The 115343-nt window shown below is 42.5% G+C and carries 98 protein-coding genes (2 of these 98 only partly in view); 54 read left to right on the top strand and 44 right to left on the bottom strand.

Translation table 11 applies throughout. The annotated features are described in order from the left end of the window. Together JN178_RS14385 and JN178_RS14380 are read left to right on the top strand one after the other, a co-directional pair. A protein-coding gene (locus JN178_RS14385) for a hypothetical protein (protein ID WP_202262142.1) crosses the window boundary here: on the top strand, positions 1-134 show its final stretch. It extends 976 nt beyond the left edge of the window; only the last 134 of its 1110 coding nucleotides appear in the window; the start codon falls outside the window, past its left edge; the stop codon is at positions 132-134. A gap of 277 nt (positions 135-411) precedes the next feature. Beyond that, on the top strand, positions 412-879 hold the full coding sequence (locus JN178_RS14380) for a DUF3718 domain-containing protein (protein ID WP_159627148.1): 468 nt from the start codon (positions 412-414) through the stop codon (positions 877-879). A gap of 85 nt (positions 880-964) precedes the next feature. Here the strand turns inward: JN178_RS14380 and JN178_RS14375 are convergent, their stop codons facing one another. After that, a complete protein-coding gene (locus tag JN178_RS14375; RefSeq protein ID WP_442859710.1) occupies positions 965-2275 on the bottom strand; it encodes a M24 family metallopeptidase in 1311 nt (436 codons plus the stop codon). 283 nt (positions 2276-2558) lie between these two features. On the opposite strand from JN178_RS14375, the gene JN178_RS14370 reads away from it, so the two are divergent. Further along, entirely contained in the window at positions 2559-3194 is a 636-nt protein-coding gene (locus JN178_RS14370) for a transporter substrate-binding domain-containing protein (RefSeq protein WP_202262140.1), read from the top strand. A 69-nt stretch (positions 3195-3263) separates the two neighbouring features. Here the strand turns inward: JN178_RS14370 and JN178_RS14365 are convergent, their stop codons facing one another. Then, positions 3264-3644, bottom strand: a complete 381-nt coding sequence (locus JN178_RS14365; RefSeq protein ID WP_202262139.1) for a VOC family protein — start codon at positions 3642-3644, stop codon at positions 3264-3266. Positions 3645-3729: 85 nt separating this feature from the next. On the opposite strand from JN178_RS14365, the gene soxR reads away from it, so the two are divergent. Together soxR and rlmF are read left to right on the top strand one after the other, a co-directional pair. Further along, positions 3730-4209: a redox-sensitive transcriptional activator SoxR gene (gene soxR / locus JN178_RS14360; RefSeq protein WP_202262138.1), complete on the top strand. Its 480-nt coding sequence runs from the start codon at positions 3730-3732 to the stop codon at positions 4207-4209. 40 nt (positions 4210-4249) lie between these two features. Further along, on the top strand, positions 4250-5152 hold the full coding sequence (gene rlmF / locus JN178_RS14355) for a 23S rRNA (adenine(1618)-N(6))-methyltransferase RlmF (protein ID WP_202262137.1): 903 nt from the start codon (positions 4250-4252) through the stop codon (positions 5150-5152). Positions 5153-5178: 26 nt separating this feature from the next. Here rlmF and JN178_RS14350 read toward each other — a convergent pair whose 3' ends face one another. From JN178_RS14350 to betB, 5 genes are all read right to left on the bottom strand, one after another. After that, complete coding sequence (locus tag JN178_RS14350; RefSeq protein WP_202262136.1) at positions 5179-5871, bottom strand: hypothetical protein; 693 nt, start codon at positions 5869-5871, stop codon at positions 5179-5181. 201 nt (positions 5872-6072) lie between these two features. After that, on the bottom strand, positions 6073-6771 hold the full coding sequence (locus JN178_RS14345) for a TorF family putative porin (RefSeq protein ID WP_202262135.1): 699 nt from the start codon (positions 6769-6771) through the stop codon (positions 6073-6075). 112 nt (positions 6772-6883) lie between these two features. Further along, positions 6884-8101: a BCCT family transporter gene (locus JN178_RS14340; protein ID WP_202262134.1), complete on the bottom strand. Its 1218-nt coding sequence runs from the start codon at positions 8099-8101 to the stop codon at positions 6884-6886. A 176-nt stretch (positions 8102-8277) separates the two neighbouring features. Continuing rightward, positions 8278-9936 (bottom strand): choline dehydrogenase, encoded by a 1659-nt coding sequence (betA, locus tag JN178_RS14335; RefSeq protein WP_202262133.1) that lies wholly within the window; start codon positions 9934-9936, stop codon positions 8278-8280. Between the two features lie 15 nt (positions 9937-9951). After that, entirely contained in the window at positions 9952-11418 is a 1467-nt protein-coding gene (gene betB / locus JN178_RS14330; protein ID WP_202262132.1) for a betaine-aldehyde dehydrogenase, read from the bottom strand. 496 nt (positions 11419-11914) lie between these two features. Between betB and JN178_RS14325 the strand changes: the two genes are divergently transcribed. Continuing rightward, positions 11915-12433, top strand: a complete 519-nt coding sequence (locus JN178_RS14325) for an Mpo1 family 2-hydroxy fatty acid dioxygenase (RefSeq protein WP_202262131.1) — start codon at positions 11915-11917, stop codon at positions 12431-12433. Positions 12434-12544: 111 nt separating this feature from the next. Here JN178_RS14325 and JN178_RS14320 read toward each other — a convergent pair whose 3' ends face one another. After that, positions 12545-13201, bottom strand: a complete 657-nt coding sequence (locus tag JN178_RS14320) for a crotonase/enoyl-CoA hydratase family protein (protein ID WP_202262130.1) — start codon at positions 13199-13201, stop codon at positions 12545-12547. Positions 13202-13427: 226 nt separating this feature from the next. On the opposite strand from JN178_RS14320, the gene JN178_RS14315 reads away from it, so the two are divergent. The 8 genes from JN178_RS14315 to JN178_RS14280 all read left to right on the top strand — a co-directional run bounded on the left by JN178_RS14315 (position 13428) and on the right by JN178_RS14280 (position 22557). Continuing rightward, positions 13428-15374, top strand: a complete 1947-nt coding sequence (locus tag JN178_RS14315; RefSeq protein ID WP_202262129.1) for an aminotransferase class V-fold PLP-dependent enzyme — start codon at positions 13428-13430, stop codon at positions 15372-15374. 15 nt (positions 15375-15389) lie between these two features. Continuing rightward, positions 15390-16628, top strand: a complete 1239-nt coding sequence (locus JN178_RS14310; protein WP_202262128.1) for a hypothetical protein — start codon at positions 15390-15392, stop codon at positions 16626-16628. After that, a complete protein-coding gene (locus tag JN178_RS14305; RefSeq protein ID WP_202262127.1) occupies positions 16625-17413 on the top strand; it encodes a transglutaminase-like domain-containing protein in 789 nt (262 codons plus the stop codon). Before JN178_RS14310 ends, JN178_RS14305 begins: the two co-directional genes overlap by 4 nt. Before the next feature lie 93 nt (positions 17414-17506). Continuing rightward, positions 17507-18268: a TrmH family RNA methyltransferase gene (locus tag JN178_RS14300; RefSeq protein ID WP_202262126.1), complete on the top strand. Its 762-nt coding sequence runs from the start codon at positions 17507-17509 to the stop codon at positions 18266-18268. Between the two features lie 49 nt (positions 18269-18317). Further along, entirely contained in the window at positions 18318-19322 is a 1005-nt protein-coding gene (gene ylqF / locus JN178_RS14295) for a ribosome biogenesis GTPase YlqF (protein ID WP_202262125.1), read from the top strand. Positions 19323-19424: 102 nt separating this feature from the next. After that, on the top strand, positions 19425-21485 hold the full coding sequence (locus JN178_RS14290; protein ID WP_202262124.1) for a glycoside hydrolase family 97 protein: 2061 nt from the start codon (positions 19425-19427) through the stop codon (positions 21483-21485). Positions 21486-21509: 24 nt separating this feature from the next. After that, a complete protein-coding gene (locus JN178_RS14285; RefSeq protein ID WP_202262123.1) occupies positions 21510-22019 on the top strand; it encodes a WbuC family cupin fold metalloprotein in 510 nt (169 codons plus the stop codon). Positions 22020-22335: 316 nt separating this feature from the next. Continuing rightward, positions 22336-22557, top strand: a complete 222-nt coding sequence (locus JN178_RS14280; RefSeq protein ID WP_159627131.1) for an XRE family transcriptional regulator — start codon at positions 22336-22338, stop codon at positions 22555-22557. Between the two features lie 11 nt (positions 22558-22568). Here the strand turns inward: JN178_RS14280 and JN178_RS14275 are convergent, their stop codons facing one another. Beyond that, complete coding sequence (locus JN178_RS14275) at positions 22569-23852, bottom strand: pectin acetylesterase-family hydrolase (RefSeq protein WP_202262122.1); 1284 nt, start codon at positions 23850-23852, stop codon at positions 22569-22571. A 305-nt stretch (positions 23853-24157) separates the two neighbouring features. Between JN178_RS14275 and upp the strand changes: the two genes are divergently transcribed. Both upp and JN178_RS14265 read left to right on the top strand, forming a co-directional pair. Then, the gene (upp, locus tag JN178_RS14270; protein ID WP_159627129.1) at positions 24158-24787 is read left to right on the top strand and encodes a uracil phosphoribosyltransferase; all 630 of its coding nucleotides are present in this window, start codon (positions 24158-24160) and stop codon (positions 24785-24787) included. Positions 24788-24924: 137 nt separating this feature from the next. Further along, complete coding sequence (locus JN178_RS14265) at positions 24925-25950, top strand: LacI family DNA-binding transcriptional regulator (RefSeq protein WP_202262121.1); 1026 nt, start codon at positions 24925-24927, stop codon at positions 25948-25950. 50 nt (positions 25951-26000) lie between these two features. On the opposite strand, the gene JN178_RS14260 is transcribed toward JN178_RS14265, so the two are convergent. The 5 genes from JN178_RS14260 to JN178_RS14240 all read right to left on the bottom strand — a co-directional run bounded on the left by JN178_RS14260 (position 26001) and on the right by JN178_RS14240 (position 35083). After that, positions 26001-28904 (bottom strand): TonB-dependent receptor, encoded by a 2904-nt coding sequence (locus JN178_RS14260; protein WP_202262120.1) that lies wholly within the window; start codon positions 28902-28904, stop codon positions 26001-26003. Positions 28905-29194: 290 nt separating this feature from the next. Further along, on the bottom strand, positions 29195-29773 hold the full coding sequence (locus tag JN178_RS14255; protein WP_202262119.1) for a thymidine kinase: 579 nt from the start codon (positions 29771-29773) through the stop codon (positions 29195-29197). Between the two features lie 12 nt (positions 29774-29785). Beyond that, positions 29786-31804 carry a putative bifunctional diguanylate cyclase/phosphodiesterase gene (locus tag JN178_RS14250; RefSeq protein ID WP_202262118.1) on the bottom strand — a complete coding sequence of 673 codons (2019 nt, stop codon included), beginning with the start codon at positions 31802-31804 and terminating at the stop codon, positions 29786-29788. Positions 31805-31985: 181 nt separating this feature from the next. After that, on the bottom strand, positions 31986-32660 hold the full coding sequence (locus JN178_RS14245) for a hypothetical protein (RefSeq protein WP_202262117.1): 675 nt from the start codon (positions 32658-32660) through the stop codon (positions 31986-31988). A 173-nt stretch (positions 32661-32833) separates the two neighbouring features. After that, entirely contained in the window at positions 32834-35083 is a 2250-nt protein-coding gene (locus JN178_RS14240) for an acyl-CoA dehydrogenase (protein ID WP_159627123.1), read from the bottom strand. A 266-nt stretch (positions 35084-35349) separates the two neighbouring features. Here JN178_RS14240 and JN178_RS14235 point away from each other — a divergent pair, with 266 nt between their 5' ends. The 4 genes from JN178_RS14235 to JN178_RS14220 all read left to right on the top strand — a co-directional run bounded on the left by JN178_RS14235 (position 35350) and on the right by JN178_RS14220 (position 38234). Further along, positions 35350-35904, top strand: coding sequence for an outer membrane beta-barrel protein (locus JN178_RS14235; RefSeq protein ID WP_232369574.1), 555 nt, complete (start codon positions 35350-35352; stop codon positions 35902-35904). A 143-nt stretch (positions 35905-36047) separates the two neighbouring features. Then, positions 36048-36305, top strand: coding sequence for a DUF3081 domain-containing protein (locus JN178_RS14230; RefSeq protein WP_202262116.1), 258 nt, complete (start codon positions 36048-36050; stop codon positions 36303-36305). Positions 36306-36430: 125 nt separating this feature from the next. Beyond that, positions 36431-37360: an LpxL/LpxP family Kdo(2)-lipid IV(A) lauroyl/palmitoleoyl acyltransferase gene (gene lpxL / locus JN178_RS14225; RefSeq protein ID WP_202262115.1), complete on the top strand. Its 930-nt coding sequence runs from the start codon at positions 36431-36433 to the stop codon at positions 37358-37360. A gap of 256 nt (positions 37361-37616) precedes the next feature. After that, complete coding sequence (locus JN178_RS14220; RefSeq protein ID WP_202262114.1) at positions 37617-38234, top strand: TcpQ domain-containing protein; 618 nt, start codon at positions 37617-37619, stop codon at positions 38232-38234. A gap of 30 nt (positions 38235-38264) precedes the next feature. On the opposite strand, the gene glnE is transcribed toward JN178_RS14220, so the two are convergent. Then, positions 38265-41168 (bottom strand): bifunctional [glutamate--ammonia ligase]-adenylyl-L-tyrosine phosphorylase/[glutamate--ammonia-ligase] adenylyltransferase, encoded by a 2904-nt coding sequence (gene glnE, locus JN178_RS14215; RefSeq protein WP_202262113.1) that lies wholly within the window; start codon positions 41166-41168, stop codon positions 38265-38267. Between the two features lie 97 nt (positions 41169-41265). On the opposite strand from glnE, the gene JN178_RS14210 reads away from it, so the two are divergent. Then, a complete protein-coding gene (locus JN178_RS14210) occupies positions 41266-42171 on the top strand; it encodes a DUF350 domain-containing protein (protein WP_202262112.1) in 906 nt (301 codons plus the stop codon). 30 nt (positions 42172-42201) lie between these two features. Here JN178_RS14210 and JN178_RS14205 read toward each other — a convergent pair whose 3' ends face one another. Beyond that, positions 42202-42579, bottom strand: a complete 378-nt coding sequence (locus tag JN178_RS14205) for a GIY-YIG nuclease family protein (RefSeq protein WP_332460848.1) — start codon at positions 42577-42579, stop codon at positions 42202-42204. Between JN178_RS14205 and hldE the strand changes: the two genes are divergently transcribed. Both hldE and JN178_RS14195 read left to right on the top strand, forming a co-directional pair. Further along, complete coding sequence (gene hldE, locus JN178_RS14200) at positions 42578-44008, top strand: bifunctional D-glycero-beta-D-manno-heptose-7-phosphate kinase/D-glycero-beta-D-manno-heptose 1-phosphate adenylyltransferase HldE (protein WP_202262111.1); 1431 nt, start codon at positions 42578-42580, stop codon at positions 44006-44008. The genes JN178_RS14205 and hldE overlap by 2 nt on opposite strands. A gap of 113 nt (positions 44009-44121) precedes the next feature. Beyond that, positions 44122-45189 carry an XrtA/PEP-CTERM system-associated ATPase gene (locus tag JN178_RS14195; RefSeq protein WP_202262110.1) on the top strand — a complete coding sequence of 356 codons (1068 nt, stop codon included), beginning with the start codon at positions 44122-44124 and terminating at the stop codon, positions 45187-45189. A gap of 131 nt (positions 45190-45320) precedes the next feature. Here the strand turns inward: JN178_RS14195 and JN178_RS14190 are convergent, their stop codons facing one another. Genes JN178_RS14190 through JN178_RS14175 form a run of 4 tightly spaced genes read right to left on the bottom strand, consistent with a single transcriptional unit; the run spans position 45321 to position 50211 of the window. Further along, complete coding sequence (locus JN178_RS14190) at positions 45321-47003, bottom strand: TIGR03016 family PEP-CTERM system-associated outer membrane protein (RefSeq protein WP_202262109.1); 1683 nt, start codon at positions 47001-47003, stop codon at positions 45321-45323. After that, positions 46972-47979, bottom strand: coding sequence for an XrtA-associated tyrosine autokinase (locus JN178_RS14185; protein ID WP_202262108.1), 1008 nt, complete (start codon positions 47977-47979; stop codon positions 46972-46974). Before JN178_RS14185 ends, JN178_RS14190 begins: the two co-directional genes overlap by 32 nt. Then, positions 47979-49547: an XrtA system polysaccharide chain length determinant gene (locus tag JN178_RS14180; RefSeq protein ID WP_202262107.1), complete on the bottom strand. Its 1569-nt coding sequence runs from the start codon at positions 49545-49547 to the stop codon at positions 47979-47981. The genes JN178_RS14185 and JN178_RS14180 overlap by 1 nt, the downstream gene beginning before the upstream one ends. A 31-nt stretch (positions 49548-49578) precedes the next feature. Beyond that, the gene (locus JN178_RS14175; protein ID WP_202262106.1) at positions 49579-50211 is read right to left on the bottom strand and encodes an XrtA/PEP-CTERM system exopolysaccharide export protein; all 633 of its coding nucleotides are present in this window, start codon (positions 50209-50211) and stop codon (positions 49579-49581) included. A 149-nt stretch (positions 50212-50360) separates the two neighbouring features. Here JN178_RS14175 and JN178_RS14170 point away from each other — a divergent pair, with 149 nt between their 5' ends. From JN178_RS14170 to JN178_RS14095, 16 genes are all read left to right on the top strand, one after another. Further along, entirely contained in the window at positions 50361-51773 is a 1413-nt protein-coding gene (locus JN178_RS14170) for a TIGR03013 family XrtA/PEP-CTERM system glycosyltransferase (RefSeq protein WP_202262105.1), read from the top strand. A 2-nt stretch (positions 51774-51775) separates the two neighbouring features. Then, the gene (locus JN178_RS14165) at positions 51776-52612 is read left to right on the top strand and encodes an XrtA system polysaccharide deacetylase (RefSeq protein ID WP_202262104.1); all 837 of its coding nucleotides are present in this window, start codon (positions 51776-51778) and stop codon (positions 52610-52612) included. Further along, positions 52593-54083, top strand: a complete 1491-nt coding sequence (xrtA, locus tag JN178_RS14160; protein WP_202262103.1) for an exosortase A — start codon at positions 52593-52595, stop codon at positions 54081-54083. Before JN178_RS14165 ends, xrtA begins: the two co-directional genes overlap by 20 nt. Before the next feature lie 4 nt (positions 54084-54087). Then, positions 54088-54897 (top strand): glycosyltransferase family 2 protein, encoded by an 810-nt coding sequence (locus JN178_RS14155; RefSeq protein WP_226433010.1) that lies wholly within the window; start codon positions 54088-54090, stop codon positions 54895-54897. A 5-nt stretch (positions 54898-54902) separates the two neighbouring features. Next, positions 54903-56828 carry an asparagine synthase (glutamine-hydrolyzing) gene (gene asnB / locus JN178_RS14150; RefSeq protein WP_202262101.1) on the top strand — a complete coding sequence of 642 codons (1926 nt, stop codon included), beginning with the start codon at positions 54903-54905 and terminating at the stop codon, positions 56826-56828. Beyond that, entirely contained in the window at positions 56806-57951 is a 1146-nt protein-coding gene (locus JN178_RS14145) for a glycosyltransferase (RefSeq protein WP_202262100.1), read from the top strand. The genes asnB (JN178_RS14150) and JN178_RS14145 overlap by 23 nt, the downstream gene beginning before the upstream one ends. Further along, positions 57935-58330: a hypothetical protein gene (locus JN178_RS14140; RefSeq protein ID WP_202262099.1), complete on the top strand. Its 396-nt coding sequence runs from the start codon at positions 57935-57937 to the stop codon at positions 58328-58330. The genes JN178_RS14145 and JN178_RS14140 overlap by 17 nt, the downstream gene beginning before the upstream one ends. Positions 58331-58340: 10 nt before the next feature. Continuing rightward, positions 58341-59642 carry an O-antigen ligase family protein gene (locus JN178_RS14135; protein WP_202262098.1) on the top strand — a complete coding sequence of 434 codons (1302 nt, stop codon included), beginning with the start codon at positions 58341-58343 and terminating at the stop codon, positions 59640-59642. Beyond that, entirely contained in the window at positions 59632-61209 is a 1578-nt protein-coding gene (locus tag JN178_RS14130; RefSeq protein ID WP_202262097.1) for a GMC oxidoreductase, read from the top strand. Before JN178_RS14135 ends, JN178_RS14130 begins: the two co-directional genes overlap by 11 nt. A 3-nt stretch (positions 61210-61212) precedes the next feature. Continuing rightward, entirely contained in the window at positions 61213-61527 is a 315-nt protein-coding gene (locus JN178_RS14125) for a hypothetical protein (protein ID WP_202262096.1), read from the top strand. 183 nt (positions 61528-61710) lie between these two features. Further along, entirely contained in the window at positions 61711-63591 is a 1881-nt protein-coding gene (asnB, locus tag JN178_RS14120; RefSeq protein ID WP_202262095.1) for an asparagine synthase (glutamine-hydrolyzing), read from the top strand. Between the two features lie 5 nt (positions 63592-63596). Continuing rightward, positions 63597-65525, top strand: a complete 1929-nt coding sequence (locus JN178_RS14115; protein ID WP_202262094.1) for an acyltransferase family protein — start codon at positions 63597-63599, stop codon at positions 65523-65525. After that, positions 65518-66588: an acyltransferase family protein gene (locus JN178_RS14110; protein WP_202262093.1), complete on the top strand. Its 1071-nt coding sequence runs from the start codon at positions 65518-65520 to the stop codon at positions 66586-66588. Before JN178_RS14115 ends, JN178_RS14110 begins: the two co-directional genes overlap by 8 nt. Positions 66589-66591: 3 nt before the next feature. Beyond that, entirely contained in the window at positions 66592-67773 is a 1182-nt protein-coding gene (locus tag JN178_RS14105) for a glycosyltransferase (RefSeq protein ID WP_202262092.1), read from the top strand. Between the two features lie 8 nt (positions 67774-67781). Beyond that, the gene (locus JN178_RS14100) at positions 67782-68606 is read left to right on the top strand and encodes a sulfotransferase domain-containing protein (protein ID WP_202262091.1); all 825 of its coding nucleotides are present in this window, start codon (positions 67782-67784) and stop codon (positions 68604-68606) included. Between the two features lie 258 nt (positions 68607-68864). After that, positions 68865-70286 carry an oligosaccharide flippase family protein gene (locus tag JN178_RS14095; protein ID WP_202262090.1) on the top strand — a complete coding sequence of 474 codons (1422 nt, stop codon included), beginning with the start codon at positions 68865-68867 and terminating at the stop codon, positions 70284-70286. Between the two features lie 81 nt (positions 70287-70367). On the opposite strand, the gene JN178_RS14090 is transcribed toward JN178_RS14095, so the two are convergent. The 3 genes from JN178_RS14090 to JN178_RS14080 all read right to left on the bottom strand — a co-directional run bounded on the left by JN178_RS14090 (position 70368) and on the right by JN178_RS14080 (position 75278). Next, positions 70368-72983 (bottom strand): hypothetical protein, encoded by a 2616-nt coding sequence (locus tag JN178_RS14090; RefSeq protein ID WP_202262089.1) that lies wholly within the window; start codon positions 72981-72983, stop codon positions 70368-70370. A gap of 119 nt (positions 72984-73102) precedes the next feature. Then, positions 73103-74329 (bottom strand): glycosyltransferase, encoded by a 1227-nt coding sequence (locus JN178_RS14085; RefSeq protein WP_202262088.1) that lies wholly within the window; start codon positions 74327-74329, stop codon positions 73103-73105. Further along, a complete protein-coding gene (locus tag JN178_RS14080) occupies positions 74322-75278 on the bottom strand; it encodes a polysaccharide deacetylase family protein (protein WP_202262087.1) in 957 nt (318 codons plus the stop codon). Before JN178_RS14080 ends, JN178_RS14085 begins: the two co-directional genes overlap by 8 nt. Before the next feature lie 208 nt (positions 75279-75486). Between JN178_RS14080 and JN178_RS14075 the strand changes: the two genes are divergently transcribed. Beyond that, positions 75487-76518 carry a hypothetical protein gene (locus tag JN178_RS14075; RefSeq protein ID WP_202262086.1) on the top strand — a complete coding sequence of 344 codons (1032 nt, stop codon included), beginning with the start codon at positions 75487-75489 and terminating at the stop codon, positions 76516-76518. Next, positions 76499-77569 carry a FemAB family XrtA/PEP-CTERM system-associated protein gene (locus tag JN178_RS14070; RefSeq protein ID WP_232369573.1) on the top strand — a complete coding sequence of 357 codons (1071 nt, stop codon included), beginning with the start codon at positions 76499-76501 and terminating at the stop codon, positions 77567-77569. The genes JN178_RS14075 and JN178_RS14070 overlap by 20 nt, the downstream gene beginning before the upstream one ends. On the opposite strand, the gene JN178_RS14065 is transcribed toward JN178_RS14070, so the two are convergent. After that, entirely contained in the window at positions 77559-78671 is a 1113-nt protein-coding gene (locus JN178_RS14065) for a GNAT family N-acetyltransferase (protein WP_202262085.1), read from the bottom strand. The genes JN178_RS14070 and JN178_RS14065 overlap by 11 nt on opposite strands. A gap of 84 nt (positions 78672-78755) precedes the next feature. On the opposite strand from JN178_RS14065, the gene JN178_RS14060 reads away from it, so the two are divergent. The 3 genes from JN178_RS14060 to JN178_RS14050 all read left to right on the top strand — a co-directional run bounded on the left by JN178_RS14060 (position 78756) and on the right by JN178_RS14050 (position 83565). Next, positions 78756-79835: a glycosyltransferase gene (locus tag JN178_RS14060; protein ID WP_232369572.1), complete on the top strand. Its 1080-nt coding sequence runs from the start codon at positions 78756-78758 to the stop codon at positions 79833-79835. 10 nt (positions 79836-79845) lie between these two features. Beyond that, positions 79846-82560: a tetratricopeptide repeat protein gene (locus JN178_RS14055; RefSeq protein WP_202262083.1), complete on the top strand. Its 2715-nt coding sequence runs from the start codon at positions 79846-79848 to the stop codon at positions 82558-82560. A gap of 132 nt (positions 82561-82692) precedes the next feature. Then, positions 82693-83565 (top strand): hypothetical protein, encoded by an 873-nt coding sequence (locus tag JN178_RS14050; RefSeq protein WP_202262082.1) that lies wholly within the window; start codon positions 82693-82695, stop codon positions 83563-83565. A gap of 167 nt (positions 83566-83732) precedes the next feature. Here JN178_RS14050 and JN178_RS14045 read toward each other — a convergent pair whose 3' ends face one another. Both JN178_RS14045 and JN178_RS14040 read right to left on the bottom strand, forming a co-directional pair. Next, positions 83733-84560 (bottom strand): PEP-CTERM/exosortase system-associated acyltransferase, encoded by an 828-nt coding sequence (locus JN178_RS14045; RefSeq protein ID WP_202262081.1) that lies wholly within the window; start codon positions 84558-84560, stop codon positions 83733-83735. Positions 84561-84676: 116 nt separating this feature from the next. Next, positions 84677-85426 (bottom strand): YdcF family protein, encoded by a 750-nt coding sequence (locus JN178_RS14040; RefSeq protein WP_202262080.1) that lies wholly within the window; start codon positions 85424-85426, stop codon positions 84677-84679. A gap of 28 nt (positions 85427-85454) precedes the next feature. Here JN178_RS14040 and JN178_RS14035 point away from each other — a divergent pair, with 28 nt between their 5' ends. Continuing rightward, the gene (locus tag JN178_RS14035; protein WP_202262079.1) at positions 85455-86231 is read left to right on the top strand and encodes a S1 family peptidase; all 777 of its coding nucleotides are present in this window, start codon (positions 85455-85457) and stop codon (positions 86229-86231) included. Positions 86232-86267: 36 nt separating this feature from the next. Here the strand turns inward: JN178_RS14035 and JN178_RS14030 are convergent, their stop codons facing one another. Further along, the gene (locus tag JN178_RS14030) at positions 86268-87926 is read right to left on the bottom strand and encodes an FAD-binding oxidoreductase (RefSeq protein ID WP_202262078.1); all 1659 of its coding nucleotides are present in this window, start codon (positions 87924-87926) and stop codon (positions 86268-86270) included. Positions 87927-88218: 292 nt separating this feature from the next. Here JN178_RS14030 and JN178_RS14025 point away from each other — a divergent pair, with 292 nt between their 5' ends. The 5 genes from JN178_RS14025 to JN178_RS14005 are packed head-to-tail and all read left to right on the top strand — an operon-like array spanning position 88219 to position 92120. Then, on the top strand, positions 88219-88890 hold the full coding sequence (locus tag JN178_RS14025; protein WP_202262077.1) for a hypothetical protein: 672 nt from the start codon (positions 88219-88221) through the stop codon (positions 88888-88890). Next, on the top strand, positions 88883-89113 hold the full coding sequence (locus JN178_RS14020) for a hypothetical protein (RefSeq protein WP_202262076.1): 231 nt from the start codon (positions 88883-88885) through the stop codon (positions 89111-89113). Before JN178_RS14025 ends, JN178_RS14020 begins: the two co-directional genes overlap by 8 nt. Next, complete coding sequence (locus JN178_RS14015) at positions 89104-89973, top strand: HprK-related kinase A (protein ID WP_202262075.1); 870 nt, start codon at positions 89104-89106, stop codon at positions 89971-89973. Before JN178_RS14020 ends, JN178_RS14015 begins: the two co-directional genes overlap by 10 nt. Beyond that, positions 89957-91075 carry a nucleotidyltransferase domain-containing protein gene (locus JN178_RS14010; RefSeq protein ID WP_202262074.1) on the top strand — a complete coding sequence of 373 codons (1119 nt, stop codon included), beginning with the start codon at positions 89957-89959 and terminating at the stop codon, positions 91073-91075. Before JN178_RS14015 ends, JN178_RS14010 begins: the two co-directional genes overlap by 17 nt. A 28-nt stretch (positions 91076-91103) precedes the next feature. Continuing rightward, positions 91104-92120 (top strand): NAD-dependent epimerase, encoded by a 1017-nt coding sequence (locus JN178_RS14005; protein ID WP_202262073.1) that lies wholly within the window; start codon positions 91104-91106, stop codon positions 92118-92120. A 98-nt stretch (positions 92121-92218) separates the two neighbouring features. Here the strand turns inward: JN178_RS14005 and JN178_RS14000 are convergent, their stop codons facing one another. The 5 genes from JN178_RS14000 to JN178_RS13980 all read right to left on the bottom strand — a co-directional run bounded on the left by JN178_RS14000 (position 92219) and on the right by JN178_RS13980 (position 99545). Then, positions 92219-93094: a patatin-like phospholipase family protein gene (locus JN178_RS14000; RefSeq protein WP_202262072.1), complete on the bottom strand. Its 876-nt coding sequence runs from the start codon at positions 93092-93094 to the stop codon at positions 92219-92221. A gap of 135 nt (positions 93095-93229) precedes the next feature. Beyond that, positions 93230-94180, bottom strand: coding sequence for a hypothetical protein (locus JN178_RS13995; RefSeq protein WP_202262071.1), 951 nt, complete (start codon positions 94178-94180; stop codon positions 93230-93232). A gap of 226 nt (positions 94181-94406) precedes the next feature. After that, a complete protein-coding gene (locus JN178_RS13990; protein ID WP_202262070.1) occupies positions 94407-96587 on the bottom strand; it encodes a malate synthase G in 2181 nt (726 codons plus the stop codon). A gap of 104 nt (positions 96588-96691) precedes the next feature. Then, entirely contained in the window at positions 96692-97636 is a 945-nt protein-coding gene (locus JN178_RS13985) for a LysR family transcriptional regulator (protein ID WP_159627081.1), read from the bottom strand. Between the two features lie 313 nt (positions 97637-97949). Continuing rightward, positions 97950-99545: an isocitrate lyase gene (locus JN178_RS13980; RefSeq protein WP_202262069.1), complete on the bottom strand. Its 1596-nt coding sequence runs from the start codon at positions 99543-99545 to the stop codon at positions 97950-97952. Between the two features lie 399 nt (positions 99546-99944). Here JN178_RS13980 and JN178_RS13975 point away from each other — a divergent pair, with 399 nt between their 5' ends. From JN178_RS13975 to glsB, 3 genes are all read left to right on the top strand, one after another. Beyond that, on the top strand, positions 99945-100901 hold the full coding sequence (locus tag JN178_RS13975) for a chemotaxis protein CheV (RefSeq protein WP_202262068.1): 957 nt from the start codon (positions 99945-99947) through the stop codon (positions 100899-100901). A 373-nt stretch (positions 100902-101274) separates the two neighbouring features. Next, positions 101275-102729 carry an alkaline phosphatase gene (locus tag JN178_RS13970; RefSeq protein WP_202262067.1) on the top strand — a complete coding sequence of 485 codons (1455 nt, stop codon included), beginning with the start codon at positions 101275-101277 and terminating at the stop codon, positions 102727-102729. 87 nt (positions 102730-102816) lie between these two features. Continuing rightward, complete coding sequence (gene glsB / locus JN178_RS13965; protein WP_202266073.1) at positions 102817-103725, top strand: glutaminase B; 909 nt, start codon at positions 102817-102819, stop codon at positions 103723-103725. A 10-nt stretch (positions 103726-103735) separates the two neighbouring features. Here the strand turns inward: glsB and JN178_RS13960 are convergent, their stop codons facing one another. The 12 genes from JN178_RS13960 to JN178_RS13905 all read right to left on the bottom strand — a co-directional run bounded on the left by JN178_RS13960 (position 103736) and on the right by JN178_RS13905 (position 114973). After that, positions 103736-105010, bottom strand: a complete 1275-nt coding sequence (locus JN178_RS13960; protein WP_202262066.1) for a lipocalin-like domain-containing protein — start codon at positions 105008-105010, stop codon at positions 103736-103738. Continuing rightward, positions 105007-107619 (bottom strand): ABC transporter permease, encoded by a 2613-nt coding sequence (locus JN178_RS13955; protein WP_202262065.1) that lies wholly within the window; start codon positions 107617-107619, stop codon positions 105007-105009. The genes JN178_RS13960 and JN178_RS13955 overlap by 4 nt, the downstream gene beginning before the upstream one ends. Beyond that, entirely contained in the window at positions 107616-108332 is a 717-nt protein-coding gene (locus JN178_RS13950; RefSeq protein ID WP_202262064.1) for an ABC transporter ATP-binding protein, read from the bottom strand. Before JN178_RS13950 ends, JN178_RS13955 begins: the two co-directional genes overlap by 4 nt. Before the next feature lie 157 nt (positions 108333-108489). Next, positions 108490-109191: a VC0807 family protein gene (locus JN178_RS13945; RefSeq protein WP_159627074.1), complete on the bottom strand. Its 702-nt coding sequence runs from the start codon at positions 109189-109191 to the stop codon at positions 108490-108492. A 46-nt stretch (positions 109192-109237) separates the two neighbouring features. After that, positions 109238-109777 carry a rhomboid family intramembrane serine protease gene (locus JN178_RS13940; protein ID WP_202262063.1) on the bottom strand — a complete coding sequence of 180 codons (540 nt, stop codon included), beginning with the start codon at positions 109775-109777 and terminating at the stop codon, positions 109238-109240. 18 nt (positions 109778-109795) lie between these two features. Further along, positions 109796-110962: a glutathionylspermidine synthase family protein gene (locus JN178_RS13935; RefSeq protein WP_202262062.1), complete on the bottom strand. Its 1167-nt coding sequence runs from the start codon at positions 110960-110962 to the stop codon at positions 109796-109798. A gap of 2 nt (positions 110963-110964) precedes the next feature. Next, the gene (locus tag JN178_RS13930; protein WP_159627071.1) at positions 110965-111597 is read right to left on the bottom strand and encodes a DUF1190 family protein; all 633 of its coding nucleotides are present in this window, start codon (positions 111595-111597) and stop codon (positions 110965-110967) included. A gap of 10 nt (positions 111598-111607) precedes the next feature. Further along, complete coding sequence (locus JN178_RS13925) at positions 111608-112024, bottom strand: DUF350 domain-containing protein (RefSeq protein ID WP_159627070.1); 417 nt, start codon at positions 112022-112024, stop codon at positions 111608-111610. Positions 112025-112037: 13 nt separating this feature from the next. Next, positions 112038-112682 (bottom strand): YjfK family protein, encoded by a 645-nt coding sequence (locus JN178_RS13920; protein WP_202262061.1) that lies wholly within the window; start codon positions 112680-112682, stop codon positions 112038-112040. A gap of 12 nt (positions 112683-112694) precedes the next feature. After that, the gene (locus tag JN178_RS13915) at positions 112695-113750 is read right to left on the bottom strand and encodes a potassium channel protein (RefSeq protein ID WP_202262060.1); all 1056 of its coding nucleotides are present in this window, start codon (positions 113748-113750) and stop codon (positions 112695-112697) included. A 129-nt stretch (positions 113751-113879) separates the two neighbouring features. Further along, a complete protein-coding gene (locus JN178_RS13910) occupies positions 113880-114560 on the bottom strand; it encodes a PspA/IM30 family protein (RefSeq protein ID WP_202262059.1) in 681 nt (226 codons plus the stop codon). Between the two features lie 23 nt (positions 114561-114583). Further along, the gene (locus tag JN178_RS13905) at positions 114584-114973 is read right to left on the bottom strand and encodes a DUF2170 family protein (RefSeq protein ID WP_159627067.1); all 390 of its coding nucleotides are present in this window, start codon (positions 114971-114973) and stop codon (positions 114584-114586) included. A gap of 276 nt (positions 114974-115249) precedes the next feature. On the opposite strand from JN178_RS13905, the gene JN178_RS13900 reads away from it, so the two are divergent. Further along, positions 115250-115343, top strand: partial view of a DUF6471 domain-containing protein gene (locus tag JN178_RS13900; protein ID WP_232369772.1) — the 5' portion only. The gene runs 110 nt beyond the window's last position; 94 of the gene's 204 nt are visible here — the first part of the coding sequence; it begins with the start codon at positions 115250-115252; the stop codon falls past the right edge of the window.

The raw sequence follows: 115343 nt of genomic DNA, 5'->3' as shown, positions 1-115343 counted from the left end.
CAGAGAGTGAGCACAGAGTAAAAGCACACGATCCTACGCGCTCTGTGAACTTACTGGGTAGATTGAATCGTCTGTTTTACCAACCAGAGCAACAGTTGCCTTCTCTTAATTGGATCCATGACCTTATTTTGTAAGGTCATGGTATCCAAATCATCTTTTTTTCTTATCACTTTTTCCATTCTAACAGTGAATACGACGGCAAGGGCTGTCATGAATTCGTCTTATTTGTAAATTTTTAGATAAAATTACATTATTTTTGTAAATAACTTTCAGTTTTGTCGTGATCTGACTGTTTGTTTCGTATTTTTTGTAATTAAATTACGAAAAATGCTTTATTTATTGAAATTTTTGTTCATAATGTACACATCACTGAGGTGATATCTAATTTAGTTACAAAATAGGAATTCAAAAATGAAACTGTCTACATTCGCCATTGCTTTAACACTTTCTGTTGCTGCAACTCAATCTTTTGCTAAAGATGTTCGTCTTAAGCCTGTAAACAATAATATCGAAACACAAGCGTGTTTAACGGCTGCTGAAGAAGGTTTTGGTCCAGCATTGCGCTTTATCCGCAACAGCGGTTTTAACGCAGAAGAATTTAGTGCATCTGTACGTTGTAATGGTGAGTCATTACGTACGTTTGCTTATATGTATAAAAACAATGAAGTAACTGAGAATGCAAAAACGGTTGCATTGGTTGCTAAAAATCAAGACGCTGCGTCACAAGCTTGTCTAGAAGCACTTACTATCGGTAAAGATGCTGCTTTAGTTAAGTATGGCCTAGAAGGTGAAAATATTATTTGTAACCATCAAGACATTTCAGACTTTGTACGTCAGTACAGTGCTGAAAATGTCATCGTGCGCTCTAACGCAGAGTAAGCACTAAGCAAATTATTGCTTACAACATTGTACAGTTTCATGGCCTTTCGCTTAAGAAAGCGAAAGGCCTGACACTTTACTCAATTCACTGCTTTGAAGCGTTAATCAAGTGAAAGGCCTTTTGCCTTCCATCCAAATACACCACTTCACGCCCGTCAAAAAACGCATCTTCTTCTAGCATAATTCGAATTTCTTTATTCCACGCATTAACTACGCTAGCTGCATTTAATTCTATTGAATATACCGTTTGACCATACATAGGGTAGTCGCCCTGAACAGGCACACCTTCTTGCGCATCCCACATTCCTATTGTTGGGCCTGCAGCATGACCGTGTAATCCCAACGGGTGAGTATAAATTGATGGTGTAATGCCTTCTTCTATTGCTTGTTCTCTGGACATTTTTAAAATGGCATTACCTGTTCGCCCAAGTTTAAAGTTGCTGGTTAAAATGTCTTGTAGACGATTGGCAGTAGCTAAAGCTCTCTTTAAATCCTCGGGTGCATCAGTTTCGCCTTCTCTTAGAACGTAAGCATGTTGTTGCTGGTCAGTGTTAAGCCGAAGATAAGTAATGCCGAAATCAACATGAAGTAGGTCACCAGGTCGAATCACATTTTCGCCCGGACGCTTACTAAATGCTTTTATCTGGTCAAATTTTTCGTCATCAGCGCGTTGTATTGAAACGGTAGGGTGAAACCAGTTTGTGAGTCCAAGTTCGAGAGTTTGATCTCTAAGCCACCACACCACGTCATCTGTGGTGGTAATGTTTGGTGTTATCACGTCGTTAGAAAACGCTTTTGCTATAAGGTCGTGGCCAATTTGAGTGAGTATTGGATAGTGTTGCATTTCCAGTTCACTACGTGTTTCTAACCAGCCGATAGCCAGTTTTTCACCAGTCACAACTCTTGATGCAAAGGTGTCAGGCAAAGCAGTCATTAAGTTTGCGTATTCTGTTGAACTCATGCCATCTGCTAGCGCAAACTCCTTCGACGTATTAATAGCAATGCGCTTGGGGTTACGTTGTTTAATAATTTCTACCAGTGCTTGCCACTGATCAGGCTGCGCTTCCTTATCCCATGCTTTTTCAAATATATCGCCAACGGCATAACGTGCAACGGCAAGTGTCTCAAGCGCACGGCTGTCTTGGGGGCGATAAATGACAAGCATAGTATGGCGCCTTGCTGACAGCCAAGTAGAGGGAAGCATAGTCTTAAGGACAGGATCTTCATTGTATTCCCTAGACATAACGATCCACATATCAATGTTTTCTCGTTTCATTATGTCAGGAAGCACCTGCTCGAAACGCTGTTTTGTAATGCGATCAATTAGCTCGCTTCTTTCTTGCATGCTTAAAATGGGGGCAGCGCTAACAGTACAAATCGAAAACACGGCGAGCATGGCAATGGGAAATAGTTTACTTAGCATTGATTATTCCTTGTGCATTGACTAATGACTAATACAGCCCGTATAAAAAAGCCCCTATATTAACACTAGGTCCATATATTAAACGCTAAGTGCGTTGACAGGCGTCTACCGCATTTGAGTTGATCTATATCGCGGTAAGATTGATATTATCTTTTTTGTAACACTTGTCATGGTTTGGTGAAACGGTTTCATGAAGTATTTTGCGCTCTTATTACTTTTTTTATCTGCGTTTGTTAGGGCAGAGGGAGCCACTACGGTGAAATGGGGAACTGATCAGTGGGAAGGGTTTACTGATTACGATGGTACTGGCTTCTACCACGAGCTGATGAGACAAATTTTTCCTTTGCCGCAATTTGAGCTCGAAGTGAGTTACTTCCCATGGAAGCGTTCCTTAAAGCATTTGACGCAGGAAGAAATTGACATGACGGGAGGAATGCCTAAAAACAATGCTTTCTATCAGTCTGACAAGCCTGTTTTGAGTGAAAAAATTCTGCTCGTAAGTCGTGAAACACTTGATCGTGGCGACATCCAACAAATGCTAGGTGCATACCGAGCGGGATACGATGATGTAATTTTTTATGTTGCATTACCTAACAGCGCGTCTGGCATTGAAGTGAAGAGTGTTGAGCAAGGCTTGGCACTACTAAGACAAGGCAAAGTTGATTTTTATGTGGACACCGAAATTCTGATTAATCGTGTTTTCAGTGAGGGAATTCGCAATGGTGAATTTCAGTCTGCAGAAGTGGGTGACTTTGAGCTTTTTTGGTCTTTCGCAAGAAATAGTAAAGGCAAAGCGCTCAAACGTCATTTTGATGCACAGGTAGCGTTGCTTAACCAACAAGGCACTATACCTGCACTGTATCAAAAATACGCCATTGCAATGCCTTATTAGCGCCAATCGCCCCTGGTGTGAAAGCGTGCCTTCTAATAAGCACGCCCAAGTGTATCGTTCTAATAAATGCTACGTGTAGCTTACCACTTCAATTTCAATATTATTTTGTGCCATAAAATAAAAGCGTCGTCCCGGTTCATAGTCGCCATGGCTGAATGTATCGATGCCCATGGAAAGTATTTTAGCCTCTACAGCATCAAGATCAGCTACCACCACGCCAATGTGGTTAACGTTGGCAAGTGTTTTGTAGTCACTAACAATAGCATTTAGTTTTACAGGTTTATACAAAGCAAGATAGGCATTGTCATCGCCAACATGCACGCTATACCCCTCATTTTTTGCACCGCCTTGCCACCGAATCTTCCATTCAAACAACGTGCAAAGTAGCTGTGCCAGTGCATCAGGATCAGTAACGGTAATATTGGCGTGTTCTAGATATGCATTTTTCATTATTTACCCCTTTAAGTAGATAGTTAACGAAAACCAGCTTAATATCTAAAGCTAACTTTAGATCAAGTGCTGATTGGGATTTTTTATGTCACCAGAACCGCTAGTCAGTATCGGCTTCATTGCGAAGCGGACAGGTAATGCCGTTTCGCTCATTCGTTACTATGCCAATGAAGGGTTGATCCCGTCGGTACGTACCGAGGGAGGAAACCGCGTTTTCCCCCGTTCGGTCATAAGACGTATTTCATTTATTCTTATTGCACAGAATATGGGCTATTCACTTGCACAGATAAAGACGTTGTTATCGTCTTTGCCAAATAACAGAACCCCCACGCAAAAGGATTGGATAGCGCTTAGTGAAACATTCAACCAACATATTGAACAAAGAATAGCAGCGCTTACTAGCTTAAAAACGTCGCTGCAGGGCTGTATCGGTTGTGGTTGTTTGTCACTAGAGCGGTGTAAGCTGTACAATAGCGATGACAAAATGGCCGCGCATGGGGCAGGTGCACAATTGCTAGATGATAATGTTCAGTCTATGTACCTCGCACAGCGCCTTAAAGGGTAGCGGTCTTACTTCAACTAAATACAAGATTTCACAATCTCTCATGCACGTAAGAAACCTCCATAAAAATGGTTACCCAATGGCGGCACTTTGTCAGTCATTTCCCGCGCTAATCCCTTTTGTTGTTAATGCTAAAAGCGGGAACAAAAGCATAAATTTTGCCGATCCTAATGCCGTAATGGCACTGAACGCGGCTATGCTCAAGCACTATTACAAGGTCGATTTTTGGGAAGTACCAAAAGGCTACCTTTGCCCACCGGTGCCGGGGCGTGCTGATTACATTCACGCAATTGCCGATTTATTGGTGGCAAAGCCGCCCCAAAAAACAAACTCGGTAAGGGGGCTCGACATTGGTGTTGGGGCCAATGCTATTTATCCAATAATAGGTGTAAGTAGCTATCAATGGGAGTTTGTGGGAAGTGATATCGATGAAGTCGCGTTTGTAAATGCGAGTCGAATTGCCAAGAAAAATGCGCACTTATCTGAGCGCTTTAGTGTGCGCAAACAGGCTAGTTCCGACTACATATTCAAAGGTGTGATAAAAGACGACGACTACTTTACCTTTACGATGTGCAACCCACCGTTTCACAAATCGCAGGAAGATGCGTTATCGGGCACGCGGCGAAAAACAAAAAACCTTAAGCGCAACGTGAGCAAGCGGGGTGGACAGTCTAGCGCAATAGGTAAAGCCACCGCTAACCTTAACTTTGCAGGTCAGGCGAATGAGTTGTGGTGCAACGGCGGTGAACTCGCTTTTATACAGCGGATGATAGAAGAAAGCACTCAGTACAAAACTCAGGTAGGTTGGTTTACCTGTTTGGTTTCAAAAAGTGCGCACCTCAAACCTCTTGAAACCAGTATTCGCTATCACCATGCCTCAGAATTCGACATTGTTGAAATGGGGCAGGGGAACAAGCTTAGCCGGTTTGTGGCATGGCGTTTTTAGCGCCTGTCGTTGAGAAAAATGCGCGCTTAAGAAAAGCGCGCATTTCTGTGCTTTGCTGCAATAGGGCTCACTGCTACCCACTTGAACAAATACATGATGACCAGCTTAGTTATTCCACTTGTCACGGCTAATACTAAGAGGGGCCAACCTTTTGAAAACCCCATGGTTAGCGCAAAAGCAATTGTTGATATGTCCATCATAAAAATGAATTGACTCATTTTTAAGTCTACCGCTCCTGTGCGCCCCGATTTATAAATAAGCCTGATTTGATGAAAATAGCCCTGCGCGATTAACACTGAAACACACAATATAATAGAGGTGGATATTACCTTTCCTTTATCAGATATGGATTCACCGTAAAAAAGACCAATAACAGCAAGTAAGAGACCGCTCGCGGACAGCACAAAGCTGACTATCGACCTGGCCGATTTCCTATCCATCATGATTTCCATAATGATGCATAAAACCAGCAAAGAGGCGATTAGCCTAGGCCAAACAATGTAGTGATTAAAAGGCTCTATTGAGTATCCATACACGAAGAAAGACAAATAAGCCAAGAAGCTCACAGTAAATTGGTTTAAAGATAAAAGCTCGGTGGGATGCAAACCATTATCCGTATTTTTTCTTCGCCATATTTTCCTTAACTGTGAAAATACACCTATAAGGCTTATGAATATAAATGCGGTATTAACCGCACCTGTAATGTCGTAAAGGTTCAAACGCTTGCCTCTTTAATGATATTTTGTCGACAAAATACCATTAATAATGAGTTTGTTAGTATTTATTTACTTTATTGTGCTGATATTGTCGACATCTTGGTGTTTGTAAGGCTTGGTTGTAGGGAGAGCCATAAAGGCTACACGTAACGCATCGCTTGGAAAGCGGTAACGCTAAACGTGTAGCCAGACGAGATGTATAGTCTAAAACCCGAACGTTTTTGAAATGCCGAACACAACTCTCTCGTCAGCCGTGTTGTAGTCTAGATTGGTATTTTCTGCCGCAATTTCTATGTTGAAGCCCAAGTAACTGGTTTGATAGGCCAAGCGGTAGTGATAAAACGACGTTTCATTGTCTTGCCATAGCCACTTATCGCTATCGAGAGAGTTTGATACATCAAAACTTGCACGCAATGCATGGTTTTCTGCTAGCTGAAATGTATGTGCAACCATTGCGATAGCATGCTTTGCGCCGGTACCAAAGTAGTCCCACGTGTACCAAAAGTTTAGCTCTGATGCGCCATAATCACTGGCATAACCAAACTTGGTATAAAGCTCAGGATAGTTTCCGTCGCTTGAATCGCTTGCGCCGTGATAAGAGTAATAGGCAATGCCGTAGTCAACACTGACGGTTTCAGTGAGCATTTGGTAGCTACCAACGTAAAAGTCCCACTCAAGATTTGTGTCACCACCAAAATCGACATTTGATGCCCATGTACCTGCATATAATCCACTATCAAATGCTTTGTCTATGCCTACTTGCAAAGCGGGATCATTTTGGGTTTGGCTAACACCATTGAAGGTGTAATCTGATACGCCAGATACAGTAGCACTCCAATTGGCATATGTGGGGAATGTGAAAAGCGCAGCAAGTGCAGCAATAATTGAATATGTTTTGTTCATTTTATAAAAACCTTTTGTCTTTATTTTTTCGTTAGTTATTACAAATCGCACGCGAGCAAACACACGGCTTGCTTTCGCAAGCCATGATGTATGCAAAGGAAAAAGCGTGAAGTTAGTTCAGATTTTCGATCTTCGTGAAATCGATTTTGTTTTCTTTAGGCGATGCTTTTATCGCCATGACCGACTTATATTTTTGGCTGAGAATATAGCCAAAGCAGCCAAAGAACAGGGCGATGACGAGAGCGCCGACCCATTGAATTTGCAAGAAGTCTAGCTTGAACAATAACGTTAGCATCGAAAGAGCGACAATGTTTAATGCAAGGTAGTTGGCACGACCGATGCGTTCTACCGTAATATTTAAATTGTCGGTGTAAAGGCGAATGAGTGAATCGAGTGAATTGATCACAAATACAATACCGACAAATACCATGGCAAAGTTAACCAAACCATCTGTTGAAATACCCGCACTGTGGTAGTGGTAAAGCACTGAGAACCATGCGGCAATTGGGATAGACGGTATCACCATCATTGCAATTAGTACCTGATAGGTTTTAAGGCCACCGACAAAGCGCGATGTAAACTGGCCAATCATAATGCTCCAGCTAAACCACCAGAATAGATAAAACTCATGATATTCATTAATCGGTAGTACAAATTTATCGATATTGGCAAAGTAGCCGCCGATTAACCCTAAGTTTGCAAAGTAACTTGCCATCTTACTTTCGCCAAATATGAAAGCGCCTGCCCACATACCTGCAATTAGTGCGATAAAAACCCATGTTGTGGTAATACTCAGTATGCGAACAAACTTGATACTGGTACTTGAATACACAGCAAACGCAATAGCAGCAAAAACAATGGCGTAGAACGTCGGCACAATTGACTCACCATCGCCTACGCTGGGCAAGTACCAAGGCAAGTTAGAGAGTAATAGAAAGGCCGTAAATGCACAGGTGCCAATGATCACAACGTTGTTAACGAACTTTACTGCTGGAAGCTCGAAAAACTTCACCTTTGGCTCGATTACGCAGAAATAAAAACAAGTTAAAAAGTAAAACCCCCAAATTAAGAACCCCCAGAAGCCAAATTCTATAGCCAACGGGTTGGTAAATGCGTATTCGGGGCTTGCGCTTATGTCAGCATAACCGGCAAATTCAGTCAGTGGGAACATAATTAAGCCCACGTCTAAACCTGAGGTAAAGAGGATAGCAATAAAGGTAAGGGTTCTCACTGGCATAACGCCAACCACTTTCACATTGCCCCATTTAAACAAAATATAGGCCACAGAAAGTAGAGTGAAAATAATGCCTGCACTAAGCCATACTGTCATTATCACCCTCCCAATATTGATAAAAATGTAACATGTTTTTTCCTTTTTTTAGTTATAAACATTGTGCCCAAATTACCTTGCTAATCGCACGATAATACACTGCACAGGGTGACCTACCCGGTAGGTAGAACACTGGTGTAAATGCTCGACTTTAATGGTGTTTCACGTTTTATTTCCTAACGCTGCGCGGTCTGCCAATTGGCGTTTAGTCCAACACTGACGTTTTGCTCAGGCAGCCTCGGCTTTCCCAAGATAATATCTGCTGCTTTTTCCGCTACCATAATGGTGGGGGCATTTAGATTGCCATTTGGAATGGTTGGGAATATAGATGAATCGACAACTCTTAGGCCTTTAATACCATGAACCTTGGTATCAGAATCTACCACCGCCATATCGTCTTCTCCCATCTTGCAAGAACAAGACGGGTGGTATGCACTTTCTACGGCATCACGAACAAACGCATCTATTTCTTCGTCGCTTTGAATGTGCTCTCCAGGCTGAATTTCACCATCGCGAAAATCATCAAATGCCGATTGCGAAATTATTTCGCGAGTCAGACGCACACAGGCGCGGAATCCTTCGATATCCTCTTTATGCTGTAGATAATTAAACACTATCTTTGGCGGCACTTTAGGATCTGATGATTGAATGGTTACGCTACCGCGACTCTTAGGCTTGTTATGGCCTACGTGCACTTGGAATCCATCGCCGTCAAACGCCGACTTACCGTCATAGCGAATTGCTGCCGGCAAAAAATGATATTGAATATCAGGCCATTCGACCTGAGGCTTTGAACGGATAAATGCACATGACTCAAAATGATTGGTCGCACCTAGCCCTGAGCGATTAAGCAACCAACGAGCCCCAATAAGCCCTTTTGAAATAAGCCCCAACTTGCGATTAAGGGTAATAGGTTGTTTACATTTGTACTGGAAGTAAAACTCCAAGTGGTCTTGCAAGTTTTGTCCAACACCAGGCAAGTGGTGTTTGACCTCTATCCCAGCAGCATTAAGGGCATGAGTTTCTCCTATACCTGAAAGTTGCAGTATATGGGGAGAACCAATAGAACCTGCGCTTAAGATTACCTCTTTACCTGATATTGCGTTATGCGTCTTTCCTTTTACTTGGTACTCAACGCCAGTAGCTTTTTTGTCTTCAAGAAGCACTTTGGTCACGAGTGCGCCTGTTACTACAGTTAAATTCTTACGCGATTTTACGGGGTCGAGATATTCACGGCTGGTTGAACTTCTAACACCATTTTTTACCGTCATATGCATGGGGCCGAAGCCTTCTTGTTGGCGACCGTTGTAATCAGCAGTAATGTCGTAACCAGCCTGCTCGCCTGCCTTTACAAAAGCAGTGTAAAGCGGGTTTTTCATTTCATTACCGTTGTTAACGCCTATTTCACCGTTACCGCCGCGATAGGCATCATTTCCTTTGTACCAACTTTCGGCTTTTTGAAAGTAGGGTAAACAAGCTTGGTAGTTCCAATCTTTAGCGCCGTGGGCTTCCCACTCGTCAAAATCTTTTGCATGCCCTCGAACATAAACCATGCCGTTGATTGAAGACGAACCTCCCAACACTTTACCTCTAGGGCAGTGCATTTTTCGGTTATTAAGGTAGGGCTCTTCTTCAGTGTGAAATTGCCATGCGTACTTGTCGGTGTTCATTGGAATAGACAAAGCAGTGGGCATCTTTATGAAGATACTTTTATCTGAACCACCCGTCTCTAATAGCAGTACGCTATGCTTAGGGTTTTCGGATAAACGGTTTGCCAGTACGCACCCCGCAGAGCCCGCACCTACAATGATGTAATTAAATGTTTGTGATGTCATTAGTAAAACTACTCCTTAAAACGGGCTCTCAATATCAACCATACCGACATAGACTGACTTCGTCTGGGTATAGCTGTTGAGTGTTTCTACGCCGTTTTCTCGGCCAATACCGGACTGTTTATAGCCTCCAACTGGCATTTCAGCAGGTGAGTTACCGTAAGCATTAATCCAACAAATTCCCGCTTGAAGCTGATGAATGACGCGGTGTGCACGTTGAATATTTTGACTAAATACTCCAGCGGCAAGCCCAAGTGTTGTGTTGTTTGCACGTGTTATCACTTCATCTTCGTCATCAAAGACGAGTACGCTCATGACGGGGCCAAATATCTCTTCTTTAACAATGGTCATGTCATCCGTACAGTCAGTAAAGATAGTAGGGGCGACGAAGAACCCGTTCGGGGCTGATTCAGGTGAAACTGCGTGTCCGCCAGTAAGTAATGTGGCACCTTCCTGTTTACCTTTATCGATATAATTTAGTACCAACTCTTGGTGCTTTTGTGAGATCAGAGCCCCCATATTGACGTTGGGGTCAAGGGGATCACCAATGATGATGTTCGCTTCGGTACGTGTTTTTAGCTCATCGATAAATCTTTGATATACAGAACGTTGTACGTAAACGCGCGTACAGTTTGTGCAAATTTCGCCTTGGGTGTAGAAGTTGCCTAGCATCGCGGCACTTACCGCCTGACTAATTTTGGCATCTTCAAAGACGAGCAATGGCGATTTACCGCCAAGCTCCATGGTAACGTCTTTTAGGTTTGTCGCTGCAGCACTTTGCATAACCTTCTTGCCAGTACCGACTTCACCGGTAAACGAGATTTTTTCAATGTCAGGGTGTGAGGTTAGCCATTGACCCACTTCTGCAGCGCCGTGGACTACGTTAAATACACCAGCAGGAACACCTGCTTCTATGAATATCTCTGCAAGTTTCATAGCGCCCATTGGCGTTTCTTCAGAAGGCTTGAATATAAATGCATTGCCTGCCGCCAATGCAGGGCCTGATTTCCAACAAGCTATTTGAATGGGGTAGTTCCAAGCGCCAATACCAGCGCAAATACCTAGCGGCTCTTTTCGCGTATAAAAGAAGTCACCGCCCACACCTTGCTGTGTTCCTAATTGTGTTGGCGCGAGACCTGCGTAGTACTCAATAACATCGGCACCCGTTTCAATATCAACGCAGTCTGCTTCTTGAATAGGCTTACCCGTGTCTAGCACTTCTAATTTAGCGAGTTCGTCGTTACGACTTCTCAACAACGCAACCGCCTTATTAAGAATACGCATACGCTCAACAGGCATCATGGCAGACCAAGCAGCAAAGCCCTGTTTCGCACTCTCTATTGCCTGTTGTTGAATGAACTCATCAGCAATTTCGACGTGATAAATCACCTCTGCTGTTGCGGGGTTAGTAACAGCGAAGGTTTCTCCGTTTTTATTTGCCAACGGCTTGCCATGAATGAAATTCTGATAAGTCGGTAATGCCATGTAAAACTCCTAACGCTGTTAACTTAAAATCACTGAGATACTTTCTATAAACACAACAAACACTACGGTTTCATGAATATGTGTTTAAAAGTTAAGCACTTAGTCTGTCAAAATCATTTAATATTTGATTAATTTATTTTGATTGGCTGTTCAATAAAAATAAATTGTATAGTGCTCTAACTAATTTTTCAACTTGATAAGTTTACTAACTGATATATGGAACGCTTTTTTTAATCTTGTATTTAATGTAGTTTGTTGATTTTAAAAGGTTGTTTTTTGGTTTTGCGGCTAGTGTTAAATTTTGCGGTAAATAAGATATTGTCATCAAGGATTTTGGTTACCCAAGTAAAAACCGAAAAATAGTTCGGAGTCTAACTATTTTGCTTGGTGAGAATTAATGTGTTTTCAAAAATGGTGAAATGTCTTTTAGGCGACAGTTTAAGTGCAAAAGCAGACATACACTTATTGCTCAATATGTGAAAAGTGGTAACAACTTATGAAGACATTAGAGCAATACCTCGGCGAATACGGCCATTATCATAGAGATCAGAGAAATATATATACCCACTATGCGGGTATACCACTTATTGTCTTTTCGGTGTTTTGTCTTTTAAGTAAGCCTGCGTTTTTAACGGATGTACCGCTTTTGGGCGAGACTATAGTGAGCCCCGCTATAGCAGTATGGGTTATTGGAAATCTATTTTATTTTAAGCTCGATAAAAAACTGGGTTCAGTAATGGCCTTAATTACCGCCGTTATGGTGTACTTTGCTCAATCAGTTGCCGCGCTTGGTGTTATCTCTTGGTTATCTGTGTCGCTAGGTATTTTTGTGGGTGGTTGGGCGCTTCAATTCGTGGGCCATCACTTTGAAGGAAAAAAGCCTGCTTTCGTTGACGACATTATGGGGTTGGCAATTGGTCCCTTGTTTGTACTAGCGGAAGTGGCGTTTGAGATGGGGCTTCGCAATAAATTGAAGCAAGACATTGAACAGCGTTGTGGCCCCATTCGACACTAAAGTGTGTTTTAAAGGCGTGTTTTAAGGGTGTTATGACAGCACGCTAGGCTAAGATGGCAAAGGCCTCTTCGGTTTTGCCTGCTATGGCTTAGCGCGCTATTTCAATTAAAGCTAGCCTTTCATGTTAGCGAGAGTGGCTTTCCTTAACTGCATCTTAGATTCTGCAAAAGCCTGACGTGGCAGCATCTTAAGCTTGTCTGCATAACCTAGCGCCGTTGCCAGTACTTGGTCTTGCGGTACGGCTGCATCCAGAAAGCCTGCTTTGACCGCTTCTTTACCGTCATAAATACGAGAGAATAACAGCGCTTCTGTTTGGCATGTATTGGCAAGTCTTGCTTTTGCTAGCTCCATACCAAAAGGAGGCAATACCATACCAATTGCGGTTTCATTAAGGCCGTATTTGGTGTCTGCATCTTTACCAATGCGCAAATCTGCTGCCATTAATAAAATGGCACCCATCGCGATACTATGACCCTCTGCTGCAACCACCACAGGTAATGGAAAGCTGTATAGGCGAACGATAAGGTCAGCGCCAGCTTGAACAAGTTCAAGCTGTTTGCTTTTGTCATCAGCTTTCATTACCGACAAATCGAAGCCACCACAGAACTTACCTTCACCGCCGTGAAGCACCACGGCATTCGCTTTTTGTTCGGCCTCATCTAATGCGTTGTTAAGTTGTTCTATTAGCGTGAAGCCAACCGCATTTACCTTTCCGTCGTCAAAGGTAATTACAGCAATATCATTTTCTATTTTTAAATCGAAAGCCATGTTGTGTTTTAGCTCCATTTCAGTAAGTGACAAAGGGCAAATCTCAAAAGGGCCACTATCATACCTATACACAACGTAAAATGCCCACTTCGAGAAAGTAATAAAGTGCGATTTATAATGGTGATAGAGCAAATGAAAACTTCACACAACATGAAATTCAGCGTTACACTCTAATTTTGGTAACCACGTTAGCGCCATGCGCTAAGTAACTAATCACGGATGTTTGATGCGCCCTCATTTGAAAATTCTTGTTATAGAAGATGCCGCTGATTTGCTTGAGCAAATCACCACAAGTATTAGCAATACCATCACGTATTTTGATCGTGATGATGTAGAAATAAGTCTGATAGAGGCAAATGCGGTAGCCAAAGCGTTACAGTTTGTGCGTGACGACGGAGACATTCAAGCGGTTGTGTTTAGCTGGGACGTGGTAGCAAAAGAACACGAACTCGTTAGTCAGGTTGCTGACTCTGACGACAAAGGTGCTGTTATTCAAAACAACGCTCGTGTGATTGATGCCATCAAACGAATACGCCCTGAGCTACCGGTTTATGTATTGGGTGATGCGGTTAAAGGACTGGACATCGTTAATCAGGCCAACGGTATAGAGTCATTCTTTTATCGCAATGACATTATCTCAGACCCAGAATCTATACTGGGTTACATCATTAATGACTTTGATGATAGAAATGAAACACCGTTTTGGACTGAGTACAAAGATTATGTTGTAGAAGCAAACGACTCTTGGCATACACCAGGGCACAGCGGCGGTGCGAGCTTTAGAAACTCTCCTTACATCAGCGATTTTTACCGCTTCTTTGGACGCAACGTGTTTGTCAGTGACCTTTCGGTGAGTGTGGACTCATTGGGATCACTATCTGACGGCACACATGCTATTGGTAAAGCGCAGGCTGCTGTGGCAAATACATTTGAAGTGCGTCATTCTTACTTTGTCACTAACGGTTCTTCAACGTCGAATAAAATAATTCTGCAAACGTTGCTGCGAGAGGGTGATAAAGTTATAGCCGATCGCAATTGTCACAAATCTGTGCACTACGGCATTATTCAAGCGCGCGCAATGCCAGTGTATCTCGACAGTGTGTTTAACCCAGAGTATGGTATTTTTTCACCGCCGCGCATGGCACAAATTAAAAACCTTATAGAGCAAAATACTGATGCAAAACTCATTGTTCTTACCGGTTGTACGTACGATGGTTTGCTCACCGACTTAAAGCAAGTGGTTCAACTTGCGCATGAACATGGTATTAAGGTTTTCATTGACGAAGCCTGGTTTGCATATTCGCTATTTCACCCAGCATTGCGTGATTATTCAGCTATTGCGGCTGGCGCTGATTACATCACGCATTCAGCGCACAAAGTAGTTTCTGCGTTTTCTCAGGCGTCATTCATTCATGTCAATGATCCTGACTTCGACAAAGACTTCTTTAAAGAGGTCTTCGCAATACACACCAGTACTTCGCCAAAGTATCAACTCATTGCTTCGTTAGACGTCTGTCGTCAACAGTTAGAGATGGAAGGGTATAAAATTCTCAATGAGTTGTTGAGCAATGTGGCTGAGTTAAAAGCCCAAATGGCTAAATTCAAGCGTTTGCGGGTGTTAAGTCCACAAGATTTTGCCACAATGTTCTCGCACTTCGAAAGCGATAACATTGGTCATGATCCACTTAAAATCCTCATTGATGTTTCCGCATTGGATTATTCCAACCAAGAAATTCATCGATTCTTAATGGACGAAGTGGGTCTTGAAATAGAAAAGTTTACGCACAGTACAATCTTGGTGTTGTTAACGCTGGGCGGCATGCGCTCTAAGATAGTAAGACTATACAATGCGTTAAAGCGTTTAGACGATGGTGCCGTAAACTTAAGTAAGCGTAAAAGCAAAAGCCCTCTGCCAGCTGATATACCACCCATTCATTTGGACGATTTACCTTCGAAAGCGTTTTTTAGCAAGCGCGAGGCAATAGCGTGGCAAAATAGTGTAGGGCGTACTGCCGCTGGTTTAATCACGCCGTATCCTCCTGGGATCCCACTGATTGTACCGGGACAAAAAATTGAGCAAGCTCATATTGATTACTTGCAGGCGTTAGCGAGTCAAAAGCTTACCGTGCAGGGAATTTACGATGGTGAAATATACGTAGTGGAAGACGAGTAAAGGAATAAAATAACAATGAAAAAAGTAAACGCATCATTAATGGGTTTGGCACTGGTGTGCAGTGTAACCCCAGTACTAGCGAAAGATTATATTTCACAAGAACAGCTTCCTGGCTGGTTCAACGACGCGGTGAAACGCGAAGTGAAAATTACTGAAAAGTCGAATGTTACACTTGCAGAGTTTCCGCTAAGCGCTGCAATTTTGGGAAAGTGGTCTGATGTAGAGAAAGCCGATACGTATTGGTATTACACCGTTGACATCGGCACTGACACCCCAGTGGAGTGTTGGGCATTTCAAGATTACGATGGCCCCGCAAATTCACTTGTTAATATGATGAAGTATGCGACAGAGAATATCGCTACATTGCACAAAAGAGCACTAACCAGCCAGTACAACTACTCACTAAATGTGGAAAATATTGCCGATACAGCAGTACTTGATTATCAGGTGCTTTATAACCTGGGAACAGGTGCAGAGCAGTTAACAGGTTTAATGAAGGGGTTATCCGCCGAGTCTCCTAATGGTCTTCAAGTTTGTCTACACAACGAAATTGGCTATCGCGAAACCTTTAAGGATGTCTTTACCTCGTTTGTTAATGCGACGGATAAAAGCGCTCATGCAACACCGTTTTTTAACTCAGTTAATTCGGTATATATGAATAACGAATTGGTTGGTGTTGCGGTTGAGAAGTTCACTAAAGATGCTGATGGTGATGTTGAAATCAGAGAAGCGCTTTCAATGATTTTGCCTGTAGATGCAAACAATGTTGCTACAACAGATACTGTTACGCGTTCATGGAGTTATGCTGATGGCGAGTTAATAAATGCTTATACCTATTCGGTAGAGAACAGCGAAATGTCTTCGTCGCTATCGTTATCGGCATCTGAAGGTGTATGGGCCGTTGAAGGCGAAATACAAGGTAAGCCCATTTCTGCACAGTTAGAATATCAAGGTGAGTTTGTCTCTAACTTTGGTACTTACTTAGTGGTTGACGAACTGAATAAGACTGACAAAGAAACCACCACGTATGTAACTTGGTCTGCCGATACCGACCCAACAGCACCCACAACGACAACGATGTTGAAAGAGGGGCAGCAGGATGGTCTACATCTGTATAAGGCTGATATGGAAGGTTTTGAGGTAAAGTATAAGGCCAACGATGACCTAATAATGCAATCTGCTACCATGAGTATCGGGCCTGTCTCCATGTTAATAAAACCGCTTTTCGTTTCTGGTAAACCTACAGCGTTATGATGCGTTTATATACGTTAGTGTTGTGGCTACTTGCGAGTGTTGCCCATGGGCAAAGCTCGCCTACCTTCGCTCAAATCGAATTAACGCTTCATTCAGAACAAGCGTTACCCCTACCGTCAAGCATCCAGTTTGAAGTGGTGGTGAGTAAACCGTCTGAGTATCAAACTTTGTTAGCTGGCTGGGAAGGTGTGCAAGTGGATAACGTGTCAGGTAATACGCTCACGCTATCACTAAATGAACATTACGTAGCGAATGCGCCGGTAATAAATAAGCACACCCAGAGCAGCTTTGTCATTGATTATGACGAGCCTCAAGTTCAATCCGTTCTAACGCAGTTTAAGCAAACCAATCTGGTATCAACGCCAGATTTGCTTGGGCAAAGCATAGAGCAGTACGTGTCGACGTATATTACTGAACCTAGCTACATTCACAATTTTGCGTTTGCCTCTACCGTTGCTAAAAGTAAAAGTGGTGACTGTACAGAGTTTGCGGTGTTGACCGCAGCGTTGGCTAGAGGTCTTGATGTGCCCGCTCGCGTGGTTGTGGGCTCAGTTCTTGTGGAGGTCGATAAAACACTAGAAGCGTTTGGTCATGCTTGGAATGAACTGTATATCGAAAACAGGTGGCAGCGTATTGATGCGGCGCTAACCAATCAGCAAAACGCGCGCGTGTTTTACTTACCGAGTTACGTGCTTGATAACGAGGGACCTGGGTACGCGTTAGCGCTGGGTAAAAGCATGTTTACGTTGCCACAGCGCATAACCGATGTAAGAGGGCTAAAATAGGCGTAACAATAGTTTGTTGTGTACCACGCAGTACTTGAGTTTTCGTCTGTTTGGCTTACACTTGCGCCGCAAAAGATTTTAAGGTCAGGTTTAATGAAACTCAGTGATGTAAAAAAGCTCCACCAAAAGAAATACCGGTCTCAATTCGGCTATTATTTGGTGGAAGGAGAGCATCTGGTACTTGAGTTAATTAAGGCCATTAATGATAAACAGGCTTTTTTGAGTCTGAGTGAAATCACCTTTTACGCAACCTCACAGTACGCCGATTGGCTTTCTAAGAAGCTTTCAACAAACTATAAGGTTGAAGTTCTTAGTGAACAACAAATGGTATCGTTGAGCGATACTAAATCACCTCAGGGCATTATTGCCCTTGTTCCATTACCGAAAAAACGCTCCACCGAAACAAGCAATAAAACCTCTGCGAACACCTATTATGTGTACCTTTATGAAACACAAGACCCAGGCAATTTAGGCACGATATTAAGAACGTTGGCATGGTTTGGCAACGTCACATTAATGATGAGCCCAAATAGTGTTGACCCTTACAATTCAAAGGTAGTGCGAGCCAGTATGGGGGCTATATTTCACGTTGATATGGAGCTTAATGTGCCCCTTGAGTCATTGAATGATAGATTTCAGCACTTTGCTTACTTAGACATGAATGGCAAAAAAGTAATGTCGCCCACATTTGGTGATTATCAGTGCTATCTTTTTGGTAACGAAGCGAGAGGCGTGCCTAGAGAAGTGTTAGCCAGCCTCAACGCAGAAGCATTCACAATTCCAGGGTGTGGCAAAATTGACTCATTGAATCTGGCCAGTGCCGTCAATATGTGTGTCTATGAACTTTCGCGTTAACTCGCAGCTGTTGCAACCCCTTAATACTCGCAAAATATAGGAATAAACCGTGGCATTACAATGGTTCCCAGGGCACATGCACAAAGCCTTGAAAGAAATTAAAGAGTCGTTAAATCAAGTAGATATTCTAATAGAAGTGCTTGATGCGCGTATCCCATATTCTAGCGAAAACCCGGAAATTGCAAAAATTCGTGGCGACAAACCCTGTATAAAAATTCTGAATAAATATGATTTAGCTGACCCTGACATTACGGCTCGCTGGCAGGAAAGTTTAGAAAAAGAACGCGGCGTTAAAACGATTACCACATCAAGTGATAACCCGGGTAATAGTAAACAAATAATGCAGATGATAAGAAGCATTTGCGCCCATAAAGACGCTCAACCGAAAGCGATTAAGGCTATGATCACAGGTATCCCTAATGTGGGGAAGTCGACCTTGATTAACATATTGGCCGAGCGAATTATTGCTAAAACGGGCAATGAACCGGCCGTTACCAAAAGTCAGCAGCGGATTAACCTTGGCAGCGGCATTATTCTTTTTGATACGCCAGGAGTACTTTGGCCTAAGTTAGAAAACCCAAATTCGATTTACCGTTTAGCATCCTCAGGTGCAGTAAAAAATACGGCAATGGAGTATGACGACGTGGGATTTTTCGCGGCTGATTACCTTATTAAAGCGTACCCAGAAGTTATGCAAGAGCGCTACAAGCTTGATGAACTGCCAGACACAGAAATTGAGTTTCTAGAAGCAGCGGCGAAAAATCGCGGCGCAATTCAAGCTGGGGGTAGGGTTAATTTACACAAAATATGCGAGATATTACTGAAAGAACTTCAGTCGGGAAAACTGGGGCGTATTACGTTAGAAACGCCAGAGATGCTTGAACAAGAAAAAGAAGAAATGGCGAAAGAGGCGGCAAGAAAAGCTGAAGCAAAAGCCAAGCGCAAGCAAAAATTTAAAACTGGCTCGTTAACGCCAGATAAAAAAGACCGCAAAGAAAAACGTGAAGAAAAGCGTCAAGAACAAAGCCGTAGAATGAAAAAAGCGCGAAAATAAAAGTGTAATTAAATCAGCTGATCTTAATCGTTTAAGAAATTGCTTGCAAAATAGGCAAATTGCTTGATACTAACATAACATTAACAATGTTAAGGTTAGTCCATGCGAGCAATTTGCCTGTTACTTTTACTGTCTGCCACCTCCGTTTTCGCCAGCGAAGTTGTTGTTAAATCGCCGGACAAAAAAATCGTACTCACCTTTAGTAGCGACAAAAGTATCGCGCAGTATCGCATTGACTATCGCGGTACGCCGCTTTTTGCATCAAGTAAATTAGGTTTTACTTTTGCAAGTGCGGCACCTATGTATCGCGATTTTTCTGTTAAAGAAATCAGTCGAAATCGCGTAGATGCCACATGGACACAGCCATGGGGAGAGCAAACTCAAATCCGTGACTACCACAACGAATTAGTGGTTGAATTCATCGACAATGGCAATAATGAAAATCGTTTTCAGGTGCGTGCCAGGGTTTTCAACGACGGTGTCGGTTTTAGATATGAAATTGTGACTGATGAAAAACGGACAATTACGCGAGAGCTGACAGAGTTTAATTTTGTCAATTCTCATCAGGCAACGGCGTATTGGATCCCTGCTCATGGCCGCGAGCGATACGAATATCTATATCGTAAAACCCCACTTCAAGAAGTATACAAAGCCCACACGCCATTTACAGTTGCTTATGAAAATGGTGTTCATGTTGCCGTGCACGAAGCGGCACTTGTCGACTATGCCGGTATGAGTCTTGATAAACAAGAGTTGGGTCGCTTTACCGCTGCTCTTGCGCCTTCGCACGATGGTGTTTTGGTTCGAAAGCATGGCTCGTTTACTACGCCTTGGAGAACAATAACGATTGGTGATGAAGCCGTCGATTTAGCCAACTCGTTTATTTCTCTTAACCTCAATGAGCCAAACAAGTTGGGAGAAGTAAGCTGGGTAGAGCCCGGTAAATATGTGGGAATATGGTGGGGAATGCACATCGACAAGTTTACTTGGGGCTCTTCAGATAAGCACGGTGCAACTACTGAGCGAACCATGGAGTATATGGATTTTGCCGCAGCTAATGGTTTTGATGGCGTTTTGGTAGAGGGGTGGAACAAAGGGTGGGATGGCGACTGGATTGCCAACTCCGAGCTCTTTTCGTTTACTGAAAGCTATCCAGACTTTGATATCAAACGAATTACAGAGTACGGTAAAAGCAAAGGTGTGAAGCTTATTGGACATCATGAAACTTCTGGCGGTATTAGTAATTATGAAGCGCAAATGGAGGATGGATTCGCGCTTTACCAAAAATTAGGCGTCTCTCAAATTAAAACAGGTTACGTTGCACACGGACAAAATCTAAAAGTAAAGGATGACCAAGGCCATGTTCGCTATGAATATACTGACAGTCAGCGCGTGGTGAATCACTTTTTGCACAACGTAAAAACAGCCGCAAAATATGAGCTTGCTATCAATACTCATGAATCGGTAAAAGACACGGGGCTTCGCCGTACTTACCCAAACTGGATCTCTCGAGAAAGTGCCCGCGGGCAAGAGTATAACTCTGGTTGGGCTGCACCAAATCCACCAGAACATATTCCTATGCTAGCATTTACTAGGATGCTTGCAGGCCCTATGGACTTTACGCCCGGTATTTTCAATTTTGACTACATCCGTCAACAAGATGGCGGTGTAGAGTGGGGTAAAGGTAATACAATGCGCCCGCAAACTACACTGGCAAAACAGTTGGCTCAATACGTGGTGTTATACAGCCCCATACAAATGGCAGCAGACCTACCCGAAAATTATGAAGCCAAGCCTGATGCTTTCCAATTTATTAAAGATGTGCCAACTGACTGGTCTGAAAGTATTGCGTTGCAAGGCGAAGTAGGCGATTTTATTGTCATGGCACGAAAGGAAAGCCAACATAAGCACTATTTAGGTGATGATTGGTTTCTAGGTGCTGTTACTGACGAGAACGCGATCTCGCTAGACATTCCACTTAGTTTCTTAGACGAAGGCCAGCGTTACGAAGCGCAAATATACAGTGATGGTGAAGACGCGCATTGGGAAACTAACCCCTATGCATTGTCGATAACCCACAAGCAAGTTAGCGCCAAAGATACGCTAACGCTGAAACTGGCGTCATCAGGTGGAGCGGCTGTGCGTTTTAGAAAGCTGCCCTAAGATTTTTAAACACAGGATTACAACGTGAAGCAGTTAAAACGGTTTGATAAACGGACATTTGAGGCATTACTGGAAAACGCGGCAAAAAGTGAACGGCGCAGAGCGAATCTCAATGTGCATGATTCTTATGAAGATGTCGTGCAGCGTTTGTTTATTGCTATGATGCCTGACTCTTATGTGCGTCCACACCGTCATTGCCAAATGCACAAATGGGAGTTTTTCATGGTGCTAGAGGGAGAATTAGATCTCATATTCTTTGATGATAAAGGCACTGTCTCAGAACGCTTAACGTTAAGTAGCAATGGAGATTGCTCGGGTGTGGAAATTCCGCCTAATGTATGGCACGCCACAGTGTGTCATGCACCTGTTGTATTTATGGAAGTTAAACAGGGGCCTTATGAGGTAACCGATGATAAAGGTTTTGCAGCATGGGCGCCGACTGAGGGAAGCAACGATGTGAGCACGTTTTTGGCCAGTCTTAAAACGGCCACAGTGGGGCAAAATATGGCGCTAGATGTGATGGATAGCGTATAGCATCAGATTACCTATCAACTTTCCGATTTGGAAAGTCGTTGCTATTGCTTATTTTGATGGTATGGTAAAGGATAAATGACACAAGCAGTCTGCGTATAAAGAGCACTGCGTAACCACACTTATTGTGAGAAAGAGAATTATCATGCGAAACGTTTCTACAGGCTATTTTTATAATTTTAATTACTGATTGCACCTGACCATCGGTGTTCAGGGGCAATTATTGGCTTCTGGGCACGCAGGTAGAACGTTTTGCAAAAGCCCAGAAGGTGTAAACTATCTGGGCTTTTTTAATGCCCATTATTCTCGGTAAAGAACAATGAAAGAACTCACATTAGGCGAAATCAGAAAGCAACACAGGGTGAAGCAAGAAGTTGTGGCGATGGCGTTATCAGTAACAGCATCGGGCGTCAGTAAGCTGGAATCTAAACGTATTCAAGATGTTTCTTTGCAGCGCGCTGCTGCCTATTTGGCAGCTGTTGGAGGAAATGTCAAAATTGAGGTAACTATGCCAGATGGCGCTACCCTACAAGTAGGGTAGCGATGTAGAGTTTAGTGATAGTAGGCTACGCTGTTTTCTCTAAAGCGTCTTGTTGTTGCGAATGTATATAGCCACTCGTTAAACGAGATACCTTTGGCACTTCGCTCATTGTAAAATGGGCTGGGTGACGAGACCGGAAATGCATTATCCTCACAGAAGTCGTTTAGTACCATGTGGCAGGTACCTTCTCCCAGATAGAATTGGTAGTTCCATGTGAATGCAGATAGGGCATGCACTGATGAGTGTGCTTGAATTTGCCAACCTAAGATGTAACCCAAATCAGACTCGTTTACTCCCCATGTTGAGGGATCAACGTTACCTTTTGCTACTTGGTCTGAAATTTTAGAAAACTGTATTTGAACAAAGTCGGTCCCGGTAGAATATTGCGCAAACCTATTCCAAGGGTATTGATAAGCAAGGCGAAGCATAACTTGCTTATTGAGCGAAAGGTGGCTGAAATTGCCGATAAGCGATTGGAAATTATCAGGCAGTGTGTCCTCAATAGCCCACGGTCCACCATAGTTCAACACAGTCTCCGTAAAGCCTTTTGAGATTACGCCAAGAGACGCATCTGCAAATAGAGCAACCTTTTTACGACCAAAGAGCTGTTGCAAATAAGGGAAGTTGAATATTGCGCCATACCCACCGGCACTACTGCCGCTTAACAACACCTTGTTGGGTGAAAGCGTATTTTGCTGCAGTTGCTCTCTTAGCCAATCCATAACAACCATGGCGTTATCATGACCTCGGTGTCTAATTGTGACGTCAGCGCCTGGAAGTCCCGTTACTATGCCTAAGTCGTCAGTATATGTTGTGTCAGAAGATCCCAAGTGAAGGTCGCCGGTGCAATAAGGAATGAATACTTTTGACCACGATTTGAATGGATTCTCTTCTACATCTTTGAATATTCCACCTGCTACTTCAGGTGTGTTTTCAAATTGCGCAGAAGGATTATATGCAGCTCTACTCATCGGGTCATTGTCGAACTCTAGCTGCATCGATGCTAGGCACGTTGAACTGTCCCAACACGCGCCGCCACCGTTAAAGTAAACTAACAGGTTATCGCTTTCACCTTGCTCAAAATAGAATGAAAACGGGTTTGGCTCTATTCCTTGAGGACCAACGAGTGCAGGTAGGGCACAAGAGGGATAAACAGTTTGTTCAGCGCCACTTGGGAGTGTTACGACAACTTCTGAATCAGGGGTGATGCGCTGCCAGTCAGCAAAAGCGTTTGACGATACCACCAAACAAACACTGGTTACTATCAGGCGAATGCACGTAGATAGCGAATTCATAAAGCAATTTCCTTTTGTCATTTCATTGTTAACAGGGTAATAAATGATTATCTTTTAGAGGCTTACTAAGAGCACTACTTTCTAATAACGCTCAAATCAGTAAAATACAAACGATATGGAGAGTAGAGATTTGTACAACAACGCTCTCTACTACACCATGTAGATACAGATTAAATGAAATATAAATACTGTCTATACTTTGAGCAAGATTTTATAGGTCTGCTGAAGTGTCATACAAAATAGAAACATCTCTAAAGGTCGCTTGAGGTATTGTTCTACTAATTTAACTCAACAGGAGCTTCGTCATGGCTGTTCATGAAATTACACACCCGCTTATTGCACACAAACTAGGCTTAATGCGCAACGCTAAAATAAGCAGCAAAGACTTTCGCGAACTTGCTTCAGAAGTTGGCAATCTACTGACTTACGAGGCAACAAGAACACTGCCGACAGAGCGAGCCAAAATACGCAGTTGGTCGGGAGACGAAGTAGAAGTTAGACAAATAAAAGGCAAAAAAATTACTGTTGTACCTATTTTACGTGCTGGATTGGGCATGCTAGAAGGTGTTTTAGAGTTAATTCCAAATGCCAAAATAAGCGTGGTTGGGCTGTATAGAGATGAAGAAACGCTGCAACCTGTGGCCTACTTTGACAAGGTTGTAAAAAATATTGATGAGCGCACCGCGCTGATTGTTGATCCTATGCTGGCAACAGGTGGAACTTTGATTGCCACTATCGATTTATTAAAGAAAAAGGGATGCACCAAAATTATGGGGCTATTTCTGGTAGCAGCACCTGAAGGGATTCGAGCCGTTGTTGATGCACACCCCGATGTTGATATTTTTACCGCAGCTATTGACGAACGACTCAATGATAAAGGTTATATTTTGCCTGGCCTTGGTGATGCAGGTGATAAGATTTTCGGCACGCGTTAATCAATTCTTCTTAAAAGTATTACAGTATATCTGCTAGACGTTAAATTACATGGGTTAAACGTTTAAGATAATGTTATAGTTCTTATGTAGAAACAGGACACGACAGACGTTAGCGTTCGTGACAAGAGCTAATAATAATGAACAAAACAAAATTAACCCTAAAAGATGTGGCACATCAGCTTGGTGTGTCTACAGCAACCATTTCAAATGCATTTAACCGCCCTGATCAGTTGTCAAAGGCGAAACGTGAAGAAATTCTAGAACAATGTAAAAAGATTGGTTATAGCGGCCCAAATAAGGCGGCGCAAATCTTAAGAAAAGGGACGTCAAATATAGTTGCATTGGTGCTAGCCGATAGTATTTCCTATATGGTTAGCGACCCTGTTGCAAGTACGTTTATTAAAGGGGTCTCCACGGCATTAAGAGAGCAAGGTAAACACCTTTTACTTTACGCTGGCGACTCTGATAGTCTTCTTGATGTTGTCGATTTTGTCGATGGATTTATCTGTTACGGTCAACCACGTAACGTAAAGCTTGTTGACGAATTGTCAGTGTCGGTTAAGCCTGTTGTCACGGTAGACTTTGATATTGAAGAAAAGCCTTCTATCAACATTGACAATGAAGAAGCCGCTTATCAAGTGGCTCAGCACGCCTTACAAAAAGGCGATAATGTGGCGATATTTGGTTTGCGCCTAATCGACTCACCTTCTACTTGTCGTATTTACGACAATCCTATTATCGGTGTAGATTCTTCTATTTCTCACAGACGTTTAGATGGTTATTTGCGAGCTGCAGAGGAAAAGCAAGTGGCGATTAGTCGCGAGCGTATTTGGCACTTGCCGGAGAGTGAGCGAAGCTTTGCCCGTCAAGCTGCGAAAGAGGTGCTGACGAGTTCTCCACGCCCTAACGTAGTGTTGTGTATGAGTGATATTATTGCACTTGAGCTATTACATATGGCACTGGAAATGGGTATTAAGGTACCAGAAGAGTTGAGAATAACTGGGTTTGACGGAATTGAGGAAGCGGAGCGAGCGCGTCCTAGCCTAACTACGGTATGCCAATCAAGTATAGAAAAAGGCATTAAAGCTGCCGATGCGTTACTTGAGCAAATTCAAGATAAAACAGTATTGCCGTTTGAAGTACGATACGGCGAAACGGTATAACGACTGGCTAGGAAAAAGAAATGCGCCGTCAAGGACGGCGCACTGTAAGGTTAGTAGAAAGAGTAGTTTAGGTTTAGCATGTAAGATGGGCCGAATTCTCGACGCAAGGTAACAATGCCGTTTCCGTCAATTGTCTCTTCTTTTTCATCGGTCAGGTTTACACCTTGAAGCGCAATACGTAAGCCTTCCAGATATTCAATACCACTTTGTGCAAAGTCGTAGCTGATTTGAGCATCTACCTGAGTAACAGCATCACGTGTTGCGGCTTCAATTTTGTTCGAGCCACCACGTTGGTAGGTCAAAAATTCCGAACGGTCTGTTGCAGCCACCCTTACTTCAAAACCATTCATTTCGTAGTAAGCCGTAATACTGTATGTGTTATCAGATTGACCAGGAATTGCCGTTCCATCTTCTAGCTCAGCATCAAGAATAGTTGCAGAAGCAGCAATACCAAATCCGTCTAGCGAATCAGTCAGCATACGAAGTGGAATATTCGCGGTTAGCTCCACACCTTTCATACTGCCTTCAAGACCATCTTCGAAGAATGAATAGAAACCTAAGTCAGGTGGTGTAACAAGATCACCAGCTTGATATGGTGTATCTTCTGGTCCGTAGTTACCATCAACATCAATTACACGGTCGTGGAAACCTGGAATGAAGTAGTTAGCACCGCCGTTCGTTTCATCATTGGTAAAGTCTATTAGCTGGTTCCCGTCACGGGTCCAGTTAACTAAGTCTTTGTAGAAGAGGGCAATGGATATATAGCCTTCATCTTCAAAGTAATTTTCAAACGACAAATCGAAGTTATTAGCTTCTAGAGGTTGAAGTGTTGGGTTACCAGTAAACTTCGACCAAGGTGAACCATACTCTTCTACAGCTGCTTGTGTATTTGGTGTAGCAATTAGCTCAATATTTTGGTCGAACTTCACAAACCCAGAAGCTTTCATCTGGTCAATTCGCGCACGGCTAATTGTTTTCGATGCACCGAAACGCAAGTAGCGGTTTTCGGTCAACTCAACACTCACATTCAAGCTTGGTAAGAAGTGTGAGTAGTCATCGCCATCATTAATAATACAATCGGCATCTACAACCTGGTTGCCATCGTCATCACAAACCGCGAAGTTATCGCCCACAATACCGATAAAACCTGTAGAGCTTTGATCGGTTTGAACATACTGTGCACCGACATTACCTTTAACGTTAAATCCGCTTACTTCGGTTTCAAAATCTAACTGAGCGTATAGAGTGACTACTTCTTCATCTACCGTGTATGAGTCGCCTAGTCTATCTGGCTCCAGAAGACCTGCATCGTTTAGGGTATATTCACCATCGTTGTATGGTGCAAATCCATCATAGGCAACCACATAGCCTAGACCCGCCCATGTAAGATCAGCTAATCCGTTGTAGAGGTACTGTGAAGGAATTGATTCGGAGAACGGATAAGAAGAAGCCGTTGCGAAGAATCCTTTGTTGTCCTTTGATTTAAAGCGATCACTGTAGTTCAAACCTGCGGTAAAGGTGTTAAAAATACTCCAATCTACAAAACCAGTCACTTCAAAGCGCGCGGTTGTTAACTCTTCTTCAAAGTCAGCAAAGTTAAGGAAGCCGTCTTGCGCATTAAAGTAGCTATAGGGGTCGCCATTGGCCTGAAGTTCATTGGTAGCAAATTGATCTGCAATGTTTGCCATACCGCCACCCCATACTTGTGGGCCCGCTAGCTGCAGTAGCGCAGGATCGGAAAAGGCGTCAAGGCCTGTGCTATCGGTAAAGAAAATACCATCAGCACTCATTTGGAACTGTCGAGAACCAAGTTCATCATTGCTTAGCGCGCCTGAACGAGCAAGACCCGCATAGGACTCACCACGTAGGTCACGCTTGCTCGACTCGCTATCAGCAACGTCAAGTGTCATCGACCACTCGTCGTTAATGTCGTAACGAATATTTAAACCGAAAGTTTGTAACTCACCGTCTTTTTGTGCTGGGTCGGTACGCAAAACCGGATTCGCGTTAATTTGAGTACCTGTATTATTAACACCACTGCCCGTAACATTCGCAGCGGCGAATGGTTCGATGAAACCACGGATTACGCCAGAATCTGAATAATCGATATCAAGAGCGTCAACGACAATGTCGAGTCTATCGGTGGGACGCCACTGGAATATTGCAGACACCGTGTCGCGCTCAAGTACGCGGCTAATAGCTTGTGTATCAAGACCAAATGGCAATACTTGGCCGTCATCATTTTCGCCATAACCCCATACACCGTACTTTCTTTCGTTACGCGGTGACTCGGTAGACGCAATGGCAAGTGCTAAGCCCATGGTATCGTCAGCAAACTTTTCAACAAAAGAAAGTGCAAAACGATTACCCGTATTATCAAATTCAGGGTTGTCTGAGTCGTTGCCGCCAAGTTCGTATACACCCGTTACTGTGAGGGTTTCTTGCGCAGACAGTGGACGGACTGTTTGAAGATCAACGGTACCACCAATTCCTTGTACTAATAGCGTTGCATCAGAGGTTTTGTAAATTGTGGCACCTGTCATGATTTCCGCAGGGTAAAGGTCGTATTCAACGCCGCGGTTGTCACCAATACCAATTAATTCACGGCCGTTAAGTGATGTGCCGGTAAAGTCTTCTTTGAAACCACGAACTGAAATACCAGATGTACGGCCACCTACGCGTTCACCAGATAAGCCCGGGAGGCGAGCAAGCGATTCGGCAATTGAAGAATCGGGTAACTTACCAATATCTTCCGCTGAGATAGCTTCAACAATTGAGTCGTTGTCCATTTTAACTGCTTGGGCACGCATGAGTGAACCGCGAATCCCTGACACTTGAATTACTTCTAAGTTGTCTTCGTCTGGCGTTTCTTGTGCTAATGCAACGTGACCGTGGAGCGCTGCAGTAATTGATAATGCAATAACCGCAGGTTTGAATTTTCCAGTGTGCTTCATATGCTTTACCTTGCTAAAAGTGTGTTAAATGCAGGTTTTTTGTTTTACAACCTCTTAACAATAGTCCGAAAAATACACGTTGGCAAGAATTTTCTTAATTGATTAAGTTAAAAAATGTGTTTGATTATTAGATCTGACAGCGTGGTCATATAATATTTACTTAATGCATTTTTATAGAGGCATGCAAAATGGGGAGATAAGAGATCGGTGCTGCGCTTTTAGTGAACTTGCGCCATTTGTGACATAAGCGTAGCGCTAAGTTCATAAAAGCGCCACGCGATAGCAAGAATTTAATCCCAGACTAGACTTTTGAAGTGCTTTCGACACATGGACTCATAGGTGTCATTGCCACCAATCTGGACTTGATCGCCACCTTTAACGGCATTGCCGTTTTCGTCTAGGCGCACAACAAAACTGGCTTTCCTACCACAATGACATACGGTTTTAAGCTCAGATAATTTATCAGCCCACGCAAGGAGGTAATGACTTCCTTCGAAGGTTTCGCCAAGGAAGTCGGTTCTAAGCCCATAAGCCAAAACGGGGACTTTTAGCTCATCAACTACATCAACCAATTGTCGAACTTGTTCTTTCGTTAAGAACTGAGCTTCGTCAATGAATATGCAGTCTAACTTGCGTGTATTGTGGTCGTTGTTTATCGAAGCGAATAGGTCATCACCTTTTGCATAAAGTTTGGCGTCAGCCTGAAGGCCAATACGAGAAGTCACTTTACCCACCCCGTATCTATCGTCTAATGCCGCGGTATATATTACAGAGTGCATGCCGCGTTCACGGTAGTTGTATGCAGATTGAAGGAGTGATGTGGATTTACCTGCGTTCATTGCAGAGTAATAAAAATAAAGTTGTGCCATGGTTGAGAGGCTCTAATAGTTTTTGTTATACCAAGAAATAAAGTCGCTGGCACTCATGGGTTTTGCGTAGTAATAACCTTGTAAATAGTCTGTACCTAGGTCTGCAAGGTGGACTCGTTGCGCATCAGTTTCGATACCTTCTGCAATAGTCTTACAACGAAACTCTCGTGCCATCAACAGTGTCGCTCTTATTATGGTATCACTCTCTTCTGAGGTATTCTGTACAAATGAACGATCAATTTTTATAAAGTCAAAAGGCATTGATTGTAAACGGTGGAGTGAAGAGTATCCCGTACCAAAATCATCAATTGATATCTTTACGTCGCGGTCAACAAGATCATGTAGCCGCTGAGTAACCAATTCCGCATTATTGGCAAACACGCTTTCCGTTACTTCTAAATACAGGCGTTGTGGCGCTATTGAAGTTGTGTTTAGTGCGCTATCGAGTACTTTAACAAAGCCATCATCAAGAAGTTGAGTGATTGATACGTTAACTGACATACACAAACTTTCAGCAAACTGCCAGTGTGACAAGTCGATAAGCGCTCGGTTGAGCACCCAAGCCCCAATCTCAGGCATTAGCCCGCTTCTTTCAGCAAGAGGAATGAAAACATCAGGCGTGATCATTTCATCATCGCACTTCCATCTGAGTAGGGCTTCTACAGATGACACTTTATCAGATTTAACGTCGATGATGGGTTGATAGAAGACGCTGAGTTCGCCGTTATCTATCGCACAACGTAAACGTTCGCATAGCCGTTGATCACGCTTAATTTCTGCATGCAACAGTTCATTAAACACCCCAACTGACCCACGTTGTTTACGCTTTTGATCGTACATTGTGAGATCGGCCTGTTGAATAAGGTCAACCGCACTATCGCCATGCTCTGGATACATGGCAATCCCGATGGTCGCATCAAGAGTAACTTGATTGTCGTTCGCCATGATGGGAATAGTAACGCCGCTTCGCATTGCATGTGCTACGGCCTTTGCTGTGTCTACTGTTGCATAAGGGATAACGGCGACAAATTCGTCGCCACCCCAGCGCGCTAAATGATTTTTCTCACTATAGTTGCGAAGCCTAGCGGCTATTTCTGCCAGCACTATATCGCCAACTTTGTGGCCTAAGCTGTCGTTGACTTGTTTAAAGCCGTCCAGATCGATAAACAAAATGGCAAGGGAGTTATTAAGCACTTTTGTAGTATCTAGCAAATTATTGAGGTGTTTAAGAAAACCATTGCGATTAAGTAAATTAGTAAGAGGGTCTCGATTTGATAGCCTAAATAAGTCTTCAGTACGACGCTCAACTTCTGCTTCAAGATTGGCGTTAGATGCGTCGAGTTTTTCATTGGTGGCAATGAGTAGCTGATTGACCTTTTCAGTTTCGCTTCGTTCGACGCGCATTTGTGCTAGCAGCTTTTCGTTGTTTTCTTTTAGATAAAGCGTATTTACGAAGAAGCGGTTGTAGCGAGAAGCACTAAGGAATATACCTATCCAAAATACTAAGCCGAGCACACCGAGAATAAAAAACTCTCCAGACTCGTCAGCTAATACACACATCGACATAGGTACAAGCAGCGCGGTGCAATAAAAGGAAACCAAACGCTTGCTTGGTGAAAGCACTGTACCAGCACCACCTGACATTGCTGACAGTATTACCATGGTGGCGGAGAGTTCTACTGCGCCCATGGAGGGATAGAAAACTACCGAATAGAAGGCCCATACGCTTGCGGTAAGACATACACCGACAGAAAAACGCTTTATGACGGCGTCGGGAGCGAAAGATTTGTGTGCCAAACCAAAACGCCAGTAGCAGGCATCGATGAAGCGCAGCAAGCACACTATCATCATCACTAGCCACACTTTGTGTTTTAACGAAACAAGCGATTCATTATCTGTTTCAAAAAAGAACACTAAGCCAGAAAACGCAAATATGGTCATTAACAAACCGACAAAACTGTTGCCCACAAGCATGTTGGCAGTATCGCGTTTTATTTCTGTTGTAGATATCGTGTTTTGTTCAAGCTGCAATGGTTGGATTACCTAATCTACTTTGAGCAAATAAGCGACGTCATACTTCTTAGTTGTAGTTTTAGAGCGTATGACCAACTTACTATATCTTATATACCTTATAAGGCTAGCAGAGTAAATTTATACTGGCGATGTTGCGGTAAACTTTAACTTAAGCTTCTCTTTTCAAAAGTTGGTGAAGCTACTCTTTTTCTTCCTGAGACAAACGGATGGCAATTGCATTTGACAATGCGCTGTAAAGATATGCATGCTTCTTGTTTATAACATGTACCAATTTATGCTCAACAATGGGCAAAAACTCAATGCCTTGCTTTTCGAAAATAGCATTTTGTGTAAAGTCGCTGGGCAGAATGGCGTAATTAAAACGACCATTCACAAGCAGTTCTAAAACATGATTGAAATCATCAAACTCGAAAATGTTAGCCGCAATACTGGCCTTGGGTTTACCCATGTTAGAAAAAAAACGAGTTGTTACCGCTATGGCATTACTGGCGTCATTAATGATGTCGCTGTGACACGGTGCATTGCGAATGCACAACAAGAAAGAGGCACCCTGTGAGAAAGGCGGTTCAATCGCTATGATATTGTTTGAAGGCGTAGCAACAACGTCGTAGCGAATAACATCGGCATCAGTCATTCCTTCTTCTAGCAGGCGTAAACCCCGCTCTCCACCCACTTCAACAAATTCGGCAGTTATACCAATATCGGCATATACCTGCTCCATAAATGGTTTGTAATGGTTTAGTACTCTGGGGTGACTGACATAACCAATAATAAAGCGGTCTTCGTTTGCTGAAACACAAAGTCCAATAGAAAACAATGTTATTGCTAACAGAAAAGTAAACGCAATTCTCACTCTTACATCCTTGAAACTCGAAAAATACGCATGTTTGCAGCTACGGGATATCGCAATAAAAGTTAGACTATAGTTGAGGTATTGTCTAATGAAGTGGTGCGATAAGAAGTTAAATTTAATTCAGGTAAAAAAAAGCCCCGGCTATTGCCAGGGCTTTGGGTTACTAACGCTGCTTAGGCTGCGTTTTGACCGCCATCAATCGCTTTAAGCGTTTGTGACGCTGGAACAAGTTCCATGTCAAACGTGTATTCGTCTACACGAACCGCAAGTTTGCGTTTTTCGTTGTAGTCGTGAAGCTTAGCAGCTTCATCGGCATTAACTACACCTTTTTCTTGAAGCTTGTTAAGCGCGTGCTCGAAAGAGATAAACGGAACAACCGGCTCTTTACGCAGTGCTTTTTGCACTTTGCCAAGAAGGTGAGCAACAGCGTGCTTCGCTTTAAACGCCTGCTCGTTAATGTCGTTACCGTCACCTGGGCTTACGCGCACAAGGTGCGTTAGCTGTGCCTTAACACTGTTGTCTTGCATAGATGCAATTGACAGCTCACGCACTAGATCATCGCTGATACCAGCAACACTGTTAGAGTACGTGTTTGTTAGCAGACGCATTAAACCGCGTGTTGCTGTATTCGGGAAATTGTTGATGAAATTAACAATTGCCTGATCAGCTTGTTGTAGTGACCACTGCATCGCATACTCAAAGTATGGTAGTGCAAGTTTTCTATCTTCAATGCGCTGCTCGTAGAAACGAATTGCAGCCATCGCGCCGTAAAGGTAGCTCATTACGTCACCTAAACGTGCAGATAGAAGCTCAGCTTTCTTCAAGTCACCACCAAGTACCGCAAGTGACAAGTCAGCAAGAGGTGCTAGTTTCGCAGAGATGCTGTTAACACGCTTCTCGTACTTACGTACTTCTGGAAGAGCAGACTCGCTGCCGCGTAGGAACGGAAGGTATGCCTTACCGAAGCTACGGAACGCGTTCTTCACACTGAAACCTACAGTTTTACGAAGTACTTTGTTGAACTCTTTATCCGCAGAACTTTCGTTGCTGTGAATTAGGTCAACCATGTCTTTTAGGTAAGGGTGACAACGCATTGCACCTTGACCAAAGATCATAAGGTTACGTGTTAGAATGTTTGCACCTTCTACCGTAATGGCGATAGGCAATGCTGCGTAGCCGCCTGCTAACGTGTTTTGTGGGCCGCGTTGAATCGCTTTACCTGCTTGGATATCCATTGCAGAGTTCATTACATCACGACCTAGTTCAGTCATGTGATATTTCGCGATAGCCGTTACAACAGATGGCTTAACACCTAGACCAAGACCTTCAGTAGTTAATACACGCATCGCTTCTAGTAAGAATGTCTTACCAGCGATGTCTGCCATTTTCTCTTGAATACCTTCGAAGCGACCAATTGGAAGACCAAATTGCTCACGTACAAATGAATATTCAACCGTACCTTTAAATGCTGACTGTGCTGTTGCCACGCCCATTGCTGGAAGTGAAATACCACGACCTGCACCAAGACAGCTAACTAGCATCTGCCAACCGCGACCGATGTTCTTCTGCCCACCAATGATGAAATCCATTGGAATGAATACGTCTTGACCACGAGTTGTACCATTGTAGAAACGTACGCCCATAGGATCGTGACGGTTACCAAGCTCAACACCAGGGTGTGACTTAGGTAGAAGAGCACAAGTAATACCTAGCTCTAACTTGTCACCTAGAAGTTGGTCTGGGTCGAATACTTTAAAGGCAAGACCAAGAACTGTCGCAATTGGAGCAAGCGTGATGTAACGCTTGTCCCAGCTTACGCGCAGACCAAGTACTTCTTCTCCGTTGTACTCGCCTTTCGTTACGATAGCTGCGTCAGGAATAGCACCTGCGTCTGAACCTGCTTCTGGGCTTGTTAGCGCGAAGCATGGAATATCGCGACCATCAGCAAGACGAGGCAGCCAGTAATCTTGTTGCTCGTTAGTACCATAGTGCATTAGTAGCTCGCCTGGGCCTAACGAGTTTGGAACCATTACGGTTACCGCAATCGCACCGCTTTTTGCTGCAATCGTTGCAACAATAGTCGAGTTTGCATATGGGCTAAATTCAAGACCACCAAATTTCTTTGGAATGATCATTGAGAAGAAACGGTTCTTACCTAGGAAATCAAGAATTTCCTGAGGAATGTGCTTGCCGTTACCTAGTTCGAAATCATCGACCATGTTCAGTAATTCTGTTACTGGACCGTCCATGAATGCTTGTTCTTCTGCGCTCAGTTTTGCCTGAGGGATATCGCGTAGTGCCTGCATGTCAGGCTTACCCTGATAAATAGAAGATTCAATCCACACGTCACCCGCATCTAGGGCTTCTTGTTCTGTGATTGAAATTGGGGGTAATACTTTCTTTAAGCTAGTTCTGATACTCATAATAACTCATCCGCTCATCTGACCAGTTGTGTGTATTAATACTACACCAGATTCGAAAAAGATCAAATTTTGTAAAAATTAACTAATATTCATGTGTTTAATCATTTATTTTGACAGGGGCTGTTACAAATAATTCAAACAGTTGTTCAATATTGCGCCGTTTTAATATTTGTTAATTACGTGCTGCCTAAAATTGTGCGCATTCAAGTTGATTTCCACAGGTTCTCTTTTATAGTTGTGAGTCAACTTCAAGGAGAGTTAAGTTAATGATTAAGTGTCTTAGTCCACTGATGAAAGCGGCCGGTTTAAGTGCGCTAGCAGCAACAGCAATGTTTTCGACAAATGCTTCAGCGAACGGTTACGGTGTAGTTAATATTGGTTATGGAAATGTTGATACCGAAGTGGACAGCGAAAGTGACGTCAGCTATTCGGCAGCGATTGGATATCAATTTCATAGACAGTGGTATGTAGAGGGTGGTTACGTATCGCTTATTGATGTCGATACTGACGAACAAATACTGTCTAGCAAGGGACCTTATGTTGCCTTATTAGGGAAAGCAAGTAGTCAACAAGGTGAGCTTTTTTACAAAATAGGTGTGGCTAACATCGATATTGAACAAGCGTCGATTAATAGCGGTGCATGCGGTGACGATGTATTGGTTTGTGGATACGACGATGATGTTATTGCTGGATTGATAGGTCTTGGCTTCGACTACTACGTAGGTAACCAATCCATGTTGCGTTTTGAATATTCGTATTTTGGTGGGAAAGACGATTTTTCCGCTCACGTTCTTAACTTGGGATTCAGGTATAACTTTTAAAGCGAGTGGTGTAGAGGCGTGGTAAATCCTTTTCCGTGAATTAGTCAATGCGCCCACCGCTTGGCGAACATATTTTTTCTAAAAGCAAATCCAACTATTGATGTTGTGTGTATCAAACATAACGAAATAACAACGGATTAATTATGAAAAACGAACTCGACAGCAAGTTTCTTCTTCAAGTATTCGATAAGATTCGTCAAAACGGCGCAAAAGAAAACGAGCAATACCATTTGATGGGTATAACTGCGTATACTGACCACGATGGCTACACCTTGTTTATTGAAGATGCCACAGTTAAGTTACAATTTGGTTTTCACAATCAATATCATTTTGATTATGACACTAAAGAACAATACGAAGCATTCGAGAAAAAACTAAAGCAAATCGATAAAGCCTACTGAGCGCGCACCAGCGCGCTTTTATCCTATTTTCACTCGGTGCTCACCGTATCCTGACTTGCACCACATAGCCGCAAAAAATTCCTTCTGTTACAATGCTCGCTTCGTTTATTGTAAGGAAATCGACATTGGCAGCGGCAATCAAAGCTCCTCAATTTAAACTCGCCTTCCTAGGGCCTAAATTTTGGCCAGTGTGGCTGGGTGTATTTATTTTGTATCTTATTACGTGGCTTCCACTACCCGTGATAAGACGCATCGGTGCAGGTACTGGACGCTTGATAGCACTAATTGTACCTAAGCGAGCAAAAGTCGCGAAAAAAAACCTAGCCTTGTGGAACCCGGCACTTAGCGAGAAAGAAGTCGAAGTTCTATTTAAAGAAAACGTTCGCCGCACGGGAATGGCCTTATTTGAGACGGCTATGGGCTGGTGGTGGCCGTCGTGGCGCGTAAAGCGAGCTATCGAGATAGAAGGTACCGAACATGTTGAAGCGGCCTTTGCTAAAGGGAAAGGGGTGTTTGGTATGGCACTTCACAATATGAACCTTGAATTTGCATGTCGCGGGATTGGCTTTTTTCACCCGAGCATCGCGTTTTACAGAAAGCATAACAATCCGTTAGTTGATTACCTTCAATATCACGGTCGTAATCGTTCAAATAAATATATGATAGACAAGCGCAATGCCAAGGCGCTGTTGGCTGCATTAGATGAACAAGAATTGTGTTTGTATTTACCTGACCAAGATTACGGACCTAAACAAAGTATATTTGTGCCATTTGGTGGTGTTAAGGAAACAGCAACAACTACGGCGACATTGATGTTTATTCGCCGCAGTAACAGTGAGCCTATGATCATTACATCACAATATACTAAGCGTGGTTACAAAATTAAGATTTATCCACCACTTCACGGTCTTGGTGAAATGGAAGATAGAGACGCGCTTGCCATGTTAAATGTGCATATTGATGCGGCAGTGAAAGAGCAGCCCGAAAGCTATCTTTGGATGCACAAACGATTTAAAACAAGACCTCCACACAATCCTACATCACTTTATGATTAAAGCGTCTTTGCGTATTCATTGGTGATGTTTTTGATTTAGCTAGTCTTTGATTTAGCTAGTATTGGGCGTTTTGTTTGATTTGGGTCTTTACAGTGGCAAATTTAGATAAATAGGCTAATGGGTTAACCACACTACTTAGACTAAAATAAAAGAATATAAGTCGAATAAAGCGATGCTCAACACGTAATGTGTTACACCATTATTTGATATAAAAAATATGAAATGTCACTAATAAAGCAGTAGGTAAAAAGGAATTATGGCACAAACAGGTTACTCAAGTTCATCATTTTGGGCAAAACAAATAGGGCTTGCTGTAGCACTTGTCGTTATTGCAGGTGTACTAATCTTTGTTCTACAAAATAGAGAACAAAGCGCTGTGCCAGAGTCGCAAATTGAGGAAAAATCTATTTCCCGTGGACTCAGCGATTTTTACCGAGACTTTAGAATGTCAGCGACTGACCCTGTAGAAGAAGAGCAGGGTGACTTTGTTCTTGATATCGCTGGTGTGGATCCAAATTTAGATAGCAAGCTTGCGCAAATGTCTAGCCAAACTCGTCCAGTGGAAAAGAACTGGACTGGTGAGCATAAGTATCGCACCTTTAAGGAAGGTAACACCTTAAGAGAAGCCATTTCACAATACGCCCAAGCGGAAGGTATGCAACTGATTTGGAACCTCGAGCAAGACTTTGTCATTAAATATCAATTCCAATTGGACAATACTGTGTCTGGTTCATTGGCTAAAATTGCCAGTGCCATTGATGGTAGTTTTGAGGGTGAAGTCAAAGCGTACTTATGTGCCCGTCAGCGCTCGTTAGTGGTGACGGCGAATGAAACTGAGTTTCTAACCACTAATTGTGAAATTGTTAGAGGGTAAATTAACCGCTGTAATCTGTTAAGTGTGGTACTACGATGTACCACACTTCCCAAATAATGCGTTGTATTGTGTTGTTACACGTTCTCGAATGACTTCAAGCTCTTCTGTTTGATCTGCAAATTTAGTGTCAGCCAGCGTAAGATGATGGTATTGCTCACGCAATGCTAAGTAGGCATTTTGCAGTTCGTTTGCCGTTTCTTGTTTAATTAGGTTTCCCGATGCTGCAGCATCAAAGATACGCAAGTTGTCAGGGTATACAGTAAGTGCTTCTAACTGATGCGCATGGGCTAAAACCCAGTATTGCGCCATAAACTCGATATCGGTAATGCCGCCTTCACATTGTTTCAAATCAACTTTATCATCGCTATTATTCAGTAAATGCTCGCGCATTTTTATACGCATTTTACACACATCTTCAGTAAGGGTAGCGACATCTCTTTTTTGGCACAATATTGCCTTTCGCACATGCTTAAACGCTTCAAGTAAAGATGCATCGCCACATATAGCGCGAGCTCTTACTAGTGCTTGATGCTCCCACGTCCACGCTTCTTCTTTTTGGTATTTCTCAAAGCCATCAATATGGCAACACAACAGCCCTGCGTTACCAGACGGGCGCAGCCTCAAATCGGTTTCGTACAACTGCCCAAACAAGGTTTTGGTATTGAGCAGATGCATAATGCGTTGTGCAAGTTTGATATAAAACTGTTGTGACTCAATCGATTTAGTGCCATTTGTTGTGCTACCTCTAGGCGCATTGTGCAAAAACACTAAATCAAGATCAGAGCCATAACCAAGCTCATAGCCGCCAAGCTTGCCATAACCAACGACAGCGAACCCTTTGTCAGTACCCTCTAAGTGGCTGGGGATCCCGAAACGGGCCTGCATCTGTATCCATGCAGCGTTAACTACATTGTCTAGAATAACTTCGGCTAAGACTGTTAATTTATCGCTCACATTGTTGATGGGCAAAGAATCACTAATATCACTAGCCGCAATACGCAGCTGCTGACAAAGCTTAAACTGTCGCCATGCATCCATCAGCATTTCAACATCGTCTTGTTCAATACGCAGCATGGTTTCTCTTAGTTCTAGCTCGTATTCACGTTTGCTGGTGACAATGTCGGTATTTTGTTGGCCTAAATAGAGCGGCGTGAGTAACTCATCGAGCAATAATGGAAAGCGCTTAATTTCCTGTGCTATCCATTCACTGCGTTCACACAAACGGACTAATTGTCGCAATACGTCAGGGTTTTCAAGTAGTAAGTCAAGGTATGTTGTTCTACCTGTTATGGCCTCAATCACACCTAGTATTCGGTGTAACACATAGATTGCATTAGTTGGGTGTTGATTTACCAACACATATAAAATTTCAGGAAGCAGTTTATTTAGGGTGTCTTCACCTTTTTGCCCCATGCGGTAGTGACGTTGTTTTTCTTTAAAGTCAGATAAGGCGCTAAAAATACCGCTTATTTCGATGTTGGATAAATAGTTGCAAAATGCATCACGAAACTCTTCTTCTTGAAGTGAAAGGCGCCATGCGTCTTGGCAAGCAGAAAAGAGTGTATCTTCTTCGTCATGGGTTTCGTGCGACTCCTCGACTAGCTCATTAAAATGACCATGGATCCGTGCCATGGTTGCTTCTAATGATTTCAAAAAATCCTCATAGCGTTCAAAATTCATGACTTCAGCTAACGCGTTCTGCTGCCAGCGCGAATCTGGTAGTGTTTGTGTTTGCTTATCTTCACATTGTTGAAGGGTGTGTTCGACTTTACGTAAAAACAAATAGTCGTTGGCTAACTGCTGAGTTACTGATTGCTCAATAATTCCAATTTCATGAAGCGCACAAAGCGTAGTAAGTAATGACTTACTTTGTAGTGAAGGCTCTCTGCCACCGTGTATAAGCTGAAAGCTTTGCGCAAAGAATTCCACTTCTCTAATGCCGCCTGCGCCCAATTTGATGTTGTTGCTTAAACGACGCCGGCGAATTTCAGTGGCAATAAGCTTTTTCATATTGCGAAGTGCATCAAGCGTAGTGAAGTCTAAGTAACGTCTGAACGTAAAAGGATGAAGGATACTTTTCAGCCATTTCGCATTGTCAGAGTTATCGTCATTCACTATACGTGCTTTCACCATTGCAAAGCGCTCCCAATGTCGACCTTGATCTTGGTAATAGTCTTCCAGCGCAGCGAAATGCATGACTAATGGACCAGAGTCGCCGAAAGGTCGCAAGCGCATGTCAACGCGGTAAACTTGTCCATCATTGGTGACCTTATTAAGGGCTTGGATGAGCTTTTGGGCTAGTTTGGTAAAGAACTGTTGGTGCTCTATAGATTTCCGCCCTCTCTGGGTTTCCCCTTTTTCAGGGTAGGCAAAAATGAGGTCGATATCAGAAGAAAAGTTGAGTTCTTTACCACCTAGCTTGCCCATGCCAAGAATGTACATGTGCATGTCACCACTATCACACGTGGGTTTTCCGTAACGATCTACAAGGTTGTCGTATAACCATTGGTAGGCTGAGCAAATCAGAGCATCTGCCAGTGCAGACACTTGATGCAACGAGTCTTCAATTGACTGTTTGTTTAGTACATCGTGAAAGGTAATGCATGCCATCTGTTGATTGCGAATGTTACGCAAACATGACATCAATTGGTCTTCATTAGAAACCTCGTTCAACGCTTCTGCTAACAGCCCTTTATAGAAAGACAAATGCGCTTTTGTGGGGGGCGCTTGCATGATGGTTGTAAGTGCATCAGGGCATTTTGTTAGAGTGTCAGCGAGAAAAGACGAGCGAGAAAATGCCGTAATTAATGTTGTTTTATGGGCTTCAATGGCTGCATTGCTCTGCTCGGTTGAATGCGGTGATGACAACAATTGCTGCCACAACTTTTCGCCGTGTTCTCGGTTTGTCATGCTATTTTCGTCGTCTATTGGCATAATACTCGCTTATTACTTAATGGTAGCCTTGCATGGGCAAGCAGGCCCTAATCGAATACACACGAACTAAAAAAAGAGTTCAGGGAGCAAAGATAACGTGGAAGCCTTGGTAAAACTAGTACCTCTATCGGAAGAATTATTGATCTATCTTGCAATGGATGTAGGCATAGCACTAGTACTATTGATGATCATGAAATGGGTGACGGGGGCAGTACGCGAGTACTCTGTTACTGAAGAGCTAGGCGTTAAGGACAATTTCGCGTTTGGAATAAGTATTGCCGGTGGCATGTTATCGCTTTGTATTGTACTGAGCTCTGTTGTAGGTAGACATGTAGGGCAGGGCTTTAAAGAAGCGGCAATTGGCATGGTTACGTTTGGTGTAGTGGGTATATTACTCGTGAAACTAGGCCGATTCGCGCACGATAAGTTAGTACTTAACAAAATAGATACCCATGAAATGATTGCCGAGCGCAGTGTAAGTGTTGCGCTAGTAGACGCTGCCAGTTTGGTGGCAAGCGCCATCGTACTTCGAAATATCATGCTTTGGGTCGACGGCAGTGACATGAATGCGCTCATCGCTATTGTCACAGGCTTCTCAGTGGTTCTCACTATGTTGCTAGTCATGACGCGTATTTTGGAATTTAGGTATGCTAAAGACAACCAAAACGATTCTTTTCAAGGTGCGCTAGAAAAAGGCCAACTGGCGTTAGCAATAGAACACACAGGGAATTTATTGGGTACTGCTATGATAGTGTCTGCTGCGAAGAACCTTTTGATTTACAGCCCATCTGGGTATGTGAGTAATGTTACTGGTTGGCTGATTGTGAGTGTTTGTATGGCGTTGGCACTGCACATTCTCGTGTTGGTAAGTAAAAAAATTATTTTGTTTGGTATGAACTATCGCCAAGAAGTTGACCAACAGCATAATGTCGGCGTCGCCGCGCTTGGATTTACCTTAAGTATCGGCAATGCAATGATTATCAATGCAGTATTAGGCGGCTAACCGTTATCCTGCAAAGAACCCTTTAATTACTCAGCTAAACTGTTCTTTAATACATAGCAGGTCATTGAGTACACCTTGCTCGATGACCTTGTTTTTCTGCGACCGACTAAGGCGCTTTACTTGTACTTCAAGCTTAGCTGCCTGAGATTTACTCTCTATCTTAAAAACAGCGCGAAATTCGAGTGGTGTTTTTCCCTTTAGGGCTTTTGCGCCGCCTTTTTTCTCACCGCGGTGTTGTGCAATTCGCCGAATTGGGTCGGTGGTAATGCCAGTGTAAAGCTGACCTAACTTGTTTTCGATTAGGTAAAGATACCAAGGGTTATTTGCTTCGCTACTGTGGGTATTGCCCTTGTTGGCTGTTATACTCTGTGCCAATGTACTCACTGTCTTATAAGTTATTTTCAGCATGATATTACCAGATTTTACAAAAGCAAAAGTGCTTATTGTTGGCGACCTAATGTTAGATCGTTATTGGAGTGGTGGCACCGGACGTATATCGCCCGAGGCACCTGTGCCTGTGGTCAATGTGAGTAGTGCTGAAGATCGAGCCGGTGGTGCTGCAAATGTTGCGGTAAATGTGGCAACCTTAGGGGCTCAGGTAACCTTGTTGGGCATGTGCGGTAATGATGAAAATGCCCGCATATTAAAAGAGCGTTTACAAACCTACGATATTAATTGCCAATTCTTCGCCGTTCCAGGTTTTGACACAATTACCAAATTGCGTGTTATGAGTCGTAACCAACAACTGCTTAGACTCGATTTTGAAAAGAGTTTTGCTGATACCAATAAGCAAGACTTAGAAAAGGCTTTTGACAATGCCTTAGATGACGTTGATGTCGTGATTTTAAGTGACTACGCCAAGGGATGCTTGAGTAACCCTCAAACACTGATTGCACGTGCAAGAGCAAAAGGTAAGCGCGTAGTGGTTGATCCCAAAGGCAGTGATTTTTCTAAGTACGCTGGTGCTACGCTTATTACGCCTAATATGGATGAATTACGCGGAATTGTTGGTGAAGTTGATTCAGAGAAAAGCTTAGTTGAAAAAGCCAACACATTAAAAGCTGACTTAGCGTTAGATGCGCTGCTTGTAACCCGTTCAGAAGACGGTATGACGCTATTTGAAAGTGAAAATACTGAATTTCATCTACCTGCAAAGGCCAAAGAAGTTTACGACGTGACCGGTGCTGGCGACACGGTAGTATCAACCTTATCAGTGGCTATGGCGTGTGACCTTCCACTTCAGGCCGCTTGTGTGTTGGCTAACCTAGCGGCTAGTGTGGTTGTGGGTAAGCTTGGCACTTCAACGGTGTCTAACACTGAGCTTGCTCTTGTACTAGGCGAGCAGTCTGTGCATCTAGATGGTGGGGTTATGACAGAAGACCAACTGGCTATAGCGCTAAAAGCAGCTAAAGCACGTGGCGAAAGAATTGTGATGACCAATGGGTGTTTTGATATATTACATTCCGGTCATGTGTCTTACCTAGAGGAAGCGGCGCAGCTGGGTGATAGGCTGATTGTGGCGGTGAACACCGATGCCTCTGTTACGGCGTTGAAAGGCCCTGGTCGTCCGGTAAACAATGTTAATCGTCGTATGGCTGTCTTAGCTGGGCTAAGTGCGGTTGATTGGGTAGTCCCGTTTGAAGAAGACACGCCTCAGCGTTTAATTGCACGATTACTACCCGATGTCCTTGTGAAAGGCGGCGATTACAAAGTAGAAGACATCGCTGGTGGTAAAGAAGTGATGGCTAATGGTGGTCGTGTCGAGGTGTTAACCTTCGAAGATGGCGTTTCTACTACCGGTATCATTGAGCGCATTACGCAAAACAAACTTCGATAAGCGGTGAATAATGTAAAATCATCTACTGCGCACATTTAACACTTCGATATAAGCGTGTTGTTGGGTACTATAGCTGCGCGCTTTTTAAACACGATATTCAACGGTAATTTTGCATGTACGAAAGTTATTACGGACTTAACTCGAAACCGTTTCAGTTAACCCCAGATCCTGCCTTCTTCTTCGCCAGTAAGTGGCACAAACGAGCCATGTCTTATTTGCAGTACGGCCTGTCGCAAGCCGAAGGATTCATTGTTATTACAGGTGGTATTGGTACCGGTAAGACGACTATTGCAAATAGCCTGCTTGAAGAGATTGAAGACGATATTGCCGCAGCACAAATCGTGACACCTAAGCTATCACCTGATGAGTTAGTAAAAATGGTGGCAGCAAAGTTTGATATCGCTACTGAAGGACGCTCAAAAGCAGATATTCTCAAGGCACTAGAGATATTCCTGTATGATCTAAATAGAGCAGGGCGCAGAGCGTTATTGCTTGTTGATGAGGCACAAAACTTACCTCTGGAAACAATTGAAGAATTGCGGATGCTAAGTAATTTCCAGCTTAACGGAAAGCCGCTTATTCAGAGCTTTTTGTTGGGCCAAGAAGAGTTACAGCCAATATTACGCGCACCAAATATGGAGCAATTCCGACAACGCATCGTGGCTTCATGCCATCTTGCGCCACTGACACTTGAAGAGTGTAAGGAATACATTGACTATCGCTTACATCATGCAGGTTGGAACGGTTCGCAATTGTTCAGTGATGAAGCGCACGAGCGTATTCACTTGTTCACACGTGGGGTACCGCGCAAAATTAATACCCTCATGGACCGCGTCATGCTTTATGGCTTCCTTGAAGAGCTAGATACATTTTCAGCAGAAGCTGTCGATGAAGTCATAGAAGAAGTTAAAGCGGAAATGTTTGAGCCAGATAAAACTGGCGCGGAAGTGACCGAGCATATGGGCTTCGCAGACAGCCCTGAAAGCAAAACGGTGATGACACCTAAAGGTAATGTAATACGCGATACTAAATACTATCTTGATATGCTAGCTGAGCTTGTAGACGCGTTAGACGACGCGATATCGCAAAAAGTGAAAATGACACAGTACGTAGATAAACTGATGAAAAAGAAGTTCAAAACCTACGTTCGCTTAAAGAGTGATGACAAAAAAGAGCAGTAAAACTACTCGCTCAATTAAAACGCAAACAACAAAAAAGCGCCTGATACGTTTTTACGTACAGGCGCTTTTTTATTAGACCGTTGTTGTCAATTCACCATTTATTCATGCCGTCGACGGTGACAAATGGAGAATTAATCGTAAGTGTAGGTGATCCCTAACGTAATGCGTCTATCGGTGAAGTTGGCGCCAAAGAAGCCGTTACTGATACCGCCACCACCTATTAGGTCTCCACTTCTATCGACATAGTTCAAATTCGTGTAAACCTTCAATACGCGACCAAACGTACGCTCAATACCTAGCGTAGCATTCCAGTTGTCACTTTCGCCACTGTTAAGCGTTTCAGAACGTTGAGTTATATTGGCGTAGTTAACACTTGCATTCACATTAGTATAATTACCGATGCGATAAGCCAAGGTAGAGCCCAAAGAATATGTACGTGTAAGCCTATCTTGATCAAGCGCATCATCTTCTGAATAGCGCCACGACATACCTAGCGTTACCCGAGAAAAGTCGTATCCCATTTGAAAGTTACTACTTTTACGAACAATGATGTCATCGTTAAACTCAAGGTTCTGCGTGGTGATTTGTACAAATTGCTCGTCTGCATTTGGCACATAGCTTAAGCTATTTGGCTGAAAGCAACTTGCAATTGAGCCTGAGTTGACAGGGCAAACAAACACGCCCAAGTTTTCTGGGTCAGCAAATAATCGGCTTGTATTTGTCACATCTTCTGAGTATCCAAAAGACGTTCTAAAATACTTTGAATTGTAACTTATATTGGCGCCAGCCGTTTCACCAAAGAACCGGCGGCCGTAGTTTGCGCTCAAACTAGTGCGTGAACTAAACGCCCACTGAAGGTCAACGCCAACAAAGCTTTCGCCGTCATCATTTTCAATATCTGAATCAGTGGTATTGGCGGTGAATGAAATGTACCTATTTTGGCTTTGGCGATACGTTAAACCGGCACCATAAGAATTAAACTTGCGAACCAAGCTTGTAGTATCATTTCTGTCTGATACTTGGTTACCTTCATGAGCACCGGTTAATCGAAGTGCCCAGTGCTTTACGAAATGAATATCTAAAAAGCCCGACGCATTGCGCGATATAAAGTCACCTTGTCCTGCTTGTGCGCGGTCAGTGTTTTGGAAGCTGCCCGTAACATTCCATATTACGTATTCTGCTCTATCACCATTAACAAGGTTAGCTGACATCTGATAAGTGTCATTGTTCAGTGCAAAGCCGTTATTCAGCGCATTCTGTTCAGATGCTACATCTGAATAAGAAGCTTGACCACGGCCTCGCACCCAGTCGCCTTGCGTTAGGGCAGTAGACACGCCAATACGATTTGAGCGTGTCTTCGCTAGTGCGTCTGCGTTTGTGAAAAAGTCAGATACTAAGAAGTTTCCAGCCTGGGCATTTCGATAATTCAATGCACCAGATGCTTCAAACTCTAATAATTCATCAAAAGGTGCCCAATTAGCAGAATAGCTATACTCGCCATAGGTATCTTCTCGGCTAGCATCGTCGTTGTCACGTTCTAAATGAGTAAGCTTACCTTGCCATAACCCGTTGAATGTCCGAGACTCATACGAGGCGTTAATACTTGGATTAACCGAAAGTGTCGTTAACGAAAACGTGCCATTTTCTTCGGAGTCAACATCTTGAAATATACCTTCGGCCGAAGCGTTTGCTGTGACTTTTAGTTTCGCTAGCGCCACATTACTGTTTGCAAGCAGTAAAGTGGCGACAACAGCACAAAGCGGCTTTTTCGCAAAGCAATACTTAGTTGCTTCGTTCTGAGTAATAGTATCCATAATATCCGCTTCCATCGGTGTCATTATGTATTGATTTGTTCACAACAAAACCAATTGCCATATCTGGGTTTAATCGCTCAACCGACATTTTAATGTCATTTATTTTCGCTCTACCTTCTTCCACCACAACAACAGCTTGACCCGCAAAGTTGGCAAGTATGGCACTTTCGTTAATACCGATAAGCGGTGGTGTATCAAAAATAACAATACGATCAGGATAGCGGTTGGCAAATTCATCTACAGTGTCGTGCATCTTCTGACTGGCTAGCAGTTCCGTAGACAAGTGGTGTGATTTACCCGCCGGAATTATCTTAAGTTTGTCGATATTCGTTGGATACAACACATCAGCGATATCTTCAACATCACCTGTCAAATACTCCATCAAACCTTTTCGACGCTCTAAACCTAACGTATTTAATACATTAGGTTTTAGCACGTCAGCGTCAACAAGCAGTACAGTTTTGTCTTTCTCTGACGCAATACTCATTGCAAGGTTAGTTGCCGTAAAGGTTTTTCCTTCAGACGGTCGACTACTTGTCACCATAATAATATTAGGGTTATGAAGCGTTTTTGACAGAGAACCGAAAGAGTTTGCTAAAAGCTTACGCTTTATTTCACGATACTCTTCGTTAATCTGCTTTCTTTCACCGGTTAATGAAATATGACCATTCTTTTCCAAACGTTCGAAATCAATCACGAACTCAGGAAGTGGAGAACGCTGTGGTTGATTACTAGAAGCGGGTGATTGCTGAGCTTCACCTTTGGGTAACTCTGCTTCTTGAGTAACTGTTTGAGCTGGAGTTTCGCCTGTAACTGGCGTATTGGCTTGAACAGAGTCAGCAGAATGCTCTGTGGGCGCGTTAACCTGTGCGTCCACCTGAGGGGATTCATGATTCAAATCATCCGTGCTGGCTTTCTTACTGTTCGCCTTTGCTTCTCTTTGTTTCTGGAGTGCTTTTTCAATTGTATTTTTCATTAAAATAAGCCTCCGAATAAATCAATATTCATAATTTCCGCGGCAATTAAAACACTGTACATCGCGACAATAGCACCGCTGGACATTAAGAATATAATCAAGCGAGACCTATTGGTTTTATTAATTTGTTCAATATTTAAGTGAGTTACTGTTCCCCAAATAGGGTAGTCAGATACGCTAAGTAACTGCTTAGGTCGTATTAGTACCGGTTTAAGCTGGCTAACTAAAAACGCCATAGCAATACCTGCACCAAAGCCAAGAATTAGCACGGCAGTATAGAAAATTATTCTATTAGGGCCTGAAGGGCGTTTGGGCAGTAGTGGCGGCTCAATTATTCTGAACTGCAAGTCTTCTGCAGATACATCTGCTCTTCTTGATAAATCCGCAGACTCTTTTCTAGAAAGCAATTCTTCATACTTACGCTTTGTTATACCGTAATCACGGTTTAACGCACTAGACTCAGCTTCAATTTGGGGTATCAAGTCTACTTTGCTTTCAAGCGCAGCAATTTTACCCTCAAGATCAGTTTCTTTCACGCGAAGCGATGCAATTTGACTCTCAAGGCGACTTGCTTCAAGGGATATTTCGCGATTAAGTTCTGTTAGTGGTTGGCTTCCGTTGTCATCAGCTTGATTTAAAAACGCGTCTATTTCAGTTTGACGAGACTTTTCTAAGCTTTCAAGTAACGCTGTCGCTTCCACAACATCTGGGTGCTTATCGGTAAAGCGAAGCTTTAATCGGTCAAGCTCTTCTTCCAGTGTTTTTATACGGTCGTCATATCGGGTACGAAGCACGGGCTCTTCCGCATCAGTAACACCAAAACTATCGCTACGTTTCGCATTGTTAATCTGATTTTTTAGTGACTGAGCTTGTTGTTGTGTTTGCTTTATTTGAAGCTGTGTTGCCTCTAGCTCGTTATTGAGCGACTGCAAACTAGAATAATAGGTACCCGCAAGTGGCAAAATGTCATTGTATTGACGCTTAAAATCAGCCAGACGCTGTTCAGCCTCAGACAATCGCGATTCATACTCGGCTATTTGCTCATCCAGAAAGCGACCCGCCGTGTCAGTATCTTTTCGATTGTTACCCAAGGCACCTTCAACAAATAAGTCTAAGGTTTCTTGTACAACACGCTGAGCTACTGTGGGCGATTCATTTTCAAATGAAATATTGAAAATGTTATCTCTTCCTGTCGATTGCAGTGCAATATCTTTTGACAACGACGTAACCAAGCTTTCAAACTCAGCCTCGGTTGATGTTGTAATATCTAAATCACTTTCACGCGCTATTTTTTCAACATTACTGCGGCTTAGTAATGTTTTCGCCATCATTTGAATTTCTTGGTCAGGGTTAGTTTGAATGGCGAGGCCGCGAAGAAGCGGTTGAAGTACTGAACGTGTATCTACATAAACCTGAGCTTTTGAAGAGTACACGTCCGGAAGTGTTGCTACATATAAAAAGCCGATCGGACAGATCAGCCATGAAAATATAATTACGTAACGCTTCTTTATCCAGACACCCTTGACGTAGTCAAGGATCTGAGTGAGCGTTTGCTGTAAATCCTGCATTTTATTTTTTGTTCCGTATACTACTTAACAACTAGAACCAGGCTTCTGGAATAATAACGATATCACCCGGTAACATATCCACGTTTTCTGAGATATCACCGTCGCGAATAAGATCGTCAATATTAATATCGAACGTTTTCTGATTACCATTTACTACACGTACAAGTTTTGCCCCGTTACCGTTAGCAAATTCGGTAAGACCACCCACCGCTATCATCAAATCTAGCAATGTCATGTGTTCTGTGTAACTCACAGCGCTTGGATTAGTTGCTTCACCAATAACTCGAACCTGCTCACTTAATGGCCCTGTAAAGTTGTTAACACTTACTGTCACGCGTGGGTTGTTAATATAAGTAGATAGTTGTTCTTCTATTTCACGAGCGAGCATGGTGGGAGTTCTTCCCGCAACGTCAATATCTTCAACTAGCGATGTGGTTACCTTTCCGTCGGGGCGAACAATAAAGTTGCCAGACACTTCAGGGTTACGCCAGACGAAGATGGTCAGCGAATCACCTGGACCAATAAGGTATTGGTAGTCGTTAACGTCGGTAGTCAGCGACGCGCGGGTTGTTGCTTGTGGCAAAACGCCAGTGTTACTACAACCACTAAGGCCTATTAAAACTAATGTTGCACAGCAAGTAAGTAGCGTTCTAAAACGGAACATAAGAGATCATCCTACACTCATTATGGTTAAATTGTACTTTAGTCGTTTACCCTACGGTAAATGTCACTATAATGCCAATAACAATTCTAGTCTATTGGAATAAATCCCTTTATGATGGGAAATATCGCTGTAGTTTTAGGGGGCCAGGGGTGGCAGTAAACAAGCGCAATCAAAATAAACGCTCAAATATTTTAGTAGTAACAGAGGCGTTGCTCATTGCATACATGGGGTACATTTCCCATTTCATACTTACTCAAATAGGTATGTCAGCAACGGTCTCGGTAGAAAAGCTCATTATTAATGTGGGCATGCTCACCGTTTCTATACTGCTTTGTTCATTGTCAGTGGGATTATACGAGGCCAAGCTTCGTGAAACATTCCGCGGCATCATTCGTCGTATCTTTGTAAGTGTAGGTCTTAGTTACTTTTTAGTTGAAGTGCTTAGTCGTGCATTCTTTGACGAACTGGTAATGGACTCCTACTTTTTACCCGCTGCTGTTAGCTCAATTATAATCACACTAGTGGTATTTCGGTATTTCACTAATCGTTTAGGGCTACTTGGCTTAGGGAAAGTTCGTATTCTTGTATTAGGTGCAGGAGAACGTGCTTCCATTATTGAAAAGAGAATGCGCCGCGACGTAGATCGAATTGGTTTTGAGTTAGTGGGTTTTATTCCTATTCCTGGCGATAACCGTGAAGATGGCATTAGAAAAGAAAAAATCATACATCTGAAAATTGACGATAGCTTCCAGCAATTTATTGCTGACAACGACATTGAAGAAATCGTTATCGCGTGTGACCAACGCAGAGGTACTTTGCCTGTTGAGGTGTTATTTGACTGTCGTTTACGTGGAATCGAAGTAACTGAATTACTCGATTTTATGGAGCGCGAGACTGGTCAAATTGTTGTGAACCTGATGTACCCGAGCTGGGTTATTTATTCAAATGGTTTTCAGAGCCAGAACTATTTACGAGATGCATTGGATTACACCTTAAATGCCGTACTCGCCATATTTATTCTGTTTTTTGTTTGGCCCATAATGCTATTTACTGCCGCTTTCATTTACTTAGACGATGGAAGACGCACAGGTGTTTCTGTTTTCTACAAACAAGAGCGTGTTGGACTGAACGGAAAACTGTTCAAAATTATAAAATTTAGAAGCATGCGCCCAGACGCAGAGAAAGACGGTGCGAAATGGGCAAGTAAAAATGATGATCGTGTTACACGTATTGGTCATTTTATCCGTAAATACCGCATAGACGAATTACCTCAGTTACTGAACGTATTTAGAGGCGAGATGGCGTTTATTGGTCCACGCCCTGAAAGACCACAGTTTGTAGAGCAGCTTGTAAGAGAAGTACCTTACTACAATCAACGTCACAACGTGAAGCCAGGATTGGCGGGTTGGGCACAGTTGAATTACCCCTACGGTGCAAGCGTTGAAGACTCAATGGAAAAGCTTAAATTTGATCTTTACTACGTAAAACATCAAAGTTTGCTGCTTGATATTCTAATTTTGATAAGAACCGTTGAAATTGTTTTATTCGGTAAAGGGCGATAGAAATGAAGTTAGATAGTCGCCTTAATGCGATGACTGTAGATGTAGAAGATTACTTTCAAGTATCTGCCTTTGAAGATGTCATCAATAAGGAAAGCTGGGATTCTCAACAGCTGCGAGTTGGACAAAATACGCATCGCTTACTCGATCTTTTTGCCGAAAATAACGTGAAGTCGACATTTTTTACGTTAGGTTGGGTAGCTAAGCGTTGCCCTGACGTGATTAAGCGAATTGTCGACGAAGGTCATGAGCTTGCAAGTCATGGTCTAGAACACCAACGTGCGACAACTATGTCACAAAGTCAGTTCAAGGAAGATGTTTATGCGAGCAAATCTATCCTTGAAGACGTGGGCGGTACAGCAATAAAAGGCTACAGAGCGCCTAGCTTTTCAGTTAACGATTCGAATACATGGGTGTACGACGTGCTTGTTGAACAAGGTTTCGTCTATTCATCTAGCACCTATCCAATCGAACACGATTTATATGGTGTTCCGCAGTGGCCAAGATTTAAATACGAACGCAAGGAGGGTATCACTGAGATACCTATTCCTACCATTCGCAAGAAGGGAACAAACGTGGGCATAGGCGGCGGAGGCTTCTATAGGCTCTACCCGTATTGGCTTTCTAAAAAGCGTATTATGGCGTTCATGGAAGCGGAAAGCGCTCCGTATAGCTTTTACTTTCACCCTTGGGAAATAGACCCTGATCAGCCATATATAAAAGAGGCAAATTGGCGGTCTAAGTTCAGGCATTACATCAACCTCTCAAGAATGGAATCCAAAATTGAAAAGCTGTTAAAGGATTTTAACTGGGGTAGCATGTATGACGTCTATATCAAATGATGTCCCTAATACATATCGAAACGTTACTATAGTGCCTATGCAAGCGGCCTGCTTACTGGCCCTTGCAGTGCTTTGGCTGATTGCCTATTTCAGTACGTTTGAACAAATTGTTTTAACGTGGTTCGAGTCGACCACCTTTGAACATGCGGTTATTATCGCACCCATTGCTATTTGGTTGATTTACCGAAAGCGTTATGCCTTCGGATTGGCTCGTCGACGCAATATAGATGTAATTCTAGGCTTTGCTGGATTGCTAGCGGCCGTTCTGCTCTTTGTGGTGGGCAAACTATCTTTAATAAACGCATTGCAGCAATTTGCGCTTATGTCTATGCCCCTTTTCTTTGTATGGGGAATTTTTGGCTTTGTCACACTGCGGCATTTATTCTTTCCACTTTTTTTCCTAATTCTGTCTGTGCCTTTCGGCGAGTTTATGATTCCGCATCTTCAGGAAGTGACGGCCGATTTAACTGTAATGATGCTAAAAGTGGTAGGCGTGCCCGTTTACCGTGAGGGATGGTATTTACAGATTCCAGAGGGACTTTTCCATGTCGCTGAAGCCTGCAGCGGTATTCGCTTCTTATTTTCTACTATAACCATTGGCTTACTTATTGCGCACTTGGAAATTCGTTCTAGAATTAAACAAGCCGTTTTTCTTGCCTGTGTACTTGTTATTCCAATCCTTGCCAATGGTATGCGCGCATTTATCATGGTTTATATAGGCCATGTAAGTAATATGGAGGCGGCCGTTGGGTTTGACCATCTTGTTTACGGATGGGTATTCTTCTTCTTTGTTACAGCCTTAGTGCTCGCATTTTCACGCCTCTTCTATGACGAAAAATACGTGCCCAAATTTAATGACAGTACAACGACAGTGGCGTTGCCTAAGAAGCGTTTCGCTGCAGCAGTCATTGTAATCGCATTAGGTCCTGTTTTCATGGGGGCTTTCCATAGTCAGCAAACACAGGCACTGGAGAAAGTGAGTGAAGATGGGGTAGTACTAACCGACATTAAATCACTATCGGGTTGGCAACCAATTTATACGGGTTTTGACGAATATCGTTTTGAGACAGTTCAAATCAACGAAGCGACTATCATACTGCATGAAATTACCTATGTGACCGAAAACGAAGAGAAAGAGTTAGTTACATGGAACAACAAGCCATATGACCCTGAAGTTTGGTCGGTGGCAGAGTCTGAGGCGCGAGTAATAGATAGTGCACAGCAGCGATTCCACTATAAGTATTTGCAGCTGAAAAATGGCACGGGCAGATCAATTCACCTGGTATATATGTGGAAAGTTGGTGATGTATACACGGTAAATCCTATCACTGTGAAAGGGATGCAAGTATTGAATAAGCTTTCTCTTAATGACTTTGGTGGTGTGGCATTATATGCTGCATCTGAAGGGAACGTATCACAACAAAGCTTGATCGAAGCGCTGATAAAACTAGAACAACAAAAGAGTGAGTGAGCAAGTGGATATTTCAGTAGTAATTCTGTCTTTTAACTCTGAAAAGCATATAGGCAAGTGCTTAACCGCACTTTTTGACGCGTTACAAAGTGCAGAGTTAACCGGCGAAGTTTTTGTCGTTGAAAATGGATCGGTGGATAATTCACTTGAATGTATTAACCAATACGCTGACAAGTTTGGTAGCGCGCTACACGTAATAAATCTTGGTGAAAACACCGGTACAACATTTTCAAGAAATCAAGCACTAAAGCGTGCATCAGGCAAGCACGTGTTAGTTTTAGACTCCGATGCCTACGTTAATGCAGAAGCACTTAAGCGATTAATCAGTTACCTAGAGCAAAATAAGCAAGTGGGCTTAGCTGTGCCAAAAGTGACTTATGCATCTGGTAATTTCCAGCTTTCATGTGACAAGTTTCCCACGCTATGGGGTAAAGCAAAGCGTTTCCTATTTTTGAAGAAGATGGAACAAAAACCCAATGACTTATCTCTAGTCAGCGATCCTGTTGCGGTTGATTATGCTATATCAGCATGTTGGATGTTGCCTAAGCACGTTGTAGATAAAGTGGGAATGTTAGATGAAAAGATCTTCTACTCCCCAGAAGATGTCGATTACTGCATTCGTATTTGGGAGGCTGGCTTCCAGATTCACTACGTTCCAGATGTATCCGTAATTCATGACGCGCAGGAATTGTCGCGCGGTTTTAAGCTAAATAAATTCCATTTTTCGCATCTCGCGGGCATTTTTTACCTTATGAAAAAGCATAGATACTTCTGGGGTTTAAATGGACTTTACAAGCGAATTCAAAGGAGATAGCTCCCGTGTGTGGCGTAGTGGCTTGGGTAAAAGCGACAACTGACGGAAAAGTTGACGAGTCTACTTTGCGTTCAATGACAGCAACGCTTCATCATAGAGGCCCTGATGGAGAAGGGTACTATATTGACGGCAATGTGGGATTGGGGCACAAGCGACTATCAATTTTAGATGTTGAAAATGGCAAGCAACCCCTTGAAAGTGATGGCGTTGTATTAAGTTACAACGGAGAAATTTATAATTTCAAGCAACTAAAATGTGAACTAGAAGCTTTAGGGCATGTTTTTGCTTCGCAATGCGATTCTGAAGTTTTGTTATTCGCATGGAAAGAGTGGGGCGTATCAGCGGTTCATAAATTGCGTGGCATGTTCGCATTTGTTATTTATGACAAGCGTCAAAATACACTGTTTGTAGCCAGAGACCGTTTAGGTATTAAACCGTTACACTGGGCAAGAACATCTCAAGGCGATTTGTTATTTGCGTCTGAGCTTAAAGCTATTACTGCGCATCCAGATATTGAAAAACAATTGAACCCTTGCGCCATTGAAGACTTTTTCTCGCTAGGCTATGTGGCCGACCCTAAAACCATCTTCAAAGAAGTATTCAAATTACCGCCAGCACATGTTATTTCAATAGATTTAAGTGACCCAGCGCGTGATGTAACTCCGGAGTGTTATTGGGAAATTGAAAATTTTGTTTCTGATGAAATTACCCGCGAGCAAGACATAGGTGAAGAGTTCGCTCGGCTGACGGAAGAGGCGATTACGCTGCGTATGGTAGCTGATGTTCCGCTGGGCAGTTTCCTTTCAGGTGGTATTGATTCATCAGTGATTTCTGCTGTAATGCAAAAGCACTCTGAAGTACCTATAAATACCTTTTCAATTGGCTTTGACTTATCTAAGTATGATGAATCTTTTTATGCGAAGCAGTTGGCCACGCAGTTAGGGTTTAAGCATTTGAACACCAGTGTTTCCATTAATGATTTAACCTTTATGGAGACCTTGGTTGATATTTACGATGAACCCTTTGCAGATAATTCGGCTATTCCAACATTCATTCTATCGGGTGTAGCGGCGCAGCATGTCAAAGTAGCGCTGTCTGGTGACGGTGCTGATGAGTTGTTATACGGTTATCGCAATCACAAAATGCTGTGGGTTGAAGAGAAAATCCGCAAGTGTTTGCCTGACGGCGTACGCAAAAAAATGTTTGGTACATTGGCAAAGCTCTATCCCAACCTTAAAACTGCTCCGAAATTTTTGCGCGGTAAAACAACCTTAAATGCTTTGTCTGGTAGCGCAATAACCAGTTATCACAATGCTATTTCTATCACGCATCAAAATGAATTAGCCCGCTTGTATTCGCCGCAACTTAAAGCGCAATTACATGGCTACAGTAGTTTGAACATGTTTGATGATATAGCGAAGAAATGCAAAAGCACTAACAGCCTCAAAGCTATTCAGCTTATAGATTTTAAAACCTATCTTGCAGGTGGCATTCTTACCAAAGTAGACCGTGCAAGCATGAAAAACTCGCTTGAAGTGCGCGTGCCTTATTTAGATCATCACCTGGTGGAGCGCACGCTGGCTGCATCTCCATCGCTCAATTTATCGTGGGGCCAAACCAAAAGACTTCTGGTCAACGGATTTAAACACTTGCTTCCCTCATTTGTCACTAAGCGAAACAAAATGGGGTTTTCATCACCCATTGACGAGTGGCTTCGACAGATTCCCAAAGAGAGTTTGAAAAGTAAACTTTCAGAGGGGGCGCTAGCGCAAACTGGACTATTTTCTCTAGACGGTATCAGCATACTGCTAGATGAGCATCACGAGCGTGGTCACGAGCATGGGATGACTATTTGGTCACTTCTTATTTTTAACGCATTTTTAGAAAAACACTTTGGAACACAAAAAAGTGAAAATATTGTATCACCATAGAATTGCCTCGAAAGATGGGCAGTATGTTCATGTCGAAGAATTAACTAACGCGCTTGACGAGTTAGGGCACGAACTTCATTTTGTTGCGCCGCAAGTTAATGAAAATGCGGATTTCGGTGGTGATGGCGGTTTTGTAAGTAAACTCAAAAAAGCATTACCCAAAGCGTTGTATGAAATCCTTGAGCTGAGCTACAGCGCATGGGTTTTCATCAAGCTTGTGGTTGCTATTTTAAAGTTTAAGCCCGAAGTTATTTACGAGCGTTATAACCTTTATCAACCTGCGGGAGTGCTAGCAGCAAAGTTATTCAATATTCCTTTGCTACTAGAAATTAATGCCCCTCTTGCTGAAGAGCGCGCAAAATATAGTGGTCTGGCGTTACAAGGTTTTGCCAAAAAGATAGAAGACTTTACCTGGAGAGGAGCCACACATTGCTTGCCTGTTACTGATGTTTTGGCTGATTACATGCGAGAGGCCGATATTCCAGAGTCAAGAATAACGGTTATTCACAATGGTGTAAGGCAGCAGTTTATTGATGAAATGATGCAACATGACATCAACGTTAATAAACAAGAAATTGTTATTGGATTTACTGGTTTTATTCACCCATGGCACGGAATGGACAAAGCTTTAGAGGCAATTGCAGAACACAAGGAACTTCCGCTGCGCTTAATTTGTGTGGGTGATGGAAATATTTTACCTGACTTAAGGCAGCAAGCTGAGACGCTAGGCATTTCGGAAAAAGTGGAGTTCAAAGGTCTAGTTACACGAGATAAAGTATTGGATTTTGTAAAAGAATTCGACATTGCGTTACAGCCTGATGTAACCGCTTATGCATCACCTTTGAAAATGTTCGAGTATATGGCCGTTGGTGCTTTAATAGTGGCACCGAAAACGTCGAATATTCAGGAAATACTAAGTGACGATACAGCGCTCTTCTTTGAAAAAGGCGACAAGGCTGACTTCAAAAAAGCGCTTACTACTGCAATCACGTCATACAAAGTTTTAGACTGCAAACGCAGAGCGGTTAAGCAAAGCGTATTAGATAAGCAGTTTGTGTGGCAAGAGAATGCGAGAAAGGTTGTTGATTTGGCAAAGAGAGTAGCAAATGAAGCGCATAATTAGTCTGGCTGTGTTATTCGTATTACTTATAGCGTTGGGTAGTGTACTTGTTCTAAAAGGTAATGAATCAATTGCGATTTGTAAGCCAAGTAAAACGTCAACGCCGTACTGTAAATTTGTTGGTAAAACCACACAAGTCTATCTGAATAGTGATGGTCTGGGTTTGGTGTTTATTGACGGTAATATTGACACTAAGAGTGCATCTGATTTTGGATATGCTATTTCTTCAGGAAGTGCGTTTGCCTTTGATATTCAAAATTCACATGGCCGGGCAATGTTTGATATGGCGTTATTGGCTCGGCAGCACAATCTCACAATAGAAGTACACGCTAGAGAAGTCGAACAAGGCTATCTCTTAGCTGATCGTATATGGGTAAAGTAGAGGATTCGCATTGTCTTTGACAGCAATAGCATTTCTTGCTGCATACTTTGGATGTTTATTCAGGGCGTTTAGCAAAGATCCCAAGTGGGGGTTATATGCTTATCTTTTAGCATTCTATGCACACCCCGTTGGCCGCTGGTGGGGACAGTCTCTGCCAGATCTAAGGTGGTCTTTCTTAGCGGCGCTCGTCACCTTGGTAGCCGTATTTTTTTCAAAGAAAAAGGGGCGTTGGCTCAGCTCAAAAGAGTCAAAGTACTACTTAGTATTTTTGCTTTACCTGTTAGCTCAATACCTTTGGGTATTGAACAGTGCTTTTCACACAATTTTTGTGTTGTTAGTGGTCAAATACTTCATTCTTATTCTCTTAATACAGCAATGTTTAAAAACCAAAGAAGACGTTATTGGCTTTATTATCTGTAACGCGCTTGGGGCACTATATTTTGGTTATTTAGGGTATTCGTATGGTGGAGGAAGGCTTGAGGGCGTTGGTGGGCCCGGAGTCGAGTCTGCTAATGGGCTGGGCCAGCATCTATCGATTCTGCTTGTTATCTCTTCATATCTGTTATTAATAAAAATTGGAAAGATAAAGTATTTATTGCTCTTCGCCGTGCTGGTGATTCTAAATACCATTATGTTAACAGAGAGTCGTGGGGCATTGTTATCTCTGGTGCTCACTGGCGTAGTTGCTATTTTCTTTGTGCCGCCTAGCGTTAAAAAAGTCTTCTTTTCATTGGCCATTCTTGGTGCGGTAGCTTTTGGTTTGCTAATGGGCCCTCAGATTGTCGAGCGCTTCAAGAGCACTCAACAAAATAGCTTTGGCGAAATTCAAGACAAGAGTGCGGCATCAAGGCTAGTTATTATTAAAGCGCAATACGAAATTTTTAAAGAGAAGCCTTTATTAGGTCAGGGGCACCGTACAACATTGGTTTTAAGTCCGTTGTATATCCCTCAAGAGTATTTGTCCAAAGTGAAGTCTGGAGAGCAGGTAGTACAAAGAAGGGCGTCACATAACTTTTTAATGGGTATGCTAACAGATCATGGGATAATCGGTGTTACCCTCTATGCGCTAATTAGCTTGTCTTTATTTAAGAGTTTGCTCAAAGTGAGAAAAGTGATAAAGACCGAAGCAAAAGTTGATAACGAATTACTATTAATTCAAGCTGGTCTGTGCTTGGGTTTTGTTTGTTATTTGATCGCTGGAATGTTTTCAAACAACAAAATCTTTGAGATCGCCGTGTGGCTTATTGCGCTAATACCAATAATAAATAGACTTTTAGAACAGTCATTAACTAGGAATCAAAATGCTAATTGATGGACGCACACTGAACGAAGGTGAAGTAATTAATACTGACATCTGTATCTTAGGCGGTGGGCCTGCCGGGATAACATTGGCAAATGAACTCAATGGGACTGCTCTAGATGTAGTTCTATTAGATGCTGGCGGAGAGCAGTATGAAGCCCAAGTTCAAGAGCTTTACGAAGCTGACAGCGTTCCAGAGTTTTATCCTGACCCTAAAATATCACGACTTCGTTTTTTAGGTGGTGCCAGTAACCACTGGGCTAATAATACGTCTCCTTTTTCTCCTATAGACTTTGAAAAGAGGGATTGGCTAGAACACAGTGGTTGGCCAATTAGCTACAACGAAATGATGCCTTACTATGAAAAGGCTGCTATGTACTGTCAAACAGGCGATGATGGTTACTCAAGTGAATATTGGTTGCCATCAATGGGATTAACCGACTTGCTTTCAGAAGCTAAGTTTTCTCGACTAGGCATAGCTAAAGCGTCTTTACCTCCTACTCGATTCTACGTGTCACATGGTAAGCCTCTTGTTGAAAGCGATAACGTAAAACTTTATACGTATGCAAGTGTAGTTGATTTAGAGTTTGATGAGTCTGATAAACGCATCATTTCCGCTTCTTTTACATCTTACAATGGAAAAACACATAAAGTGGTTGCGGATCGATTTGTACTTTCTATGGGAGGTATGGAAAATGCGCGTATGCTTCTGTTGTTTAACGAGAAGTATAAAAACAAGGTAGGTAACAAGAACGACAACGTGGGAAGGTATTTTATGGATCATCCCACAATGAACGCTGCTCATCTTATTAGTGATGTTGCAAAATTAGACTCAATGAGCCGCTTTGAAGGGCAGAGGTTCTTAGTTGCTTTCTTTGAGTTGACCGAAAAGGCTTTGAGAGAAGAAGAGCTTATAAACCTGAGAATGCCAGTTGTAAGCGGCACAGAATATGGTATGTCTGACGGCGTATCGTCGTTTCATATTCTGAAAAATGCTTTGATAAAAGGCGAACTTCCAGAAGATTTGTTCACCCATTATGGCAACTTGATCCTCGATGCGGATATGGTAATTGAGGCTGTTGCTAGAAAGCAGTTTGACACGAAAATTTTTGAAAGTGCTAAAGATAAGTTGGGGTACCAAATACCTATGATGGTGGAGCAGCTACCTGAGCGAAATAACCGCATTTACCTTTCATCTAAAAAAGATAAATTTGGGTTAAACAAACTTTCAATCGAATGGCAGGTATCGAAGCGAAATAGAGAGCTAATGTGGAGGTCTCTTGAAGTTTTCGCGAGAGACATGGGTATTACCTCAATCGGAAGACTCAGGTTACTAAAAGAGAGAGCATCAAGACTTTTCGGTGACCAAATGGGCTTTGGGCATCATCACATGGGAACTACTCGTATGTCTGATACACCAGAGAATGGCGTTGTGGACAAAAACTGTAAAGTGTTTGATGTTGGTAATTTATACGTTGCTGGTTCTAGCGTTTTTCCGACTGGTAGCCACGTACCTCCAACGCTGACGATTTCCGCGATATCCGTACGATTAGCAGACCACCTTAAGAGTGGAGTGTAAAACATGACAAGTAGAAGAAGCTTTCTAAAAACTGTTTTGGCAGCAAGTTCATTATCTGTTACAAAATGCTTTGGCCTAGAGTCAACCGTAGGTAGTGGCGATCTGCATTTTCTGACTTCATTGTATAAAAGCTGGATGAACCACTATGGACAAACTCCGGAGAGTTATCTAGCTTCTTTGGGAAATGAGATTAAAGATCCTTCTTTTTACAAAAGTAAAATCAAACATGATTTTTTGACAGATGATGTTTTTGAATTTGACGGTGTGATCTTAAGCAAAACAGAAGCCGCAGGGATATCAACGCTACTAACATTGTAGCTACCCCAACCTTATAAACGCATTGCTTTTACGACTTTACTTTGGGTTGAGAAAGAGTAGTGGTAAAGAAATGAAGCATGAGAAAAAATAAACAATCTCTGTTATTCAAAAAAATGATAAATACAACACGCTCTGCCCGCTGCTGGAAAAGAGTATGAATATAGTTAATAGGATTTTCTGAAAATGTGCGGGATATTAGGAACGCTAAATTTTACTAATACGGTTGATGAACAACGACTTGCCTCAATGCGAGACACAATGCCGTATCGTGGTCCAGACAGCAACGGAATTTGGATTTCCAACAATTTGCACTGTGGTCTTGCTCATTTGCGTTTAAGCATATTAGATCCGACGCCCGCTGGCCACCAACCTAGGGTAGAAGAGAATGGTCGTTTCGTTATTTCGTATAACGGCGAAGTGTATAATTACATTGAAATTAGGGCCGAACTTCAGAAAAAAGGTTATACGTTTGAAACGGGCACTGATACTGAAGTTATTTTAAGTGCGTACATTGAGTGGGGCGAAGATTGCTTAAATCGCTTCAATGGTATGTTCGCCATTGCTATATACGACAATGAAACCGAAACCCTATTTTTAGCCCGAGACCGTTTGGGCATTAAACCTGTTTATTACTATCAAGATGAGCATGAGCTTATCTTCGCCTCTGAAACCAAAGCAATACTAAAAGGGTTAAGCGCGCTTCCAGAACTTAATGTCGAACTCATCGATGACTACATGAGCTTTGGATACATACCTGGTGAAAAAACCTTGCACAAAGGCGTTAACCGACTAATGCCAGGGCACTACGCCATTGTGAAAGGTCGCGAAATGAAAATCACGCAATGGTGGGATTTAACATTTAATAATGACGAAGACAAAGGTTTCGATTATTACTTAAATGAGAGTAAACGGTTACTTGAAAGTGCCATCGATTTGCGGTTAAGAAGTGATGTGCCGCTCGGTATTTTCTTAAGTGGTGGCATTGATTCAAGTGCAGTAGTTGGGCTGCTTGCGGACAAAGTTAAAGAGCCATTAAAAACGTTTTCGATAGCCTACGATTTTGGTAAGAACTTTGATGAAACACAGTACGCCAGAATGGTGGCAGACAAGTTTGGTACTGATCATCATGAGTTAAAGATTACCCCTCAACAGTTTGCCGACTTTATTCCTGAATATATTCACTTAATGGATGAGCCTGTCACCGAGGCTGCCGCTATTTCCCTGTTTTTTGTTTCAAAATTGGCAAAAGAAAAAGTGACCGTTGCGCTTTCAGGTGAGGGCTCTGACGAAATATTTGCTGGTTACGACCTGTATCAGTATATGAATGTGTTAGAAAAGTACCGCGGTGTCGTTGGTCAAAAAGGCACAGACCTTTTTGCAGGAATTGCCAATAAAGTATTGGGTAAAAGCCACAAGGTATCTAAATACTTAAATATGGCAACGCAACCCATAGAAAAGCGTTACAAAGGTATGTCGACATACCCCGATGCGCAAAAAGAGGCTTTGTACCGTCCTGATTTTAAAGTAGAGCTAGAAAAAGCCAAAACAGAAACTGGCCATGGTGCCTTTTCAGCGAAGTTGTTTGATAAAACAAAAGACAACGACCAACTAAGTAAGATGCTTTATTTCGATACGAAGACGTGGTTAGTGGACGATTTGTTGATTAAAGCTGATCGAATGAGCATGGCTACATCGGTTGAACTTCGTGTTCCGTTTTTGGACTACAGGCTTGTAGAGTTTGCCGCTAGCATTCCTTCTAAACACAAAATCAATAAAGGTGAAGGTAAATATCCATTGAAGAAAATGATGGAAGGTATTTTGCCTAATGACATTATTTACCGAAAGAAAATGGGCTTCCCTACACCTTTAAAGTTAATGTTTCAAAATGAGCTCAGAGAGTATGCAACCAATTTACTATTGGCTGAAGACACTCGAGTTCACAAGTTCTTTAATAAGGAGCGTATCGCGCAGCTGATTGAGGAACACAACGCCGATAAGTATGACCATCATAAAACCTTGTGGCAATTGGTGGTGTTGGAAGAGTGGCTGAGAAAAAATAGCTAGCTAACATGAGTAAGACAACTTATCACCCACATATTGATGCATTGCGTGCATTTGCTGTGCTTGCTGTGATCATTTTTCATGTTAATCACAATTATCTGGAAGGTGGTTTTGTTGGCGTTGATATATTTTTTGTTATTTCGGGCTATTTAATCACTGCGCAAATATTAAAAGCAGTAAGTGAGAATCGTTTTTCATTTCAAGATTTCTACAGTAGGCGGATTAAACGAATCTTGCCAGCTGCGCTGTCAGTAATTGGGTGTACGGTTCTCATAACGCAATTCATATACTTGCCAGATGACGCGGTCGATGTAGCATCCTCCGCCATTTGGTCATCGCTTTCTCTGCCCAACGTTTATTTTTGGAAGTTTGACGATACTAGTTACTTTGCCTCTAGTAGCTATACAGTACCATTGTTGCACTATTGGTCATTGGGAGTTGAGGAGCAGTTTTATTTTGTATGGCCTTTAGTTATCGTGCTGTTTTACAGAAGGCTAAGTGCTTCGGCATTTATGTTGATGTTAGTACTTACTGTTTTATTGTCCGCAGGTATAGCAGAGTGGTTAATTGCGTCACGGCACTCTTTCGTTTATTACATGCTACCCACTCGAGCGGGTGAGCTATTAGTTGGTGGTGGCCTAGCTGCGCTTTTACATTACGGTTTTCTTGAAAAACCAAAAAAGGCGAGTTGGGTATTTCCCGTATCATGTATCGCGCTACTTATTTCCGTTTTATTTATTCATAAAGAACATACATTCCCAGGCTTTTTATATTTACTACCCACTTTGGCTGCCGCAGGTTTCATTTGGAGCGGCTTCAACAATAACTCGCATTTGGCAAAGTTGCTAAGTAACCAGGTACTGCTATGGGTAGGTAAAATTTCTTTTTCTGCATACCTTGTGCATTGGCCGCTATTAGCATTTTTCCGGTATGGCTACGGTGAACCTAGTCTACTGATACAGTTAGTTTTATTTTTTCTAATATTTGTATTAGCCCATCTAAATTGGCGATTTGTGGAAGAAAAATTCAGACATAAGAGCTTGCCATTTCGACAACTATTGTTAAGGCAAGCTGTTGCTCCGATTTTTTTCGTATCTCTTATTAGCGCTAGTGTGATTTATTCAGATGGCTTTGGTGTAAGGTATTTCAGTGAACAATACAAAAGTCAGCTTGTAGAAAATCAAAATAATGCGAAAGCCCCAAATTCTTACAAACATGTTTGCCAATATTGGCGTTTAGAGCAAGGTCATTTAGCAGATGATAACTGTGTGTTAGGTAAAGGAAACACGCCAAAGGTTTTGTTGTGGGGAGATTCCAATGCAGCACAGTACATCGGAGTGTTAGAAAGCATCGCGAATAAGCAAAAGTGGAGCTTTAGAAATATTTCTCACGCAGCATGTCCTCCAATTTTTTCTGGAGTAGAGAAATTTGTAACAGCAAAACGACTTAGTGACTGTCTTAGTTCTATAGAGTTAGTGAGAAGTACACTGAAACAGTACGACACAATTATTATCTCGTCTGCCTTTCATTATTACATAGAAAAGAATGACGATTACTTCATTCATTTTTTTGAAGCATTAACTACGCTAAGCGAAACACATAAGATTGTTGTGTTGGGCAATGTTCCTGTGTTTGATAATTTTGATAGAAACTGTCTTGCCAAAGCGATTACTTATCCTTGGCTCAAGTGTGACTATGTTGCAGATACGAAAAAGATTGAAGAGATTAACAAAACACTGAGTCGTTTTACTGAAAGTAGTCCGAAAATTCACTTTGCATCACTCAACAGTTGGTTATGCAAAGAAGAATGTACTCCCTATAAAGCTGGTAGGCTCATTTACTATGACGGAAGTCATTTGGACGCAATAGTTACCAGGGACAGTGATGTTATGTCTGACTTTGAAGTTACAATAAAACGCGGAGTGCAATTTGAATAAGCATATTTCTTTGTATCTGGATGTTTGGCGCTTTGGAGCTGCATTAGTAGTATTTCTTTCTCATGTAGCATCACAGAAGATAAGTAATGGTTTGTTTTGGCAGACTAAACATTATGACCAAACTGCTGTGATGATATTCTTTGTCATGTCAGGATTCGTCATTTCATATATATCATCGACTAAAGAGACTGAATTAAAAGACTACTCTATAGCACGAGTAAGTAGGCTCTATTCAGTTGTAGTTCCTGCGTTGTTGATCACTTTTATTGCCGACTCCATTGGTTATTCTATTAACCCTGAATTCTACACGGAAGGGCCTTGGCCGTTTGAGACTGATAGCTATCTACTTACATATTTCCTGTCTTTCTTGATGATTCAAAATGTTTGGGACCTTGGGTTAAATCCAGGTATCAATCAACCATTTTGGTCATTAACGTTTGAATGGATTTACTACATTGCATTTGCTGCCGTATTTTATTTTAAGTCTAACTGGAAGTATGCTTGGCTTGCATTGATTTTAGTTTTGGCCGGGCCTACGATTGTGGCGCTTTTCCCTATTTGGTTACTGGGTTATTATTTATATCGAGTGATGTCAAATAATGCGCGCCAAACTAACTCACTTCTTTCAGTGCTAATTTCATTTAGTGCGGTAGTTGCGATGGTCCTTGTGGGTCCTGAAATACGTAAAATAGAGTTTTCAAGTTCCCTTATAGCTAGAAAAGAAGTATATGGCGATTACTTTGATGCAATAATGTTTTGCATACACCTCTATTTTGCACCGTCGATATTACATTATGGAGGCTACATATTAGAGAGGTATGCTAGTGCCATCAGGAAGGTTGCTGCGTGTACTTTTGCGCTTTACCTTTTTCATAGGCCACTTATACAGCTGATTGCTGCTATTACACCTACCGACCTCGAAGATTCTTTTTATAGATTAAGCCTTCTATTGATTCCCTTATTAATCGTATTTACCGTAGGTTATTGGTCAGAAAAACAAAAAAGCAACTTAAAAAACATCTTGAATGATTTGTGCACAAAGTTTGTAGGGAAAGTTAAGTAGGCTATGTCATCTAGCAACAGAAAAAAAATACTCGCTATCAGTTATTTGTTTCCAAATTCGGAAAAACCTAATCACGGTATATTTGTGTATAACCGCTTAAATGCCATGGCTAAGTATGCCGATGTCACGGTTATTAACCCTATACCTTGGTCACCGTTGCATTCCTTTATTGATAAGTTTAAACACCTAAGGAATATTCCTGCTAAGACCCAGCGTGGTAATCTGACCATATATCACCCCAGATACCTGTCAATTCCAGGATATGCAAAAGGGATTGAAATTCCTACCTATCGCAGCGCAGTGAAAAAGGTGATTAACGAAATAGGCTTCGATTTTGATTTGATTGACTTGCATTGGACTTTCCCAGACCTTCCAACAGGTGACTATTTAAGTAACCGTTATGGTGTGCCGTATAGAGTAACACTTAGAGGGATGGAAGCCTTTCATATTCAAGATGGTGACGTACGTCAGGCGTCTGTAGCACAGTATTTAAATAAAGTTGATAGCATTATTTCGCTTAGTACTGAGATGGCTAATCAAGCGATATCAATGGGAGTAAGCCCGGAAAAGGTCACTGTAATTCGAAATGGCGTAGACACCGAAATGTTTTACTACAAGCCTGTTGAAGAGAGTAGAGCGCTTTTAAAGCTGCCGAAAGAGCATAGAATTGTGCTTGGCGTAGGATCGCTTATTCATCGAAAGGGCTTCGATGTTGTCATTAAGGCCATGGCTGAAATTGAATCGAAAGAAAAGCTGTTTCACTTCTACATATTAGGTTCAGAAGGGCCTGAAGGCGATTACAGAAGCGAGTTGAAAAAACTGGTAAGGGAAAAAGAGTTAGAAAACTTCGTGCATTTTGTAGGTGCCGTTCCTAACGAAACACTAGTCGACTGGTATAATGCAGCAGATGTTTTTTGCTTATCAAGTAGAGGGGAGGGGAGCCCCAATGTGCTTACAGAAGCATTGGCTTGTGGTTGCTCAGCGGTAAGTACCAAGGTTGGCAGTGCGCCTGATATTATGGAGAGCGAAAAAGGTTTGGGTGTTTTGGTTGACGTAGACGACAGCCACAACATGAGAGATGCCCTATTACAGCTTTTAGCTAAAGAAAATGATAGGCAGCAACGTGCTGAAGTATTTGGAAAGTACACGTGGGATTGGTGTGCAAAACAGACATTTGATGAGTAAAACACAAAATGAAAAGTAAAGTTACAGACTCCACAACAAAAATTTCAAAATATATTAAGCCGTTCTATCAGCAAATTAGATATGCCACTAACTCGTCGTCAAGAATCGTCGCGATACTAGGGTGTCAAAGGTCAGGCACAACATTACTATCCAGAGTACTCGACTCTTTTACCTACACTCGTACTTTTGGAGAATTTAGTTCGCTATCATCAGAATGCCCGAATAACATAAGATTAAACGGTTTATCAGATGTAAAAGTGACGCTAGGTAAAGTCAAAGCTCCTCTAATAGTCATGAAGCCCTTAGTCGAGAGCCAGAATGCCATTAGTCTATTGGACACGCTTGAGAATATTACTGCTGTTTGGTTGTATCGGAATTATCTCGATGTGGCACTCTCTGACCTTAAAAAGTTTCCAAAAACATCTGGCCGAGGAAATTTGCAACCTATTCTCGATCGTGATGAGAATAATTGGCGCTCACAAAATGTTCCTAAAGAATTAGTTGAAACTGTAAAGGCAGTTTATTCAGATTCACTCACAGAATTGGATTGTGCTTGTCTGTTTTGGTTTGTAAGAAACTCACTATTTTTCTATCAAGGGTTGGAAAAGCGTGAAGATGTGGTTCTGTGGAAATATGAAAACCTCATGTTTGAACCAGAGAAACATTTTTCAAAGCTATCTGACAAACTAAAAGTAGACCTTTTAGACTATGATTTTTCAAAGACATTTTCAAAAAGCTCTATAAAAAAAGAAAGTGGTACTAAGTTAAATGATGAGGTGGAGAGGCTTTGTCAAACGTTGATGACTAAACTTGATGCACATTGCGTGAGTTAACTAAGCGCAACCTTTAAGGCTCTTTGAAAAAGAAAGTCTTTAGGCTTTTCTCGTTACTTAGCTCCAATTAAAGAAGTACTTAGTTAAGACAAGCTTATAAGAAACAAGTAATATTGGCAGCGTAGATAACATTTGGTTTTCTTCAATGGAATTGGGTCAGCCTTATCTACCACTTTATTTTAGGTTTAAGGTTTAGCTAGCAGAATAGCTTGTCTAGCTCTTATATTTTTCCTTCCGTTTTTCACTACAGGTATATCCGTGAGAAGTGCATTTTTGTGGTCTTTTGCATCAAATTATCTTGAAGTCATTATTAGGATTGTTTCTGTAGTTGTTCTTGCACGGTTGCTTACTCCAACAGAAATCGGAACATTTGCAATAGCAGGTGCTATTTTCGCGGTTGCTCAGATGTTTAGAGATATGGGGCTATCAAGCTATTTGATAAAAGAAGAGCAATTAACTGATGAAAAGAAGTCGGGTGCACTTTTTGTTTCATGGTTTATATGTATTTCACTCAGTTTCATAATTTATTGCTCTTCCGATTCAATTGGAAAATATTATTCGAACGCTGAAATTGGCGAAATCCTCAATATTTTTTGTATTAACCTTTTGCTTATCCCTATAGGTATACTGGAACAAAGCCAGATTAGAAGAAATCTAGATTTCAAAAGGCTTGCTTGCGTTACTGTGTTTAGTCAAACAGTGCATCTGACTATTGCAATCTATCTTGCTTATGACGGGTTCGGTGCGCTGAGTCTAGCCTATGCATCTTTATCAGCAACAATCACGACCATTATTATGGTTAAGTTATTAGCGCCAAATCGCCGTTTTTACTTCCCAAAATTTCAATATGCTAAACAAGTGCTACCGTTTGTTTTTCGAGTCGGAGGGGCAAATATCCTAAATAGCTCTAATGAACAAGGGCAGCCTATCATCGTAGGAAAGTTGTTAACTGAAGAGGCCGTTGCGATACTCGATAAGGGAACTGCCGCCATTATGATGCTTGACCACTTTTTGTTTAATGCGATAAAGCGTGTTTTGGTTCCTCTTTTTTCAAAATTAAAACGAGAAAAGAAAAATGTTCAAGGAACCTACTTAGAGATAGTTTGCGTAGTCACCTGTATCGCATGGCCGTTTTTGGTCTACCTCGGCTATCATGCGGAACTTGTAGTGTTAGTTCTATTCGGGGAACAGTGGGTGGACGCCATCGTTCTTATTCCATACCTATGTGTTGCTTTTGGTATCGCGACGATTAGTCGGTATGTGAACGAATTACTGACCAGTACAGGCTTAGAAGTTCAGCTTTTGAGGACAAGTGTTGTTACCACAGTTGCGCGATTAGTGACATTAATATTGGTTGCACCGTATGGATTAGAAGCAATAGCTATGTCTTTAATACTAGTGGAGTTATTTAGGTTTATTGTCACTTCCTTCTATCTCAATAAATACCTTAATATTGGACCTAGTGATTTTATCAGGTCTTGCAGCAAGAGTATGGCTGTGATGATGATTTGTATTTTGCCAATAGTTCCACTTCACGTATTTTCATGGGATGCAGGGTCACTGTTAGTTGTTTCTTTACACTCTTTATTTGTAGCTGTGTTTTGGTTCACTGCATTGAAAGTCACCGAGCATCCGTTGCTTAAGATGTTGCTGAGCTTGATGCCAAAAAAAAGTAGTTAAGTATTGGCTAACAAATTTAAAGGGCTAATAAAGCAAGGGAGCCCTATTTGGGCTCCCTAGACATATACTTCGAAAGCGACGCTAAGCGCCATAAATTAGCTCTATTTTTTCGACAACTAGCGAACTGTTAACTGATACGTTTGAACTTATATTTATTAAATCTAACCATGTAATGTTTAAATCAGCCAATTCAAACTGACTGTACCCTGTGCCAGGCTCTTGCGCGATTTGATCGAAGCCAGAAACTGTTGTTTGTGATAGCTCAAACCAAGTGCCCCCATGAATTTGTCTACCCTCATAATCAAAAGAAACCATTGGTGCAAACACTAATTCTTCGCTACTAAAATTCTTCCAGGTAACTTTTAACTGCGCATTAGCTTCAATATTAATGCCGTCACCTTTTATTCCTTGGTAGTTATATTTTCCGTTATTTCCAATTACTATTCCGAGCCCCTGTTCGTAAAACCCCGTGTAGTTATCCATAAATACCGAGTTTAGGCTTTCATGAAGTTCGAATTCACTCGAGTTTTGTAAAGAAAAGTCTGCCAAAACCACACTTGTTTGAGATGCTTGCGCTTCTATCGCCTTCGTAAAGTTTATTGGCATTTCACAATAATCAGATTGGTCGAATTGGGCACTTACCACTTCGATTCTTTCTAACAAAAGTGTTTTGTTGTTAGAAAAGTTGCTATTTACATTAATGCTGTACGGATTTAATGGCGCAGGTACCATTAGCTCGGAAACGGTTGTATTTCCACTCGTTGCATTCGCAATATCTAGCGATATCCACTCATGACTTTCTGCTTGGTTAAATCGATTTTGTACTGAAAAAGAAAGGCGTGGAGCAAATGAAATAGCGTCTTCGCCAATATTTCTCCAAACAAGTCTTATTTTATCGCCTGCATCCAGATAGATGCCTGAGCCTGAGATCCCTTGATAGTTATACTCCGCGTTGGAACCAACTAAAGTCGTCATTCCACTTTGATATACGCCCGTGTATATGTCATGAAAAACGCTGTCGAAGTAGCTTGATGGTAAATAGGTTTGGCCGAACTCTACTAGCACTTTGCATTGACCAACTCTCAATTGGTCTTCAGTTCGTACATCTATTTCTAGCTCAACATCAGTTGTTTGGCCTACGTTATCAATCGCAGAAAGGATGACGGTGTCGGAGCTTGCTTGTGATGCAACACCAACTAACTTGTTGCCCTCTAACGTTAGGCCATTGGGCAGCCCTATTGCTTGAAGATTGTAGGGGCTTTTACCACCTTCAACCACAATTTCCTGCTCGTAATTATAACCAACAACCGGTTGATTGATTTCAGACGTCTTGATTTGCAATGGGTAATTAACATCTACAATAGTGTAGTCGATAGTCTTAACAAGGTTTTTTTTCGCTACCTGGCCAACTCCTGGAACATCAACAAGCATATTGTCTTCTTCATAATAATTACCTTCAGCGCGCTCTGAAATATCGCGAACGGCGAAGTAGACAGTGCTACGTTCCGATAGGTACGTAAGGTGCTCACCTCTTAGTTTCAAAGATGCCCAAAGTAGATTGTAGCCATTATTAGGTTTGTAGATAACGCCTTCTGCATTTGATTGTCTTCTGTCGAAATTTGTGACAAAAGCTGGTGTGAATGCGCCCTCAAAATTGCTATTGTCAATTGGCTCGAAAGAGTACCGTACCTCATACTTTGCTGAGCAATCTAAACAACGATATTTATCTTCAAAAGAAATGTCGAATTCGCTTGAATCGGGCGAGTAGCCTACTGCAAGCGTTTTGATAGTTTCTTCGTTTTCGTAAGGCTTATAATTTGTGCTTACTTCGTCAATGTAATACACACTGTTTGCTGGCAAATATTTAGAAAAATCAGCTCGAAGGTTAAATGCCGCAATATTGGCAAAATAATCTGTACCGCTGCCTGCATATTCTGTCCCGCCCTCAGCGAATGCGTGAAGGTCGTTAACACCACCACTATTTTTGTGAGTGGGGCTTGCATCAAACTGTATTTTAGTCCATCCCCCCATAGGAATATTAGCGGCGTGGTGATAGTAATGTGCACCTTTACTCGTATCTACAAATGGATAAAACGAAAAGCTTTTGACTGGTGAATTATAGAACTCTGCAGAATACTTATCGATATCTACACTATTTCTCGGCATTAAAACCCACACAGTTAAGCGGTTCTTTCCCGAAAATTGTTCAATCTTGCTCGTTGGTGTCGGGCCCTTGTAATATAAGGCTATATCGCCTGGTAGAAGCGACTGTACACCTAAGTCTTCATCAGAGACGAACTCTTTTTTACTTCTAAGCGGTGTGCCATCGGATTGTGAGTTACCGTTAGCATCTTTATACATTCCGCCTGTGAGATGAACTCGAAGCGATGTTCCTTCGACAGAAAACTCAGAACTTGAGTCAATATATCCGTATTGAAGCCAACCCATATGATCAGAGTTTCTTTCATTATAATAGGGATAAAACTTGGAACCATCTGCTCGACAAAGCTTAGATTGCGCTTCGCCATTGTATATTTGGCAGGGATTTTCTCCCTTATCCGAATAATACCAATCGTCAAAGCCGCGCTCTAATTCACCGTTCTGGAAATCGAACGACATAAAAACATCGGGTTCTGCATTAATAACGGGTGCTGTACTTACTGTAACAGCGGTAAAAACACTCAATAGGCTCTTCATACAACTACTCCTGAAAGCACCTAACAACAAAGTGATTACAAGTGTAGATATGTACATTTTTTGTTCAAGTTACATTGGGTGTGTGTTTAAGAAACTAGTTATGAGCATTCATTCTCAACCTAAACCAGTGCTATAAGCGCGTTGTGCAATTGTCTTGCTTTGTGTTCTCTACTGTGACCGTCAAGATTTCTTTTTATTTCAGCGGATTGCTGTTCAATGATAGCCAAAAGTGCGGCTTTTGATTCTGCTTCAGAATAGCAACTTACTACACCAGCGTGATTTGCGGCTAAAGTTTGCGTAGCGCTACCTGTAGGAGATTTAACCAAAAGTGGTTTCTGTGTTCTCAAGTATTCGTAAAGTTTTCCAGGTATCTGCTTGTTAAACCTTTCGTCCTGTATAAGTAAAAGTGCACTACACTGCATCATATTAGACAAAGCGTTAATGAAAGGAACGGGAGGAATAAATTTGACAAGGTTTACTATACCTAATTCATTAAGCGTATGATGAAAGTCTTGGCCATCACCAGCGCCTTGAAATATAAGTTCAAAGTTGTCTTCGTTGATCTTTCCTTCACGTTGCAATGATGCAAGAGCACTGAAGATTGGCTTAGGATCTCTGCCATGGGGGTACAATACGCCTGAATAATATAAACTAAACTTGTCAGTTGAAAACGGAGATTCCATAGCGGGTAACTCGGCTAACTTTTTAAAGTTGCTTTCGTCAAAACCATTCTCAATTACCATGCTTTTTTCACTTACTAAGTCGCCATATTCTTTGCAATACAAGTCGCGTACTTGTTGCGTGGCAAATGTAAGCGTGCTGGCTTGCTTTAATGTTTGTGAATCTATTTTTTTATGCTGTTTGTCAAGGCGCTTGCCTGCAGAACCGTTCATGTAATGAAATGGGTCTCTATAATCTGCAACCCAAGGAATGTTACCTTCAGAAGATAATTTCTGAGCGATATAATGTGTGCTGGGAATGGGCGATGACGACCAAATTACATCGGGTTTGTATTGCTTCAACAGCTTTTTGCCTTTTACAAGTGCACATGGGATCCACGTTAACCCCCATCTATCAGGCATTTCCATTGAAGATAGGTATTTCCCTTTTATTGATAGATGTCGTGGTACATCAAGTGCCATCGCTCGATAAACTAAGTCGTCTTTACCGTCTTGATAGCTATTATCAATGCGTTGATAGGCCTTAGAAGAGGCCGTCAATACAACAACTTTCCATCCCCATTGTTTCAAGTAACGATAGAAGCTTTCTATTCTAGGTACCGACGCTCCGTTACTAGGGGGAAACTCAAAGGCTATCATTAAAAGTGTTTTGCCATGATTAGTCACTGAGTTTCTCTCCTGCTATTTTTTTTATTGAAATACAAAACTGATTGAGCTCTTTTCTGTGAGGCATAAATCTGGGAAGTCTTGTTTTGGGGCTGTTTAACGTAATGCCGCCGTCATTGGTGGCAAAACCATACGCTACACCGCTTTGCCGCAACATCTCCTCATGTTGTTCGTTGAAATCTCGACCAAACCAACCATTTGGATAGGCGAAACACGTTACATTTTTGGGAAGTAGCTTGTTAAGAAACCTCACAGAGAGCTCGATTTCGTTGAAAGCTACATCGTCTGCCTGATAAGCCAAAATACTATGGGTGTGTGTATGGGCGCCAATGCAATGACCTCTGTTTTGTAATTCAACCAGTTGAGATGCTGTCATCATGCACCGTGGCGTTTCTGCCTTACCAAGAGTTTGTTGTAATTCTATTAGGTGGCTGTCTCGTGTGCTATTGGGCAGTACTTTCAACTGACCGACAAGAGATAAGTAAGCGGCGGCTTTTTGCTCTTCTGTATCAAGGTTAAAATGCTTGCCATGAAACACTAAACTTTTTGCTTCGGTGCACTTTACTATTTCTAACAATTCGTCGTTCCATAGGTAGCCACGTTCAGTACCTTGTGTCGAAACAAAAAAGCTGGCTTTGCCTCCTACAGACTCGATAACAGGTGCTGCTAATTCATAATTATCCTGATACCCGTCATCAAACGTAAGACACAGGGCGTTACTAGGAAGTGTATTATTTTCTAGGCACTGCAATGCATCTTCCAGTGACATCAAGGTAAAGTGCTTACTCAGCTTTCTAATTAATAATTGAAAATTATCAAGGTGCCAATCGTCTGGGCAGAACGCAGTGGCAGTGGGGAGTACTCTGTGAAAATACAACACTGGGAGAGGGTTACTTTTAAGCTTTATCTTATTAACGGCATCCACTGCTTTTAATACAACAGAAAGCATATATTTCCATTCCCGAGTCAATTCTAGTTAGGCAGCTTGTGTTATGGTGCTTACCTTCAATCAAATATTGCAACCAGAATACATGGTGAATGAATTGAAGTGAATTGATAAGTGTATAGTTTACGCATTATTGGCTGTAATTATAGCAAAAGGTAGGGCAGAATAATGGGAAGTCAAAAAGCAACTAATCTAGCAAGGAACTAGGGTAATGGAATTCGCTAAAAAGGGCTTTTTGTACTTAGCATTGTCAGTATTGGCTTTTAATGCGTCGGCGAATGGTGTGCTCGTAGACGGTAAACCATTCGCATCATTGAAAAGTGCAATCTCTAGCATAAAAGATGGCAGTCGAATTTATTTAGAGGCTGGCGTGTATACCGAAGGTGCATACATCAAGGCGAGTAATATTGCTATATTAGGTGAGCCAGGTGTTGTTTTTGACGGTGCATTGGCCGATGGCAAAGCGGCTCTGGTTCTTACCGGGGATAACGTAGAGGTAGAGTCAGTAGAGTGCGCGAATATTACAGCCCCCGCGGGTAATGGCGCATGTATCCGTTTTGAAGGGGCTAACCTTGTTGCGCGTGATATACATGTTCATGATTGTGAATCGGGCATTATGACCGCCGGTGATGCAGGAAAAGTCGAGGTGTCATATTCTCGGTTTGAAAGGCTTGGCAACCGCAATGGTTACGCTCATGCGTTGTATATCAAAGCTGATGAATTGCATTTTCGCTACTCTTCCATTTTGAGTACCAAAATGCAGGGGTCGGGAATTAAGTCTCGCTCAAAGAAGGTTATTATTGAAAATAGCATCATTGCTGCCCTAGATGGGGTAGATAGCCGTTTAATTGATATGGCAAATTACGGCGAGCTTATAATTCGCGACAGCATACTTCAGCAGGGTAACAACTCTTCCAATAGCCAACTCATTGCCTACGGGTTGGAAAAGAGAATTAAACAAGAGTTTGAGATTAATAAAATAGTAATTAAGGATAACTTGATTTTCTTTGACCGCAGGCAAGCAAATGTATTGGTGCGAAGTCGTTTGGAAGATGAACGTATTATAAGTGGTAACGTATTTGTTGGGGATTTTAATAACCCAAACGAGTTTGTTGAAGGCAATTTGTGGTATATGTCTAGAGCAAAAGCACACGTTACATCAGCGCCCTATTTACCTCAAATCCATGAAAAACAAATTGTAATGGACAGAATAAGAATTATTGGTGAAGCACAAAATGATTGATGGAAACAACGCATCTTATGTTGTGAGTGAATTTTCAGACAGTGATGCAGCGGCGTGGGATAGCTACGTTGATAGACATCCTGAAGGGACGCTTTATCACAAAGCCGATTGGGCTGGACTTATTCGAAAAACTTTAGGTCAAACTCCTCGTTACCTAAAGGCACAAGACTCTAGTGGGAAAATTGTAGGTGTTTTGCCTCTCGTCAATTTAAAGAGTTTAGTGTTTGGTAACTTTTTGGTGTCTATGCCGTATTTTAATTACGGAGGCGTTTTAGCTGATAGCGAAGAGATAGCCTCGGCGCTGGTTAACGCGTCGACAGACATTGCAGATAAACTGAACGTGTCGCATGTTCAGTATCGTTGCTCTTCTGAGTGTATGCCAGAGGCATTCCCAGTTGCTACGCACAAAGTTAATATGATTTTAGATTTACCAGAATCACAAGATGCGCTAGGTAAATCGATTGGTTCGAAACGTCGCTCTCAAATTAAACGGCCAATTCGAGAAGGTGTAAGCCACAAAATTGGTGGGAAAGAATTAGTTGATGATTTTTACGAAGTGTTCTGCATCAACATGCGAGACTTAGGTACACCTGTTTACAGTAAAAAATTGTTCGAGAGCATATTTGAAATATTTCCTGAAAACACAAAAATCTGCGTTGTGTATTGGGAAGGAAAGCCAGTATCTACAGGCTTTTTAATGCATTATAGAGATCGATTAGAAATTCCGTGGGCAAGTACTGTGCGCTATGCCAATAGAATTTCAGTAAACATGTATTTGTATTGGCAAATTCTTTCTTATGCCATTGAAACCGGCTTTAAGCAGTTTGATTTTGGGCGCTCGACAGTTGATGCGGGTACCTACAAGTTTAAAAAGCAGTGGGGGGCACAGCCACAGCAATGTTATTGGTACCACTATGTACCAAAAGGGAAAGATCTTCCCGACTTGTCTCCTGATAACGAAAGTTTTGGTTTGGCAATAAAAGTATGGCAAAAGCTGCCAATACCAATTACCAAAATAATCGGGCCACATATTGTAAAGGCTATTCCTTAGAGAATAGCCTTTTTTTTATTCCTCTTAACCAATGCTCAAGTTTCGTCTTTAAAGAAGGGCGTTGAAAAAATAAGTAGCTGAACTGAAGTGTGTTGTCAGTAAATGAACGCTTGTAGCGGTAATCTCCCGCCAAAAAATCGTAATGCTTTAAGCCTTGTTGGGAGCACCACTGAATCACAAAGTGATGAAGACTGAGACCATATTTTATTTTGTTATTGGTACTATTCTCGTTGGCTGATAAGTAGTAATAAAACGTATCCTTGTGCACAAATCCAATCAGCACTGCAACAACATTGTTTGCATCTGACAATTCGGCACTAATCAGTTCAGTACTGTCGTTGTATTTTGCTAGTAATTCGATGTGACTGACGAAAGTGTCGGTGCAAAATCCGCTTTCTTCTTGCCACGTGTTTTCATGCATTGGCTGCAATTTAGTAAGTGCAGACAAATAGTCCTTAGTATCTCTGGAAACGGTAAAAGCGATACCCATCTGCTCAATTAATTTATTACTTCTTCTAATTTGAGAGCGTGCTTGTGCACTTTTGTACTTGGTATCGCCGTCAGCACTTATTGGCAGCTTGTATCCAACTGAATGAAGGTAGTCTCTTACCCAGAAATCTTTGAGAATTGCACTTGTTTCATCGCACACGCCTTTTTCGCTAACGCCTAAAATAAACTCGTCAACGTCAAGGAAATGAGAGGTGACAAAAGACCACATTGCCGCGCGAATAGCCTTTGGGGCACGCGCATCAAGCACAAAATCGTTGTACTCTATCCAACTCTTATCCAGTGCGTCATCACCAGTTTTGTGAAGATACAATTGTGTATAGCGAAATAGAATATTTCGGGTTTCTTGTGTTTTAACAAAAAGGCCTAGACCAACTGTTTCATCGCAATGCACAGCCTCGGTGAGGTAGAGTGTATAGCCACTATCCAATGCATTGTGAGCAAAACTGGCTATCCAACGCCAACTCAAAAAGAATGCACTATCAGCACGATTAAAAAGTGTGGTCCACTTATTTTCTAAAAGGAGAAGTTGTGCCGTGGAATTTACTTTATGAGACTTAACGATAATCTCGGACGATGGGATGGTTTCACTCAAAACAATGTTTTTCTTCTGTTAAATCGAATATAGTATTCCAGCATCATATTAACCTCAGTATGGAAAATGAGAATCGGTGAGTCAATGAAAAAGAAGGTAGTGCATCTTGTTTACAGTATGGGGTGCGGAGGGTTAGAGAAAGTAATTGTAAATCTCATCAATGGCTCGTACGAAGATGTTGAACACATCATTATCTCGCTAATTCCTGAGTTCGAAATGACGGCAGGTATCATTCCCGACGTCGAAATATTCTGTTTGGACAAAAAACCAGGCAAAGATATAGGCTGTCATTATCGCTTATATAAGTTGTTGAAGAAGATCTCCCCTGATGCAATAAATACCTACAACTTCGGAACTATTGAGTATCACGTTACCGCATTTCTTGCTGGAGTAAAGACGCGCGTTCACAGTGATCACGGACATGGCGGCGATGCCCAAGACGGTTTAAACAAAAAGAATAACTTTATTCGTAAAGTGTCATCATTCTTCATCAATGACTACGTTGTAGTTTCTCAAGACCTAATGGATTGGGTAACAAAGGTGGTTGGTGTAAAACCAAATCGTTTACACCTTATCCAAAATGGCGTTGAAGTACCTGACTCGCTTTCAAATATAAAAACAACGGCTCCCACATCACCTATTATTTGTACTGTAGGTAGGCTTGACCCTGTTAAAAATCAAACTCTGCTCCTCAATGCGTTTAAAATTGTTCACGATAAATGTGCTAATGCAAGATTGAAGATAGTAGGGGATGGTCCTGAACGTGAAAATCTTGAGCGCGAGGCTGCGCAGCTAGAGGTTGCACAATTTGTAGACTTTATGGGGTATCGTGAGGATGTGCGAGAGCAGCTTACAACGAGCGACGTTTTTGTACTGTCCTCACATTATGAGGCCATGCCCATGACTATTTTAGAGGCGATGGCGGTAGGCTGCCCTGTTGTAACAACGGATGTCGGGGGAATAAGGCATTTTGTTGACGACACTTACGTTGCATATTCATCGCCCGGCAAGGCAGAGGAGTTAGCAGATCATTTGTTACGCTCCTTACAATACTTGCCTGAACAACAAGAAAAAATAAAAAAGTCATTCGAACTTGTTAAGAGCAGTTACTCGCTACAAGCCATGTCTGCTCGCTATACATCAATTTACTACAATAAGAATTAGGAATTTAAACATGTCACCTTTCAGACTTAGCGTTCTCTCAGCTGTTGTTGCTGGTACTTTATCTATCAGCGGATGTTCAAGTGAAACTTCTGAAGAACAGTTGAAACAAGCTCAACAGGCTATCGAGCAAGGGGAATATAAAAAAGCAGAACTCATTGCCAAGAATGTACTTCTGGATAGCGGTACATCCAGTGCTGCAAGCCTGCAACTTGGTACCGCTTATTATTTCCAAGGTGAGTTTGAAAGTGCGCTTAAAGAGTTTGAAAAGCTAAAAAATGCAGATGATATTGACGCTACCACAGTTAGGTACTGGCTTCAGTCTTTGCTGTTTACTGACAGCCTTCAACAGATAAATAATGTACTGTCTTCACATGAGAGCAAGTTACCGAAAGACCTTGCGTACTATTATGCTAGCAAAGCAGGGCGCGATGCTGATATGCCCGAATCCACTCCCGATTCAAAAGGTTTTTTCAAAGTCGCTGAATGTATATCTGCGGCAAAGCGCGGTGCCACTACAACTGTTGATTGTATAGAAAGTGCAAAGGACGGTGACGACAACGAATATTTCTATGAACTAGCGACATACTCTATGTATGAAGGTAGACACGAGGTCTTTCTCGATGCTGTTGCTAAGCTAGCGAGCGCGTTTGGGCAGTCTGCAATGTTTCAAATATTAAACGCGGACGCTTTAGTAAGAAACAAGCAATTTGAAAAAGCAGAATCTAAAATCACGCCACTATTAAAAAAATATCCAGACCAAGGTTTCCTAAACTACCTCAAGTCGGTTGTTAGTTTTGAAAAACAAGATTTTGAAAATAGTAAATCGTTTGCCGAGAAAGCAATACAAAACGGTGTTGATAATGCTAGAACGCGTTTGATAGCTGCAATTAGCGCTTACAACCTTGAAGCGTTTGAGCAGGCACACAATCACTTCGAATCGATTGCTGGAGTGTTAAGCAAAGATTCTCCAGAGTATCGTATTTATTCATCGACGCTGCTAGCCCTTGGGTATAAGGAAAAAGCGATTTCAGCGTTAGAAGAAATGAATAACGTTTCGCTCAGTGACTTGCCGCTCTACACATCTGCAGCAAAGGCGTTATCTAGCACTAATAAATCAGATGAGGCACTTTCAGTGCTAAAACGCTTTGACAACTTAGTTGAGGGTGAAACTGACACTTTTGTTGAGCTCAATATTAATAAACTTGCTCTAGATGATTTGAATGCACTAGCTAACTTAGAATCTCTCGATGAGGCGCAATCTTCTGATTCAGTAAAAACTGCATTGGCCTCTTTTTACCTGTCTCGCAATGAATTTGATAAAGCTGGGAAGATTGCAGATGACTTTGCACAGTCTGAAGAAACCCTTTATACCGCCAAAGTGATCGAAGCATTTATTGCGTTAAAGCAAGAAGCTCCAGATGTATCTGAAAAATTCAATTTGTTGTTTGAGCTTGACGAAAATTCGCTTCCAGCCTTGTTCTATTTTATTAATGAGAATATTGAGGCGGAACAGTATGAACAAGCACTTGCGTTTTCTGAGCGTCTGCAAAATCAAATACCAGGCTCAGTAATTGCGGTGACCACACATATAAAAGTGCTGTCTTCTATGGAAAGAGACGAAGAATTACTTACGTTTTTAAAACGCACTTATGAGCAAGAAGAGCAAAATGTAAACATAGCTTCATTATATGCATCAGAACTTTTCAATCAGGGGCAAGCGTCTGAAGCAAAACGTGTTCTGTCTGACTTTTCGGTCGATAGTGCTGCAAAACCTATATTTTGGCTAACGTTGATCAAGGCTGAGTCTGTACTAGGTAATGATGAAGCTGCAAAAAAACTCGCAAAAAAATGGGTGACAATTGTTCCTGATTACAAGCCAGCTGTGTTACTGGCTTCAAATTTGTTCGAGGCAGATGGCGATTACGCCGAGTCAGTACGTATTCTAAGAAAAGCACAGTTGGCATTTCCAAATGATAACGATATCAAACTGCTACTAGCGTCGACCTTATTAAGCACCAATGACATTCGCGGTGCTAGAAAAATCATAAATAGCACGCCTTCATTAGCACAAGCTGGGTTGCCATATAACCTCATTGCTGGACGCCTCGCGCTAGCTGATGAGAATTTTGATGAAGCTCAAGAGAAATTAGAATCGTATTATAACGAATACAAGACATATGACTCGCTCATGTTGTTGCTTCAGGCGTATCGCGGTCAAAAAGCGATAGAGAAGGCAACTCAAGCTTGTGAAGATTACATAAATACAAATGGTGTTGATCCACGTGTTTCTCTATATGTTGCAGAGCTTTATATAAAAACAGATCATGACAAAGCAATCATGCATTATGAAAGACTGTTAAGAAATGGCGCTGAAAGTGCGATGGTGCTTAATAATCTAGCGTGGTTGCATCATGTTAATTCAAGAAATGATAAGGCACTAGAATACGCTGAGCGAGCAGTAAAAATAGAAGGGGATAACCCTGATTACCTCGATACCCTAGGTATGATTTACCTAAGGTTAGATAGCGTGGTTGAGGCTGAAGCTATCTTGAATAAGGCACACAACTTGGCTACAACCAACCTTTCTATATTGTTGCATTATGCCGAAGCGTTGGTTTCAGCTGGTAAAATGGGCCGTGCTGAGAATATGTTGTCTCCACTTACTGGACGTTCAGCTGAGTTGGATAAGGAAATTAATCGCATTCTAAATAGCAAGCCTGTTTAAACTGTCTGGTTTTTTTACATTGATAAAATGGGTTTTTGGAAAATTGTTTAAAATCAATGACATAAAAGTTGGCACGCTGGTTGCTTTACTAATATCGATAGAATGAAACCATTTTCTTTTAATGAGGACGTTATGAAAAAATTATTATTAGCAACCGCAATGTTAGCAGCAAGCTCTGCAGCGAACGCTGGTGTAGTAAGTGCAGCTGGTGGTGTGTCTTGGGAAGTAGATGGTGGACTTCCAAACTTTAGCGCTACTATCGATTTCACACAGTGGTGGACAGTTACTAACACTACTGGTGTTGCTGACCTAAATACTGCTGTTTCAGCTGAAACAATTTCTCCAACTCTTTCAAGCATTTCTAATGCTTACGCAGGTGGTGATGCACCAGAGCTAGTTGGTGCTGGTAAATTCAACCTAGGTAATGGTCTAGGTGAGCCAAACTGTAATGGTTGTGAGCTTACATTCAGCTTTGGTGGTCTATTCTTTGACCCTCAAAATGCGAATGCGCCAATCGACTCTACTAACGGCTGGTTGAACATTTATGTTGATTACGCTCAAACAGGCGGTGCATTCGACGAAGCGCAAATGGATAACTTTGCTGACGCGACTGACCACGCTGCGCGCGCAGTTGACGGCGACCTATGGTTAAGCCTAAACCTACGTGACTTCCAATACTATGCTGACCCAGCATATGCAACCATTGGTGAGCCACTAATCTCTGGTACAACATTGTTCTACGGTGAAGTAATTGGCGGTATCGCTGAGTCTAACTTCATCTCTGACTTCTTCGCTGGTGCGTATGAAGCTGATGCATTTGGTCTAGCGTCTACTTTCGACGATAACAGCCGTGCTCCTGCTTCACCTGCTGACCTAAACATTTCTGAGTACAGCGTACGTGGTTCTGGTAACGTTGAAGCTGCTACAGTATCTGCTCCTTCTACTATCGCTATGTTTGGTCTAGCGCTAGTTGGTCTAGGTGCGATGACTCGTCGTAAAGCATAATTAACGACTTGTCACGCGAAAGCGTAGCACACTAAATATTAAAGCCCAGCAGTAGCTGGGCTTTTTTGTGTCTGTTGATTACTGGAATTAATTTTCAAGAATTAAGAGCAATAAAAAACACGGCATTGCCGTGTTTTTTAATAGGTATTATTTGGATAAGTTAAGAGTCAATGTTTTTGATTTAACCCTTTCCGTATATCAGCAAGCATTTTGGCAAAGCTAGGTGAAAGACTAGTTTCTAAAAGTTTTTGATTTATGTAATAAGGGGCGCGCTTTCCGTGATAGTCAATCACAGGGCCAATCTGCTGAAACTTAATACCCACAAAGCCCATGCTTCTCGCTAATCTAGGCTCCATCATTACATAGGCATGTTTAATATTATTCTCTATCGTTAAGCCAGCGGCTGCAAAATACAATCCGACAGCAATAAACGGAAAGCAGCGCAACTCAGTTTCTGAATAGGTTTGTTGGTTAATGATACCAACCGCTGCACCGTCATGGTTATCCATTTGACGGCGTCTAAACTGCTTGGGTACTGCCAACCTTGATACCTCACACACATCTTCTCTGGCGAAATTCGCTGGATTCAGTTTGTCGTCGGTAATTGAATTTAAGCAGTACTTTTCTATAGGCAACTGTTGATGGGGTTCAGTAGGTCGAACTATTCTCACTGTGCCCGCATAGTTTTTTGAGCTTACGTGCTGAATTAAGCAGTGTAGTGAGAAGGCGTCAAACTCATCGAGTTCTAATCCATCATCTTTTATTGGCTCAAACCCAAGCTCTTCACAGTAAACGTTATGTCTAATCTTGAATACTTCTTTACGAAGCTCTTCTTCAAGCGCAACACAGGGCGTGAGGTAGGTCGAGAAATGCGTTGAGATATAGCTAGCTTCTTTAAGCTTGCTGTAACCAGACAACAACTTGCCCAACTTGTTATTTTTACCCACAAGTTGAGTGACTCTATCGAGTACGCTTTTCTGTTTCTGGTTACTCATACACAATCATTTTTATTTTTAACGTTTTCTAAGCTTAGCAGATTATCTTTACAATGCGGAACCAATAATTCGTTATAAGTCACACTTTATTCTATTCACTACTTTCGTATAACTCACTAATTTAGCAGTTTATATTTAACTCTCGCCAAAAGTTCGTATAACCCCCTCCTCGCATTTTGAAGTGACTCTTCTGAAGGCCATGTGATGAAAAATGTTGTGTCGCCATTGTGATGGTAATCAACCGGAAAGTACGTTACTGAATTTGCAGTCGATCCAAGTTCCAGTTTAATTCGAGCGATATGACTAGCTGACGAAACAACCCAGATGTTCTTATCAGTAATGTATGGTTTTACTGAAACAATTTCCTCATGAGTGTTTGTTCCTTGACGTGTAAGAATAAGTTCAGATGCATTTATGTTTAACGATTGAAAAAAATCTGCGGCTTTGTCGCTGAAGTTGACTTTCTCGTCGTCTAAGAAATAGCCGCCGCTGATTATTATTGGCGCCTTTGTTAAGAAGTGAAGTCTCGCTGCTTCTACATTCCTTTGCAATGAGCACTCTTGCCACCGGCTTATTTCTGGTAGAGCGCCTTCGGTATTGTAATAGCAAGCAAGAACAAAAATGTAGTCAGGACTATCAAGAGAGGTATCGTCGTGAGTGGGCAATTGATACTCCACTTTGCTTAGCAGTAACTTACTAGCGTAGGGTTGCGACCAAAGTAACAACCACGCTACTGCAAATATACTCACACAGTAACAGCCCCGTTCACGCTTCATTATTTTTAATAGCAGCGCTAAGAGCATTAGTAAGAATGAAAACTTTAGTGGTGATACCAACTCAACCACTATAAGCTTAAGTAATTCCATGTTTAATTTAACTTTAAAAGGAGTATGTATGGCAAAGACTACGATATTTACTCGTCGCCTGCTAACTTCATTTGTATTCAGTTTTATGCTTTTTAGCGCTAAAGCGTTTGCGGTGTTTCCTGAGGTAGTGAAAGAAGTCACGCCGTCTGTAGTAGCCATTGGGCTTTATACACCGCTTGAAGCGAACGGCAATCAGGTTTTAGGGACGGGATTTGTAGTTGCTGATGGCAAACATGTTATTACGAATTATCACGTTGTATCAAAGATCCTCGACCCAACAATTGTGCAGTATTTTGTCGTTATTTCGGGGGAGGGCAGAGACGTTAAAACCTATAAAGCTGAGGTGTTGGGTATCGACCCTGTGCACGACCTCGCCGTATTAAAGTTCGAAGGTAAATTGAAACCAGTCAATCTAGCAGAGGGCGCTTTGCTGCCCCCGGGGACTGATGTTGCATTCACTGGGTTCCCAATAGGTGCTGCGATAGGGCTATATCCTGCTACCCACAAAGGAATGATCTCGGCTATCACACCAGACGCAATACCTGCGCAAAATGCAGATCAGTTAACAGTTAGTATGCTCAAGCGCTTAAAGCAACCTGAATTAGTGTATCAGCTCGATGCCACTGCGTATCCAGGGAACTCTGGAAGCCCAGTTTATGATGTCAAAACAGGACACGCGGTTGGCGTGATTAACAAGGTATTTGTCAGTCAAGGTAAAGAGTCGGCATTGTCAGCGCCAAGCGGTATTAGCTACGCAATCCCAATTACTCATGCATTGTCATTACTGAAGCAGCACGGCTTATAGACTTGTTCCTATGTGTGGCCATTCATAAAATGTAAATTACTGCGGTTTATAAGGGTTATACCTATCTGGGCTTATTATGCCGTTGGGATCGAGTGCGGCGGCTATTTTTCCCGCTGCCTTCCAGTAGGTACTCGTAGCATTCAGGCTCTTTTGCTGCTCTATGTTTAATCGATAGGGAATAAACCCACGCTTCAAACCTTCACAGACCAGTTCGTTTAAACACGCTTGCGCGTCTTTAATCGCTTGAGGGTTTTCGCGATCAAATACAATGGGTATTGTGCTATCCGTTGATATACCACTTAAATTAGTAAAGGTAATCATTGGTTCGATATTGTATTTGGGCGTTATGCGCCTAATCATTTCGATGAACTTAGACATATCTGGAGCTTTGGCAGGGACTAATGGCGCGTACCATAATAAGCCGCAGCTATCTTTTGCTGGGTGTAATAGCTTAGATTGAACGCCAGGTTTTACTCGTGGATTACGCCAATACGCTAGAGGTAGAGCGACTTCACTAGGCTTGCCGCGCATTACTTCCATTCCCTTTTCAAGCTTTTCTAGTTGTATTCTTGCGTTATCTAGTGCACTTAATGGCAGCAACTTGGTTACCAGTTGCCCTATTTTTACTAGCAAGCTACTTGAAAATAATATTTGGTTTGCCTTTCCTTTTGCAATTTTACGAATGTCGCGCTTGGCAGCTTTCGCTACATTATTTGTGCCATAAATAGTACCCACTACGGTCCATTCTGGCACGTCGTATTGCTTTGCAATTGCTTCAACTTGGTGCTCAGTCATAACCGAGTGGCTTTGGGCTCCTTGAGGGTTCTCCGCGACCATCGAACATATTCTGCGTTTATCCATTAAATTGATTGAGCCAACAACGCCTTCCAAGTTGTTGAATATTTCTTTCACTACGCTATAAGCTGTTTCAAAGCTGTCCTTCTCATAAAAGCGCATGTAAAACGAATCGAAAGCGGGTTTTATCCTAGCAAGTGCTATTGTCATTTCAGTAACAATCATATTGCCTGACTGCGTGAAAATACCATCTAGGTAAGGCCCGTGTTTCCACTTGAAGGTTTTATCGACATAGCAGTTGGTTTCATCACCACCCGCTTCATCACTCATCACCTTTAACGACGATTCGTAAAAGCTGCCGTCTGCCAGGTAGCCTTTCAAATTCGTAACGGCGGTAAAATGATCTGCAGTTGGCGTTATTCCATAGCCACGTTCAAGGGCATTACTTACTATACCTGCGCTGGGCCCTGCGCCCGTAACGGGCACCATAAATGGTGCGTTTTGTTCAGTTAAAAAATCAAATAGTTGTTGCTGAGTAACACCTGGTTCAAGTGTGACAATGCCGTTTTCACTATCGAAATAGGTAATATCGTTTAGCTTTGAGAGGTCGAGTAATACCACTGTAGCGCTTTGATTACTCGGTAACCCAGACCCATACCCCCAATTCTTGCCGGTGCCTACAGGGTATATGCTAAACGCAGGTACATCATATACGTCGGGGGAGTTTGCGATATGAAGAATTTTTTGTATTGCCTGTTTATCGGATGGCGTAGCGATAATGGATATAGTTGATTCGAATCCTTCTGTGTTGAGCAACTTATTATCTCTAGCGCTTTCAGAGGCAGTAATTTCACAAATATCAGCCAATTCGCGAGAGAGAATGTCGATCAAAGGATTCATATATATACCTTAAATACTGGTTTGTTATGGCAGAGTATAGTTAGAAGCGCAGATTAACAATACGAAATCAATGTTAAAGCGTATCTACCCGTCAAATACTTCTGCATCGAGGTTGTCGAAATTTTCATATAGCTTATAATCTGGGAGTAGCAGTATATTTTACTGTTGGTATTTTTTACAGTTTTCAACTGGCGCGAATTAAACTTCAATCAAATCAATGTTTTATTTCTTGGCTTGATTTTTGCAAAGTATGCAATCGTAGTTGAGTTAAGTCTTTGAGGATGTGGTTAGAATGGACAATATGAATAAAAACGATGAAGCGAAAAGAAGCTCTCGTCGTAAGTTTTTAAAGAGAACATCTGCTGGCGCAATCCTAGCGTCACTTCCTGCTGCATCAGTGTGGGGGCAGGACTCTCTAATTGCTGGTTCCATCGCCGCATCAGGTCACGGTTCTGATTATGCTGGAACAACTCCGATTGCTCTACTTTCACCTGGAAAGTGGAAGAACTGGACGAGTCATTGGGGCGCAGTTTCAATCAATGCAAAGTACTCTCAATACACGGGTAACAAACCATTTGGTTATGGTAATGCCGGTATCATGAAGCATAAAAATGGCGATATTCTTACGAATTCTGAAATGCTAGATGTCACGCTTTATGAAGTAATAAAAAATGTTGGTGGTGGCGACGGCAATATTAAAGGCAAGCGTTCTGGGCCTAGTAATATCAATTGTTACATTGCAGAGATGATCCTTAATGCTGCAAACCACGGCCAGACTATTGGTGGTGAAACTATTCATTTTCCAATTCTAAAGACATTTAATTCTAGTCTCGGCGGGTCGAGCAATCCGGGTCTGTTCGCTGATGAGTACGAGTTTGCAAGATATTTGCACAATAACGCTAGTGGCAATGAGAAAGCTGTAGCAGAAGAGTTAGCTACATTCTTAGTGGACCATCATGTGTAATGGTCTGCATTTGTACTTTGAAAAAGGCGTGATTTATCACGCCTTTTCTGATCATAGTGGAATGACGATTTATTCTACATTTAGTAATGAAGTTTTCGTTGCAACAGTGGGTCCTCAAAGTTTAATAAACGCATTTGAGGCGAATGAAAATGTGGACGAGAATGCTGAGCAAGTCAGAAAGGCGCTCGTCAAAAAAGGATTTATTAAAGCAGAATGGCATTAAGTAGTTTTTTGCTGGATACCCATCCATTTTCCTTTGCAATAAAAACAGACATACCGCAAGTAGCCGACAGCATTGAAATGCTTTATGGCGACGTTTTGCGAGATGATTCAACGCTGACGCTGCCCACCTATGATGTAGAAATTAAACATGCCAGCCTGCTTCGGCGCTTGCTAAAACCACAAACACAATTTTTCTGTGACCAGCGAGAACCGTTTTTACCCATGCCATCTGATAAATCGCTCGCCATGTTCGAGTGGGGACTCAATTGGATAGTAAGTGCTCACGAGTTTAGGCATGTAATTTTACACTCTGCGGTGCTGGCAAAAAATAACAAAGCGATATTGTTTCCTGCACCACCTGGTTCTGGCAAAAGTACACTTACAAGTTGGCTCAGTCACAATGGCTGGCGTCTGCTTTCCGATGAAATGGCTCTAATGACACCTAATACTACTGAGGTAACGCCATTTGTACGGCCCATTTGCCTAAAAAATAATGCGATTAATTTAGCCAAGTCATGGTTTCCTTCGGGGCGCTTTTCTCATATATCACCTAATACACACAAAGGCGATGTCGTTCATTTATCTCCACCAACAGCTTCTTGGGACGCGCGTCGGGAAAAGGCTGAAGTAGTTGCAATTGTCTATCCTCAGTACTCAGCTGATACGTATTGTGATATTTATGAATTAAGTAAAGCAGAGGCTTTTTCAACGCTTACTACTAATGCCTTCAATTATGGTGTTTTAGGCGGTTTGGGCTTTTCTACGCTAACTAACTTAGTAGAGAAAAGTAAGACCTTTGAAGTTAGGTATAATAATTTGGAAGAGCTCCAGAGTTTCTTGGAAAATGATGTCCTCTCATAAACAGACGATCACAGAACAAGCATTTATTGATGCGGTATTAAACCCAGCTTCTTGCCTTGATAAAAGCGACGCTTGGTGGTCTAGCTTCATTAAAATTTTGCGATTTGAGCGCTTGTTAGCACTGTTCGCATTTAAAAGTGAAGAGCATGGTTTATTAGACACGTTTCCCAGTGTCGTAAGAGGACATTTAGAGAATGCGCGAATAATGGCAAATCGCCAAGCCGACCATTTGAAGTATGAGGTTTCACTATTGTCGAGCTCAATTCAAGCGGTTACACCACAATGCCTTTATCTAAAGGGCGCTGCTTATTGCTTAGCAGATTTGTCAGTGGCAAAGGGACGATTGTTTTCAGATATTGACGTTCTGGTACCTAAAAACTGCTTGGAGAAAGTGGAAAAGAGCCTTTTATTCAAAGGTTGGATGAGTAAACCTATTAATGACCATGACGAGCGCTATTATCGAGAGTGGGCACATGAGATCCCTCCATTGGTGCAATCTAGGCGAGGGACGGTGGTGGATATCCATCATAATTTGGTACCGCCCATTTCAGGGAAAGCGCCCGACATTAATGCGTTTCTTGCACAAACAATGGAAGTCAATGGCGTTACAGTACTAAAGCCGCATGCAATGCTTGTGCACTCGTGTATCCATTTAATATTTAACGAGACGTTCAAACAGGCGCATCGCGATCTTTATGACATAGCGTCTCTAATTGCAGACTTTGGAGACGATGACTTTTGGGACGAAGCTATTGGTTTAGCGAAAGAAACCGGTTTTTACCGCGAGTTATTTTTGGCTTGCCGTTACAGTAGCAAGAAGCTAGGTTTTCCACTGCCCAGCAAGCTGACGCAAGATATACCTTACACAGCTCATAAGCTTTTCGTGTTGGACAGCTTTATGGACAAAGCTTTATCGCCTCATCATCCATTGTGTGACGTAAAAGGCAGGAATATTGCTAGCTTTATGGCTTGGGTCAGGGGACACTGGTGCAAAATGCCATTGATGCTGCTGATTTATCATCTTTCTGTTAAGTCGATTAGAGCACTTATAGAGCAAATTTTTGGAAAGCACGTCTTCGAAACTGAAGGGACATCTAAATAGCTCACGCTAATATTTTTGGGAGAGAAAAGTGAAAATCTTAGTCACCGGCGCTGCCGGGTTTATTGGGGCAGCAGTATCACAATACCTTATTAATAGAGGTGACGAAGTAGTCGGTATTGATAACATAAACGACTATTACGATGTGAACTTAAAACACGCGCGCTTGGCCCAATTGAAGGCTTCAGATGCCTCTAGCTTGTTTTCATTTGTTGAAATGGGCGTTGAAGAGCGTGAAAAAATGTCTTCGCTGTTTGAAGCGCACAAATTTGATAGAGTTGTACACCTTGCCGCACAAGCTGGTGTTCGCTATTCACTTGAAAACCCAAGCGCTTACATAGATTCAAACATTGTGGGCTTCGGTAATATTTTAGAAGGTTGTCGTCACAATAACGTTGAACACCTGGTGTATGCCTCTTCAAGTTCGGTGTATGGCGCCAATGAGACTATGCCGTTTTCGGAACAGCACAATGTAGATCATCAGGTTAGTCTTTATGCAGCATCTAAGAAAGCTAACGAATTAATGGCGCATACTTATAGCCATCTTTACAACTTACCAACTACAGGATTGCGCTTTTTCACCGTGTATGGCCCATGGGGCCGCCCTGATATGGCGCTGTTTAAGTTCACGAAGGCTATTTTAGAAGGTAAGACTATAGACGTATACAATTACGGGAATCATCGCCGTGATTTTACTTATATAGACGATATTGTCGAAGGTGTAGTACGTTCTCTCGATAACGTAGCGAAACCAAATGACAACTGGGATGGTGCCAACCCTGACCCGAGTACAAGTAAGGCGCCATATAAAGTGTACAATATTGGCGCGCAAACGCCGGTACACTTGCTTAAATTCATTGAAACACTAGAAAATGCATTAGGCATTGAAGCGAAGAAGAATTTGTTGCCAATGCAGCCTGGGGATGTACCTGACACTTACGCAGATGTTTCATCACTGGTAAAAGATACGGGTTATAAGCCAAGTACTGATGTTGAGACAGGCGTTAATGCATTTGTCGATTGGTACCGCAACTTCTACGAGGTGTAGTCTAGAATAGGTACACTGCGCCAATGCTATTATTGCAGCAGTGTACCACCTGTCGTTTATCAAGCCACATTCTCTTTCTTATAAAACAGCGCTTTGCCTTATAGATGCGTTGACTCATAAGCCATAAGTCCTGCACATTTTTTGGGTAGAAACTCTTTCGTTGTCCTATACCCCATCTCATATAGCGTATTCTTTATTTCCGGAGACAGAGAGAAGTCTACTGCTGAAATATCGCCAGTATTTACAACAACGGTATTGTGCCAATACTTAGCATTTACATATTCTCTGGATATTGCTGTCATAAATGTACGAATAAGCATGCCAACATACTGAGGGAGTTGTAGAACGTTTTTCTTTATTGCTTTGCGCTTTTGTTCGGTGCTTTGAAGTCTAAAGCACACTGAAGGTGTGCCATCACCTCGCCAATCCTCAAATAACGCGTCTTCAGACAAAATGGCACCATCCACCAAAAGGTGCTCTTTAAACGGTTTAAATGAGAAAATAAGCGGTATAGACATGGAATACCGCACCGCTTCTGAAACTTTCATTTGTGGAGCGTTTTTTTTATTGAATAAAACCGGGCCGCCGCCGTTTACGTCAGTCGCAAGAATGTGGAGATCCAGAGACAAATCTTCGAAAGTCGCTCCCTCAAGCTGGGCATCAATCCATTTTTGAAACACATCACCCGAAGAAAGCCCCCCTTCGCGTAACAGTCGTATTAACGAAAAGTCAGTGAATTGTTTGAAGTCAGTAAGCAGCGCTAATTCTCGCATTTCACTTACCGAGTAACCTTTGGCATACAAAGAGGCAATAATAGAACCTCCAGACACTCCGACCAGAGTATCGAAACCTATGGTCATGTCCTGCAGCGCTGATATGATACCGATATGTGCACTTAAACGTGTGCCACCACCAGAAAAAATAGGAACTATACGAGACTGTACAGTGGGTGTTAAAGTAGGTAATGCGGACATTTATAATACTCTACAGAACTGCTGATAAATTAATAATAGCCGAGGACAGTTATATAACCACCCCGACCATCGTCTATACATCAAGCAGATACGGCCAACTATCTTCATCCTTTACCAACTAACGGCCACTTGGGTTTAATTAAATCGCAAGCGTCTCGATATCATTAGCATCGTGAGGCTAAGGGTCATAAGCATAAATATGGAAGGTGCTGAAACCGTGATTGCTTGTGCGGGGTCTCGAGCCCACACATTGATATGCGATACACCTTTTCCGCCAATGTCGTTCGTATTAAATGTACCGCCTAAGTTATAGGGCGTTTGAAGATTGAGTATTGCTGGATTGTTTTCCGCGGCAAAAATGTCTTTGAAGTCGATATTATAAATAATGGAAGTATGCGCTCCACCAGGCGTACCTGATTTTATTGATATGGCGAGCTGATCAAATAGGGCTGCGCGCCCAAGTAGTTGACTGACGGTATTCACTAATCCTGACAAATCAAGAATATCTAAATTCCATGTACCGGCATTACAATCGCCCGTTGTTCCACTTGTGCATGCAAAAGTAATGTCTAGCAGGGTATCAAGGCTTGGTGCAGTATCACTGGGTGAAGATTTTTGCCCTTTCAATACAGAGCCATCACCTAGCGGCGCAGGCCCTATGTCAGAGTATGTTTCTACAAAATTACTATTGAGATTTGCAAGGTGGATCCAGCCTGGATCATCTGCCACCCCATCGGGTTGACCTGTTGATGGGTCTATATCAAGTATTTGGAGATCGCTTGGGTCAATGAAGTGAAAGTAGTCAAACCCGGCTTCACCGTTTAATAGGCCATCGTTTAACTGTCCAATATTCGGATTTGGTGAGCTTACGCCGTGGGCATCATCATTTCCGTAATAAAAAGCACATTCCGTTGCACTATAGTCTTGGCTTAATAAGTTGGTATTACTGCCGACATTTGTCATGCTGGTTAACTGAACATTGTTAACGTTACAGCCCACTGAAGAACTTATTATGGTGGCATTAACAAGACCAGAAACGATAAGCAGTGTTACACAAATGGCTAAGCGTTTAATTATGCTTTTCATTAGCTAACTCCAATTCTGCAATTGCATCGGAACTACTATGTACTGTTGTATGGTGCATACTACGTACCAGTTTTGGAGTTGTCTTTATTTACAAATATTTAACATGGTGTGATATTTGTACGTTATATTTTTGTAAAATTATCTGACACAAAAAAGGCACCGAGTGGTGCCTTTTGCGAAAAGATATTCTCAAATTGAGAATATGAGCGTGCCAAATTGCAAACTATTAACTCGCCAATTTAGCCTTCATTTCTTTGCGGCGAGCGTGAAGCAATGGTTCGGTATAACCACTTGGTTGTTCTTTACCCTTGAATATCAGGTCGCTGGCAGCCAAGAATCCAATCGAATTCTCAAGATCAGGTGCCATAGGGATATATTCAGGGTCGCCACTGTTTTGTTCGTCAACCAACACAGCCATACGAGCCAACGACTCTTTAACTTGGTCGACGCTGACAATACCGTGCTCCAGCCAGTTTGCTATGTGCTGTGATGAAATTCGCAAGGTTGCTCTGTCTTCCATTAAACCAACATCGTTTATATCAGGTACCTTAGAGCAGCCAACACCTTGGTGCACCCAACGTACCACGTAGCCGAGAATACCTTGCACATTATTATCAATTTCACGCTTAATACTATCGCGTGTGAGTGTCGACGCGTCTTCTAATAATGGAATGGTTAATATGTCGCTTAAACCATCAAAATCTGCATCTAATGACTTTTGCACGTCAAATACATTTATATCGTGATAGTGAAGAGCATGCAGAGTTGCTGCCGTAGGAGAAGGCACCCATGCTGTGTTCGCTCCCGCCTTAGGGTGACCAATTTTAGCGTCCATCATATTTTGCATTTCATCGGGTATTGGCCACATGCCTTTGCCGATTTGTGCCTTACCTGATAAGCCACAGCGCAAACCAATAGCAACGTTCGCTGTTTCGTAAGCCTTTATCCAAGGCATTGTTTTTAGCGCTGCCTTTTCGGCAAATGGGCCAGCCAGCATTGAAGTGTGAATTTCATCACCCGTTCTGTCTAAGAAACCGGTGTTAATAAATACAACACGAGACGTTGCCTCGGCAATACACGCTTGTAAGTTAATGCTGGTGCGGCGTTCCTCATCCATGATACCCATTTTCAACGTATTGGCAGGCACATCGATAATCGTTTCTATTTTGCCGAAAAGCGCATTTGAGAATGCAACTTCCTCTGGACCATGCATTTTCGGTTTAACAATATAAATACTGCCTTCACGGCTATTTTTGAACGTGCTGTTACCGAGTAAGTCGTGCTTGGCAATAAGCGATGTTACAAGTCCGTCCATAATGCCTTCAGGGACTTCTTCGCCGTCAAACAACATGGCATCATTTGTCATAAGGTGGCCAACATTACGCACAAACATCAAGCTTCTTCCACTTAATGAAAGTTCGCCTTGATGTGCAACATGCTTAGATGGCGAATAAACGCGGTCTTCGTGCATAGCACGAACAAGCTGTTTCCCACCTTTGGTCATCTCGATACTAAGCGTACCCTTCATTAAGCCCAGCCAGTTACTGTAAACAAGGGTTTTGTCTTCGGCATCTACCGCTGCTACAGAGTCTTCGCAATCCATAATGGTAGTAAGTGCTGCTTCTACAAGTACGTCTTTTACGTTAGCGGGGTCACTTTCACCAATTGGATGAGTAGGGTCTATCTGAATTTCAAAGTGAAGACCGTTATGAGCAAACAGTAAAGCGCTAGGTGCAGCAATATCACCTTGATAGCCTTGCCACTGTTCGCTGTCGGCAAGCGTAGTAACATCACCATCGACAAGTGTTACCGAAAGCTTACCCGATTCAATGCTATAAGCACTCACATCGGCGTGGCTGCCTTTAGCAAGTGGGATCATAGCATCAAGATAGGCTTTGGCTTTTGCAACGACTTTTGCACCTCGTACAGGGTTATAGGTCTTTCCTGCCTCTGCGCCACCTTCGTCACTAATAACATCAGTACCATAAAGGGCGTCGTATAAGCTGCCCCAACGCGCATTTACCGCGTTAAGTGCATAGCGAGCGTTGTTGATGGGAACGACAAGTTGTGGGCCCGCCATTGTGGCTATTTCAGCGTCGACATTGGTTGTTTTTGCTGACACGTCTGATGGTTGTTCTACTAAGTAGCCGATTGATTTCAAAAATTCAGTGTATTCGCTGCCATTCACCGGGTTGCCGGCTTTATGGTAGTCGTCGATAGCGCGCTGTAATTGTTCTCGCTTTTCTAGCAGCGCTCGGTTTTGAGGAATAAATTCTGCGAAGAGGGCTTCTGCACCTTTCCAAAAGGCGTCTTGCTCTACGCCTGTTCCTGGGAGGGCCTGTTGATTAATGAAGTTGTCGAGTTGTTCGGCAACCTGTAGACGGCCTCGAGTAATATATCCTTGCATAACTACCTCTATACATTTAACTGTGCATTCAGTGTAGTGTGTATAGAGATAGTTTTTTAATTTATGGTTTGTATCTTTGTCATATATTTTGTGAATGATAGGGGTTAGCCAGCATTCATCTCACTAGCAACATCGCTAATTAGCCTACGTAGCCAGATATGACCTGCATCGTGGTGTAACAATGCACTCCACGCCATTTTTAGCGCAATAGGCGGTATATCAAAAGGCGGCTCTTTGATCACCACATCAGGATCGTGTTTGAACAAGCGCGCGGCTTTGCTTGGCAAGGTTGCAATAAGTTTCTGCTTTTTCGCAATTTGTAATGCAGCATGATAGTGACGAGTGAAAACGCGAATTGCGCGTTGTTTACCGATTTTTGTAAGCTCAGCATCTACCCAACCTAATTTTTGGACTTCGTTGGGGTCGATGCCCACGCCAACGCCAAAGCCTGTTTTACTTACCCAAATATGTTGTGCGCGCAAGTAGCCGTCTAAATCACATTTTGCTACTAGCGGGTGGTCAGCACTCATCACACAGCTAAAGGTATCGTACCAAATGACTTTTTGGTGAAATGACAGTGGTAATTCGTCGAAACGGTTTATGGCCATATCAACTTTGCCTTGCTCCACATCGTGAAATGTTACGTCACTGGGAGTAATTAAATCGAGGGTGATGTTGGGCGCTAAATCTGCAAGTCTTCCAACGAGTTCGAGTAACAATGTACTTTCAGCATAGTCACTGGTCATAATGCGGAAGGTTCTGTCACTCGTAAGTGGGTCGAAGTCGGTTTCTGGTTGAATCGAGCTTTCTAGGCGGCTTAATACGTCGCGAATAATGGGTTGAAGTTCTAACGCGCGTTTTGTCGGTGTCATGCCGTCACTGGTGCGTACCAGCAGTGGATCTTTAAATAAGTCGCGCAGGCGTTTTAGACCATTACTCATGGCCGGTTGTGTAATACTCAACTGGTTAGCGGCTTTTGTGACGCTCCCTTCTCGTAACAGTACATCTAAATAAACTAATAGATTAAGGTCGACCTTCGCTATATTCATTATTGTAATGCTCTTTTTGAACCTAATTAAACATATCTATTGTACGCGTTTTTGTTTTGAATGTCAGATAAGCGTTTAGTCTTAATTTTTAAATTCATGATGAGTTAAGTTTTTGAATTTTATCTTTTATATGTTTTTTTGATGATTCTTAGTTTAAAAAGTACAAAATTTCTTTTTGCGAAGAAAATAAATGAGATGAATGTTATGGGGCAGGCGTTTAAGATCGCTTTTCGTTAAAAACGAAAAAGGGCACCCGAAGGTGCCCATTGGAAAGGTTGGGATGCTTTCCAGTTAACTTATTTCAAACGTACCTTTATACGTCGAACTGGTTCATAGTGTTGTCTTCACCAGATGCCTTAAGTGCACCTTCACCAGAGAAGTATTCTTTGTGCGTGTCACCTAGGTCAGAGCCAGCCATTGCTTGGTGCTTAACACACGCTAGGCCTTGGCGGATTTCTTGACGCTGAACACCGCGAACGTATGCAAGCATACCTTCTTCACCGAAGTAACCTTTCGCAAGATTATCAGTTGACAGTGCCGCAGTGTGGTAAGTCGGCAGAGTGATAAGGTGGTGGAAGATGCCTGCTTCACGCGCTGCATCAGCCTGGAAGCTCTTAATCTTCTCGTCTGCTGCCGCTGCAAGTTCACTGTCGTCGTAGTCTGCAGACATAAGTTTCGCACGGTCGTAACCAGAAACGTCTTTGCCTTCTTCAGTCCATGCATCAAATACCTGCTGACGGAAGTTAAGCGTCCAGTTGAAAGATGGCGAGTTGTTGTATACCAGCTTCGCGTTAGGTACTTGCTCACGGATAGCGTTAACCATTTCAGCAATTTGACCCACGTGAGGCTTTTCAGTCTCAATCCAAAGTAGATCTGCACCGTGTTGAAGTGAAGTCACACAGTCAAGTACTACGCGGTCAAAACCTGTACCTTCTTTGAAGCGGAATAGACCGTTTGGTAAACGCTCAGGCTTAACAAGCTTGCCGCCTTGCTTAAGTACTAGGTCGCCTTCAGCTAGGTCGTCTGCGCTTGCAACGTCAGTCGTTTTCAAGAATGCATTGTATTGTGCAGCTAGGTCGCCTTCAGAAGTAGACACTGGGATCTTTTGAGTAAGACCAGCACCTAGAGAATCGGTACGTGCAACAATAACACCTTCATCTACGCCAAGTTCTAAGAACGCATAGCGAACTGCGTTGATTTTAGCTAGGAAGTCTTCGTGTGGAACCGTTACTTTGCCGTCTTGGTGACCACATTGCTTCGCATCTGACACTTGGTTTTCGATTTGAATACAGCACGCGCCAGCTTCAATCATTTGCTTAGCTAGAAGGTAAGTTGCTTCTTCGTTACCAAAACCCGCATCGATATCAGCGATAATTGGTACTACGTGTGTTTCGTAGTTGTCGATTTCCGCTTGGATGGCCGCTACATCGCCGCCATTTTTCTTTGCGTCGTCGAGTTTATGGAAAAGATCACCTAGCTCACGAGCGTCAGCTTGACGAAGGAAAGTGTAAAGTTCTTCGATAAGCGCTGATACTGATGTTTTCTCATGCATAGATTGGTCTGGAAGTGGACCAAACTCAGAGCGTAGCGCTGCTACCATCCAACCTGATAGGTAAAGGTAGCTTTTATTCGTGGTACCTTGATGCTTCTTAACTGAAAGCATTTTTTGCTGACCAACGAAGCCATGCCAGCAACCTAGTGACTGTGTGTACTGAGACGAATCTGCGTCATATTCAGCCATGTCTTTGCGCATGATGCTTGCCGTATAGCGAGCGATGTCTAGGCCCGTCTTAAAACGGTTTTGAATTTTCATGCGAGCAGCGAACTCAGGGTTAATACCTTCCCATGTTCCTTTCTGTGCTGCTTTTAATGTGGCGAAGTTATCAATGTCTTGTTGATATTGCGACATGAGCGTCTCTCCCGACTATAATTAAAATACTTAACGTTATTAGCGATTACGCTGTAGGGCGTTCCCGTTAGTTCCATTTCATCCTAGTGCGCAAAGTTGAATAATAGAAATATATAATCAGCATTGCCGCCATTCATTTGGTGAATGTTTGTGGATAGGTGTCGGGTAGAGTATCGAGTGGAGTAGGGGGCAAATACGTGATGAGTTAAATGTTACTGTGAACCTACGCACTATGCGCTACACCTTGCACTTCACAGCAAAGTAAGGCGCGTGGGTCTACAATTTAATTGATAGATTACCGAAAAGAGTAATTGCCTTGCCCGCAAGTGCAAGGTAGATTGTCGCGATGATGCGATATGTATCATTAAGTGCATTGATTTATAAAGAAAAGTGAGTGATATGGGTAACAGTGTCTTATCGTCGGTCGATCAGAGAACCAAGCTTGTTGGCGAGAATAGGCTTGAGCTTTTGATGTTTCAGTTAGGCACTCGTCATATTTTTGCAATGAACGGTTTTAAAATCAAAGAGGTAATAAACGTTCCCAAGCTCAATATGATGCCAGGCTCGCACTATAATTTGAAAGGTGTGATGAATTATAGAGGTAAATCTATCCCCATCATCGACCTTCGCCAGGCAATTAAGATGCGCTCTACAGTTGCAGAAGACTTTGCCAAAAACGTTATTATCACAGAGTACAACCGCAGTGTTCAGGGCTTCATTATTGGTGAAGTCAAAAGCATAGTTAATACGTCGTGGGGCGATATCCAACCGCCACCTAGCGGTATTGGCAAGTCAAACTATTTAACCGCTATAACTCAGGTGAATATTGATGGAAAAACTGAGCTTGTAGAAATCATTGATGTTGAAAAAGTATTAGCTGAAATCATTGATTACGATACCTCGATTTCAGAAGAGGTGCTTGATACTGAAATTGTAAATCACTTTAACGGTAAACAGATCTTGATCGTTGATGATTCAGGCACGGCCCGTAAACAAATACGCGACACACTAGAACAATTAGGTGTGTCAATTATTGAGCGTAAAAACGGTGCAGAAGCGCTTAAATTATTGCAGTCATGGGCAGATGAAGGTAAACGCCCATCGGACGAAATTCTATTGATGTTTACCGATGCTGAAATGCCGGAAATGGATGGGTATAGACTTACTTCAGAGGTTAGAAATGACCCTAGAATGGACGACCTGTTTATTGCACTTAATACATCACTTAGTGGCAGTTTTAATGATGCGATGGTTGAAAAAGTAGGGTGTAACCGTTTTATTTCAAAGTTTCAGCCAGATATGCTTGTTGATGTTGCGCAGCAGCGCCTGCGAGAATTTTTAGTCAGTCAAAAATAAATTTCCTACCGCTGCTTTCTCTTACCTCCGCCTTAATTTGACGGCGGTTCATGCCTTTGTGTGACCAAATCTGTATTTGGCCAATATTTTTGTAACACTTATTATTTTTGCGGAAAGCTTTGAGGATACACTGTGTGTGTTTTACACTAATGGCACCTGTCGCCGTGTGCAGGTGCAATGTGCTTTTCGCTAGTGCACAGAGAACACTCGTATAATATAAACTTACGCGCAGAGCGTGCTCTGACAAAAAAGCGTTTCAGGGCGAAAGTCTAAAGAAGCACACTTAAGCGCGACAGAGAAATAAGCATTTTTTTATGCGCATTATCGGTCTATTAATCACTAGGTAGTGCGTACATACTTCAGGGAAGTTTAGATGATTAAACAATTTGTTCGTACATCGTTATTAGCGTGTGCGTCAGTTACGTTCTTAGCAAGCTGTGGCATCACTGATAACGCAGCGTCTTCTGCGCCAACAACCGCGTCTCAAAGTAATGTACCAAAAAACATTATAATGGTTGTTGCCGACGGTATGGGGCCCGCGTATACCACAGCCTATCGCAACTATGTTGATGACCCTGCCACTGACAATATTGAAACGGTTGTGTTTGACGACATTTTAGTGGGCAATGCCTCAACGTATCCTGCAAAAGTCTCTGGTTATGTAACTGATTCTGCTGCGGCTGCGACTGCATTGGCCACGGGCGTAAAATCTTATAATGGCGCTATTGGCGTAGACGTTAATAAGAAACCTGTTAAATCCGTAATGCATTATGCCAAAAGTAAAGGCATGCGTACTGGACTTGCAGTGACTTCGCAAATTGTTCATGCAACGCCTGCCTCTTATATTGCACACAATGAAAGCCGTAAAAACTACAACGAAATTGCTGAAGATTTTTATGACGTCCGTGTAGACGGCAAATTTGTTGCCGACGTCATGTTAGGTGGTGGAACGTCTTATTTCGAGCGTGAAGATCGCGATATTCTCGCGCAATTTATCGATGCAGGATATGAATATGCCGATTCTTATAATCGTCTAGCATCAATTCCTGCTGGTAGTAATGTACTTGGTTTGTTTGCGCCTGTAGCGTTGCCAGCAGTACTCGATGACAAGCGTAAAAATCGCCTTCAGTACCTAACGAAAAATGCGATCAAGCATCTTGAGAACGACAATGGCTTTTTCTTGCTGGTAGAGGCGAGCCAAGTTGATTGGGCGGGCCATGCAAATGACATCGCATCTGCTATGGCAGAAATGCACGACCTTGCGCAAACTATGGAGTATTTGCGCGACTATGTTAAAGCTAACCCTGACACCTTGGTAATACTCACTGCTGACCACAGCACGGGTGGACTTACCATTGGTGCAAATGGTGATTATCGCTGGAGCCCAGAGCACCTAAAAAATATGCAGGCATCAGTAATGACAATTGCTATGGCAATGCCTAACGAAGAAAAACCAGGTGAGTATGTCGCTCAGAATCTTGGCTTGTCGTTAACGGAAGAAGAACTTGCTACCCTTGAAAGCGTAGCTAACCAAGATGACAAATCCCGCTTTATGGCGGTTAAGGCGTTTTTAGACACCAAAACCAATACTGGATGGACTACCGGTGGCCACACGGGTGTAGACGTAGAAGTATTTGCATTCGGTGCTGGATACACCAGCTTTATGGGCCAAATTGATAACACTGATATTGCGAAAAAGATTTTCAGTTTTTTAGATAAAAAGCCGTTTAAAAAGAACGTTCCTGCTGAAACTAAAGTAGAAACCAATATCGAGCTTACCGATGACGATGATGCATGTAACTTCAAAGAAGATTGGCACTGCAACTAACACAAACGATTTGTATTGGTAAAGCGCCCTAGAGGCGCTTTATTTTTATACACACCAATAACAGAAGTGGTATTGATGAATAACGACATGCACAACTTGCTACAGGACATTTTTGACGAAGTCGAACCCATGCTGGGAATGGGTAAGGTCGCCGACTATATACCCGCATTAGCGTCTGTAAACCCTCGTCAGTTTGGTATTGCTATTTGTGATACTCAAGGTCAAATTACGTCTATAGGTGATGCTGGCGTCCCTTTTTCAATTCAAAGTATTTCGAAGGTGTTTAACCTTGTTCTTGCCATTAATCACTATGGTGAAAGTATGTGGGAACGGGTAGGGTGTGAACCTTCTGGTTTGCCCTTTAATTCACTGGTACAGCTTGAATATGAGAATGGTATTCCACGCAATCCATTTATCAATGCAGGCGCACTGGTGGTGAGCGACATGGTTCAGTCGCGGTTTGCCTCCCCCCATATTGCTATGCGTGACTTCGTACGAAGATTGTCATGCAATGGCGACATTGTTGTAAACAAAGTGGTGGCAGAGTCTGAGTTTGAACACCGTTCTCGAAATGCCGCTATGGCTTACTTGATGAAAGCATACGGCAACTTTGAGAATGAGGTTGAAGATGTACTTCGCAATTATTTCCATAACTGTGCCCTTGAAATGAGCTGTGAAGACTTAGCGCGTGCGACCAGCTTTTTAGCGAATGCGGGCATGTCTTCATGTGCCAATGAGCAAGTACTCACGCCATACCAAACCAAGCAGGTTAATGCGTTATTGGCAACAAGTGGTATGTATGATGAGGCAGGAAGTTTTGCTTTTAAGGTAGGTCTTCCAGGTAAAAGTGGCGTAGGCGGTGGCATTGTTGCTGTAGTGCCTAGTCGTTTTTCTATATGCGTATTCTCGCCAGCGCTTAATAGTGTGGGTAATTCACAACTGGGTGTGGCGGCATTAACATCGCTTAGTGAGCGTATTAATTGGTCAATTTACTAGGCCTTACGCATTAGTAGCCGGTTAGCTCTAAAAAGCCTGTTCCAGTATGAGTACCCGATACATTAACGCGTCCCTCGTAGTAGGGAAATGCGCTTTCGTTCCATTGATTGGCTTTAAAGGGGCTTATATTAAGATCAAGTGCAAGATCACTGGCCGTGTCTTTAAGCACTATACGCCATGACGTGGGGACATCGTGCGGCCCAGTTCGAGTTGCAATAGTTTCGCTTTCTACAGGTATTATTGATAATTGTTCATCTGACAACGTCTTTTTAAGGCCGCTTGAGGTTATATAAGTACCAGTAGTAAAAATATCTGACAGGGCAGTTGCAGAATTCGATGGAGCAGAGTGCATACGAAATGCCATGAGTTTGTCTCCATTGTCTAAATGCAGCGAAAACCAATCCCAGCCCATGGCATCGCTGTTGGCAAGATGACTGGTCCATTCATGGTCAAACCACCCAAGTCCTTTTACACCAATTGACTTTCCATTAATAAGTAGGCTTCCTTTTGCGTTGATAAACGGTTGGCTGTAATAGTATGAGCGAAGTCGTTCATCTTGCGTTTTTCGGCTATATCCATTATCGCCTTGCTTTACAAATGGGCCTGAAGTATCTAGCGATAAATCAATAGACACTGATTCGCCCAATGCAAGTGCTTGGTCTCGTGATGGCGAACTTTTTCCCGTGGCATTTTTGCTTTTCAGTGATAGGTTTAGGGATGACGGGAACATGGATTGAATATTGTTTGAAGCCGAGGTACTCCATAACCAGTCGTCTATAATAGCTTCGAACGGACTGCCATTAACATAAGCATTACCCACACCACCTGCTGCAAACCTTTCTTCAAAATAGTGCTGTGTGTTGGTGTGTAGTGAAACATGCCCCATCCATTGTTGTGTATTTGCCCAATTGCTTTCACTGGCTTTATTACTGCTAGGGGACTTAAATCTAAACAGCGTATACTGAAGGCCGTACTCATTTTTGTGGTCATCTTCTAACACAAACGTGAGATACCACCACTCTAACTGATAATCTGGATGGCTTTTGTGATCGTTAGGCAAGGTTAAAGGCTTATCTTTTGTTACCTGCGCGAAACTTCGTGCGGCGGTGTCTGCATCTTGTGCTGTTATGCCACCGAAAAATTGTCGAGGCCTGTCGTTTTGGGCTAAAGGCGCACTGTCTTTATTAGGTGTGTTCTTTGTTTCTGGTATCAGCAAAAAGCTAAAAAACACGGTAATGCCTGCGACAACTAAGAATAGACCTATGTGTTTCAATGGCTTATTCATAGCTGTACCTCCTGACGAAGGTCTACCTTTGGTTTAAGTTTCCCAAGTGGCAAAAGTAAAACCAGTGACACAATGGCAAGCGATAGCATCACGCTGGACATGATTACGTCAGTCTGAATAACGATGGGGTACACCCAGTTAAATGCGTACCTGTTTACCATAACAATAAACACGTAAGCTAAGAAAATACCAAAGGGAATGGCCAATATCGCGGTGACAAGGCAAAGCAAAAAATATTGCGTAAACAGCGCGCTTTTCACTTGTAGGCGACTGACACCCAGTGCCCGTAATGTATTCAATTGCGGAGCGTTACCTAAAGCTAAAACCGTTAACGATACCGCAAAGGCAATGCCGGCGACGACAAGCGTGGTGATATTCAGTCCATCGGTTAGCAAAAACGTGCGATCAAAAACCTTAAGCGACTGGTTAAGTAGGTGTGTTTTTGAATAGGCATTGCCAAATGGTGCCGCCAACGCGGTTATCGCGCTGTCTGTTAGTGTGCTGTCTGTTAGGTTGCTTGGAGACGCTGAATTTTGAGTGGCTGGATACAGTGCCATAGCCCCAGAAAACAACATGTTATTTAGTCCACTGTTTTCCTTACGAGCTGACAATAAACGGGGAAGGGGGACAAATACTTGCCCTTGTGTATTGCCGTAGTCAGGGTATATACCCAGTACACGCCACGCTTGCTTTTTACTAAACAGGGTATCGTCTAGGGTGTCGCTATCAACCGTAAGGGTAGTGATGTTCTTGTCTAAACCGCTTCTGTTTGTTGCCAATGAATAGTTCGACAAAGAAAGTGTGTCACCAATGCGTACGTTGTTCATCAGTGCCAATTGTTGATTAATAAAAACCCCTTGGCCTTTTGAAAACTGCTCCCACGCATCATTCACAGCATTATCAAGTAGCAATGCGATTTGTCCCTCGGTATGAAGAGGGTAGCTAGAGACAGAAATGGTCTGCTCATTCAAGGTGGCTTTCAACCTCATCAAGGGGGTTGCATCGAGGCTGTCTGGCAACACGATATCTGAATACAGCATATCAGTATAAAGGTATGCAGGGGCATAAAGGCGTTGCTTTAACCAGTCAACAGTCGCGTCTCGGAAACTGCTTGTCATGGTATTCATACCAATATTGGCGGTAAGTGCGATAAAAAACGCGCAAACGGCCAATCGCGACTTAGATGAAAGCGACTGCATATTTGAAACAACAAAAAATAACACCACCCAACGCTTTGGCGTAACTGTAGCAAGCCATTTGGTCAAAATAGGCAACCAAAGTAAGATCAACGCGCAGCTACACAGCAGTAATGCGGCAACATAGCCAAGTGCGAGTGTTGTGGAAGAAACGAAGTGTGACAACAGATAAAGTACCAAAAGCACTATGCATGAAATCACACTAGCTTGCGCTAAAGAAGCCTGGTTTTCTTGCTTTATTTTATGGTGCGAGAGGGCATTGGCTAGTTGGGTAACTGGCAACAGTGAAAACACAACCAGCGAAGTAAAGGTCACAATAAGTGCAAATAAAAATATCGAAAGCAAATTGACGTCTGGCGTAACAAAGACAGCGCTAAACAAAGAAGAAAACGTACCGCTAATCACTGGGGATAGCCAGGAGGCCGCATTAAAACCAGCTATCATGCCAAGGGGGATGCCAAAGACACAGTAGATCAGAAGCTCAGCAACAAGTGCTAAGGATAGAATATAGCTTTGAATGCCTAGCTGTCTTAGTCGAATCATATTGGGCAAACGCGTGCGGTACATCAGGTTAAGCGCGTTTAACACAATGAACAGCGCAACAACCCCCATAAGTGCGCTCATTGCCCAAAGGTTCAGTTTAAAGCTATCTGGGAGTGACCCTGTTTCTTGAGCAAGCGTATTTTGAGGTTTAACTAATGGGACTGACGTAATGCTGTTTAGCGCTTCTATGTCCTGACTGGACAACGGCGTTAACGATAACAAACCAGAAAGCGGTGTATTTTGTGGTGAAACTTGGTGCCGATAAAAGTCGGCAATAGCGATAACTATAGTATCTTGGGGAACAGCAGCACTCACAACAGGATTGATAATCGATGGCCATTTTACGTCTGACGACACAAGGTTTTTACATGCTATTTCGCCCAATGTAGCAGGGTGCATGAGGCCTCTCACAGAGGTATTTTTCTGCCCCTGCATTTCTGTGCTAAGCCATGCGCCGCCGTTTTGTAAAGTCGATACGCTAGCAAAGTGACTCATCAGTACTTGGGTGTCTACGCCCATGACGTTGACATTGAATGTTCTTGATGACGTGTCGCCACATGATACGCGCACAGTGCGCTGAGCCAGCGCGGCAAGTTGAGTAAATCCCGCCAATCGCGCTTTTACATAATCTTCTTTAGTTAGCGACAGGTCGCTGTTGATGGGGACCAATACATTGTCAGTAAATAGCTTGTCTTTGCTTTCTAATAACTCGCCTTGTTCTGCGCCTTCATTGATAAGCAATACTGTTATAAGACCTGCATTGGCTACTGCAATAGCAGCAATAATGAGAAGCGGCTCCAGCCATCGCTTTTTTGCCATTGCAAAAAGCGTTTTTAATGTTAATCCGAAAGTGTGCAGGTCGCTTTTCATCCGCATGCACTTTGGTTATTGGTAAGTGAAACCAGCTTTCCACCGTGAAGTTTGGTTTTCATAACGGCTTTTTCTGCCACTTCTTGGCTATGGGTTACTACGACAAGCGCTGTGTTAGTGCTGCGACAAACATCAAACAATAATGTTGAGACTACATCACTGGTTGCTTCGTCTAAGTTTCCCGTGGGTTCATCAGCAAGTACCAAAGCAGGGCGGTGTACCAATGCGCGAGCAATGGCGCAGCGCTGTTGCTCGCCACCAGATAGCAGGTGAATTGGCTTTTTGGCAAGATGGGCGATCCCCAACTCTTGCATTAAATGCTGCTGATACTCTGCATCAAAATTGCCTTTTAACCGAGACGTAAAGGCAATGTTGTCATAAGCGTTGAAACAGTCAAAAAGGTTATAGCTTTGAAATACAATGCCAAGGTATTGCTTGCGAAAATCATCAAGTTTGCCCGTGGTAGCAGGCCCTTTAATAGATGCGCTTTTGCTGGCAGTTACGTGGCTATCAAAAATGCGCTCGTTTCCTACATAGATTTGACCCTCGTCAGGTGCATCGAAACCGGCAATAAGTGAGAGTAGGGTAGATTTTCCACACCCTGATGCACCTTGAATGCTCACTGATTCACCTGCCTTGACCGTTAGTGACAAACGGTCTAAAAGCAGTACATCAGAAGAAAAGGACTTAGACAGACCATTGATGGTAAGCATAAATGCGTAAACTCAAAAAAACGCTAACAAAACAGTGTCTTCAGTATACGCAACAGAATGGCATTTTGGTTAAAAACCAAATGATAAAAACAAAAGCGCACTACTTGTCAGTGCCGCTTTTGTAAACTCGTATTGTAATCAGGTAGCGCAGATGTACTTATTGATTGATGAAGTCGTCAAGCTCTTCGCCAGTAACCTTTTTTATCTGAGCAAATAAATACCATAGCGCTGCAATAAGTAGCACCATGCTTGGAATAACAATGACGGGATAGCTGAGGGCTGTCATTCGGCCAAGCTCTTCTGTGTAGGCAGTAGTGCCTGGTTCGCTCACTAAAATCACTTTTGCCAATATGTAGTTAAGCGCCGATGATAAGAAGAATGAACTTGCTACAATGTAAGAGCTTACCGCTATTTTCTTTTTGAACTCAGCCTGTTTACCTTTTGCATCAAGCACAGCATTTAAGTGGGGCCAATTAATAATTTGATCGTTTAGCACCAACATCTTAACCAGTGGTTTATTTGAGTATTGCGTGACAAGAATAGCAATGCCAATAAGACCAGGAATAGCGGCCTCTTTAATAGCGATGTAATCAGCAGGTAATTTAAGAAGACTAAACCCGCCTGTCAGTAAAACACTGATAATACCTAATATAGAAAAGCCATTGACTTTACCCGACGCTTTTAAATCCCATAAGCCATAGCCAATTGGGAAACTCAGTGCCGCGACAATGCTCCATTCGGGGCCTAAGTAATCTTCGGAACTTGCGTAGCTCATCAAAACGACAGGAATGATGATGTTAAAGGCAAGATTTCCAAAGAAACCTTGATTTTTTTGCGTAGGTTGTTGTACTGCTGACATAGTTACTTTCAACGTCTTATCGTGACGCTAATTATACAAAAACAAATTAGCGTGCCCAGTGCCATGCGGCAAATAAGCCACCAATAAAGCCAAACAAATGATATTCAAAGGAAATAAATTTAGATGTGGGCAATACACCCACTAACATTCCGCCGTATAGAGCTGCAACCACTAAGGATATTAATAAATAGCGTACTTTGTTGCCTCGAAAGCCTGCGAGCACTAAAAAGCCGAAGTATCCGTACACCATGCCACTGGCTCCAATGTGCGTAGCACTGCGTCCAAATAGCCACACGCCTAACCCACCAATGAGTAATGCACTGACCGTCGCGATAATAAATGAGCGTTTGCCCCACTGCATGGTGAGCCACATGAACAACAGCAGCGGTACTAGATTTGCCATTAAATGGGTGGGTGTGCCGTGAAGAAAAGGCGCTGTAAAAATGTAAGGTAAGTGTGCTAATGAGCGCGGTACTACACCAAACTGGTTAAGTGCATTGCCAGTAAGTAGGTTGGCCACCTCTATCGCAATAAGTAACGCACCCAGAGTTAAAAGAACACGTATTTGAAAAGAAAGGGGCTTCATAGAGACTCCTTAATCCCTTTACAGGATGATATGCGGCAAATACCGAGATAAGTCTTGCGTAATTGCAGATGCATCTTCCCTTACCGAAATGCCAGCGGGCATATCATCAACTAACCAACTGCCTATAAGTGTATGGTTACCTTCAAATACGGGTAATGGTTCAAAAGCTTGAATTATAAAGCCTTCTTCGCCGTAAGGGCCACTGCTGAGTTCTTTTTCGTGGCCACGCTCAATCAGTGACACGTTGGCCCCTTCCCTTGAAAATAATGGCTTTTTAATCCATTTACCCGATTGTGTTTGAGAACCAATTTCATCCGAAAAGAAAGAGGGCAATAAATTAGGGTGCCCTTCAAATTGTTTCCACAATTGGGGGAGTAACGCTTTATTTGAAATTACGGCCTTCCAAGGAGGCTCAAGCCAATTCACGCCAGCATCTACTAACTCGCTACCAAATTCTTCGCGCAACATAAACTCCCATGGGTACAGCTTGAAGCAGTCGGTAATAGGGCTATTGTGCAGATCAGTAAACACACCCGTATCTGCAATGCCAATATCTTCAATAAAGACAAAATCAGTATGAAGGCCAGCTTCACGGGCACAATCTTGCAAGTATTGCACTGTGCCTCTGTCTTCTGCTGTGTCTTTACAGCACGCCATGTGAAGCTGGTTGATATTGTAATGCAGGGCTATTTCGCGAAACCGGTGCACCAACTTTTCTTGCAAGCTATTGAACTGATCTGCATGACGAGCGAGTTTCCCATTGTCGACATTTTGCTCTAGCCATAGCCATTGCCAGAAGCCTGATTCGTATAGGCTAGTGGGGGTATCAGCATTGTTTTCCAGTAGTTTTGCCGGCCCTTTTCCGTTATAGACAAGGTCTAGTCTGGAGTACAAGCTAGGATCTCGTTGTAGCCAACTGTCTCTTACTAAATCCCAGTGGTGTTCAGGAATACAAAAACGTGAGAGCAACGCTTCGCTGTTGACCACTTCATCCGCTACGGCTAAACACATTTGATGTAGCTCGGCAGTGGGGTCTTCAATATCCTTTTCTATTTGTTGAAGCGTGAACTGATAGTAAGCACTTTCATCCCAATAAGGCTCGCCATACATAGTGTGAAAGTGAAAGCCAAACTCGTTGGCCAACTGCTGCCAGCCCTTGCGTGGCTGGCATGGCATTCTAAACATGGTTAACCGCCCCAGCCGCCTTTACGGCTGCTGCTTCCCCACGAAGATTTGGCGCGTACGCTACTACCAAAACCACCGCGTTTCATCGTGCGATTTACCGTTGGTTTTGGTTTGTAAACGTCCTTATTTACGCGATAGTTTCGTTTGCGAATATCACCATCAAACACGTAACCATCAGCCGTTATCCAGCGTGAGCGAAAGGGAGAATTATAAGAGTACGACGTATATAGTGGTTGAGAGTAGTAGCGATTGGGCGAAAGCAATGAGCTTACCATGTAGCCTGCCATGAACGGCATAAAAAAGCTGCCACTGTTATTGTTGACGTATTGGCACTGATTAGGACCAAATTCATACTCGCAGTCATATTCCGAATTAAAGCGCGGACTAGTGCGCATAGCTTCGTCTAGTGCCGTTTGATAGGCTGCTTCGCATCGCTCAACTGCATCAGGGAAATCCTGTTTGCAGTCTTCAAGCGATGTATAAATAGTGGCATCTTCACGCTCTGAGCCACAAGCACTTAACATGACGCTGGCAACACCTAATGCAATAGGCTTCACACTGAACGCTTTGCGCATGCGTGTTAAGTCAATGTGCTTGGTGCGCTTTGTCCTGAGCTTGTCGTTATTCGTTGTCATCACAGCCCCCTTAATAGGTCATGCAAGCTGCGTTTAACAGACCCACTGCAATTGACATACTTGCCAACATAACGCCTGCTGATACTTCGTTGTTGTTTATGCGCTCTGCAATTTTTGGCATAAAGCTAAATCGCAAAATGGCGAACGCCAGTGACTGTGCGACCACTGCAACCAACGCCCAAATCGCGAAATCGACAATGGCGACAGAATTTGAAGCTGCGCTTCCCAGCGCAATGGCAAAGCCAATAATCGCGCCGCCAAAACCAATCGCGGCCGCTACATTCTTTTCTTCTTTAACTAGCTTCCATTCGTCATGGGGCGTGACTAATGCGTAAACTAACTTGAAAATAAATAAGAAAACGATTGATAGGCCAAAGTACAACGCGAAGTTATCAAGGCCCGCCAGAGAATGCATAATTGTATCCATAGTTAATCCTTTTTTATCCGTTTATTGTTATATCAGTAGGTTGAATATCAAAGCCTGTTGAAATCACTAAGCATCTGTCTAAGTTAGAACCCACTTGCTTCTCTTCACCGACAACTAAAAGTGTTTCCACTCTATCATTATCCAGAGGGCGCTCATAAAGCATCATGAATTGATCAGTTTTACTAATATCGCCATCTTCTTCGTAGGTAGTTTCAGTTACCGCAACAGGTGGAGACTCTTCGCCCACAGCTTCCCAAACACGGGTAAATATCTTGCCATCCAATTCGTAGGTAGGTTGGCTGATGATATTCTTCAAGCACTCATCCCATTGGGCGGTACTGCCAATAGTTTTCGTATCGTAGAAATGCCACAGCTTTACATCAGTAATATGATTTTCCGTCATGCCACCATCTAATATAACCTGAAGGAAGGCGTCGTCATCGGTGTAAAAGCGCAACAGCGTGCCGCCTGTATCAAGCGCAGCTTCGCCTACCGCTTGAATGAGTTGCGAACGAGCGGCCCCTTCTATGGTTAATTCAGGCTCAAGTAAAGAGAGCTTTAAGTTATCCAATTCAAACGAGCCACCTAAATAAAGCCCCATTACTTCAGGTGCTTTAGGTTTTTTTGGCGCTGATTTTTTAAATAGTTTGCTGAACATACTCAATGCCCTTTAGTCGGCGTCAAGCGACGACCAATTAATAGCATTGATGCGTCGCTCGGCAATGTAGAATAATGTATCACCCGCATTCAGCGTGGCTTCAAGTGGTGGATTGACAACCATTTCTTTTACTTGGCTATTCGGCGCATAGCCGATGAAAATGGCGTTGTGTTTGCGTTTTAAATTAACAAAGAGTTTTGCTACTGAAATAGTGGCACTGTCGTCTGGAATTTTCACCGAAAATTGGGCTTGGCCCTCATCAACACTGAGTAAATCGTGATGCAGCATACTTGAACCAGGGTCAAATGCCGCTTTCGCAAGCATCTCGACTGCCACACTCGGAGTACATTCTACCTTAGGGCAGTGGTCCTGCAGCAGTCCTACTAGGCTTTCATCTTCAAAGTAAGCCACTTGATGGGCATCTGGGTTTCGTTTGGCACAGTAAAGTGCGGTAGTCATAGTGATATCGTCTTGCGGATTGTCAATAAGGATAGTTCTGGCATTGGCAATGCAGGCGCGATCCATATCTTCGTCCTTGTTGAACGAGTCAACTTTTACAAATTCAATTACGCCAGGAAGTGGGTTAGTGATATCGGCTTTTACACACAACACAATGTCTGGTCGATCGGGCATGGCATCGCGCTCTCGCAATAATAAATCTAACAGCAGCATAGTGCGCTGACCATTCCAGCCAATAACCAATATATGTTTATCAAGATGTAAGTTATTCATTCCCAATAACCCTTTTTTCCATTGCTGAGAGACCCACGCGGCAATACGGCCGATGACCATTGCAAAAATACTTAAACCCAGTGGAATTACGTAAAGTGCGACTACTAACTTACCTGCAGATGTGACAGGGGAAAGATCACCGTAACCCACGGTGGAGGCGGTAACTGCAAGCCAGTAGAGAAAATCAACATCGGCAATGAGGTCAACTTCACCTGCAGCGAAAAGTAACCAGTAACTTGAAACGGCGTAAAACGCAGTAGCACCTAAAATGGTGTACCATCGAGATTCTGCAAAATATTGCAGCATAATTTTACGCAGTTTAATCCATGGAGACATAAAACAAACAGCCCTTGTTATGCGTGCTAGTACTCTGCCTTTATGCGTGAAAATTGTCTATGGTTTATGTGTAACAAAGCATTGAAAACCATGTTCAAAAAGAAAGGGAGCGGTGAGCTCCCTTTGGTACTACTTACCTAAGATGCGTGCCAGTTCATCATCAGCAGAGGTCTTTCCGCCTTTGATACCAGCTTCTGCTAGGCGCTTTTCCAAATCACTGCTTGATTCATCACCAGCAAGTTCTTCAGCAGCCTGAAGCTCTGCATTACGCATTTTCTGTTTTTCTTGAATACGAGACAGCGATTCTGTCGCCGTTTTCATTTTGCTGTTAGCCCCCATATGGCGAGATGACACGGCAACTTGCGCTTTTTGCACGCTTTCAGTTGCTTTCACCATATCAACTTGCTGCTCTAATCGGCGCAAGTTAGCTTTTGCCTGCTGAATGTTCTGAGCAAGCTGTTTTTCAGACTGTTGGAACTGATCAAGATAGGCTTGTTCTTGGTCGCGCTCTTCTTTCAGTTCTGAAACTTTCTGGGCACAATCAAGCGCTAGCTGACGGTCTGTGTCAATTGCTTTTCGCGCATGCGCTTCGTATTCTGCGATGGAAGAGTCAAAGCTATCGACTTTTTGTTGTGATAGTTTGCACTTCGCCAAAATTTGCGTACGGGCATGATCTGACTTGCGCAATTCTTCTTTGGCTTCTCTAATTTCTTGTTCCAGAATTCGAATAGCCTGACTGTCTACTACTGACTGCGCAGCCTCGGTCGCACCACCTTTTACTGCAGTTACTAATTTTTTCCACACTGACATTCGCTTCTCCTTAGAAGTAAATTTTAGTTAAGGTGTGTTTCGTAAGCATCAAGGAATGATGCAACATTCTGAAACAGGGTTTCGACTTCAATAACAATACTTTCCGCTTTAGACTGCGCGCTTAGCGCACCGAACGCGGTGTAGTATTCTTCACCTCCAATATTCGATATGCCCACAGTTGTTAATGGGAACACCATATGAGATGACAAAATTTCATGATCTAGCGCAGGCTTATCCTTAACCTCCGACGCTGAAAACAACAAGCTTTCCACTAATATTTGCTCACCGCTAATGGCAAGCCATGCATCAATGCCGTCTTGATTAGCAATTAGTAAGCAGTTTTCCTCTCGTGTTACCACAAAGTCATCGTGCTCTGTAAATAAGGCTTCGATGCTTTCTAGTTCCCAGCTCATACCTTTCTCCTTTAATTATTGAAGCGATAATGTCGTATATGAATGTCGCGTTGCGTGATTTCAACCGTTCCACTGTAGCGACTATTTTCATCTACGCCAATATCTTGACTTGCAGTGTAGACTCACTGTGCCATAATCGTCAATAACAAATTTGCTTTTTAAGTGTAAAAAAGTGTGTTTTTGTAAATTATATATCACAAATGGGTGGTTTTGGAGTGGCAATTGAGTGCTAAAAATGCATGGCGTCAAACCGTCGCAAGGGTTGTAAAATCTGAAATGTCAGTGCGAGGGGTTAAATATCAAGCATTAAGCCAGCGCTTAGAAGAAATAGGCGTAGAGCAAAGTGCAGATAACCTTAGAAATAAGGTTA

It is taken from the genome of Alteromonas sp. KC3 (assembly GCF_016756315.1).
Classification (GTDB): domain Bacteria; phylum Pseudomonadota; class Gammaproteobacteria; order Enterobacterales; family Alteromonadaceae; genus Alteromonas.
Note: the sequence above shows the minus strand (reverse complement) of the source record. Positions and strands in the feature narration are given on the sequence as shown.

Bases quoted from the DNA above. Each gene is read 5' to 3' on its own strand.
- JN178_RS14055 (WP_202262083.1), top strand. From the start codon at position 79,846: ATGTCACCTTTCAGACTTAGCGTTCTCTCAGCTGTTGTTGCTGGTACT.
- JN178_RS13910 (WP_202262059.1), bottom strand. From the start codon at position 114,560: ATGTCAGTGTGGAAAAAATTAGTAACTGCAGTAAAAGGTGGTGCGACC.
- JN178_RS14305 (WP_202262127.1), top strand. From the start codon at position 16,625: ATGATGCGTTTATATACGTTAGTGTTGTGGCTACTTGCGAGTGTTGCC.
- JN178_RS13940 (WP_202262063.1), bottom strand. From the start codon at position 109,777: ATGAAGCCCCTTTCTTTTCAAATACGTGTTCTTTTAACTCTGGGTGCG.
- JN178_RS14045 (WP_202262081.1), bottom strand. From the start codon at position 84,560: ATGAGTAACCAGAAACAGAAAAGCGTACTCGATAGAGTCACTCAACTT.
- betB (WP_202262132.1), bottom strand. From the start codon at position 11,418: ATGGCATTACCGACTTATCAGAATTTCATTCATGGCAAGCCGTTGGCA.
- JN178_RS14020 (WP_202262076.1), top strand. From the start codon at position 88,883: ATGTGTAATGGTCTGCATTTGTACTTTGAAAAAGGCGTGATTTATCAC.
- JN178_RS14230 (WP_202262116.1), top strand. From the start codon at position 36,048: ATGAAAAACGAACTCGACAGCAAGTTTCTTCTTCAAGTATTCGATAAG.
- JN178_RS13945 (WP_159627074.1), bottom strand. From the start codon at position 109,191: ATGTCAGCAGTACAACAACCTACGCAAAAAAATCAAGGTTTCTTTGGA.
- JN178_RS13920 (WP_202262061.1), bottom strand. From the start codon at position 112,682: ATGTTCAGCAAACTATTTAAAAAATCAGCGCCAAAAAAACCTAAAGCA.
- JN178_RS14325 (WP_202262131.1), top strand. From the start codon at position 11,915: ATGAAGACATTAGAGCAATACCTCGGCGAATACGGCCATTATCATAGA.
- xrtA (WP_202262103.1), top strand. From the start codon at position 52,593: ATGACGTCTATATCAAATGATGTCCCTAATACATATCGAAACGTTACT.
- JN178_RS14340 (WP_202262134.1), bottom strand. From the start codon at position 8,101: ATGACAGTATGGCTTAGTGCAGGCATTATTTTCACTCTACTTTCTGTG.
- JN178_RS14320 (WP_202262130.1), bottom strand. From the start codon at position 13,201: ATGGCTTTCGATTTAAAAATAGAAAATGATATTGCTGTAATTACCTTT.
- JN178_RS14240 (WP_159627123.1), bottom strand. From the start codon at position 35,083: ATGAGTATCAGAACTAGCTTAAAGAAAGTATTACCCCCAATTTCAATC.
- JN178_RS14310 (WP_202262128.1), top strand. From the start codon at position 15,390: ATGAAAAAAGTAAACGCATCATTAATGGGTTTGGCACTGGTGTGCAGT.
- JN178_RS14345 (WP_202262135.1), bottom strand. From the start codon at position 6,771: ATGAACAAAACATATTCAATTATTGCTGCACTTGCTGCGCTTTTCACA.
- JN178_RS13985 (WP_159627081.1), bottom strand. From the start codon at position 97,636: ATGAATATAGCGAAGGTCGACCTTAATCTATTAGTTTATTTAGATGTA.
- JN178_RS13975 (WP_202262068.1), top strand. From the start codon at position 99,945: ATGGGTAACAGTGTCTTATCGTCGGTCGATCAGAGAACCAAGCTTGTT.
- JN178_RS14040 (WP_202262080.1), bottom strand. From the start codon at position 85,426: ATGGAATTACTTAAGCTTATAGTGGTTGAGTTGGTATCACCACTAAAG.
- JN178_RS14235 (WP_232369574.1), top strand. From the start codon at position 35,350: ATGATTAAGTGTCTTAGTCCACTGATGAAAGCGGCCGGTTTAAGTGCG.
- JN178_RS13995 (WP_202262071.1), bottom strand. From the start codon at position 94,180: ATGAAAAGCATAATTAAACGCTTAGCCATTTGTGTAACACTGCTTATC.
- JN178_RS14125 (WP_202262096.1), top strand. From the start codon at position 61,213: ATGACAAGTAGAAGAAGCTTTCTAAAAACTGTTTTGGCAGCAAGTTCA.
- glnE (WP_202262113.1), bottom strand. From the start codon at position 41,168: ATGCCAATAGACGACGAAAATAGCATGACAAACCGAGAACACGGCGAA.
- JN178_RS14140 (WP_202262099.1), top strand. From the start codon at position 57,935: ATGAAGCGCATAATTAGTCTGGCTGTGTTATTCGTATTACTTATAGCG.
- betA (WP_202262133.1), bottom strand. From the start codon at position 9,936: ATGACATCACAAACATTTAATTACATCATTGTAGGTGCGGGCTCTGCG.
- JN178_RS14220 (WP_202262114.1), top strand. From the start codon at position 37,617: ATGGCACAAACAGGTTACTCAAGTTCATCATTTTGGGCAAAACAAATA.
- JN178_RS14365 (WP_202262139.1), bottom strand. From the start codon at position 3,644: ATGAAAAATGCATATCTAGAACACGCCAATATTACCGTTACTGATCCT.
- JN178_RS14075 (WP_202262086.1), top strand. From the start codon at position 75,487: ATGGAATTCGCTAAAAAGGGCTTTTTGTACTTAGCATTGTCAGTATTG.
- JN178_RS13990 (WP_202262070.1), bottom strand. From the start codon at position 96,587: ATGCAAGGATATATTACTCGAGGCCGTCTACAGGTTGCCGAACAACTC.
- JN178_RS14275 (WP_202262122.1), bottom strand. From the start codon at position 23,852: ATGAATTCGCTATCTACGTGCATTCGCCTGATAGTAACCAGTGTTTGT.
- JN178_RS13970 (WP_202262067.1), top strand. From the start codon at position 101,275: ATGATTAAACAATTTGTTCGTACATCGTTATTAGCGTGTGCGTCAGTT.
- JN178_RS14030 (WP_202262078.1), bottom strand. From the start codon at position 87,926: ATGAATCCTTTGATCGACATTCTCTCTCGCGAATTGGCTGATATTTGT.
- JN178_RS14165 (WP_202262104.1), top strand. From the start codon at position 51,776: ATGAAGTTAGATAGTCGCCTTAATGCGATGACTGTAGATGTAGAAGAT.
- glsB (WP_202266073.1), top strand. From the start codon at position 102,817: ATGCACAACTTGCTACAGGACATTTTTGACGAAGTCGAACCCATGCTG.
- JN178_RS14300 (WP_202262126.1), top strand. From the start codon at position 17,507: ATGAAACTCAGTGATGTAAAAAAGCTCCACCAAAAGAAATACCGGTCT.
- JN178_RS13905 (WP_159627067.1), bottom strand. From the start codon at position 114,973: ATGAGCTGGGAACTAGAAAGCATCGAAGCCTTATTTACAGAGCACGAT.
- JN178_RS14035 (WP_202262079.1), top strand. From the start codon at position 85,455: ATGGCAAAGACTACGATATTTACTCGTCGCCTGCTAACTTCATTTGTA.
- JN178_RS14130 (WP_202262097.1), top strand. From the start codon at position 59,632: ATGCTAATTGATGGACGCACACTGAACGAAGGTGAAGTAATTAATACT.
- JN178_RS14290 (WP_202262124.1), top strand. From the start codon at position 19,425: ATGCGAGCAATTTGCCTGTTACTTTTACTGTCTGCCACCTCCGTTTTC.
- JN178_RS14195 (WP_202262110.1), top strand. From the start codon at position 44,122: ATGTACGAAAGTTATTACGGACTTAACTCGAAACCGTTTCAGTTAACC.
- JN178_RS13960 (WP_202262066.1), bottom strand. From the start codon at position 105,010: ATGAATAAGCCATTGAAACACATAGGTCTATTCTTAGTTGTCGCAGGC.
- JN178_RS14010 (WP_202262074.1), top strand. From the start codon at position 89,957: ATGATGTCCTCTCATAAACAGACGATCACAGAACAAGCATTTATTGAT.
- rlmF (WP_202262137.1), top strand. From the start codon at position 4,250: ATGCACGTAAGAAACCTCCATAAAAATGGTTACCCAATGGCGGCACTT.
- JN178_RS13930 (WP_159627071.1), bottom strand. From the start codon at position 111,597: ATGACAACGAATAACGACAAGCTCAGGACAAAGCGCACCAAGCACATT.
- JN178_RS14380 (WP_159627148.1), top strand. From the start codon at position 412: ATGAAACTGTCTACATTCGCCATTGCTTTAACACTTTCTGTTGCTGCA.
- JN178_RS13955 (WP_202262065.1), bottom strand. From the start codon at position 107,619: ATGAAAAGCGACCTGCACACTTTCGGATTAACATTAAAAACGCTTTTT.
- JN178_RS14000 (WP_202262072.1), bottom strand. From the start codon at position 93,094: ATGTCCGCATTACCTACTTTAACACCCACTGTACAGTCTCGTATAGTT.
- JN178_RS14175 (WP_202262106.1), bottom strand. From the start codon at position 50,211: ATGTTCCGTTTTAGAACGCTACTTACTTGCTGTGCAACATTAGTTTTA.
- soxR (WP_202262138.1), top strand. From the start codon at position 3,730: ATGTCACCAGAACCGCTAGTCAGTATCGGCTTCATTGCGAAGCGGACA.
- hldE (WP_202262111.1), top strand. From the start codon at position 42,578: ATGATATTACCAGATTTTACAAAAGCAAAAGTGCTTATTGTTGGCGAC.
- JN178_RS14080 (WP_202262087.1), bottom strand. From the start codon at position 75,278: ATGCTTTCTGTTGTATTAAAAGCAGTGGATGCCGTTAATAAGATAAAG.
- JN178_RS13980 (WP_202262069.1), bottom strand. From the start codon at position 99,545: ATGTCGCAATATCAACAAGACATTGATAACTTCGCCACATTAAAAGCA.
- JN178_RS14115 (WP_202262094.1), top strand. From the start codon at position 63,597: ATGAGTAAGACAACTTATCACCCACATATTGATGCATTGCGTGCATTT.
- JN178_RS14375 (WP_442859710.1), bottom strand. From the start codon at position 2,275: ATGCTCGCCGTGTTTTCGATTTGTACTGTTAGCGCTGCCCCCATTTTA.
- JN178_RS14190 (WP_202262109.1), bottom strand. From the start codon at position 47,003: ATGGATACTATTACTCAGAACGAAGCAACTAAGTATTGCTTTGCGAAA.
- JN178_RS14015 (WP_202262075.1), top strand. From the start codon at position 89,104: ATGGCATTAAGTAGTTTTTTGCTGGATACCCATCCATTTTCCTTTGCA.
- JN178_RS13925 (WP_159627070.1), bottom strand. From the start codon at position 112,024: ATGGATACAATTATGCATTCTCTGGCGGGCCTTGATAACTTCGCGTTG.
- JN178_RS14280 (WP_159627131.1), top strand. From the start codon at position 22,336: ATGAAAGAACTCACATTAGGCGAAATCAGAAAGCAACACAGGGTGAAG.
- JN178_RS14050 (WP_202262082.1), top strand. From the start codon at position 82,693: ATGAAAAAATTATTATTAGCAACCGCAATGTTAGCAGCAAGCTCTGCA.
- JN178_RS14260 (WP_202262120.1), bottom strand. From the start codon at position 28,904: ATGAAGCACACTGGAAAATTCAAACCTGCGGTTATTGCATTATCAATT.
- JN178_RS14060 (WP_232369572.1), top strand. From the start codon at position 78,756: ATGAAAAAGAAGGTAGTGCATCTTGTTTACAGTATGGGGTGCGGAGGG.
- JN178_RS14025 (WP_202262077.1), top strand. From the start codon at position 88,219: ATGGACAATATGAATAAAAACGATGAAGCGAAAAGAAGCTCTCGTCGT.
- JN178_RS14185 (WP_202262108.1), bottom strand. From the start codon at position 47,979: ATGAAAAATACAATTGAAAAAGCACTCCAGAAACAAAGAGAAGCAAAG.
- asnB (WP_202262095.1), top strand. From the start codon at position 61,711: ATGTGCGGGATATTAGGAACGCTAAATTTTACTAATACGGTTGATGAA.
- JN178_RS14180 (WP_202262107.1), bottom strand. From the start codon at position 49,547: ATGCAGGATTTACAGCAAACGCTCACTCAGATCCTTGACTACGTCAAG.
- JN178_RS14255 (WP_202262119.1), bottom strand. From the start codon at position 29,773: ATGGCACAACTTTATTTTTATTACTCTGCAATGAACGCAGGTAAATCC.
- JN178_RS14100 (WP_202262091.1), top strand. From the start codon at position 67,782: ATGAAAAGTAAAGTTACAGACTCCACAACAAAAATTTCAAAATATATT.
- upp (WP_159627129.1), top strand. From the start codon at position 24,158: ATGGCTGTTCATGAAATTACACACCCGCTTATTGCACACAAACTAGGC.
- JN178_RS14105 (WP_202262092.1), top strand. From the start codon at position 66,592: ATGTCATCTAGCAACAGAAAAAAAATACTCGCTATCAGTTATTTGTTT.
- JN178_RS14205 (WP_332460848.1), bottom strand. From the start codon at position 42,579: ATGCTGAAAATAACTTATAAGACAGTGAGTACATTGGCACAGAGTATA.
- JN178_RS13935 (WP_202262062.1), bottom strand. From the start codon at position 110,962: ATGTTTAGAATGCCATGCCAGCCACGCAAGGGCTGGCAGCAGTTGGCC.
- JN178_RS13950 (WP_202262064.1), bottom strand. From the start codon at position 108,332: ATGCTTACCATCAATGGTCTGTCTAAGTCCTTTTCTTCTGATGTACTG.
- JN178_RS14090 (WP_202262089.1), bottom strand. From the start codon at position 72,983: ATGAAGAGCCTATTGAGTGTTTTTACCGCTGTTACAGTAAGTACAGCA.
- JN178_RS14315 (WP_202262129.1), top strand. From the start codon at position 13,428: ATGCGCCCTCATTTGAAAATTCTTGTTATAGAAGATGCCGCTGATTTG.
- JN178_RS14265 (WP_202262121.1), top strand. From the start codon at position 24,925: ATGAACAAAACAAAATTAACCCTAAAAGATGTGGCACATCAGCTTGGT.
- JN178_RS13915 (WP_202262060.1), bottom strand. From the start codon at position 113,750: ATGTCTCCATGGATTAAACTGCGTAAAATTATGCTGCAATATTTTGCA.